This window comes from Pseudomaricurvus albidus, from assembly GCF_018863235.1.
Lineage (GTDB): Bacteria > Pseudomonadota > Gammaproteobacteria > Pseudomonadales > Cellvibrionaceae > Pseudomaricurvus > Pseudomaricurvus albidus.
The window spans coordinates 57,672-173,014 of the sequence record NZ_JAHKRS010000004.1 but is presented as its reverse complement, the minus strand read 5'-3'; the positions used below and the strand labels follow the sequence as shown (position 1 = coordinate 173,014).

General features: G+C 51.2%; 101 protein-coding genes and 1 riboswitch (1 of these 102 only partly in view). Of the genes, 45 read left to right on the top strand and 56 right to left on the bottom strand.

From position 1 onward, the window contains the following. Positions 1-247 precede the first annotated feature (247 nt). On the top strand, positions 248-1,273 hold the full coding sequence (locus KOI40_RS08970) for a GGDEF domain-containing protein (RefSeq protein ID WP_216097169.1): 1,026 nt from the start codon (positions 248-250) through the stop codon (positions 1,271-1,273). Positions 1,274-1,300: 27 nt separating this feature from the next. Here KOI40_RS08970 and KOI40_RS18860 read toward each other — a convergent pair whose 3' ends face one another. Further along, positions 1,301-1,702 carry a helix-turn-helix domain-containing protein gene (locus KOI40_RS18860; protein WP_216097168.1) on the bottom strand — a complete coding sequence of 134 codons (402 nt, stop codon included), beginning with the start codon at positions 1,700-1,702 and terminating at the stop codon, positions 1,301-1,303. Positions 1,703-1,908: 206 nt separating this feature from the next. Here KOI40_RS18860 and KOI40_RS08960 point away from each other — a divergent pair, with 206 nt between their 5' ends. Further along, a complete protein-coding gene (locus tag KOI40_RS08960; RefSeq protein ID WP_216097167.1) occupies positions 1,909-2,613 on the top strand; it encodes a DnaJ domain-containing protein in 705 nt (234 codons plus the stop codon). Here KOI40_RS08960 and KOI40_RS08955 read toward each other — a convergent pair. Beyond that, positions 2,603-3,442, bottom strand: coding sequence for a methyltransferase domain-containing protein (locus KOI40_RS08955; RefSeq protein WP_216097166.1), 840 nt, complete (start codon positions 3,440-3,442; stop codon positions 2,603-2,605). The two genes, KOI40_RS08960 and KOI40_RS08955, sit on opposite strands and share 11 nt — an antisense overlap. 146 nt (positions 3,443-3,588) lie before the next feature. Between KOI40_RS08955 and KOI40_RS08950 the strand changes: the two genes are divergently transcribed. Further along, on the top strand, positions 3,589-3,897 hold the full coding sequence (locus KOI40_RS08950; RefSeq protein WP_216097165.1) for a GIY-YIG nuclease family protein: 309 nt from the start codon (positions 3,589-3,591) through the stop codon (positions 3,895-3,897). On the opposite strand, the gene KOI40_RS08945 is transcribed toward KOI40_RS08950, so the two are convergent. Further along, positions 3,873-4,604 carry a DUF599 domain-containing protein gene (locus KOI40_RS08945; protein WP_216097164.1) on the bottom strand — a complete coding sequence of 244 codons (732 nt, stop codon included), beginning with the start codon at positions 4,602-4,604 and terminating at the stop codon, positions 3,873-3,875. The two genes, KOI40_RS08950 and KOI40_RS08945, sit on opposite strands and share 25 nt — an antisense overlap. Before the next feature lie 153 nt (positions 4,605-4,757). Here KOI40_RS08945 and KOI40_RS08940 point away from each other — a divergent pair, with 153 nt between their 5' ends. The 3 genes from KOI40_RS08940 to KOI40_RS08930 all read left to right on the top strand — a co-directional run bounded on the left by KOI40_RS08940 (position 4,758) and on the right by KOI40_RS08930 (position 11,879). After that, positions 4,758-5,351 carry a tRNA-uridine aminocarboxypropyltransferase gene (locus KOI40_RS08940; protein WP_216097163.1) on the top strand — a complete coding sequence of 198 codons (594 nt, stop codon included), beginning with the start codon at positions 4,758-4,760 and terminating at the stop codon, positions 5,349-5,351. A gap of 164 nt (positions 5,352-5,515) precedes the next feature. After that, entirely contained in the window at positions 5,516-8,431 is a 2,916-nt protein-coding gene (locus KOI40_RS08935; RefSeq protein ID WP_216097162.1) for an insulinase family protein, read from the top strand. A gap of 145 nt (positions 8,432-8,576) precedes the next feature. Beyond that, entirely contained in the window at positions 8,577-11,879 is a 3,303-nt protein-coding gene (locus KOI40_RS08930; RefSeq protein WP_216097161.1) for a carboxyl transferase domain-containing protein, read from the top strand. 29 nt (positions 11,880-11,908) lie between these two features. On the opposite strand, the gene KOI40_RS08925 is transcribed toward KOI40_RS08930, so the two are convergent. Then, on the bottom strand, positions 11,909-12,976 hold the full coding sequence (locus KOI40_RS08925) for a hypothetical protein (RefSeq protein WP_216097160.1): 1,068 nt from the start codon (positions 12,974-12,976) through the stop codon (positions 11,909-11,911). 120 nt (positions 12,977-13,096) lie between these two features. On the opposite strand from KOI40_RS08925, the gene KOI40_RS08920 reads away from it, so the two are divergent. Beyond that, positions 13,097-13,930: a CvfB family protein gene (locus tag KOI40_RS08920; protein ID WP_216097159.1), complete on the top strand. Its 834-nt coding sequence runs from the start codon at positions 13,097-13,099 to the stop codon at positions 13,928-13,930. A gap of 9 nt (positions 13,931-13,939) precedes the next feature. Here the strand turns inward: KOI40_RS08920 and KOI40_RS08915 are convergent, their stop codons facing one another. Then, positions 13,940-14,518 carry a DUF1415 domain-containing protein gene (locus tag KOI40_RS08915; protein WP_216097158.1) on the bottom strand — a complete coding sequence of 193 codons (579 nt, stop codon included), beginning with the start codon at positions 14,516-14,518 and terminating at the stop codon, positions 13,940-13,942. 209 nt (positions 14,519-14,727) lie between these two features. On the opposite strand from KOI40_RS08915, the gene KOI40_RS08910 reads away from it, so the two are divergent. Further along, positions 14,728-15,159, top strand: coding sequence for a DUF2147 domain-containing protein (locus tag KOI40_RS08910; RefSeq protein WP_216097157.1), 432 nt, complete (start codon positions 14,728-14,730; stop codon positions 15,157-15,159). A gap of 75 nt (positions 15,160-15,234) precedes the next feature. Here the strand turns inward: KOI40_RS08910 and KOI40_RS08905 are convergent, their stop codons facing one another. The 3 genes from KOI40_RS08905 to KOI40_RS08895 form a co-directional block, all read right to left on the bottom strand. Further along, positions 15,235-17,331: a TonB-dependent receptor gene (locus KOI40_RS08905; RefSeq protein WP_216097156.1), complete on the bottom strand. Its 2,097-nt coding sequence runs from the start codon at positions 17,329-17,331 to the stop codon at positions 15,235-15,237. A 220-nt stretch (positions 17,332-17,551) separates the two neighbouring features. Beyond that, positions 17,552-17,785: riboswitch (cobalamin riboswitch) on the bottom strand. 125 nt (positions 17,786-17,910) lie between these two features. Continuing rightward, positions 17,911-19,818, bottom strand: coding sequence for a propionyl-CoA synthetase (locus tag KOI40_RS08900; protein ID WP_216097155.1), 1,908 nt, complete (start codon positions 19,816-19,818; stop codon positions 17,911-17,913). Positions 19,819-20,045: 227 nt separating this feature from the next. Then, positions 20,046-20,828 carry a DUF3014 domain-containing protein gene (locus KOI40_RS08895; RefSeq protein WP_216097154.1) on the bottom strand — a complete coding sequence of 261 codons (783 nt, stop codon included), beginning with the start codon at positions 20,826-20,828 and terminating at the stop codon, positions 20,046-20,048. Positions 20,829-21,223: 395 nt separating this feature from the next. Between KOI40_RS08895 and radD the strand changes: the two genes are divergently transcribed. Further along, positions 21,224-23,041 (top strand): DNA repair helicase RadD, encoded by a 1,818-nt coding sequence (gene radD, locus KOI40_RS08890; RefSeq protein ID WP_216097153.1) that lies wholly within the window; start codon positions 21,224-21,226, stop codon positions 23,039-23,041. Between the two features lie 30 nt (positions 23,042-23,071). On the opposite strand, the gene KOI40_RS08885 is transcribed toward radD, so the two are convergent. After that, positions 23,072-23,299, bottom strand: a complete 228-nt coding sequence (locus KOI40_RS08885; RefSeq protein WP_216097152.1) for a hypothetical protein — start codon at positions 23,297-23,299, stop codon at positions 23,072-23,074. 383 nt (positions 23,300-23,682) lie between these two features. Between KOI40_RS08885 and fusA the strand changes: the two genes are divergently transcribed. Next, positions 23,683-25,767: an elongation factor G gene (gene fusA / locus KOI40_RS08880; protein WP_216097151.1), complete on the top strand. Its 2,085-nt coding sequence runs from the start codon at positions 23,683-23,685 to the stop codon at positions 25,765-25,767. A gap of 108 nt (positions 25,768-25,875) precedes the next feature. Here fusA and KOI40_RS08875 read toward each other — a convergent pair whose 3' ends face one another. Next, positions 25,876-27,003: a porin gene (locus KOI40_RS08875; protein ID WP_216097150.1), complete on the bottom strand. Its 1,128-nt coding sequence runs from the start codon at positions 27,001-27,003 to the stop codon at positions 25,876-25,878. A gap of 165 nt (positions 27,004-27,168) precedes the next feature. On the opposite strand from KOI40_RS08875, the gene modA reads away from it, so the two are divergent. After that, positions 27,169-27,987 carry a molybdate ABC transporter substrate-binding protein gene (modA, locus tag KOI40_RS08870; RefSeq protein ID WP_369413167.1) on the top strand — a complete coding sequence of 273 codons (819 nt, stop codon included), beginning with the start codon at positions 27,169-27,171 and terminating at the stop codon, positions 27,985-27,987. On the opposite strand, the gene KOI40_RS18855 is transcribed toward modA, so the two are convergent. Then, positions 27,988-28,755, bottom strand: a complete 768-nt coding sequence (locus tag KOI40_RS18855) for an IclR family transcriptional regulator (RefSeq protein WP_216097149.1) — start codon at positions 28,753-28,755, stop codon at positions 27,988-27,990. Positions 28,756-28,985: 230 nt separating this feature from the next. Between KOI40_RS18855 and KOI40_RS08860 the strand changes: the two genes are divergently transcribed. Together KOI40_RS08860 and KOI40_RS08855 are read left to right on the top strand one after the other, a co-directional pair. After that, entirely contained in the window at positions 28,986-30,116 is a 1,131-nt protein-coding gene (locus tag KOI40_RS08860; RefSeq protein WP_216097148.1) for an efflux RND transporter periplasmic adaptor subunit, read from the top strand. A gap of 12 nt (positions 30,117-30,128) precedes the next feature. Next, positions 30,129-33,278 (top strand): efflux RND transporter permease subunit, encoded by a 3,150-nt coding sequence (locus KOI40_RS08855; protein WP_216097147.1) that lies wholly within the window; start codon positions 30,129-30,131, stop codon positions 33,276-33,278. 93 nt (positions 33,279-33,371) lie between these two features. Here the strand turns inward: KOI40_RS08855 and arfB are convergent, their stop codons facing one another. Then, complete coding sequence (gene arfB, locus KOI40_RS08850) at positions 33,372-33,782, bottom strand: alternative ribosome rescue aminoacyl-tRNA hydrolase ArfB (RefSeq protein WP_216097146.1); 411 nt, start codon at positions 33,780-33,782, stop codon at positions 33,372-33,374. A gap of 372 nt (positions 33,783-34,154) precedes the next feature. Between arfB and cmoA the strand changes: the two genes are divergently transcribed. Next, a complete protein-coding gene (gene cmoA / locus KOI40_RS08845; RefSeq protein WP_216097145.1) occupies positions 34,155-34,916 on the top strand; it encodes a carboxy-S-adenosyl-L-methionine synthase CmoA in 762 nt (253 codons plus the stop codon). Between the two features lie 22 nt (positions 34,917-34,938). Continuing rightward, complete coding sequence (gene cmoB, locus KOI40_RS08840; RefSeq protein ID WP_216097144.1) at positions 34,939-35,928, top strand: tRNA 5-methoxyuridine(34)/uridine 5-oxyacetic acid(34) synthase CmoB; 990 nt, start codon at positions 34,939-34,941, stop codon at positions 35,926-35,928. A gap of 80 nt (positions 35,929-36,008) precedes the next feature. On the opposite strand, the gene fldB is transcribed toward cmoB, so the two are convergent. Further along, on the bottom strand, positions 36,009-36,551 hold the full coding sequence (gene fldB / locus KOI40_RS08835) for a flavodoxin FldB (RefSeq protein ID WP_216097143.1): 543 nt from the start codon (positions 36,549-36,551) through the stop codon (positions 36,009-36,011). Positions 36,552-36,857: 306 nt separating this feature from the next. Between fldB and KOI40_RS08830 the strand changes: the two genes are divergently transcribed. After that, a complete protein-coding gene (locus KOI40_RS08830) occupies positions 36,858-37,553 on the top strand; it encodes a response regulator transcription factor (RefSeq protein ID WP_216097142.1) in 696 nt (231 codons plus the stop codon). After that, on the top strand, positions 37,550-38,950 hold the full coding sequence (locus KOI40_RS08825) for an ATP-binding protein (protein WP_216097141.1): 1,401 nt from the start codon (positions 37,550-37,552) through the stop codon (positions 38,948-38,950). The genes KOI40_RS08830 and KOI40_RS08825 overlap by 4 nt, the downstream gene beginning before the upstream one ends. Before the next feature lie 14 nt (positions 38,951-38,964). Here KOI40_RS08825 and KOI40_RS08820 read toward each other — a convergent pair whose 3' ends face one another. Next, complete coding sequence (locus KOI40_RS08820; RefSeq protein WP_216097140.1) at positions 38,965-39,621, bottom strand: hypothetical protein; 657 nt, start codon at positions 39,619-39,621, stop codon at positions 38,965-38,967. A 439-nt stretch (positions 39,622-40,060) separates the two neighbouring features. Here KOI40_RS08820 and KOI40_RS08815 point away from each other — a divergent pair, with 439 nt between their 5' ends. After that, positions 40,061-40,975 carry a GGDEF domain-containing protein gene (locus KOI40_RS08815; protein ID WP_216097139.1) on the top strand — a complete coding sequence of 305 codons (915 nt, stop codon included), beginning with the start codon at positions 40,061-40,063 and terminating at the stop codon, positions 40,973-40,975. On the opposite strand, the gene acpS is transcribed toward KOI40_RS08815, so the two are convergent. From acpS to rpoE, 12 genes are all read right to left on the bottom strand, one after another. Beyond that, on the bottom strand, positions 40,961-41,356 hold the full coding sequence (gene acpS / locus KOI40_RS08810) for a holo-ACP synthase (RefSeq protein WP_216097138.1): 396 nt from the start codon (positions 41,354-41,356) through the stop codon (positions 40,961-40,963). The genes KOI40_RS08815 and acpS overlap by 15 nt on opposite strands. A 34-nt stretch (positions 41,357-41,390) precedes the next feature. Beyond that, on the bottom strand, positions 41,391-42,089 hold the full coding sequence (recO, locus tag KOI40_RS08805; RefSeq protein ID WP_216097137.1) for a DNA repair protein RecO: 699 nt from the start codon (positions 42,087-42,089) through the stop codon (positions 41,391-41,393). Between the two features lie 10 nt (positions 42,090-42,099). Continuing rightward, positions 42,100-43,002, bottom strand: coding sequence for a GTPase Era (era, locus tag KOI40_RS08800; protein ID WP_216097136.1), 903 nt, complete (start codon positions 43,000-43,002; stop codon positions 42,100-42,102). After that, positions 43,002-43,685: a ribonuclease III gene (gene rnc, locus KOI40_RS08795; RefSeq protein ID WP_369413166.1), complete on the bottom strand. Its 684-nt coding sequence runs from the start codon at positions 43,683-43,685 to the stop codon at positions 43,002-43,004. Before rnc ends, era begins: the two co-directional genes overlap by 1 nt. Continuing rightward, the gene (locus tag KOI40_RS08790; protein WP_216097134.1) at positions 43,678-44,100 is read right to left on the bottom strand and encodes a DUF4845 domain-containing protein; all 423 of its coding nucleotides are present in this window, start codon (positions 44,098-44,100) and stop codon (positions 43,678-43,680) included. The genes rnc and KOI40_RS08790 overlap by 8 nt, the downstream gene beginning before the upstream one ends. A 251-nt stretch (positions 44,101-44,351) precedes the next feature. Then, complete coding sequence (gene lepB, locus KOI40_RS08785) at positions 44,352-45,197, bottom strand: signal peptidase I (RefSeq protein ID WP_216097133.1); 846 nt, start codon at positions 45,195-45,197, stop codon at positions 44,352-44,354. 17 nt (positions 45,198-45,214) lie between these two features. Next, on the bottom strand, positions 45,215-47,014 hold the full coding sequence (gene lepA, locus KOI40_RS08780) for a translation elongation factor 4 (RefSeq protein WP_216097132.1): 1,800 nt from the start codon (positions 47,012-47,014) through the stop codon (positions 45,215-45,217). A 170-nt stretch (positions 47,015-47,184) separates the two neighbouring features. After that, on the bottom strand, positions 47,185-48,576 hold the full coding sequence (locus KOI40_RS08775; protein WP_216097131.1) for a DegQ family serine endoprotease: 1,392 nt from the start codon (positions 48,574-48,576) through the stop codon (positions 47,185-47,187). Positions 48,577-48,680: 104 nt separating this feature from the next. Further along, positions 48,681-49,163: a SoxR reducing system RseC family protein gene (locus tag KOI40_RS08770; protein WP_216097130.1), complete on the bottom strand. Its 483-nt coding sequence runs from the start codon at positions 49,161-49,163 to the stop codon at positions 48,681-48,683. 20 nt (positions 49,164-49,183) lie between these two features. Next, positions 49,184-50,146 carry a MucB/RseB C-terminal domain-containing protein gene (locus tag KOI40_RS08765; protein WP_216097129.1) on the bottom strand — a complete coding sequence of 321 codons (963 nt, stop codon included), beginning with the start codon at positions 50,144-50,146 and terminating at the stop codon, positions 49,184-49,186. Between the two features lie 291 nt (positions 50,147-50,437). After that, entirely contained in the window at positions 50,438-51,163 is a 726-nt protein-coding gene (locus KOI40_RS08760) for a sigma-E factor negative regulatory protein (RefSeq protein WP_216097128.1), read from the bottom strand. A 230-nt stretch (positions 51,164-51,393) separates the two neighbouring features. Continuing rightward, positions 51,394-51,984 carry an RNA polymerase sigma factor RpoE gene (gene rpoE, locus KOI40_RS08755; RefSeq protein ID WP_216097127.1) on the bottom strand — a complete coding sequence of 197 codons (591 nt, stop codon included), beginning with the start codon at positions 51,982-51,984 and terminating at the stop codon, positions 51,394-51,396. Positions 51,985-52,427: 443 nt separating this feature from the next. Here rpoE and nadB point away from each other — a divergent pair, with 443 nt between their 5' ends. Then, positions 52,428-54,056 carry an L-aspartate oxidase gene (gene nadB / locus KOI40_RS08750; protein ID WP_216097126.1) on the top strand — a complete coding sequence of 543 codons (1,629 nt, stop codon included), beginning with the start codon at positions 52,428-52,430 and terminating at the stop codon, positions 54,054-54,056. Here nadB and KOI40_RS08745 read toward each other — a convergent pair. After that, the gene (locus tag KOI40_RS08745) at positions 54,053-54,580 is read right to left on the bottom strand and encodes a hypothetical protein (protein ID WP_216097125.1); all 528 of its coding nucleotides are present in this window, start codon (positions 54,578-54,580) and stop codon (positions 54,053-54,055) included. The two genes, nadB and KOI40_RS08745, sit on opposite strands and share 4 nt — an antisense overlap. A 31-nt stretch (positions 54,581-54,611) precedes the next feature. After that, positions 54,612-54,863 (bottom strand): FAD assembly factor SdhE, encoded by a 252-nt coding sequence (locus tag KOI40_RS08740; RefSeq protein WP_216097124.1) that lies wholly within the window; start codon positions 54,861-54,863, stop codon positions 54,612-54,614. Between the two features lie 175 nt (positions 54,864-55,038). Here KOI40_RS08740 and ygfZ point away from each other — a divergent pair, with 175 nt between their 5' ends. Both ygfZ and KOI40_RS08730 read left to right on the top strand, forming a co-directional pair. Further along, positions 55,039-55,998, top strand: coding sequence for a CAF17-like 4Fe-4S cluster assembly/insertion protein YgfZ (gene ygfZ / locus KOI40_RS08735; RefSeq protein WP_216097123.1), 960 nt, complete (start codon positions 55,039-55,041; stop codon positions 55,996-55,998). Positions 55,999-56,126: 128 nt separating this feature from the next. Beyond that, complete coding sequence (locus KOI40_RS08730; RefSeq protein WP_216097122.1) at positions 56,127-56,963, top strand: HDOD domain-containing protein; 837 nt, start codon at positions 56,127-56,129, stop codon at positions 56,961-56,963. Between the two features lie 21 nt (positions 56,964-56,984). Here KOI40_RS08730 and ung read toward each other — a convergent pair whose 3' ends face one another. Next, positions 56,985-57,671, bottom strand: coding sequence for a uracil-DNA glycosylase (ung, locus tag KOI40_RS08725; protein WP_216097121.1), 687 nt, complete (start codon positions 57,669-57,671; stop codon positions 56,985-56,987). 230 nt (positions 57,672-57,901) lie between these two features. Here ung and KOI40_RS08720 point away from each other — a divergent pair, with 230 nt between their 5' ends. After that, positions 57,902-58,735, top strand: a complete 834-nt coding sequence (locus KOI40_RS08720; RefSeq protein WP_216097318.1) for a 6-carboxytetrahydropterin synthase — start codon at positions 57,902-57,904, stop codon at positions 58,733-58,735. Between the two features lie 131 nt (positions 58,736-58,866). Further along, positions 58,867-61,707, top strand: a complete 2,841-nt coding sequence (rapA, locus tag KOI40_RS08715; protein WP_216097120.1) for an RNA polymerase-associated protein RapA — start codon at positions 58,867-58,869, stop codon at positions 61,705-61,707. A gap of 188 nt (positions 61,708-61,895) precedes the next feature. Here the strand turns inward: rapA and KOI40_RS08710 are convergent, their stop codons facing one another. Together KOI40_RS08710 and KOI40_RS08705 are read right to left on the bottom strand one after the other, a co-directional pair. Further along, a complete protein-coding gene (locus KOI40_RS08710; protein ID WP_216097119.1) occupies positions 61,896-62,297 on the bottom strand; it encodes an SMI1/KNR4 family protein in 402 nt (133 codons plus the stop codon). Between the two features lie 18 nt (positions 62,298-62,315). Beyond that, positions 62,316-62,705 carry a hypothetical protein gene (locus KOI40_RS08705; protein WP_216097118.1) on the bottom strand — a complete coding sequence of 130 codons (390 nt, stop codon included), beginning with the start codon at positions 62,703-62,705 and terminating at the stop codon, positions 62,316-62,318. Positions 62,706-62,937: 232 nt separating this feature from the next. On the opposite strand from KOI40_RS08705, the gene KOI40_RS08700 reads away from it, so the two are divergent. Then, entirely contained in the window at positions 62,938-63,642 is a 705-nt protein-coding gene (locus KOI40_RS08700) for a DUF3581 family protein (protein ID WP_216097117.1), read from the top strand. Between the two features lie 70 nt (positions 63,643-63,712). Here the strand turns inward: KOI40_RS08700 and KOI40_RS08695 are convergent, their stop codons facing one another. Next, positions 63,713-64,600: a LysR family transcriptional regulator gene (locus tag KOI40_RS08695; protein WP_216097116.1), complete on the bottom strand. Its 888-nt coding sequence runs from the start codon at positions 64,598-64,600 to the stop codon at positions 63,713-63,715. Positions 64,601-64,770: 170 nt separating this feature from the next. On the opposite strand from KOI40_RS08695, the gene KOI40_RS08690 reads away from it, so the two are divergent. Together KOI40_RS08690 and KOI40_RS08685 are read left to right on the top strand one after the other, a co-directional pair. After that, complete coding sequence (locus tag KOI40_RS08690) at positions 64,771-65,544, top strand: ferredoxin--NADP reductase (protein ID WP_216097115.1); 774 nt, start codon at positions 64,771-64,773, stop codon at positions 65,542-65,544. 103 nt (positions 65,545-65,647) lie between these two features. Next, the gene (locus KOI40_RS08685; protein ID WP_216097114.1) at positions 65,648-66,286 is read left to right on the top strand and encodes a TetR/AcrR family transcriptional regulator; all 639 of its coding nucleotides are present in this window, start codon (positions 65,648-65,650) and stop codon (positions 66,284-66,286) included. On the opposite strand, the gene KOI40_RS08680 is transcribed toward KOI40_RS08685, so the two are convergent. Continuing rightward, positions 66,287-67,087, bottom strand: a complete 801-nt coding sequence (locus KOI40_RS08680) for an extracellular medium-chain-length polyhydroxyalkanoate depolymerase (protein ID WP_439653239.1) — start codon at positions 67,085-67,087, stop codon at positions 66,287-66,289. Between the two features lie 292 nt (positions 67,088-67,379). On the opposite strand from KOI40_RS08680, the gene KOI40_RS08675 reads away from it, so the two are divergent. Further along, positions 67,380-68,165 carry an alpha/beta fold hydrolase gene (locus tag KOI40_RS08675; RefSeq protein ID WP_216097112.1) on the top strand — a complete coding sequence of 262 codons (786 nt, stop codon included), beginning with the start codon at positions 67,380-67,382 and terminating at the stop codon, positions 68,163-68,165. A gap of 39 nt (positions 68,166-68,204) precedes the next feature. Continuing rightward, on the top strand, positions 68,205-70,550 hold the full coding sequence (locus tag KOI40_RS08670; protein ID WP_216097111.1) for a TonB-dependent receptor: 2,346 nt from the start codon (positions 68,205-68,207) through the stop codon (positions 70,548-70,550). Positions 70,551-70,739: 189 nt separating this feature from the next. Here the strand turns inward: KOI40_RS08670 and KOI40_RS08665 are convergent, their stop codons facing one another. The 4 genes from KOI40_RS08665 to prfB form a co-directional block, all read right to left on the bottom strand. Next, complete coding sequence (locus KOI40_RS08665; RefSeq protein ID WP_216097110.1) at positions 70,740-71,480, bottom strand: hypothetical protein; 741 nt, start codon at positions 71,478-71,480, stop codon at positions 70,740-70,742. Positions 71,481-71,644: 164 nt separating this feature from the next. Further along, complete coding sequence (locus tag KOI40_RS08660; protein ID WP_216097109.1) at positions 71,645-72,439, bottom strand: thioesterase family protein; 795 nt, start codon at positions 72,437-72,439, stop codon at positions 71,645-71,647. Between the two features lie 54 nt (positions 72,440-72,493). Then, complete coding sequence (gene lysS, locus KOI40_RS08655; RefSeq protein WP_216097108.1) at positions 72,494-73,996, bottom strand: lysine--tRNA ligase; 1,503 nt, start codon at positions 73,994-73,996, stop codon at positions 72,494-72,496. A 70-nt stretch (positions 73,997-74,066) separates the two neighbouring features. Beyond that, positions 74,067-75,162 (bottom strand): peptide chain release factor 2 gene (gene prfB / locus KOI40_RS08650; RefSeq protein WP_216097107.1). Its coding sequence is split into 2 segments (ribosomal slippage): positions 74,067-75,089 and positions 75,091-75,162, totalling 1,095 coding nucleotides; the frame shifts between segments, so codons are not numbered across the junction. Between the two features lie 261 nt (positions 75,163-75,423). Here prfB and KOI40_RS08645 point away from each other — a divergent pair. Further along, positions 75,424-76,086 carry a nitroreductase gene (locus KOI40_RS08645; protein ID WP_216097106.1) on the top strand — a complete coding sequence of 221 codons (663 nt, stop codon included), beginning with the start codon at positions 75,424-75,426 and terminating at the stop codon, positions 76,084-76,086. 311 nt (positions 76,087-76,397) lie between these two features. After that, the gene (lpxL, locus tag KOI40_RS08640; protein WP_216097105.1) at positions 76,398-77,318 is read left to right on the top strand and encodes an LpxL/LpxP family Kdo(2)-lipid IV(A) lauroyl/palmitoleoyl acyltransferase; all 921 of its coding nucleotides are present in this window, start codon (positions 76,398-76,400) and stop codon (positions 77,316-77,318) included. Between the two features lie 46 nt (positions 77,319-77,364). On the opposite strand, the gene hrpB is transcribed toward lpxL, so the two are convergent. Further along, positions 77,365-79,953, bottom strand: coding sequence for an ATP-dependent helicase HrpB (gene hrpB, locus KOI40_RS08635; RefSeq protein WP_216097104.1), 2,589 nt, complete (start codon positions 79,951-79,953; stop codon positions 77,365-77,367). Between the two features lie 251 nt (positions 79,954-80,204). Between hrpB and KOI40_RS08630 the strand changes: the two genes are divergently transcribed. After that, the gene (locus tag KOI40_RS08630) at positions 80,205-81,704 is read left to right on the top strand and encodes an alkaline phosphatase (protein WP_216097103.1); all 1,500 of its coding nucleotides are present in this window, start codon (positions 80,205-80,207) and stop codon (positions 81,702-81,704) included. 31 nt (positions 81,705-81,735) lie between these two features. Here the strand turns inward: KOI40_RS08630 and KOI40_RS08625 are convergent, their stop codons facing one another. The 5 genes from KOI40_RS08625 to KOI40_RS08605 form a co-directional block, all read right to left on the bottom strand. Beyond that, on the bottom strand, positions 81,736-82,599 hold the full coding sequence (locus KOI40_RS08625; RefSeq protein WP_216097102.1) for a transporter substrate-binding domain-containing protein: 864 nt from the start codon (positions 82,597-82,599) through the stop codon (positions 81,736-81,738). 333 nt (positions 82,600-82,932) lie between these two features. Beyond that, positions 82,933-84,114, bottom strand: a complete 1,182-nt coding sequence (locus KOI40_RS08620) for an acetyl-CoA C-acyltransferase (protein WP_216097101.1) — start codon at positions 84,112-84,114, stop codon at positions 82,933-82,935. A 107-nt stretch (positions 84,115-84,221) separates the two neighbouring features. Beyond that, entirely contained in the window at positions 84,222-85,139 is a 918-nt protein-coding gene (locus KOI40_RS08615; protein WP_167184722.1) for an SDR family NAD(P)-dependent oxidoreductase, read from the bottom strand. 45 nt (positions 85,140-85,184) lie between these two features. Then, positions 85,185-85,640 (bottom strand): MaoC family dehydratase, encoded by a 456-nt coding sequence (locus KOI40_RS08610; RefSeq protein ID WP_216097100.1) that lies wholly within the window; start codon positions 85,638-85,640, stop codon positions 85,185-85,187. 53 nt (positions 85,641-85,693) lie between these two features. Next, the gene (locus KOI40_RS08605; protein WP_216097099.1) at positions 85,694-87,499 is read right to left on the bottom strand and encodes an acyl-CoA dehydrogenase; all 1,806 of its coding nucleotides are present in this window, start codon (positions 87,497-87,499) and stop codon (positions 85,694-85,696) included. A gap of 209 nt (positions 87,500-87,708) precedes the next feature. Between KOI40_RS08605 and KOI40_RS08600 the strand changes: the two genes are divergently transcribed. From KOI40_RS08600 to KOI40_RS08585, 4 genes are all read left to right on the top strand, one after another. Continuing rightward, the gene (locus KOI40_RS08600) at positions 87,709-88,545 is read left to right on the top strand and encodes a helix-turn-helix domain-containing protein (RefSeq protein ID WP_216097098.1); all 837 of its coding nucleotides are present in this window, start codon (positions 87,709-87,711) and stop codon (positions 88,543-88,545) included. A gap of 92 nt (positions 88,546-88,637) precedes the next feature. Then, a complete protein-coding gene (locus tag KOI40_RS08595) occupies positions 88,638-89,654 on the top strand; it encodes a metal-dependent hydrolase (RefSeq protein WP_216097097.1) in 1,017 nt (338 codons plus the stop codon). A gap of 92 nt (positions 89,655-89,746) precedes the next feature. After that, positions 89,747-90,463, top strand: coding sequence for a YebC/PmpR family DNA-binding transcriptional regulator (locus tag KOI40_RS08590; RefSeq protein ID WP_216097096.1), 717 nt, complete (start codon positions 89,747-89,749; stop codon positions 90,461-90,463). A 162-nt stretch (positions 90,464-90,625) separates the two neighbouring features. Next, positions 90,626-91,597, top strand: a complete 972-nt coding sequence (locus KOI40_RS08585; RefSeq protein WP_216097095.1) for an HPP family protein — start codon at positions 90,626-90,628, stop codon at positions 91,595-91,597. 89 nt (positions 91,598-91,686) lie between these two features. Here the strand turns inward: KOI40_RS08585 and rluB are convergent, their stop codons facing one another. The 5 genes from rluB to KOI40_RS08560 all read right to left on the bottom strand — a co-directional run bounded on the left by rluB (position 91,687) and on the right by KOI40_RS08560 (position 96,681). Further along, a complete protein-coding gene (gene rluB, locus KOI40_RS08580; RefSeq protein ID WP_216097094.1) occupies positions 91,687-92,523 on the bottom strand; it encodes a 23S rRNA pseudouridine(2605) synthase RluB in 837 nt (278 codons plus the stop codon). 52 nt (positions 92,524-92,575) lie between these two features. Then, positions 92,576-93,715 (bottom strand): SMC-Scp complex subunit ScpB, encoded by a 1,140-nt coding sequence (gene scpB / locus KOI40_RS08575; RefSeq protein ID WP_216097093.1) that lies wholly within the window; start codon positions 93,713-93,715, stop codon positions 92,576-92,578. 103 nt (positions 93,716-93,818) lie between these two features. After that, positions 93,819-94,823: a segregation and condensation protein A gene (locus tag KOI40_RS08570; RefSeq protein ID WP_369413165.1), complete on the bottom strand. Its 1,005-nt coding sequence runs from the start codon at positions 94,821-94,823 to the stop codon at positions 93,819-93,821. A gap of 296 nt (positions 94,824-95,119) precedes the next feature. Beyond that, on the bottom strand, positions 95,120-95,743 hold the full coding sequence (locus tag KOI40_RS08565) for an L-threonylcarbamoyladenylate synthase (RefSeq protein WP_216097092.1): 624 nt from the start codon (positions 95,741-95,743) through the stop codon (positions 95,120-95,122). 113 nt (positions 95,744-95,856) lie between these two features. Then, positions 95,857-96,681: a PHP domain-containing protein gene (locus tag KOI40_RS08560; RefSeq protein ID WP_216097091.1), complete on the bottom strand. Its 825-nt coding sequence runs from the start codon at positions 96,679-96,681 to the stop codon at positions 95,857-95,859. A gap of 97 nt (positions 96,682-96,778) precedes the next feature. On the opposite strand from KOI40_RS08560, the gene KOI40_RS08555 reads away from it, so the two are divergent. The 9 genes from KOI40_RS08555 to KOI40_RS08515 all read left to right on the top strand — a co-directional run bounded on the left by KOI40_RS08555 (position 96,779) and on the right by KOI40_RS08515 (position 104,854). Further along, complete coding sequence (locus KOI40_RS08555; protein WP_216097090.1) at positions 96,779-97,480, top strand: VC0807 family protein; 702 nt, start codon at positions 96,779-96,781, stop codon at positions 97,478-97,480. A 111-nt stretch (positions 97,481-97,591) separates the two neighbouring features. After that, on the top strand, positions 97,592-97,897 hold the full coding sequence (locus KOI40_RS08550; RefSeq protein WP_216097089.1) for a YciI family protein: 306 nt from the start codon (positions 97,592-97,594) through the stop codon (positions 97,895-97,897). Between the two features lie 160 nt (positions 97,898-98,057). Beyond that, entirely contained in the window at positions 98,058-98,774 is a 717-nt protein-coding gene (locus KOI40_RS08545; protein ID WP_216097088.1) for a TIGR04211 family SH3 domain-containing protein, read from the top strand. A gap of 162 nt (positions 98,775-98,936) precedes the next feature. Beyond that, positions 98,937-99,467, top strand: coding sequence for a peptidylprolyl isomerase (locus tag KOI40_RS08540; protein ID WP_304504195.1), 531 nt, complete (start codon positions 98,937-98,939; stop codon positions 99,465-99,467). A gap of 211 nt (positions 99,468-99,678) precedes the next feature. Further along, positions 99,679-100,440 (top strand): pyridoxine 5'-phosphate synthase, encoded by a 762-nt coding sequence (locus KOI40_RS08535; protein ID WP_216097087.1) that lies wholly within the window; start codon positions 99,679-99,681, stop codon positions 100,438-100,440. A 206-nt stretch (positions 100,441-100,646) separates the two neighbouring features. Then, complete coding sequence (locus tag KOI40_RS08530) at positions 100,647-101,060, top strand: CBS domain-containing protein (protein ID WP_216097086.1); 414 nt, start codon at positions 100,647-100,649, stop codon at positions 101,058-101,060. Between the two features lie 79 nt (positions 101,061-101,139). Continuing rightward, the gene (locus KOI40_RS08525; protein WP_216097085.1) at positions 101,140-102,048 is read left to right on the top strand and encodes a Rossmann-like and DUF2520 domain-containing protein; all 909 of its coding nucleotides are present in this window, start codon (positions 101,140-101,142) and stop codon (positions 102,046-102,048) included. Between the two features lie 63 nt (positions 102,049-102,111). Beyond that, positions 102,112-102,888: a TrmH family RNA methyltransferase gene (locus tag KOI40_RS08520; RefSeq protein ID WP_369413164.1), complete on the top strand. Its 777-nt coding sequence runs from the start codon at positions 102,112-102,114 to the stop codon at positions 102,886-102,888. A gap of 373 nt (positions 102,889-103,261) precedes the next feature. After that, entirely contained in the window at positions 103,262-104,854 is a 1,593-nt protein-coding gene (locus KOI40_RS08515) for a phospholipase D family protein (protein WP_216097084.1), read from the top strand. A gap of 54 nt (positions 104,855-104,908) precedes the next feature. On the opposite strand, the gene KOI40_RS08510 is transcribed toward KOI40_RS08515, so the two are convergent. The 4 genes from KOI40_RS08510 to KOI40_RS08495 form a co-directional block, all read right to left on the bottom strand. After that, positions 104,909-106,141, bottom strand: coding sequence for an MFS transporter (locus KOI40_RS08510; protein ID WP_216097083.1), 1,233 nt, complete (start codon positions 106,139-106,141; stop codon positions 104,909-104,911). A 191-nt stretch (positions 106,142-106,332) separates the two neighbouring features. Beyond that, positions 106,333-107,622, bottom strand: a complete 1,290-nt coding sequence (locus KOI40_RS08505) for an ammonium transporter (protein WP_216097082.1) — start codon at positions 107,620-107,622, stop codon at positions 106,333-106,335. Positions 107,623-107,954: 332 nt separating this feature from the next. Next, positions 107,955-110,006 carry a transglutaminase TgpA family protein gene (locus tag KOI40_RS08500; RefSeq protein ID WP_216097081.1) on the bottom strand — a complete coding sequence of 684 codons (2,052 nt, stop codon included), beginning with the start codon at positions 110,004-110,006 and terminating at the stop codon, positions 107,955-107,957. After that, positions 110,003-111,013 carry a DUF58 domain-containing protein gene (locus KOI40_RS08495; protein WP_216097080.1) on the bottom strand — a complete coding sequence of 337 codons (1,011 nt, stop codon included), beginning with the start codon at positions 111,011-111,013 and terminating at the stop codon, positions 110,003-110,005. Before KOI40_RS08495 ends, KOI40_RS08500 begins: the two co-directional genes overlap by 4 nt. Positions 111,014-111,225: 212 nt before the next feature. Between KOI40_RS08495 and KOI40_RS08490 the strand changes: the two genes are divergently transcribed. Continuing rightward, complete coding sequence (locus tag KOI40_RS08490; RefSeq protein ID WP_216097079.1) at positions 111,226-111,795, top strand: DUF416 family protein; 570 nt, start codon at positions 111,226-111,228, stop codon at positions 111,793-111,795. Positions 111,796-111,823: 28 nt separating this feature from the next. Here the strand turns inward: KOI40_RS08490 and KOI40_RS08485 are convergent, their stop codons facing one another. The 4 genes from KOI40_RS08485 to KOI40_RS08470 form a co-directional block, all read right to left on the bottom strand. After that, positions 111,824-112,633, bottom strand: coding sequence for a hypothetical protein (locus tag KOI40_RS08485; RefSeq protein WP_216097078.1), 810 nt, complete (start codon positions 112,631-112,633; stop codon positions 111,824-111,826). Beyond that, entirely contained in the window at positions 112,633-113,673 is a 1,041-nt protein-coding gene (locus KOI40_RS08480) for a hypothetical protein (protein ID WP_216097077.1), read from the bottom strand. The genes KOI40_RS08485 and KOI40_RS08480 overlap by 1 nt, the downstream gene beginning before the upstream one ends. A gap of 32 nt (positions 113,674-113,705) precedes the next feature. After that, positions 113,706-114,899, bottom strand: coding sequence for a lipase family protein (locus KOI40_RS08475; protein ID WP_216097076.1), 1,194 nt, complete (start codon positions 114,897-114,899; stop codon positions 113,706-113,708). A gap of 84 nt (positions 114,900-114,983) precedes the next feature. Continuing rightward, positions 114,984-115,343: the 3' portion of a DUF6795 domain-containing protein gene (locus KOI40_RS08470; RefSeq protein WP_216097075.1), read on the bottom strand. 114 nt of this gene lie beyond the right edge of the window; the window shows 360 of its 474 coding nt (coding positions 115-474); the start codon falls outside the window, past its right edge — the gene reads right to left on this strand; the stop codon is at positions 114,984-114,986.

Here is a 115,343-nt window from a genome sequence, read left to right as displayed (position 1 = left end):
TCCCGGGGGTGACTCGTGGGTCGCTATTAACGTATCTGAAACCCTTAGCCATGTTGATTAATGCGTCAATCAGATTTAACATACGGGGCACGCAAAAACTGGAACTGAGTCACACTTCTGAAACAGAAAACCCAATTCCTTCAGCCTGCCACCACTCACAAAACGACATTGCTGGCACCACGCTGACTCACCTATCCAGCCCTAACGGACTAAGGCTTACACATAAACAGGACGTCCGGAGGTATGAATGTTAAAAAGTTGGCTCGCAGGTTATGTTTTCCTGCTCCTGCCCGCAGTGGCAAGTGCCAGCGACGCATCATCGACCTCCTTCCCGACTCTGGCAGGCCTGACAATCATTGCGATTTTTCTCAGTGCCTGTTTTCAGCTATGGCAACACCCGGATATTTTTCGCACGTCATATCGCAGCCCTGTCTTTTTGGTTCTCTTAGGCAGCCTTACCGCTACTGTCATTTGGGCCAAACTGACCATGATCCCGGAGACGCTGTCCATTTGTGGCTACGCCTTGATTCTTGCCGTCATGCAGGCATTAACCGGCCACTGGATTCGAGTCGCCGGATTCGAGAAGGTACAGGAGCTGATGCTAAGGGAAGTGGCGCAAAAAACAGCCTCTCTTGAAGAAAAAAACCTCGAATTAAAAAGTACACAAAAAGCATTGCGTATTGCCAATCTTGAGCTGAAAGCCCTGTCTTTTACCGACGCTCTGACGGACACCTATAACCGATTGTATTTTGACCGACAATTTCTGACAGAGTGGCAAAGAGCACGACGTGAGCAGGAACCAATCTCACTGATTCTGGTAGACATTGACCACTTTAAAGAGCTTAACGACCAACACGGCCATCTGGCTGGGGACAACGCACTCAAATTTGTGACCAAACTGCTGAAAAAAGGCTTTCAACGGGGTAACGATATTGCCTGCCGCTATGGTGGTGAAGAATTTGTTATCCTGCTGCCTAACACCGTTCCAGAAAATGCCCTGAAGCAGGCAGAAAAGGTCCGGCGGTCGATAGAATCTCAGCCTTTCTATCACGAAGGCAAAGCGCTAAACATTACCGCCAGTTTTGGTGTCGGCGGTCTTGTACCCCAGCCTCAACACGACCCTCTGGATTTATTGAATGCAACCGACCAGGCGCTTTACTACGTAAAACGCAATGGCCGTAACGGATGCCATCAGGCTACTCGCTACGAGGGCGTCACCAGAAGCACCTGTTCTGAGCATCAGAAACTGTCAGCGTCCGGCAACGGCTCCTGACAGGAGCCCTGTCAAAGCCTTTGTTCATTAGCTGCCAGACAGCTCCTTCACATCCACACCCAGTGCACGGGCAATGTTCCGCAAGATCGGCTCACTGGGCTCCCGCTCACCGGCCTCAATTTGCTTGAGATACACAGGACTGATGCCGACCTCTCTGGCAACGAAGGCCGCATCAAGCCCCTTACTTTGCATCACCGCTGTCACTTTAGCGCCCTGGAAACTGCCCGCATCAGATATTGAGGCAACATCTTTCAGCTGCTCCATCAGACTATTACGCAACTGCTTACGATCCTCAGGCTTTAAAGCAGCAGGTTCTTCGGAAGCGGCACCCTGACTTGCCTCAGCCCTGACCAAAAGTGCCTCGTACTCATCGTAGGGCAATACCGCCCACTCAGGACGACCGTCTTTCATAATTACCTGAACACTCACAAGGTTACCTCATTGATTCATTGCCCATACACGGGCTTAAAGTCCCAAATGGGGCTATGATACCCTTTCAAGTCTCATTTTGCTGGCTTCTAACCTGTCTGGTTCCGATCTTTCACAAGCCAGACACCTTCCCCGAAGTCACAGATAGCCATTGGTAATCAGCCCTTTTATAATCCTCTACCAAATTCTCAACAAAGGCCCAGCTTGTGCTGCCCAGACTCATTGTTCTTATTGCCGTCGCATTTATTGCCTGGTATGGCTACAACCACTTCAAACGACAGCCCCCCGAAGCGCGCAAGACGCTGTTAAGGAAGTACATCATCTATGGCTTGGTTCTGGCCGCTGTCGCTCTGGCAGCTACAGGCAGGCTTCACTGGATAGGGGCACTTATCGCGGTACTCATCCCGGTCATCCGCCAGTTTGGCATGCTGGCCCTACGACACCTGCCGATCAAAGACTGGCTGAGCAAACAGAGCTTCGCCAACCCCACGTTGACGACACGATTTGTGCGTATGACGGTCAATATGACCAACGGGGAAATGAAGGGTGAAATCCTGGCCGGTGATTTTCAAGGGAGAAGTCTGGAGAGTCTCAGCGAGGAGGAACTCAATGGACTGCTGGCCAGCTATCGTGAACAGGACACCGAATCCGCCCGATTACTGACGGCCTACATCCAACGACGGTTTTCCCGTCAGGGTGGCGCCTCGGGAAATCGGACTAATGAATCCACCACTGGCCATATGGATCGCCATGAAGCCCTGCAAATTTTGGGGCTCAAGGATGATGCGACAGAAAAAGACATCATCCAGGCACACCGCAAGCTTATGCAAAAGGTTCATCCGGACCGAGGCGGCAGCGATTACCTGGCCGCCAAAATCAATCAAGCCAAAGACTTTTTACTTAAAGGCTAATTTTTTGGCTCAAAACATGAATATAGCGCCCCAGTGATCTCCAGGGCTCTTCACGAGACAACCGCAGTTCCAGTAACAATTGCTGCTGCGGTTCGTTCATGCGGTGCTCTGGTTCCAGAATATAATCGTGAAAACAGCGAATACCACTGCAACACAACTGTTCCAGCGGCAACACTGACAACCATTTGTAGACTTGCTCTGGCTCTCTGGGGTACGTAGGAGTCAGACTCCCCCGATAGCCTTTGTAATCGTCATCAATGACCTTTTGAAAATTCGTCCGCAGCAGGTTTTTCATTTTGATGCTGTTTACGTTGTAAAACGTCAATGATAACCAGGCTTCTGGAGCCATCAGCTGCAACAAGGACTGCAACAACTCCTGCGGTTTTACCACCCATTCCAACACCGCATGACACAGAACCAGATCAAAAGCCTCTGTAGAAACCTCACACAGGGATTGAATGGAGCCATGATGCAGCTGAACCCGCTCTTCCACCCCGGCTTCAATACTATTGGTTCTGGCAAGCTTCAGCATTTCCGCTGAAATATCACACAACACAACTTCGTGCCCCAGCTTTGCCATGGCAATACTGAATTGCCCCTGACCTCCACCGGCATCCAGTATCCGCAATGGTTTTTGAGCTTTTTGTTCTCCCGCAAAGAATTCCTGCGGTAAAAACTCCTGTAAATCGCGTTCTAACACTGCGAGGCGAATATCGCCCTTCAAGCGATCATAGACATTGCGCTTGAAGCGATGAGCAAGATCATCAAAGTTGCGATCAACATCTGCAGGTTGTTTTTTAGGGCGGGGAGGTAATTTGGATTTGGCCATCGATGCAACTTCTGAAATAGAGAAAAATCTTGATGTAAATAACTAACGCCTGGAAACACTAAAAAATCGGAAAACACACCAATGTCTGGAAAAGCGGTCAAAAAACAGGGACACTTGTCTTCACCGTACTTAACCACTTTTGAAACATGCCAGACAGACCCAGGACAAATTGGAGTGTATATATCATCCTCAGCAGTGATGATCGCCTTTACACTGGCATCACTACTGACATAAAAAAGCGCTGGCACGCCCACTGCCATACTCAGCAAGGTGCCAAGTTTTTCCGTGGCCGCTCACCTAAAAAATTACTGTATGTCGAGACCGACTTCGACCGATCCAGCGCCAGCCAGAGAGAAGCTGCCATCAAAAAACTGAGCCGTACTCACAAGCTGGCACTCATAGCACAACAATCAGAAATCAACTGGCACAATCAGTTGAACTTGCCCCAGTCCTGACTGACCTCCACCATTGCGTGCAAGGTGCGAGAATGGAATTCACGTCGATACAAAATCGCCACAACCAGGCCTACCGCAAGCACAAATGCAATCGGATGAACGAACCAGGCCAGCATCGCCATGGAGAAATAATACGCTCGCAAGCCAAAATTGTAGCTGTGCGATGCCTGATCCAACACCTTGCCGGTATGTCTGGCATAGGTATCACGTTGGTCCTGATCTATGTCTCCGGCTTTAAAAATTGGCGTTGCGCCAAGAATGACATTACAAAAACTGAACTGCCGTAACGACCAGGTAAAGGTAAAAAACGCATAGATAAAAATAAACACCAGTATCAGTAACTTAAATTGCAATTGCGCTGAACTGGTCGGCGCAACAAATGGCAGATGCTGCAATAGACCATAGACCTGATCAGAGGATGCGAGGACAGTCACCAAACCCGCCAGCACCAGAATTGTGGTGGACGCCATAAAAGAAACGCTGCGCTCCAGATTGGCGATAATTGAGGCATCGGGCATGCGCATTTCACGAAACAGGACTTCGCGCATCCACGCCAGTCGAAAACCGTGCATGACCGAGGCCAGACAATCGGTCTTCTTGGCCATGTTTCGGGCGAATCGGCTATACCCTACCCAACACCCCAAAAACCAGATCAGGCAGGCCAGGTTAACCCAATCAGTGGCATGGCCTATCAAATACTCTTTCACCACAGCGTCCTATTGATTGTTTTTTGCTCGACTCCGGGCACACCAACCTCGGAACTTTCAGATCGTGTAGTGTATCATGGAGCCTTCAGGAATGGCCTGATACATCATCCAAAATCATCTGTGACCAACCCATCTGACCCACCGAGGGTAACTGTGACCCGTCCCAAATGCCTCAAGTGCAATACCCCCATTGCTCGCTGTTTCTGCGATCTGGTTGTGGCTACTGAAACTGACGTTGAAATTATCATCTGGCAACACCCCAGTGAAACAGGTCACGCCAAGGGGACAGTGCCCCTGCTCACCCGCTGCCTTACCAACAGCCAACTGATTATTGCCGAGGCATTAAACCAGGCAGACTTTGAACAACGATTTGGCTCAACCGGGCGTCAACTACACCTCCTTTTTCCTGAAGACGACAAAAAAGGCGCTAACCCTCTCCCATTGCCCTCCGGCAAACAACTGAGCCTGCTGGTACTTGACGGCACCTGGCGTAAGGCCCGCAAGCTGCTCTACCTGAATCCGTGGCTGACCCAATTACCGAGATACCCTCTCATCAATCCGCCGCCAAGCCGCTACTCTATTCGCAAAGCAGAAAAGCCGGGGCAGCTCTCCACTCTGGAAGCCACCTGTGCCGCCATTGCCCAGGCAGAGATCAGCACAAAAAACAGTCAGCCCATTCTTGATGCCTTTGAAAGCTATCTGAACAGGCTTTCAGCACCCAGAACAGAATCATCCAGCGACCGCTGACACGCCTAACGCTCTCAAACACGCTACAGAGCCCGCATTTCGCCTTATCCCGTGACCACACTCCGCCGAGTGCGTTACACTTGTGTCTGAAACGCACCGGTCTGTAACGTCCACCCCTTTTGTGGATTCCAGTGGTGCCAAGCGACATATTCTGAGGTTATCGAATGACAGTAGCACACCCGGCTTTTGAGAAATTACGCAGCCAACCCATTGACTCCCTGCAAGTCACCGTAGAGGAGTATCGCCACCGCGTAACCGGTGCTCAACACATTCACATTGCTTCAGACAATAACGAAAACGTTTTCCTTGTCGCCCTGCGTACCGTGCCTCAGGACTCTACGGGTGTCGCACACATTCTTGAACACACCGCCCTGTGTGGCAGTGAGAAATACCCGGTGCGCGATCCGTTCTTTATGATGATCCGCCGCTCGCTGAACACCTTTATGAACGCTTTCACCAGTTCCGACTGGACGGCCTACCCGTTTGCCAGCCAAAACCGCAAGGATTTCAACAACCTGCTGGATGTGTATCTCGATGCGGTATTCTTTTCCCGTCTGGATCCTCTGGATTTCGCCCAGGAAGGCCACCGCTTTGACTTTGCCGAACCCGGCAATCCAGAATCCGATCTGGTGTACAAAGGCGTCGTGTTTAATGAAATGAAAGGTGCCATGAGCTCCGTGCCTTCCCAGCTGTGGCAGACCTTGTGCAAATACGTCTTTCCAAGCAATACCTACCACTACAACAGTGGTGGTGAGCCGGATGCGATTCCGGATCTCACTTACGAACAACTGCAACACTTCTACAAGACGCACTATCACCCCAGCAATGCGGTGTTTATGACCTACGGCGATATTCCTGCCCCGGAATTACAGGCAAAATTTGAGGAGCAGGCCTTAAGCCGTTTCGAAAAGCTGGACAAAGTCATTTCTGTGCCTGATGAGCAGCGTTATCTGGCTCCAATCCGGGTGGAAGAAGCCTATCCCGCAGAAGAAGGCAGTGACCTGAGCGGTAAAACCCACGTGGTTTTAGGATGGCTGCTGGGCAAAAGCACCAACCTGCAAGAAACACTGGAAGCCCAACTGCTGGCCAGTATTTTACTGGATAACAGCGCTTCGCCGCTCCAGCACGCTCTGGAAACCACTGATCTGGGGGCCGCACCATCGCCCCTGTGCGGCCTCGACGATTCGCAAAAAGAACTGACGTTTGTCTGTGGTCTGGAAGGCAGCGACGTCGACAAGGCAGATCAGGTAGAAACCATGATCCTGGACGTCATCGAGAAGGTGGCCAACGAAGGTATCGACTACGAAGATCTGAATGCGGCCCTGCAACAACTGGAACTGCATCAACGGGAAGTGGGTGGCGACTCCTACCCCTATGGTCTGCAGATCATTATGACCGCGCTGACATCAACCACTCATCGCGGCGATCCTATTGGCTTGCTCAATCTGGATCCGGCCCTGGAAAAACTGCATAGCGACATCAAGGATCCCGAGTTTATTAAACGACTGGCCCGTCAGCTGTTGTTGGAAAATCAACACCGCGTGCGTCTGACCTTGCGTCCTGACGACAAGCTGGCCAGCCGTAAAACTGCTGCCGAAAAGACAAGGCTGGCCAACATCAAAGCCTCACTCAGTGATGATGAAAAGCAGGCGATCATCAAACAGGCAGAGGCTCTACAGGCCCGCCAGGTACAGATCGATGATGACAGCATTCTACCCAAGGTGGGACTCGATGATATCCCCACTTCCATGCATTACACCCCGCACCACAGTGTGGAGAAACTGCCAACACCGCTGACGAACTATGCGGCGGGTACTAACGGTCTGGTGTACCAACAGATCATTATTGAACTGCCCAAACTCACTGCCGAACAACTGCAAACCCTGTCCTATTACGGCATGTTCCTCACCGAACTGGGGATTGGCGACAAGACGTATCTCGATGTGCAACGCTGGCAAGCGAAAGTGGCGGGTTCAATTTCAGCCTACACGTCCATTCGAGGCGCCAGTGATGACGTCCAGAAAGTACAGGCAAACCTGACACTCTCCGCCAAAGCCCTGAAAGCACAACAAGCCGGCTTGTGTGAATTGATGTGGGCAACCCTGAACGATGTGCGCTTTGACGAAACTGGCAGACTGAAAGAATTAATCTCTCAGGTACGCGCTCGTCGGGAACAGAGCGTCACTGGCAATGGCCACAGCCTTGCCATGGCCGCAGCCAGTGCCGGCATGAGTCCGTCCGCCCAGATTTCGCACAAGCTGAACGGTCTCGCGGGTATTCAAACCATCAAGAAACTGGACGAATCCCTGAAGGACAAAGAACAACTGCAGGCCTTCGCGGCACAACTGAAGGAAATCCACGACGTCGTGCTCTCTGCCCCGCGTCAGTATCTGCTGGTTTCCGAACCCGAAGCGCTTGCAGATTATCAAAAGGCAATTGAGTCTTACTGGCCTACGGCACAACCGGAAGAATGCGAGCCCTTCTCTCTGGATCCTGTCAGCGAGCAGATAACCCAGGCCTGGGTGACCAATACTCAAGTCAATTTCTGCGCCAAAGCCTACCCCACTGTCCCCATGGAACACCCTGATGCGGCTGCTTTGACGGTTCTGGGTGGATTTATGCGCAACGGCTATTTGCACCGCACGATTCGCGAACAAGGCGGCGCTTACGGTGGTGGTGCAACGCAGGACAGCAACATAGCATCCTTCCGCATGTTCTCCTATCGCGATCCCCGCATGGAAGAAACCCTGCAGGATTTTGATAAATCCATCGAATGGCTTCTCACTACCGAACATGAGTACCAGCCGCTGGAAGAATCCATTTTGGGGGTGATCAGCTCTCTGGACAAACCCAGTTCACCGGCGGGTGAAGCCAAACAAACTTTCCATGCCGAGCTGTTTGGGCGCACGCGCGAAAAACGTGAAACCTTCCGCCAGCAAGTTCTGGAAGTCACCATTGACGACCTTAAACGTGTGGCCAAAACCTATCTGCAACCAGAGAAAGCCAGTGTTGCTGTGATCACCGGCTCAGGTCAACTGGATAAAGTGAAAGAGCTGGGGCTGGATGTGATCAATTTATAATCACTTCCTTTAACAGGCCTGCTCGGCTGTTTCCTGAAGATACCCGCTACGGCGGGTATTTTTTTGCCTGTAAACCATGAGGTTGCACCTCGGGCTTGAGCGTGTAAACATTCGCCATCGTAAAAATTAAGGACTTACCCCTACTATGGCTATCCAGCGCCTGATGATCGCCAACCGTGGCGAAATCGCCATCCGTATTGCCCGTGCCGCGTCTGATCTCAACATCACCTCAGTTTCCATTTACAGCGAAGACGACAAAAATGCCCTGCATCCGCGTAAATCCGACGAAGCGGTTCCTTTGCATGGCACGGGGGTCAGCGCCTATCTGGACATTGAGCAGATCATTACCCTGGCCAAGCAGCATCAGTGCGATGCCATTCATCCCGGCTACGGCTTTCTCAGTGAAAACCGCAATTTTGCGGAAGCCTGTGAAACCAATGGACTGATTTTTGTCGGGCCTGCTCCTGCAACACTGGACGCTTTTGGCAACAAGGCATCTGCCCGTGAACTGGCCATTCAGTGCGGAGTTCCCCTGCTTCAGGGCACCCAAAATGCCTGCACACTTGAGGATGCCAAAACGTTTTACCGTCAACTGCGGGAAACCTCCGGCGATACCGCTGCTGTCATGATTAAAGCCATTGCTGGCGGCGGTGGTCGTGGCATGCGGGCCGTACATCATCCAGATCAGCTGGAGGATGAATTCAAGCGCTGCCAATCAGAAGCTCTGGCAGCGTTCGGCCTTGGTGATGTGTACCTGGAACAGAAAGTCGTCAATGCTCGTCATGTTGAAATTCAGATTCTGGGCGATGGTCAAGGCCAGGTTTGCCACTTCGGCGAGCGTGAATGCAGCCTGCAAAGACGCCATCAGAAACTGATTGAAATTGCTCCCAGCCCCAGTGTGTCTTCCGAACTGAGAGAACAATTGTGCTCAGCGGCGATTACTCTGGCTCAGGAACTCAACTACCGCGGATTGGGAACCATCGAGTTTCTGGTGGACTGCGACAGCCAACAGTTCTTTTTCATGGAAGCCAATCCAAGAGTTCAGGTTGAACATACCGTTACTGAAAGCGTTTACGGTATCGACCTGGTGCAGGCCCAATTGCAAGTTGCAGCAGGCAGCTCCCTCGGTGATTTGAATCTGACTCAGTCGCAGATTCCTGCCCCTAAAGGATTTGCCCTGCAAGCCCGAATCAATACGGAATCCATCGATGCGAGCGGTCAGATCACACCAGCCGGCGGTGAAATCACTCGTTTTGAACTTGCCAGTGGCCCCGGCATTCGCGTCGACAGCTGTGGTTTTAGCGGTTTTCGAAGCAGTCCCTACTACGACTCTTTACTGGCCAAACTGATTGTCCATTCCACATCTGCAGATTTTAATCATGTGATTCGCAAGGCTGTGCGCAGTTTGCGTGAATCCTCCATTGATGGAATCGAAACCAATATTCCTCTGTTGTACGCATTGCTGACTCATCCCGATGTGGTAACCAATCAGGTAAACACTCAGTTTATCGACCAGCGCCTTGAGGAATTGCTGAATTCCGCCCAGCCGATAAACCCCCTCTACGCAGAGTCTCAACACAGGGAACAACTGTCCTCACGACAGGAGCTCACAGCACCTGAACATTGGTCTGCGGTTGAAATCCCCATGCAGGCCGTGGTTGTTGAAATTTCGGTAAATGAGGGTGATACGGTACTGGCAGGCCAGGCCATCGCAGTTATCGAAGCCATGAAAATGGAACACATCATTACCGCTCCCGTCAGTGGCATAGTGCAACGCATAGATTTCCAAACCGGCGATGCGGTTTCCCGTGATGAGCATCTGATGTATCTGGAAACGGATCACAACAGTGCCGGTATGACCACAGAGGAAACACAGATTAATCTGGAAGCCATTCGTCCTGATTTGCAGGAATTTTTCGACCGAAAAGCGAAAACCGAAGACAATGCCAGACCACAAGCCATAGAAAAACGTCATAAAAAAGGGATGCGCACTGCGAGGGAAAACATTGCAGACCTGGTAGACGAAGGCAGTTTTCAGGAATACGGTTCGCTCACCATCGCGGCACAGCGTCGTCGTCGCAGCATTGAAGAACTGATTGACGTCAGTCCTGCTGACGGTCTGGTGACCGGCACCGCCAGTATCAATGGCGATCAATTCAGTGAAGACAAAAGCCGCTGTCTCGTCATGTCCTATGACTATACGGTGTTTGCCGGTACTCAAGGGGTGATGAACCACAAAAAAACCGATCGTATGTTCCGTCTGGCCAATGAACAAAAAATGCCACTGGTATTTTTCACCGAGGGCGGCGGTGGTCGACCCGGCGACACCGATTATCCCGTGGTTGCCGGGTTGGATCTGGATACCTGGAGTTCACTGGCAACCCTCTCGGGCCAAGCTCCCATTGTTGGTATTACAGCGGGGCGCTGCTTTGCCGGTAATGCGGCTATTCTTGGTTGCAGTGACGTCATTATCGCCACCCGGGATTCCAATATTGGCATGGCCGGCCCTGCCATGATCGAAGGTGGTGGACTGGGTGTATTTGATGCCTCGGAAGTTGGCCCCAGCGATGTTCACTCTGCCAACGGCGTCATTGACATACTGGTTGAGGATGAGACTGAAGCCGTAGCTGCCGCAAAGAAATATCTCTCCTACTTTCAGGGCAGCCTTCAGACATGGGAAGGTAGCGATACTCGCACGTTGCGCCACCTGATTCCCGAGAACCGTTTGCGCAGTTACGACATTCGGGCAATCATCGATACTCTGGCCGATGTGGATTCCGTACTGGAGCTTCGAGCGGGCTTTGGCTCAGGGATTATTACCAGCCTGATCCGCATTGAAGGCCGCCCATTTGGTGTTATTGCCAACAATTCACGCCACCTCGGTGGCGCGATAGATACCCCCGCCGCGGACAAGGCCACTCGCTTTATGAAGTTGTGCGATGCGTTCGACCTGCCCCTGATCAGCCTGTGTGATACCCCGGGATTTATGGTTGGTCCAGAAGCAGAAAAATCGGCTCAGGTACGTCACTTCTCCCGGATGTTTGTCACTGCAGCCAATATGGAGATCCCGCTGTTCAGTATTGTGTTGCGCAAAGGCTACGGTCTCGGCGCGATGGCAATGACCGGTGGCAACTTCCACGCCGGTGTGTTCACCGTCTCCTGGCCAACCGGCGAATTTGGAGCCATGGGCCTTGAAGGTGCGGTTCGCCTGGGCTTCAAAAAAGAACTGGAAGCGCTGGAAGACCCGGATGAGCGTAACGCACTGTTCGATAAGCTGGTTGCCAAATCCTACGAAAAAGGCAAAGCCATCAATATGGCCAGTACACTTGAACTGGATGAAGTGATTGATCCCGCGGATACCCGCCGGTGGATTATCCGAGGAGTAAAAAGCGCTGCACCGGCAAAGCCACGCACAGGAAAAAAGTTGCGCTATATCGACACCTGGTAATACAGAGAGTTTTTGATAATCGGGGCTATTTAAACGGGGGTGTAGCGTGTTAAAAGCACTACGCCCTGTCGGTATCCCAAACCACCGTTTCCATGAACCAGGCCTGATGAAGCTATATTCTGCTTTAACAACCTGTTCTGCATGGTGATCAGACCATTCAACGCCGGGTTATTCCAGGCTCCACGGGCTAGGTTCATACCACCGGTTTGGGTCAACGGGTTTCTCTGTATAAACGACAACAACTGATCCGGAGAAGTCACGAAGCCACCAGTTAACAGGGCTGCCAAAGGTACGACGGGATAACAGGTGTACAAATCCAGCAGCAAATCGTCGCGCAAAAACCTTGAATTGAGGCTTTCATCAAGCTGTTGATCCAGCGTTCTGAAGGCGTTACGCAGATGATCATAACTCGCTATTGTATGGGCGACTTGCGGCCCATCTTCTGGCAGCATTCCCAATCCAACACCAGAGATTTCGAGGCAAGCGCCGGCTTCCAAACCAAGATCTCGAGCGACGGATGCACTGGTCAAAAGCATGGCGCCTTCAAAATCCACCACCGGATTGGCGCAATCCACCCCCCGAAACAGTTCAGTGACCGGCTGCAACCAGCGGTCACCGGGAAGCGATGCGGAAGCGACATTTCTGGTATAAGTCCGGCAGTAGTTGTCGAACAAGGCATCACGGAGCTCACAGAAGAATTCTTGGGAAATCCCATTAAGCGCCATAAACTCGTGGGCGAGCAGATTGTAGGCTTCTGTAAGAGGCATGTTATCGCCATAGACCGCCATTGCCTGGCGGCGCTCGGTGGAGGTGTATTCGCTTTTCAGGAAATCCCTGCCGTGAATCACTACAGCGCACTCTTCTCCACTTCGGATCAATCGACACGCCTCAGCCAGCGCTTCTATCGGCGCGCAACCGCTGCGGAAGTGACCGGCCTCCAGAGCGCTGTACCAATCCACAGATAATGGATCGATGGTTAACCTGAGGGGCTGAATGCCCAACTTTGCACTTAATTTGGAGGCCAGGTGATCAAATTGAACCCAATCACCCTCTTCATTAACAGACTTGCCTACAGCGATACTCAAAACCTGTGACATACAACCTCACCGGGAAGCCAAGCAGAAAAGAAAAAAGAGGCAATTGTAGCACAGAGGCGTTTACTCCCCTCTTATCTGACCGTACACTCCACGTTTTTAGTCATACGCGGGAGAATCCCCATGGTTCAAATTGGTAAATTCAACCGCCTGAAAGTGGTCAAACTGGTTGATTTCGGTCTGTTTCTCGATGGGGACAAGTTTGGCAACATCCTGCTGCCCAAGCGCTACATCCCGGCAAATACTGACATCGGCGACGAACTCGACGTATTTATCTACCTAGACTCGGAAGACGAGATCATCGCCACTACCGAGCGCCCCAAAGTCACAGTTGGGGAATGCGCCTACCTGAAGGTCACAGACGTCAACCGTGTCGGAGCGTTTCTGGATTGGGGCTTGCCCAAGGACTTGATGGTGCCCTATAACGAGCAGAGTAACCCCATGGAGGAAGGCAAGTCCTATGTGGTCTACGTGTATCTGGACCCCTACACCAACAGGATCGTTGCCAGCAGTCGCCTGAACCGTCATCTGAGTGAAGAGTCCCTGTTTTTTAAGCCTCAACAAGCCGTCAAACTGATGATTTGCGGTCGCACGGACATGGGCTACAAAGCCGTGATCAACAACACCCATCTTGGGCTGCTGTTTAAAGATGATGCATTCAAACCGCTGAAATACGGAGCCAGAACACCGGGTTATATCAAGGCGATCCGGGCAGACAAAAAAATTGATCTCAGTCTGCAACTTCCACCGGTACAGCAGCGCGCTCAGCTGACGGAACAGATTCTGGAACACCTGGAAGCTCGTGGAGGCACGTCCAATTTGACCGACAAGAGCGCACCTGACGATATTTACAAAGAATACAATGTCAGCAAGGGTGCTTATAAGAAGGCGCTGGGAAGCCTGTACAAGGAAAGACGCATTCTGATTGAGCCGGATAAAATCACACTGATCAAATGATTGAATCGTTTATTTGTTAGGAAACAGAAAAGGAAAAAGTTTCTGTTTTTCGACCTCAGATAATCGATTCATCCTCTGAATATTGTTCTCTGGAATTTGATCACTGTCGGGGTAACGTGCCAGCATATTTTCCAGACTCTGCTCTCGCAGTAAATGTAAAATCGGATACGGGGATCGGTTGGTAAGGTTTTCAGCGTCCTCGGCATCAGTACCTTCAAACTGATAATCCGGATGAAAGCTGGCCACCTGAAACTCCCCGTCCCAGCCTCGCCGGGCAATCAACTGATCGACCCAATTCAGATAGAGGTTGTAATCCATAAAATCCCTCAGCATAAGAGGGATGATCAGCAAGGTGGTCTCAAGCGTTGAGGGCGCTGTCGTTTCCAGCCGTTCGAGCTCGGATTGTAGATCCTGCAACAGAGACTCTTCATCCCTCGCCTCTGAGACCACAAAACGTACCTGCCCTGCTTTCGTTGGCCGTGCTGCAAACGGACACAAATTGAGACCAATAACCACCTCCGTCAGCCAACTCTGTACCTGACTGATGATATGTTCTTGTTCAACGGTGGATGGCTGGACTGTTTTCAAACTCGCTCTCTCCTGTCGGGGCTGTAGGTCATGACTTTCCAGTCAAGATTCTGCGTTTCCCACTCAGGAACAGAATGCTAGACTTTTGGCATCTTAAGTCTAATGTGTTTTTGCGATTCAATCGGACTGCAGACTCTATTATACCTGTGCTGCCGGCATGTTTCAGACTTAAGGCACCTGAACATCAAATAATAATTGAAGGAAATCCCATGCTCAGACTTCATCTAACCGCTCTATTATTCACGCTGCCTTTTCTCAGCAGTCATGTTTTCGCAGCCAACAAGGCCGTGCTGGGACAATGGGACACTCTGGATGGCGATGGAAACCGACAGTCACTGGTAGAGTTGTATTTGGACGGCGAAGAGCTCCAGGGTCGAATCGTCAAGCTGTATGACGAAACCAAACAGGATGCCGTTTGCAAGGAATGCAAAGACGAACGCCAAAATCAGCCAATTGAAGGACTCGTTTTTATCACAGGCTTAACTGCCGATGACGATGAATGGGTCGATGGTCGCGTTGTAGATCCTGAAACGGGTAGTGAATACGACTGCAAACTTTGGCTCGATGGCGAGACGCTGAAACTGAAAGCGGGCTTTGGATTCATTGGCCAAACCCGGGACTGGAAAAGACCAACTGAATAAAACAATCCCGTAGCGTGCAGAAGCTACCTGCATTGACCCCATTAAAAAGAGTCAGTGCAGGCAGATCAATCAGATTTAAAACGTCTTGCCCAAGGTTACCCGAAACGTACGGGGCTCTACCGGGTGGAAGTGGTAATCTTCAACCGGACTCATGTTAGCTGCCAGCTCAGAAGCGGTTAGTGATTCAAAGTAATACGTAATATCGTCATCCTTTGAATCCAGCAAGTTCAGCACCTCAAGCCCGGCAATCCAGCCATCACCCCACTGGTAAAACAGGTTTGCATTGACTGTCGTTGTCGAATCCGAGGTGATTGATCCTGACTCGTTCAAATCGCGGGCACCAAAGTGGCGGCCTCGCAATCCTGCATGAATACCTGAATCAAAGCTCGCAGTCAGGCCTATCGAATAAACCCGTTCGATACTGTCCGGTACATGCCTGCCAATTGCGCTACCGGCATCATCATATTGCTCGTTGCGAAAACGCGCCCGACTCAGGGCAGCATCTGCATCCACAATCAGCCAGTCATTCAATTCATAATAGATGCCGATTTCCAGCCCCCGACGACGTGTTGCACCTCGTGGTTCAGTAGTCCCTTCATCGCCGACAAAAACCAGCTCTGAATCCAAATCCAGCTGAAACAGTGCCATGGATATCTGTGCGCCAGGCAGAATGCCCGTGCGCAGACCCAACTCATAGCCCGTCGACTGGGCAATGGGATCAACAGAGTCGAGCGTTTCCCCCGGGTTAATTGGATCCATGGTTGCCACCACACCTCGGGCGTCATTACTGTGAATGCCTTTCCCGTAGTTGATAAAAAACTCAGTGTCTGCCCAGGGCCCTAATCTGATACTCAACTTGGGACTGGCTTTACCCTCTGAATCACTGCCGGAATTCTCCAAATACAGATCACTCTCAACATCAAAGGAGAAGTAGTCGTAACGCACACCGAGTTCAGTTCTCAACCAGGGAGTCCACTCTTGATTGACGCTTGCGAACACACCTACGGCGGTTTCTTCCACACCGTCACTGACCCAGAGGTCAGTCAGATGACCTCTCTGACTGGCCCCCACCGCCACCTGATGAATATCGTCATAACGTAACGAAGCGCCCAACTGGTAAGCGGTAGTCTCATTAATCGCGCCGTCGAAGACAAACTCCCCACCCCAGATTGTGCGGTCATCAAATTGTGTAAACTCATCACCGTTCACTGGATCGTTAACGAAATAGGTTACGTTCGAAGTCAACTCTAATTCGTAATCAACAACATAAGCCGAGGCTCTGTAGCGATACCCCTCGCCCAAATCACTCCAGACTTCAGATGACAAACTATAACGTTTCGAATCACCACCATCGTAAGGTGTCAGATAGCCCAAGCGATCAACTTCACCTTGTTTTACTGCGCGCTCGGGAATTTGATCCGAGGAAGTCCACTGGTTTTCATAAGCCATGGCTGTCACGCTGAAACCACTGTTGAGATCTCCCTGGCTGTACTTCAGCATGCTGTTATTTTTCTTCATGTCTTCATCAAGATCCCACGGGCCATTGTTGCGCAGCATTTCTGCACCGACCACGAGATTCCCCTCTCCCAGACTGACACCGCTGGTGATCAAAGCCCGTTGATACTGATGCTCACCCACGGTGAGCTTAACCTGGGTATCCGCGAGAGACTTTACATAACGTGTACGGGCGCTGCCCGCAGATGAAAAATCCCCCTCACTGGCATAGTAAGGGCCTTTCTTGTAGACAATCGACTGAACCAGTTCAGGGATTAAAAAGTTAAGGTCAGCGTAACCCTGTCCATGCCCATGAGTCACCATATTCACCGGCATGCCTTCGACGTATGAGGCAAAATCAGTTCCGTGATCCAGATTAAATCCTCGCAAGAAATACTGGTTCGCCTTGCCATCACCACTGTGCTGAGTCACCACCATGCCCGGTACTGTTTCCAGGACTTCAGCCGGGCGCAGCAAGGGCCGGTAAGTCAATTGCTCTTGAGTCACTGTTCCCACAGATGCAGAGGTTGCCTTACCATCCAGCTTAAGTTGCTTGCCAACAACCAGTGTTTCTTCCAACAGTCCCGGCACCCCTGCCGCCAAAGTTACAGAAGAAGCGAGCCCGCATTGCAGGGCCACAGCTGCAGATAAGAGATGAAATGAAGTGTGTTTGGTCATGTGTATTCCTTTATTCTCAATGTCCCTCGAAAGGACAACCAAGACAAAAAAGACACCTGACGACAAAAGCTGGGTTTCAAGAAAAACGGGTTTCAAGAAAGGGGCTGCGCCTGAATGTGATGTGCAGATTCAGAGAGCCACAAAGACCAGACGTTTGGCAACAGGCATAAAGTACGTCGCCAAACGGAAATCCGCTCTGATTGCACCCCCCGACCATCAGATAACAACGCCTGTTGAAGCAGGTATTCTGGCTCTCGTTTCAACGCGGCTTATCACCTTCCCAAATCTGATCGGCAGAAACTGCTGAACAGGCTCAGTGGTCAACTGTTGTGAGCGACAAACACATAACTCAAAACAGCGATAAGCAACTCCACGAATACAGTTGCGGGGACAGCTTCGTTTATCACGAATTCCCTATAAACTTCCGGAGAAGACTTCAACAAATCGATGCACATAATACGTAAAACAATACGTCTTGCAAGTTGTGCACGAAAGGCTCACACAAAAAAGCCAGCACAGAAACCCCCTGCACTGGCTTAGACAATCCCAACAAATTGCTAGTGTGAACGCTTTGTCGGACTATTTTGCAGCTCGATCAGTTCCATACCCATGACTGGATAACACACCGGCAATTTCGGGTGGACTCGCCGGGTCATCAATCGTAGAAGGTATAGAGTATTCCTCTCCATCCGCAATCTGACGCAACAGCTTACGAAGAATTTTACCCGATCGTGTTTTCGGCAAACGTTCAACAATAAACGCCTTTTTAAAGCTCGCTACGGCTCCAATGTTTTGACGAACCCGTGCCACCAATTCAGCCTGAAGTTCTTCTTCGGACATTGTCTGACCGTCTTTCAAAATCACCAGACCTACAGGCAACTGCCCTTTCAGTTCATCAGCAACTCCGATTACCGCGCATTCGGCAACCGCTGGATGACCCGCCAGAACCTCTTCCATCTCACCGGTTGACAGACGGTGTCCTGCGACATTGATAACGTCATCAGTGCGCCCCATGATGAAAACATAACCTTCATCGTCACGATAACCACCGTCACCCGAGACATAATAGCCTTCAAACGTTGAAAGATAGCTGCTTTTGAAACGCTGGAAGTCACCCCAAACGGTTGGCAAACATCCTGGTGGCAACGGCCTCTTGATGGCAACACTGCCCTGCTCGTTTGGCCCCATCGGCAGGCCGGCTTCGTCAAGAATTTGCACATTGAATCCGGGGGAAGGCAAAGTCGAGGAACCTGCTTTACACAGTTTGGGATCAATTCCCATAAAGTTGCCGCAAATTGCCCAACCGGTTTCAGTTTGCCACCAATGGTCTATCACCGGCACAGACAACAGATTTTTAACCCATTCATAGGTCGGGGGATCGAGTCGCTCGCCGGCCATAAATACGGTTTTCAGACAGGACAGATCGTACTGTTTTAAAAGTTCGGCATCAGGATCAGCCTTGCGAATGGCCCTGAAGGCGGTAGGTGCAGAAAACAGCCCTTTAACACCATACTCACTCGCTACCCGCCAGAAGGCACCAGCGTCGGGCGTATTCACCGGCTTGCCCTCGTACAACACGGTAGACACACCGGACAGCAGTGGGGCATAGACAATATAAGAGTGTCCCACCACCCAACCGACATCGGAAGCGGCCCAAAAAACATCACCAGGATTCATGTCATACAGCGCTTTCATGCTGTACTTCATCGCCACTGCGTGACCACCATTGTCCCGTACAACACCTTTTGGCTTACCGGTTGTGCCAGAGGTATAAAGAATATACAGCGGGTCGGTGCTTTTTACTGGTGTACAAGGCACCGCCTGGGCTTTGGCAACCAGCTTTTCCCAATCCAGATCCCTTTCGGGCAACAATTCTGCTTTTAATTGCTCACGCTGATAAATAATGCAGGATGACGGCTGATGCTCTGCTATAGACACCGCATCGTCCAGCAAAGGCTTGTAGGGAATAACCCGATCAATTTCGATACCACAAGAAGCAGATACCACGACCTTGGGTTGCGCATCATCTATACGCACCGCCAGCTCGTGGGCGGCAAAGCCACCAAACACTACGGAATGAATGGCTCCCAAACGCGCACTGGCCAGCATGGCCACAACAGCCTCGGGAATCATTGGCATGTAGATCAAGACACGATCACCCTTACCTACGCCTTGCTGCTGCAATACGCCAGCAAATGTTGCGACCTGCTTTAACAGCGCCTCATAGGTCAACTGCTTTTTAACGCCAGTCACTGGTGAGTCGTAGTAGATCGCCACCTGCTGGCCACGTCCATTGGCTACCTGAACATCCAGTGCCATGTGACAGGTATTCATCTCGCCATCGGCAAACCAGCGGTCCATGCCATTCTCATCCTGACTCAGGATCGTTTCCGGAGATTTAAACCAATCCAGTTCAGAAGCCTGTTTGGCCCAAAATGTCTCTGGCTGATCAATGGAGCATGCATATTCTTGTTCGTAGGTAGTCATTATTGCCTTATAACCTCATACTTCTTGTTATTACCCATCAGTTTAGGTCCACACGAAGACGAGCACTATTCGACCATCGTCGATACATAGCTCAATAGCTATGCAGGCAAGAGCTTTTAAGTTTCCATACACGTGCCATGCCTTAAAAGACAGACACAAAAAAGGCCTGCCACTGGCAAGCCTTTTTTAAACTTCACACCCCTGGCACAACCAGTGCCAATCAGTCATTAAAGATAAAACTTTAGTTCCTTCAAGTAGGCCTGAAGCTTCTCTCGATTTTCTTTGCCCATACGCCAGAGCGCTTTATCCAAAGCTGATTTTTGCTCCAGAGTGTTGTCTTCAAACTGATAAAACACATGTGGTTGTACCAGGCGCTCATCTTCCTCAATGTCTTCTGCCGCAAGAATTCGGTTCACGGCTTCATCCACCCGCGTCTTGAACTCGTCTTCCTTGCCCAGTTCCCCGTAGGCTTTTTCCAGCAAGGGTAACCACGCCTGGTAATAGCGCCCCATGGTTTTTGGAGGTATTGCGGTTACAGCGTTGATCAGGCTGTTCATTCTTTCGGCATTTGAATCTTCTGAAACAAATTCATCGTCATTTAAAGATTCTACCGCGAAAGTTGGAATGGGATACTCCAGCGGTTTGTGACGCAGAGGTAACTTGCCATCAGCCAACAGATCCACAGCCAGTACCAGTTTGCGTACCTGCTCTTCAGGCACAACCCACTGGGCGATCGTCGGTGAAATTTTTTCAATGGCCATCATGACCTTGTCATCACTCTCATTGAGCGTTTCCGGTGGCAGTACGATTGGATCCTCTACAGGGCGCGGATCCGTCGGCGGTTCAGCCTCTACAACCTCTTCTGGCTCAGGCTCGATCACTTGCTCAATTTGAGCCGGAACGACCTCCTCGGGCTGAATTTCGGTTTTTTCCTCTGGTTTGATCACAAAATAGGCACCAATAACAATGACAATCACAGCCACAATGCCTATTTTTACTCCGTTATTCATATGTCTCCCCAATACTTGGTCTGCGGTCGCAATAAGTGAGCGTTTCAGGAACACTACTTTACGACCAAACTTAAGTCCCATTGAAAGCTGAAGTCTCGCACGTAACTTAACAGCGATTCAGAAACTTGGATGCCACTTACGCCAAGAAGTTTCTCATTGAATTATGATCAATTATGGCAATCAATCTCAGCAACGGCACCCCAATTGCATCTGGCGGGACAATTTCCTGTGTGTTTCACTCATTCTAGGTCAAAAAGAAGAAAATAAGGCAAAACCGGCAAAATAAATCGAATAGACGCCGCCAATAGTAGTACAGGCACTCACACACGTTATCATCATTGATTTCTGCCCTTATAATCCACCACCAACCTCTGATGACACACGATCAACGATCAATGACACCATCCAGCCCCTCCCAGAAAGACACGTTCAAATTGCGTCCCTACCAGCAAGAGGCCGTCACAGCGACGATTCAACATTTCCGCCAAACCAACGAGGGCGCTGTTATTGTGCTACCTACTGGAGCGGGAAAAAGTCTTGTCATCGCTGAACTAGGCAAGCTCGCCAATCGACGTGTACTTGTGCTGGCACACGTCAAAGAACTGGTAGAGCAGAATCATCAGAAATATGAGAGCTATGGATTCAAGGCGAGTATTTTTGCCGCCGGACTTAATCGAAAAGAAGTCTCAGAAAAAGTTACATTTGGCAGTGTACAGTCAGTAGCCCGCAATCTGGACGCCTTTGAGCATCAGTACTCTCTGCTGGTGATTGATGAGTGCCATCGGGTCTCGCTGGAAGAAAACTCCGAATACCAGAAGATCATAAACCACCTGACAACTCACAACTCGTCCCTGAAGGTGCTTGGACTGACGGCTACGCCCTACCGGCTCGATAGCGGCTGGGTGTACCAGCATCACCTTCCGCAAAAACGGGTGCGAACGAACGAAACCACCCCCTTTAAAAGCTGTATTTTCGAGCTGCCGCTGCAATATATGATCAAATCCGGCTTTCTGACGCCCCCCCGACTGCTGGACGCCCCCATAGCCCTTTATGATTTCGAGCAACTGCGCACAGGCAATAACAGGACTTATTACAAGGAAGAAGATCTGGATCGAGTGCTGCAAGGTGCCAAACGGGCAACGGCAAGGATTATCCAGCAGGTCATAGAGCTGGCCCACGATCGCAAAGGTGTGATGATCTTTGCCGCCACGGTAAAACACGCCCGGGAGGTCCTGTCTTACCTTCCGCCGGAATCTTCAGCCATCATACTGGGGGAAATGCGCCCCAAGGCCAGAGACAGCGTCATCCAGGCCTTCAAAGACAAGCAAATCAAATATCTGGTCAATGTGTCGGTACTGACAACCGGTTTTGACGCACCACATGTGGACTTCATCGCCATCCTCAGACCTACGGAGTCCGCAGGACTCTACCAGCAAATCATTGGCCGTGGACTGCGCTTGTCACCGGAAAAAACCGACTGCCTGATTCTGGATTACGCGGGCAACACTCACGACCTCTACCGGCCCGATATCAGCGCCCCAAAACCCGACAGTGATTCAGTCATCGTCAAGATTACCTGCCCACTCTGCCAGCACAACAACCAGTTCTGGGGCAAGACCGACAGTGACGGGGATGTCATAGAACATTACGGCCGTCGATGTCAGGGGCTGACAGCGCTGGGGGACGAGCAGGCAAATAACCCGGAGACCAGTCACCCATTACAGCAGTGCGAATTCCGTTTTCGTTTCAAAGAGTGCGGCCAATGTGGCGCGGAGAACGACATCGCTGCTCGCCAATGCCATCAATGTGATCATTTGCTGGTCGATCCTGACCAAAAACTCAAAGAAGCACTTAAACTTCGGGATGCCAAGGTAATACGCTGTGCGGGAATGAGCCTTCATCATCACCTGAACAAAAATCAGGAACCCAGGCTGAAGGTAATCTATCACGATGAGGAAGGTGTTGAGCTCAGTGAAGTCTATGCCCTGTCCAGCAAGGCTCAGCAGGGTCGCTTCTATCACCAATTTGTTCGTCAACACCTGAAACGACCAGAAGAGCGATTTTTCCCCACAGGACCCGACGACGTCATCAAGGAGCAACACCGCTTTCGATCGCCTGATTTTGTCATTGCCCGCAAAAATGGACGGATTTGGGCCATTCGGGATCGGATTTTTGACTATGAGGGCCGCTATCGGCGGGCTAACGAGCTTTGAGATCCAACAACTCTCTGGCGCAATCAAATATCAGGAGTGGGACACTTCCACGCCATTCATACTCGCCGCCAGATCGTCCAGTTCCGCACAGGTGCTGTCATACCCCTGATTCTCACTGAGTGAATAGGATACCTGAACCGTATTGGAGCCCTTGTGAAGGCGCGCCTTCACTTTCGGCATGTCGCCAGACTTCAAACGGTTCAAAAAGCGATTGGCCGTTTGACCGGACTCAAAAGCATAGACAATCTGAGCATTCATAAAACTGACATTCCCGTGAAATCGACCGACAACCGCCCTTTTAACCCTTTGAATTCCCGTCAAAGGTTAGCGAAACGCGGGCGGCATTATACCTAAGCAATCCCGACTGTCTGCCCAGGATCAACTCCCTGAATTTAATATCCTGTCAGTACAAGCCCTTTGTCCAATTGAGCTGTATATTTAAACCAACAAAAATGTCCCGACAAAGCCAGAAAATACAATAAGTTAGAAAGTGATTATCATCCTAGTTCTAGGATTAAGAGGTCATCCCGCAACTCCTTCCGACTTATCACAAAGGGTTTCTTGAAATACCCCTTCTACATACACCCAATTCCATGTACAATTCCGCGCTAATTTTGGCCCTGGCTAATCGAGACCCACTAATGACAGACTTATCAAAGTACAGAAATATCGGCATCTTCGCCCACGTTGACGCCGGTAAAACCACCACTACCGAACGTATCCTGAAGCTGACCGGTAAAATCCATAAGCTTGGTGAAGTTCACGAAGGTGAATCAACTACCGACTTCATGGAGCAGGAAGCTGAGCGTGGTATTACCATTCAGTCCGCTGCCGTTACCTGTGAATGGAAAGGTCACCGTCTGAACGTAATCGACACCCCAGGGCACGTTGACTTTACTGTAGAAGTATACCGCTCACTGAAAGTACTGGACGGCGGTATCGGCGTATTCTGTGGCTCCGGTGGTGTTGAGCCTCAGTCAGAAACCAACTGGCGCTACGCTAACGAATCTGAAGTTGCCCGTATCATCTTTGTTAACAAGCTGGACCGTATCGGCGCAGACTTCCTGCGCGTTACCGAGCAAGTTAAGAAAGTTCTGGGTGCTACCCCTCTGATCATGACCCTGCCAATCGGCCGCGAAGACGAATTCACCGGCGTTGTGGATCTGCTGACCCGCCAGGCCTACGTATGGGATGAGTCTGGTCAACCAGAAAACTACGAAGTCAAAGAAGTCCCAGCCGACATGGTTGACGACGTTGAAATGTACCGCGAGCAGTTGATCGAAACCGCTGTTGAGCTGGATGACGACCTGATGATGGCTTACATGGACGGCGAAGAGCCTTCCATCGAAGACCTGAAACGCTGCATCCGTGAAGGTACCCGCACTCTGGCCTTCTTCCCAACCTTCTGTGGTTCTGCCTTTAAGAACAAAGGTATGCAGCTGGTTCTGGACGCCGTTGTTGACTACCTGCCAAGCCCAACTGAAGTTGATCCACAGGATCTGACCGACGAAGAAGGCAACCCAACTGGCGAGAAAGCGATTGTTTCTGCCGACGAGCCTCTGCGCGCCCTGGCATTTAAGATCATGGACGACCGTTTTGGCGCCCTGACCTTTATCCGCATCTACTCCGGTGTTATGAAAAAAGGTGACACCGTACTGAACAGCTTTACCGGCAAGACCGAGCGTATTGGTCGCATGGTAGAAATGCAGGCCGATGACCGCAACGAAATCGAATCAGCTCAGGCTGGTGACATTATCGCCGTTGTGGGCATGAAGAACGTTCAGACCGGTCACACTCTGTGTGATCCTAAGCACGAATGTACTCTGGAAGCCATGGTTTTCCCTGAGCCTGTTATCTCCATCGCTGTTGCCCCTAAAGACAAGGGCGGCGCAGAGAAAATGGGTATCGCCATTGGTAAGATGGTTGCAGAAGATCCTTCTTTCCGCGTTGAAACCGACGAAGATTCCGGCGAAACCATCCTGAAAGGTATGGGTGAGCTTCACCTGGACATTAAAGTTGACATTCTGAAGCGTACTTACGGCGTTGAATTGGTTGTAGGTCAACCACAGGTTGCCTACCGCGAAACCATTACCCAGCCTATCGAAGACAGCTACACCCACAAGAAGCAATCCGGTGGTTCTGGTCAGTTTGGTAAAATTGACTACCGCATCCGTCCTGGCGAGCCTGGCTCCGGCTTCAAGTTCAGCTCTGTGGTTGTAGGCGGTAACGTTCCTAAGGAATTCTTCCCTGCCATTGAGAAAGGTTTTGCCACCATGATGGCTGAAGGTCCTCTGGCCGGCTTCCCGGTTCTGGACGTTGAAGTTGAACTGTTCGACGGTGGCTACCACGCAGTTGACTCCTCTGCAGTAGCATTTGAAATCGCCGCCAAAGGCGCTTTCCGTCAATCCATGCCTAAAGCCGGTCCTCAGCTGATCGAGCCAATCATGAAAGTTGACGTGTTTACTCCGGAAGATCACGTAGGTGACGTTATTGGTGACCTGAACCGTCGCCGCGGCATGATCAAAGATCAAGAGCCAGGCGCAACCGGCATCCGCATCAAAGCTGACGTTCCTCTGTCAGAAATGTTTGGCTACATCGGCAGCCTGCGCACCATGACTTCTGGCCGCGGCCAGTTCTCCATGGAGTTCAGCCACTACATGCCTTGTCCTGCCAACGTTGCTGAAGGCGTGATTGCAGCTGAAAAAGAGAAGAAAGCTAACAAGTAATAAACTGCCTGATTAGCCCTTCTCTAAAAAGCCCTGCCAGCATGCTGGCAGGGCTTTTTTTATGGATAAAAACTCAGTCAACGCAACTAAAGAATTCAATCAGGAAAACTAGAACGCGTACTTAAACCCCAGAGACAACGCTTTGGGCGTCCCGCCCATCACCGTTGCCACCTCCTCACCATGTGAACCATCCACCCCCTGGAAGCGAGCATTGCTCTCGTTATCCGTTTGCGTGTAAATCAGATACCCCTTCAATAAAGGAGTCAGCTTGCACTCAATTCCGGCGCTCATCATGATCGCACCGGACTCTTCAGAATCTTCATAATCCGTCACCAGAAAGCCCTGAGCCATTAAATTCCACACACCCAAACGATACGCAACATTAGCCCCATAGGCCTCACGATCCAGAGGATTAACCCCCGCTTCGGACTCCTGATGAACAATATCAGCAATCAACCCAACCGTAACTTCACCCAGATTTGCACGGGCAGCCAGACGGGTCGCATCAATATCACTGCCAAAAAAGCCAGTCCAGTGATCATGAGCAATTCCCACAGAGTAGACCTCACCCTGCCACTGAAGACCAACCGCAGTGATGTTGCAGCCATCATTATCACGATGTTTGCTCGGCCTTGTGCAATCCTGAGAATATTGCAGAACCCAATCAAAATTACCCGGCCCCACAGGCACCTTATTGCGCCACATAACCACCTTATCCGCCCGGGTATTAATCAATGAACCGCTCAGAGCACTGGCCCCCAAAATCGCCCCACGATCGGCGACCGTGTCGTTCATCAGGGAATATTTGGAGCCCACCATTTTGAAGGGCGTGTCGTGACGACCAAACAAGAGATCTCCCCAGCCACTCCGGACACCCACAAAGCTGTTTCGCAGGGAAAAGGCATCACTTTTGGTACCACTGAAATCCAGGCCGTGCTCCCACTGATAAATCACCGAGACATCTTCTGTCAGCCCCAAAACCCCCTTCACACCCAGACGGCTTGAGTTACTGGAGACTTTAAAATCATTCGATACGAATTTGTCATCTGTATCCTGATCAGCAACTATTGAAGGCACATCTGAATCCCGATAATCCAGAGAACCGTGCATAACACCGTAAAACTCCAGAGCCCCGCCCATTACCTCTGCGCCAAATCCCTGCCCAGGGAGAACCAAACAAGAAAGGAGCACCAAACGACCTCTCACCTTCGAGACACTTCCCCAATTTGCATTCATTACTTTCACCTCGACCCGGCATTTACACCCATCTCGGACTCATGGGCCCGAGATGAACAACCGGATCATTTCTCGCTATATAATGGTCTGACACCGAAGGGCAGACCGCATAAAGAACTACCCAAACTTTATCGACCAAAAAACGATCAACTTTAGGATGCAGCCGTGGCAACACAACAAGACAGAGACACACAGCACGCCGAACACCCTATTGCCAGCACCCTTACCCATTACCTCTCATTGCTTGTCTTTGCCTTTCTCACGGCCTCCTCCTCGCATGCTGACGACATTCACATCGCTGTTGCGTCCAACTTTACGTCAGCAATGAAGGAGGTAACCAAGGCCTTTGAAGAGAATACCAGCCACCAGGTAAAGCTCTCGTTTGGCTCATCGGGCAAGCTTTATGCGCAAATCAGCCACGGCGCTCCCTTCGAACTGTTTTTCTCAGCCGATCAAAGCAAGCCCATAGCTCTCGAAAAAAACGGATTGGCCATTAAAGGGAGCCGTTTTACCTATGCAGAAGGCAGTCTGGCACTGTGGACAGTCAAAGACAGCTTTGCTGACCTGACAGAAAAGACCCTGACAGAGAGGAAATACCGAAAATTGGCTCTGGCCAACCCCAGACTTGCCCCATACGGCCAGGCTGCTGTAGAAGTATTGAATGAGCTGAACCTGGCCAGCACAACCCGTAAAAAATGGGTTCAGGGAGAAAACATTTCACAGACATACCAGTTCGTCAGCACCGGTAATGCAGAACTGGGATTTGTTGCTCTTTCGCAAATATTGAACCATGACAAAGGGATTAAAGGATCAGCCTGGATCATCCCCCACAACCTGTATAAGCCTATTCGCCAGGACGCGGTGCTGCTAATGAAAGGCAAAAGCAGTCAGGCCGCCCGTGAGTTTATGAGCTTTATTACCGGCAATCAGGCGAGAACGATCATTGAGTCCCATGGCTACAAAACATCGACCAACTCACAATGACTAACAGCCAATTTGCGCCTCAATTTCACGCTTCAGCTTTAATAAGGCATTTTCCATGTCATCCAGAGCCTTTGGCAAACGCGCCGAAGGCAGCACAATTCCGACACAAAACACACCCAGATAGGTTTTTAAGCTAACCCCTATAGCGCTGATACCCACCTCATACTCATCGAAATCACGGGCAATCCCTGTGCGGCTCACCTCTTCAACCTGAGCCAGCAACTCATCCCGATCTGGGCTTCGCTCAGTAAACGCCGGCAACTCATCATCAAGCAAGGCCTCCCGCTCCTGAGGCGACATTTCAGCCAACAGAGACTTGCCCGCAGCAGTATTAAAAACCGGGGTACCGTCACCCACAGGAAAAACCACCCTCAAGGCATGCTCTGCAATTACCCGATCCAACACATTGGTTCGCTGATCCACACGAGTAGCCAAATAAACAGACTCAGAAAACTGATTTGAAAGCGCCTCGAGATACGGCCTGGTGATGTGGACTATATCTTTTTGAGTCTTGTAGAAAAGTTTGCCAATGGCTGCCCCCAGCCGGACACCGCCACTCCCCCCTACAGACTCAACAAAGTATTCAGCCTGAAGCGCACAGACAATGCGCTGTACGGTAGACCGGGGTAACTCAACCCCTTTGGCAATCTCTGCCAGACTTAAACCGTCTGGGTTCTCACCCAAAAGCCTGAGGATATCCGCAGACCGGGCAACCACCTGAATGCCCTGCCTGGAGTCCTCACCACCATCTTTAATCTGCTGGCCCACAATAACTGCTCCTCTTTTTGATCATCTCTCTGTTCGGGCGTGGCCCGTGTCACAAACTCCCTTTGCAACCGCTTATATATCAACTCAAGTGTTACTTTAAGTTAATATTCTTTTCTAATATGTGTTGATAGGTATCATCAAACATTCATCAATGTCCTGTATTGTAGTACACTGTACCGAAATATGAACAGCGCCCTCGCCACCCTACTTCTTATCTCTGGAGGCAATACGTGAGAAGTTTCAATTTAAGGCCCGCTTTTGTCCTGATTGGACTGAGCCTTCTGATATCTGCATGCGGTGAAGAGGCTAAGAACGCCCCTCGCAACGAGACTGTCTCCGTTGGCGTCTACAACATCAAATCTCAGCCTCTGGAAATCACTACCGATCTGCCGGGCCGGACTGTCGCCTACAAACTGGCCGAAGTTCGTCCGCAGGTGGATGGAATCATCAAGGCGCGGCAGCTGACAGAAGGTGCTAACGTCGAAATCGGCCAGCAGCTGTATCAAATCGATGATCAAAAGTATCAGGCAACTTATGAGCGCGCGCTGGCGAACTTGCGCAATGCCGAACTGCTGCGCAACCGCTATAAAGAACTGCTACAGAGCAATTCCGTCAGCAAACAACAGTACGATGATGCCGATGCTGCCTGGCAGCTGGCTAAAGCCGAAGCCGAACTGGCCAAGATTGATCTGGATTACACCAAGGTAGTGGCCCCTGTTACCGGACGCATTGGCCGCTCGGCGGTCAGTGAGGGTGCACTGGTTACCCGCGGTCAAACTCAGGCCCTGGCAACCATTCAACAAATTGATCCTATTTATGTGGACATTCGCCAACCGGTAAGCGAGATGTTGCGCCTTCAGAAGGCCTTTCAGAATGGACAGATAACGCGCAGCGCCGACGGCGATGCCAAAATTGTACTTCTGCTGGAAGATGGTACCGCGTACGAGCACGAAGGTACCCTGCGCTTCTCAGAGGTTGGAGTAGACCAGGACACTGGCTCCGTCACTTTACGGGCAGTGGTACCAAACCCCGATTGGCGACTTCTGCCCGGCATGTTCGTCCATGGCCGCCTGAGCCTTGGTTACAACGACAATGTCATTCTCGTACCTCAGCAGGCTGTTCAGCGCGATGCAACCGGCAAGCCAGCGGTGTGGGTAGTGAACAAAGAAGGTAAAGCCGAGAGACGCTCTATCGTTACCGAAAGAACCGTTGGCAATATGTGGCATGTGACCAGTGGCTTGCAAGATGGTGACGAAGTGGTCACCGAAGGACTGCTGAACATGCGCCCCGGAGTGAAGGTAGCAGTCACTGAGGCCTCCAATGTTCACCCCATTCTCGATTTCACCTCCGTGAACCCTTAAGGAGCCTGAATCGTGTCGAGCTTTTTTATTGACCGCCCGATCTTCGCATGGGTACTAGCCATTATTACCATGCTGGCTGGAGCACTGGCTGTAAAAAACCTGCCAGTCAGCCACTATCCCAATATTGCTCCGCCAGCAATCTCGATCAGTGTCACCTACCCCGGCGCCTCAGCCGAAACGGTGCAAGATACCGTGGTCCAGGTTATTGAGCAGCAGTTGAATGGCCTGGACGGTCTGCGCTTCATGTCGTCTACCAGTCAGGCAGATGGCAGCATGCAGATACTGGTCACCTTTGAACAGGGTACCAACCCGGATATCGCCCAGGTTCACATTCAGAACAAACTGCAATTGGCCACTCCTCTGTTGCCAGAAGAAGTTCAACGTCAGGGAATTCGGGTTGCGAAATATCAACGCAATTTCATGCTGGTGGTTGCTCTAATCGATGAAAGCGGAAAACTTTCCAATTTCGACCTGGGTAACTACATTGCCTCCAATTTGAAAGACCCGATTTCCCGCGTTTCCGGTGTGGGTGATTTCACCCTGTTTGGCTCTCAGTATGCCATGCGGATCTGGCTGGATCCGGGCAAACTGCTCAGCTATCAGCTGACACCCAGCGATGTATCAGCGGCTATTCGGGCGCAGAACGTACAGATCTCTGCCGGCCAGATTGGTGGCTTGCCGGCACGTAAAGGGGTTCAACTGAACGCGACCGTCATCGGCAAAACACGTCTGCAAACACCCGAAGATTTTGAAAATATATTGCTGAAAGTTCAGGCAGACGGGTCTCAGGTAAAGCTCAGCGACGTCGCCGAAGTTGAGCTGGGCAGTGAAAACTTCTCCATCACGTCCAAATACAACGGCAAACCCGCCGCGGCCATGGCTCTGCGTCTGGCTACAGGTGGCAACGTGCTGGAAACCGTAGACCGGGTTAAAAAGCAACTCGACGAATTGGCTCCCTTCTTTCCTGCAGGCGTTAAAGCCGTTTACCCTTACGAGACAGCTCCAGTGGTACGGGCCTCTATCGAGTCAGTGATCCAGACTCTGATTGAGGCGTTTATCCTGGTATTTTTGGTGATGTACCTGTTCTTGCAGAACCTGCGTGCCACCTTGATTCCAACGCTTGCCGTTCCCGTTGTACTGCTGGGTACGCTGGGACTTCTGTACACACTCGGCTTTAACATTAACGTGTTGACCATGTACGCGATGGTGCTCGCTATTGGGTTACTGGTGGACGACGCGATTGTGGTGGTGGAAAACGTCGAACGCGTGATGGAAGAAGAAGGCTTGTCGGCCAGAGAAGCCACCCGCAAGTCAATGGGACAGATCCAGGGCGCCCTTGTGGGTATCGGTCTGGTACTGTCGGCCGTTTTTATTCCCATGGCGTTCTTTGGCGGCTCTGCCGGGGTCATTTACCGTCAGTTCTCGGTCACTATCGTTGCAGCCATGGCTCTGTCCGTACTTGTCGCGTTAATCTTTACACCTGCACTCTGTGCCATGCTTTTACGCCCCAGCAAAAAAGGTCACCATGAAAAGAAAGGCTTTTTCGGATGGTTTAATCGCACCTTTGAGCGTAACACCAATCGTTACGAACGCAGTGTGGCAGGTATTCTGAAACGACCTCGCCGTTATCTGCTTGCGTTTGCAGTATTGGTAATCGGGCTTGGGTTGCTGTTCTCCAAACTCCCGGGTGCCTACATTGCCGACGAAGATCAGGGCACACTGTACGTGATGGTGCAAATGCCTGCCAATGCCAGCGCAGAAGCTACTGAAGACACGCTCACACAAGCCCGCGAGATTCTGTTAAATGACGAGTCCGGTGTCGTTAACTCCGTGTTTACCGTAAACGGTTTTAACTTTTTCGGCCGCGGTCAAACGCAAGGTATGGCCTTTGTACAGCTGAAACCCTGGAGTGAGCGGGAAGGAAAAGATACCGATATCTTCAGTGTTACAGAGCGGCTAATGGGCAGCTTCCAACAAATTAAAAGTGGTATGGTCATTGCGTTTGCCCCCCCTGCCATTATGGAAATGGGCAATGCCACCGGTGTGAATGTGTTTCTTCAAGATCGTGCAGGTCTTGGCCATGACGCGATGCAGGCTGGCATGCGGAACTTTATTGAGACAGCCATGAGCGACCCTAGAGTAAGCTGGGTTTCCAATAAGGGCATGAAAGACTCACCACAATACCAGATCATTATTGATGACGAGAAGGCATCCGCTTATCAGGTCAGTCTGTCCGACATCAACAACACCATGTCCGCAGCCTGGGCATCTCAGTACGTCAATGATTTTATCGATCAAGGCCGCGTTAAACGCGTTTACATTCAAGGTAATGACGACTCTCGCCTGGCCCCTGAGGATTTAACAAAATGGTTTGTGCGTAACAACAACGGCGAAATGGTTCCTTTTTCCGCATTCAGCCACGGTCGCTGGAGTTACGGCCCCAACCAGCTGGCACGGTACAACGGTGTGCCAGCCCTGGAAATACAAGGCGATCCAGCCCCGGGATTCACCACCAGTGATGTTATGGATGCTTTTGAAGATGCTGCCCGTTCATTACCTCAGGGCATTGGGATGGAGTACACCGGCATCAGCTATGAAGAGCGCATGACCGGAGATATGACCACAATGCTCTATGCGCTGTCACTACTGGTCGTATTCCTGTGTCTTGCGGCACTTTACGAAAGCTGGTCGATCCCGTTCGCCGTGATGCTGGTTGTTCCGCTCGGTATTTTGGGGGCAGTCATTGCGACTCTCGCCCGCGGACTGAGCAATGATATCTTCTTTCAGGTGGGCCTGCTGACCACAATCGGCCTGGCGGCTAAAAATGCCATTTTGATTGTAGAGTTTGCACGCGCACTGTACGAAGAAGAAGGTCGCCCGCTGAAAGAGGCCGCCATTGAAGCTGCCCGTCAGCGACTTCGCCCTATTATCATGACCTCTCTGGCATTTACTTTCGGCGTGCTACCAATGGCCCTGGCCAGCGGTGCGGGTCAAGGCAGTCAACACGCGATAGGAACCGGGGTGGTCGGCGGGATGCTGAGTGCAACCTTCCTGGCAATTTTCTTTATCCCGCTGTTTTATGTGGCGGTGATGGAAATATCGGAAAAGTTCTTTCCAAGGCAACGAGAAGAGGATGCTCAAGCAGAAGCCCTGAAAAGCTAGTTTTGCCGGTGGTGAACGACACAGTATTGAACCTGTCGTTCACCAGCATGATCCCCTTCTAATCACGCATTGCCATCACGACATAGCTGGTCGCTAAAGATCGACTTTACCCCGCATCTTTTTCACCTGGCCACGCTGAGTTTTTTTATCCATTCGCTTCTTCTGCGAATTTTTAGACGGTCTGGTTGCCTTGCGGGTCTTGTGTACTACCGTAGCGGCAAGAATTAATGCCTTAAGACGCTCAAGGGCATCCAATCGATTTTTTTCCTGCGTTCTGTGTTGCTGAGCCTTAATCACGACCACACCATCACTGGTAATTCGGCTATCCGACCACCGCAACAAGCGCTCTTTATAAAAATCAGGCAACGAGGATGCCTTCACATCAAATCGCAAGTGCACAGCAGAAGAGACCTTATTGACATTCTGGCCGCCGGCTCCCTGAGCACGAATGGCTGTCCACTCGATTTCATGATCGGGGATTTCCACATTGTTCGATACTTTCATAAATCACTTATTCTGAATCATCACAATTGTTATCCGATGGAATTCACCGGATGCTATAGGGTGACACTATATCCCACCTGTCCCCCATTTTCAGACCCAGTCTGAAAGACAATCTTGGACACACGGGTAACCTCCTTTTTCATCAGCGACCAGTTGCAAATAATAATCCATATCATTTCATCTGTTGCAAGCTGCTGACACCAAAATCTTCCGATATCCTTGAGAGTTCAATTTATAATGCAGCAAGAACACCTCAGCGATGGCACTTAAACCCCATTAGCTGACGCCATTAGCTTGTTCGCGCCCCTCCCCGCGTTATAAAATTACATTTGATCCCACCCACACAGCTCGCTTTCAAACCAGATACCCGATATGTCAGATCAGCCACCCGCAAAGCCCGTACACGCCTCCGATTCCGATAACATCTACGCGAATCCTCTGGGCCATGTAGCCGGGTTCAGTTTTGATCAAAACGTAGTGAATGTCTTTCCTGACATGATCAAACGCTCGGTACCAGGCTATGCCACCATCATCACCATGATTGGGACTTTGGCTGAACAATACGCCACCAGTGGCAGCCGCTGTTACGATCTGGGCTGCTCCCTGGGCGCTGCCAGTCTGGCGATGCGACACCGTATTCAGGCAGCTGACTGCCAAATCATTGGTGTTGATAATTCCCAGGCGATGATTGAACGCTGCCAGGACGTTTTTGACGCAGATTGCGGCGAGGTGCCGGTGACACTGATCTGCGATGATCTGGAGAATGTTAAGATCGAGAACGCCTCGGTGGTAGTGCTTAACTTTACCCTGCAATTCATCAATCCTGACAGACGTGACCGCATACTGCAGCGTATTTACGATGGCCTTAACCCTGGCGGTGTGCTGATCTTGTCGGAAAAGGTCGTTTTTCAGGATCAGCAACATGACCAGTTGATGATCGACCTGTATCACAATTTCAAACGAGCCAACGGCTATAGCGACCTTGAAATTGCCCAAAAGCGTACAGCACTGGAAAATGTGCTGATCCCGGAAACTCTCGACACTCACCGCCAGCGCATGAAGAAAGTCGGCTTTCTCAGCTGCGATGTGTGGTTCCAGTGTTTCAATTTTGCTTCAATGATCGCTATCAAATAGCCATTCACCCGATATCCCTTTTATGAAAATTCATCCTCGTATTGACTACAGCGAGCTGCTGCGCTCACTGGAAGGCACCAGGCTTGAGCCGTGGTTAGCTCAGCTGCCCCAACAAATTGAAGAAGGTCTTTGCAGCGACCGCTTTGGTGATCTGCCCATGTGGCTGGAAGCTCTCGACAAGCTTCCGGATGTGACAACCGATGTAATTAATTTGCGAGACGCCGTTGAGCTTTCTTCTTCAGCTGCTCTGGACGCTGAGACCGAATCCCGCATACACGATGCACTGGCCGAACTGATCCCCTGGCGTAAGGGCCCTTACCAGATTCACGGTACCTACATCGATACAGAATGGCATTCAGACTGGAAATGGAATCGCGTATTGCCCCATCTGGCACCCCTGGAGAACCGTACCATTCTGGATGTCGGCTGCGGAAACGGTTACCACTGCTGGCGAATGCTGGGGGAAGGTGCAAACAGAGTCATCGGCATCGACCCGTCACCTCGCTTTGTCGTGCAGTTTCATATGCTCAAACACTTCATCGGCTCGGCACCCGTCGATTTATTGCCCGTCGGCATTGAAGCTGTCCCCCCCAATTTACAGGCTTTTGATACCACGTTTTCAATGGGTGTTCTCTATCACCGCCGCTCTCCCATGGATCATCTGCGCGAACTGAAATCGACTCTGCGCCCGGGTGGACAGGTTGTACTGGAAACACTGGTGATTGACGGCAAGCTGGGTGAGGTACTTGTCCCCGAAGGCCGATACGCCAAAATGAATAATGTCTGGTTTCTGCCCAGCTGCGATACACTCATCTCGTGGATGCGCAAGTGTGGTTACCAAAACCCCAGAGTGGTCGATATCAATCAAACCTCCACTGAAGAGCAACGCTCTACAGACTGGATGCGGTTCCATTCACTGCCCGAGTTTCTGGATCCACAGGACTCTTCATTAACCGCCGAAGGACACCCAGCGCCACTGCGAGCAGTGATTGTCGCTGAAGCCCCGCGATAATTCCGGTGAAGCGCCATGCGCCTCCATAAAAAAAGCCGCTCAATAGCGGCTTTTTTTATGGGTCGTTCCATCCGATCGCATCAATCGTCAAGCAACTCTACATCAAGATCCAATCCCATTTCACGAACCACCTGCTGACACCACTCATTAAGGCGCTGGGAGGTTAATTCTTCCTGTTGATCTTCGTCGATTGCCAGACCCACAAAGGCCTTTCGATCTGCCGTTAAGGCTTTGGACTCATCAAATTCATAACCCGTAACAGGCCAATGGCCTACAATTTTGGCGCCATTTTCGACGATAACGTCATGCAGCATGCCCATGGCATCCAGAAAGTAATCGCCGTAACCAAACTGATCACCCAACCCAAAAAGAGCAACAGTCTTGCCGGTAAAGTCGACAGCACTGATATCTTCCCAGAACTCTTCCCAGTCAGACTGAATCTGGCCAAAATCCCAGGTAGGGATGCCCAGCAGAATCTTGTCATAATCGTCAAATTCCAACTGGGTAACATCGGCAATATCGTGAATATCCACGGCATCCTCGCCCAAGCGCTGCTGAATACGCTGGGCCACATTTTCTGTGTTGCCTTCATCACTGCCGAAAAACAGACCAATTACTGCCACAGAACTTCCTCTAACTCTAATATTTCTATCGGGGCTGGGATTTTCCCAGTTATATCACCACTGCGCAACCGGGTTTCACCGCTGCCCTGCCCCAGGCACTGGAAACCCACCCTGCGCGACCGACAGAGTTAAGAAAGGTTATCGTTAAATGAATGCCGTGACAGCTAAACCCCAGTAATGCAAACTTCTCGACTGGTATTGAAATACCGACATATACAGACAATCAGCCCCGTGTAAACTTGGCTACAGGATTGACCAGACATAAAAACCGATCTTTACGGCACAGGACTTTAAAGAAGCTACCCTATGAGTAATTTACTGCTTGTTGATGATGATCAGGAGCTATGCCTTCTGCTGAAAGAATACCTCCAGACAGAAGGCTTTCACGTCACCCTCGCCCACGATGGCAGCGAGGGGGTCAAACAGGCCCTGCAACACGATTATGATGTCATTGTGCTTGATGTCATGATGCCGGTCATGAACGGTCTGGACGCGTTGCGCAAGATTCGCGACAGCAAGCGTACTCCTGTTTTAATGTTAACTGCCAAAGGAGAAGCTGTAGACCGTATTGTCGGTCTGGAAATGGGGGCAGATGACTACCTTCCAAAACCCTGCAATCCAAGAGAGCTGGTTGCTCGTGTACGAGCCATTCTGAGACGTACCACCGAAGCTGAACAAAACCCTTCTTCTCCCATGGCCGACGAAATCCGTGTGGATGATCTGTTCATTCAGGTCAAAAGCCACGCGGCCTTCTTTCAGGAAAACCCGGTAACACTGACCGGGGCCGAATTTACCGTACTGGAACTGTTGATGCGTTCAGCGGGTGACGTCATCAGCAAAGAGATTCTCACCGAGAAAGCCCTGAACAGAAAGCTGACTCCCTACGACCGCAGTATTGACGTACACGTCAGTAATATTCGAAAAAAACTGTCTGCACTGGGTGCCAATAAGGACCTGATCATCAATATCCGCGGTGCGGGGTATATGCTGGTTCGCCAATGAAGCTCCCCCTCTCATTAAGTCGCGTTTATTTCAAAGTCTTTCTGGGCTTCTGGCTGGTTATGATTACCATGCTGCTTGGCTCCAGTGCCATCATGCACTTTTTCAGCATCGGTCCTGACAAACACCTCTCCAACCAGGAGAAAGAACATTACAGCGGTCCTGGAGGCCGCTTGATGCGCGAAGTTGTCAGCGATGCAGTTAATCAGGATTTGATTCAGGTCACCATCGGCCTGAAAAGCATGCCGTCATGGGCGACGCAATATGTGTACATCATAGACACACAAGGCAAGGATCTGCTCGAACGGGACGTGCCAGAACGTGTGTCTCGCTTTCTCAGGCACATAAATGCCAAAGCCCCTTTTTTCAGAAAAAAAATCGGCAACGAAAACTTCTACGCCCGCCAGTTTCAGCTCACTGATGGCACTGAATTACGTCTGGTCGTTGCCGCCCCGGAAAACAACATCCTGGGCTGGCGACTGTTTATCCACAATTTCTGGCACATTCTGTTACTGGACATCCTGATCAGTGGTACGGCCTGTTACTATCTTGCTCGCTACATTACCCGCGATATTCAAACACTGAAGAATGCGACCCAACAGATCGCCGAAGGCAATTGGGACATTCACATCGCCGAAGAGTTTTGTGATCGCCCCGGTGAACTGGCGGAACTGGGGCGTGCTTTTGACAACATGGCGATCAAACTACAAAAAAGCATGCTCGAACAAAAACGTCTGATTAAGGACGTGTCACACGAGCTAAGATCGCCTCTGGCTCGACTGCAGGTTGCTCTGGCTATTGCCCAACAGCGTGCCAACAGTGAAATTACCGGCGAACTCGACCGCATCAAAGAAGCCGCAGATTACCTGAACGACGTGATTTCGGACATTCTGTCATTGCCGGTAACCGAGCAAGATTCCTGGGAGTTGAGCGATGTGGTTGAACTCAGCAGTCTGGTAACCACGATTGTCGATGAATGTCAGCACGAAGCCCGACACAAGCAGGTAACTCTGGATTTGACCAACAACCTGCCCGAAGTGCTGGTGCAGACACGCGGTAACACTCTGGTAGGCGTATTCGACAATATCATACGCAATGCCATTCGCTATACCGTCAGTGACTCGCCGATTTCCATCACACTGGACTATGGCACTGACAACAAACCGCGAATTTCTGTCAGTGATTGCGGACCCGGTGTTGCAGAGGAGCACCTGGACGATATTTTTGAACCCTTCTTCCGTACTGATGAGGCCCGGGATCGCAAGAGTGGCGGATACGGACTGGGACTGGCCATTGCCAAAAGAACCGTGCTACATCACGGCGGCAGCATCAAAGCCTTCAACAACCCCACACGGGGACTGACCATAGTCGTTACCCTGCCCGCCGCAGAGGAGATATGAGCCCTGACCGTTAATCAGCGATGATCATCATCCAGATATTGATGATCATCGTAGGTTTTCACCAGATCCGGGGCCAATACGGTCAGGGTGCTCATCAGCGCACCGTTCATAAACCCTTCGGGGAACATCATCAGCAAGGTCAGGTAATAGTGGTCTGAAACAATCACCAACAATGGCTCAGGCCCCAGCAACCATACGTAAAACCAGCTGGCTGCTGCCATACCCTGCACCGTCAGCATACCCCCAAAAAAACCGCCCCCCAGCATGTATACAAACAGATTCCGAAACGGTAACCGCTCGATCAAGTTAAGCACGCCTGCAGCCACCAATCCCGGCACCAACACATCCAGACAAAACTGTAGCGCCAGCATGGACCAGGGCTCGGAGTGAAATAACATTCCAACCAACAAGGCCAAAGCCCCGACACATATCCCTAAAGCGCAACCAAAAATCATCACCACCGACATCATCAGCAGTGGGTGAAGTCCCATCACCTGCATGATGTCGACTTTCAATTGCCAAAACAGCCCCAACCCAAGCACAGCTGCCCAAAAGGCATGTTGACGATAACTTTTCGCCAACAACTGTCGCCAGGGTGCCACAGCAACAGCCCAGCCAAGGGCCACCACGCTGATCACAACGGCAGGCAACCAGAAAAGTGGTGAACTCACAGAAGCAAAAACCACCGGCTAAACACTCCCCAATCCAATTCTTTGCAAGACAAGCCTTAACCCACCCTGCACACACTAACACGGTTGCGAAACAGGGTGTCAGCGACAACAAGTCTACCCCTGCCAACATAACGTCAAACACTTGTCAGCGGCAAAATCCTGCCTGTCATCTTGCCGCTTTGACCGACAAAAATCTGCCATTGAATGAACCGCTCGCTGAAGCAATAACGCAAGCTGCTGATAAATAAGGGTTTATTAAATAACCCAAAGCTGGCACAAAATTCGCTATGTCTTTTATGGACATCACATTCACTGGAACACATTGAATCTGTAACAGACAACACAGAAAGCCATTCCCCATCAAAGGGTCAAACAGAATGGGACAGGGTTTCTGAGGCTGAACGCCATTGGGACATGTCTGTCAGTTCGGGAAACTATTATGGCCACACTTACAGGACAGAATCACAACACGGCGACTTTCAAGGATGACGCGATTTCACTCGTTTTCCCTGCCCATCAGGATGATGTTGCTGAAGCCCGAAGAGTTTTAACCCAGTCCCTGCAAACCAGCCTGGACCTTTCCATTGTACTGACTTTATTTTTTCAGCAAATTCAAAAACTCATGCCTGCCACTGGGATGAAATATCAGCATCGCCAGAAAGATTGTGAACTGATGATCGGTCAGGATGACACTCACAAGGTGGATTACCGTCTCAACTTTGCACAAGATGATCTGGGTGATCTTACCTTTAGCCGCAACAAGCGCTTCAATGAGCATGAGATGTCTGCCATCGAAAGCCTGCTGTCGACGCTGATTTGTCCGCTTCGCAATGCCCTACTTTACCGTGATGCCGTTCAGTCTGCTCTCAGGGATCCACTGACTCAGGTGGGTAATCGGGTGGCTCTGGATCAGGCATTGGAGCGCGAACTGCAGTTGGCATCCCGACACCAACAACCTCTTTCATTACTGGCAATCGATATTGATCACTTCAAAATGATTAATGACCAATACGGACATACCTGTGGTGATGAGGTCATTCGAGAAATTGCCCAGAGCATCAAGTCCATTACCCGCTGTACAGACCTTGTGTTTCGCTATGGGGGGGAAGAGTTTGTCGTACTGCTGAATAAAACCGCTATCGATGGAGCCCATGTGATTGCCGAACGCATTCGACAACACGTGGCCTCAATGCAAATACTCAGTCAGGGTCAAACGCTATCGGCAACCGTCAGTATTGGTATCAGCTCTCTGAACCTGAAAAAGCCGGAAGAACCCCTGTTTCAACAAGCGGACAAGGCTCTCTACCAAGCCAAACATCTTGGACGAAACCGGGTGGAATCAGCCCGGCCATGAGCCCGGCGCTTCCAGTATTACTGTTGCGGTGGCATAGGCTTTTTCGTCGGAAACACTCATGTGAATGCGGCCACCACCCAGTGATTGAAAGCGCTCCAAAGCCCCGCCACTGAAACACAAACTCGGCGCCCCGTCTTCGTTGTGCTCAACCCACATATGCTGCCATGAAACCCCGCGCCCAATCCCCGTTCCCAGAGCTTTGGCTGCGGCTTCTTTGATACAAAAGCGCTTGGCCAGAAAAGCCGTACGACGATTGCTGTCGCAATAGGATTGCCACTCCTGCTCTGCCAGGATACGACGGGCAAAGGCGTCTCCCAGGCGATCAAGCGTTAATTCGATACGGGATATTTCCACAATATCGGTTCCCAACCCCACAATCATAATGCAACCTTCGTGTCTGGCTAAGCCCGTTGGCTTAACGGGTTTTCTGGAATAGTTTTCGGCTCTGCAGGGGACGCTCCCCCAGCAAAGGCTTAAACAGGATGCGAGTCAAAACTTTTGCCGAACGCTGTGTCTGAGGATCCTGAAAATCACCTTCTCGCATCGCCTGCAAATGCACTCCCGGGAATGATTGAGCTGTCAGTGTATCCGATGCCAGACGCCACCCCTGCTCCGGCCACCACTGGTACATTTCCTCTGCCCGGAGATCAAGGCCGTCGGCATCTCGGGACAGATCCAGATGATATCCCAAGTCCTCCAGCATTCTCAGCTCAAAAGCCCGCAATACAGGCTCCAGAGGAAGCATGTCGGCCAGTTGCCCCAAAGCAACTTCATAACTCTGATAAATTTCCGGGCAGCTGTCCTGCTCGGGCACCAATCGAGTTAATAATTCATTGAGATACAGTCCGCTGAATAAAAACTCCCCCTTTAATCCCAGGGGCAATTGGCGGCTTTCGATAGAGGTTAATGTTTTGAGGGAAGACTTTCCCTGCCAGGACAACAAGAGAGGTGTAAACGGCTGGCACAATTGCCGCTGTCGGGATTTGGCCGAGCGTGCACCTTTGGCAATTAATGACAGCCGCCCATAGTCTTCGGTCAGACAATCGAGAATCAAACTGGTATCCCGAAAAGGACGGCTGTGGAGAATATAACCGGGCTGCAGCTCAACGCGCATGGCAGATGCTCTAGACGTCGTCGTAGCCTAAACTTCGCAACGCACGCTCATCATCGGACCACCCGGATTTTACCTTAACCCAGGTTTTCAACATGACTTTGCAATCAAACAGGGCTTCCATATCAATACGGGCCTGCTGACCGATCTGTTTGATCTTGGCCCCCTTGTCGCCAATCAGGATTCGCTTCTGGCCATCCCTTTCAACCAGAATTAATGCGCCGATATGAATGATAGAGCCATCGTGGGAAAACTCTTCAATTTCCACGGTCATCTGGTAAGGAAGCTCATCCCCCAACTGGCGTGTGATCTTTTCGCGAATGATTTCTGCGGCCAAAAAGCGAGAACTGCGATCCGTGATCTGGTCCTCTGGAAAAAAGTGCATACCTTCCGGCAAGCGCTTTTCAACCTGCTCTTGCAGAGCATCCAGGTTGATGCCTCTTAAAGCCGAAATAGGAACAATCTCATCCACTTTCAGCTTCTCTGACAGCTGCTCCAAATGAGGCAGCAGTACCCCCTTGTCTTCAAGCTGATCCACTTTGTTGATCGCCAGAATAATGGGGCAATCGAGGTTTTGCAGCCGTTTGACCACCATGTCGTCTTCGTCAGTCCAGGCCAGACGGTCAACCAGGAACACCACCACATCCACATCCCTCAACGCCGTGGTAGCGGCCTTGTTCATGTAGCGATTAATGGCTTTGGCATGCTGAAGATGAAGCCCGGGAGTGTCGACATAAATTGCCTGAACCGAGCCTTCGGTTTTGATCCCGAGAACATTATGACGGGTGGTTTGTGGCTTGCGTGATGTAATACTGATCTTCTGCTCAAGAATATGATTCAGCAGTGTCGATTTGCCCACATTGGGGCGGCCGACAATGGCCACGTATCCACAACGACTAACATCCTGCTCGCTCATTAAGAGACTCCCAAAAGCTGTTTCAGAGCCGCTTCTGCTGCCATCTTTTCGGCACCTCGACGGCTGCTGGCAGTGGCCACTGTCGGCGTCTTCAGTAGTACAGAGTGACACTCCACGGTGAACTTCTGAGCATGAGCTTCACCTCCTACATCAACAACCCGGTATTCGGGCAAGGCCGACTTTTTCGCTTGCAGGTATTCCTGCAGCTCGGTTTTTGGATCTTTGCGGGTAGTCTCCAGCTGCAGTGCATCCAATCGACTTTTGTACCAAACCAATACCCGCTCACGGGCACTGGCCATTCCCCGATCCAGATGGATGGCTCCGATGATCGCTTCCACCGCATCCGCCAGAATCGAATCGCGACGAAAACCACCACTCTTCATTTCACCTTCGCCCAGATTCAGACAGGGGCCCAAATCAAATTCGCGTGCGATCTCAGCCAATGTCTCGCCCTTGACCATTTGTGCCCGCAAGCGGCTTAGCTGACCTTCTTTTGCTTCCGGAAAACGCTCAAACAGCGACTCCCCAACCACAAAGTTCAGGATGGAGTCCCCAAGGAACTCGAGTCGCTCATTGTTTTTAGCGCCACAACTGCGATGGGTAAGCGCCAGATCAAACAGGCTCTCATCTTGAAACTCATAGCCGATACGATGTAACAGGCGCTGTCGAGTAATGCTATTCACTTTCAGATTCGCTACCCGCTTCAGGTTTGCAGCATTCGTATGGACGCGAACTGTCCCAGACATTGTTAAATGTCATCACTACATCAATATTGTAGATAATGGGCACACGCACTTCGTAATTCATTTTCACCAAAGTTCTATCCTGCAAGCGCTCAACCTCGATAGATTTCTCTGATTGGCTGCGCACATTGTTCATCATGAAAAATTTACCCACTGTGCGACGTATGTCACGGGGAGACATTTCGTCGATTTTGTCCCCCTCTTCAGCGAGACTGAGCAACCCTTCCTGAATGTAGCGATCATCCACGTACGCCGGCACCATTCGGAAAATACACAATAAGGCAAAACCTGCTACCAGTAAGATGATCAGCCAGCCAGTGGCCGATACGCCCTTTTGATTTCTTGCTAAATGCACCGTTTAAATCCCCCAAGAATGGTTTAAACCATGAGTTTGTTGTTAGCCACGGAGCCCGGCAGACTCAGCCGCACGCCCAGAGCTATCCATTTAAAACGCTCAGAAAGTCAGACAACCTGTCGGCGCTTCTTAAACACTGACGATTTGGCTGCCAGATCCAGTATTCAACACAGACCACCAGGACTCAAGATGATGGACTGTGTATTGCGCAAAATTCGCGACTGATTAACACAAGCTGATCAGCTGCCCGGCTATTGAATACTGCCTACATTACTGAAACTGGGGATGCTGAATAAGGAGTCCCAGTGCATCCATACGGCAAAAGCCTTGCCTACGATGGCGTCCTCAGAGACGGGCCCCCAGGCTCGGCTGTCAGAACTGTTATCCCGATTGTCGCCCATCATAAAATAATGCCCTTCCGGTACTACCCACTCGCCATGACGGCTGAGCATTCCTGGAATGGTATCTTTTTGCATGTCATGTTCCACTCCCCCCAGATTCTCAGTCATGATCTGATATTCCGGGTTGGACGGCGGCAACGAGGCTATCAAGGTCTGAGACTGCTCTTCCCCATTGATATACAAAACATTGTTGCTGTAACGAACCCGGTCACCCGGCATACCGACAACACGTTTAATAAAGTACGTATCCGGCTTGTGGGGCGGAAAGAAAACCATCACATCACCGCGCTCAGGATCATTCACATCCAGGACTTTAGTGCGAATCACCGGCAGACGGATTCCATAGGTAAATTTATTCACCAGAATAAAGTCACCGACTTTCAGGGTTGGAATCATAGAACCGGATGGAATCTGAAAAGGCTCAGCCACAAACGAACGCAACACCAAAACCACGAACAACACCGGGAAGAAAGACTTGGAGTATTCAACAATAACCGGTTCTTTTGATGCCGTCGCTTTTGCCTGTTCGTAAACTTCCTGCTGACGCCCACTATCCAGTTCTACAGACGCAAATTGAGCATCCACAGCCGCGACTGCCGCCTGGCGCTTGCGTGCGAAGAACAAGCTGTCGAACAGCCAGACGATCCCGCTGCCAAACACCAGCAGAACCAAAATCAAAGGGAAATTTATATCCATATACCTGGCCTTATTCTTTATTCATCAACTTTTAGTACGGCCAGGAAAGCTTCCTGTGGAATTTCCACACTACCCACCTGCTTCATCCGTTTTTTACCTTCTTTCTGCTTCTGCAACAGCTTTTTCTTACGGGACACATCGCCACCATAACACTTGGCAGTTACATTTTTACGCAGAGCCTTAACCGTAGTCCGGGCAATCACCTGACCACCAATGGCCGCCTGAATTGCCACATCGAACATCTGACGGGGAATCAGCTCTTTCATCTTGTCAGCCAGTGCACGGCCTTTATAGGGCGCGTTATCACGGTGAACAATCAATGCCAGGGCATCGACTTTCTCACCGTTAATCAACACATCCAGACGCACCAGTTTGGCGGCTTCAAAACGGTCAAAACTGTAATCCAAAGACGCAAAACCACGGCTCACGGATTTGAGTCGATCAAAGAAATCCAGAACCACTTCGTTCATAGGCAGTTCGTAGGTCACAGAAACTTGAGACCCCATGTACTGCATATCCTTTTGCACACCCCGCTTTTCAATACACAGAGTGATCACCGCACCCAAGTGCTCTTGGGGCACAAGGATATTGGCCTGCACAATCGGCTCGCGCATTTCCTCGATCATGCCGATATCCGGCAGTTTGGAAGGGTTGTCTACGTAGACCACTTCACCGTCGGTTTTTTCAACCTCATAGACCACAGTCGGAGCTGTTGTAATCAGATCCAGGTTGTACTCACGCTCCAGTCGCTCCTGAATAATTTCCATGTGCAGCATTCCAAGGAAGCCACAACGGAAACCAAAACCCAACGCGTCTGAGCTTTCAGGCTCAAAGAACAGAGACGCATCGTTCAGTGTCAGCTTGGACAACGCTTCACGGAAAGCTTCGTAATCATCAGAACTGACCGGGAACAGCCCCGCATAGACCTGTGGTTTTACTTTCTGGAAACCCGGTACCGGCTCCACTTCGGGAGTAGAAGCGTGGGTAATGGTATCCCCCACAGGAGCGCCGTGGATGTCTTTGATCCCGGCAACAATGAAACCTACCTCACCGGCTTTGAGCATCTTTGTTTCTTTGCGTTTGGGCGTGAATACACCAACGCTGTCGACAATCTGGGCTTTACCGATGGATTTGGTAATAATCTTGTCTTTGACCTTCAGCGTGCCCTGACGCACACGCACCAGCGACACAACGCCCAGATAGTTATCAAACCAGGAATCAATGATCAACGCCTGCAGAGGTGCATCCACATCGCCCACCGGAGGAGGAACAAGACGCACCAGCTCTTCGAGCACATCCTCAACTCCCAAACCCGATTTGGCACTGCACTGAACTGCCTCGGTGGCGTCGATGCCGATAATCTCTTCGATCTCCTGGGCGACACGATCCGGCTCTGCCTGGGGCAAATCGATTTTGTTCAATACCGGAATGACCTCAAGCCCCTGCTCAATAGCGGTGTAACAGTTGGCCACGGACTGAGCTTCAACCCCCTGGGCAGCATCAACGACCAACAATGCCCCTTCACAGGCACTGAGGGAGCGGGATACTTCATAAGAGAAGTCCACGTGCCCCGGGGTATCAATGAAATTCAATTGATAGGTTTTGCCATCTCGAGCGGTGTAATCCAGCGTCACACTCTGAGCTTTGATGGTAATGCCTCGCTCTCGCTCAATATCCATGGAGTCGAGAACCTGAGCGGCCATTTCACGCTCTGTCAAACCACCACACACCTGGATAAAGCGATCCGCGATGGTCGATTTACCATGGTCAATGTGGGCAATAATAGAGAAATTTCGTATATGGCTAAGATCGGTCACAGTATGGTCAACTACTCGTCAATAAAATAAGTCAAACCTGGCCAAACAGGCCGCTTCAGGCAGACCATGAAAGCGGTTAAGTTGAGCCAAGTCAAAAGGGAGAGAAGTCTACCGTATTTACATTTGAGGCGCCATGACAGCGCCTCAAATGGACGGGGTTCTGGAGAGACTTAGTTGGGGATGGATATGGTGCGGAACAGCGCTCGTCCATGCCGGTAAATACGAATGGGGAGCAGGCTATTGGCCGGCAAGGCAGCAACTACCTTACGGTAATCCTCCACGGTATTCACAGCGTTATACCCCAGCTGGACAATGACATCTCCCGGCCTCAAGCCCGATCTGGCCCCCGGCTGCCCTGGAACGACCTGCTCAACCACAACGCCTCCGGGTAACTGCCAGTCCTGCATCATCTGGGGATCCAGTTTCTGAACAACCAACCCCAGGCGACCACCGTCAACCTGTGGATCGTTACGAGTTACCTGTGCCTCATCACCCCCCAGTGTGCCCACGGTGACCATGATGCTTTTCTTTTTACCTTCGCGCATCAATTCGACAGGGACCCGGTCACCCGGCGCCGTTACACCCACTGCATGGGGCAAATCCCCTGAGCGGTTAATCACGGTGCCATCAAAGCGGGTAATGACATCCCCCACTTCCAGTCCAGCCCTGGCGGCGGGACCTTCAGGATCCATTTGTGCCACCAGCGCACCCATTGGCTTCTTCAGACCGAATGATGCCGCCAGATCTCGATCAACCTCCTGAATCACGACCCCCAACCATCCGCGGTCAACGCGCCCTTTTTCTTTCAATTGCTCAACAACTTCCCGGGCAACACTGCTCGGTATCGCAAAAGACAGACCTATGGAGCCGCCTGAACGGGTATAAATCTGGGAATTAATGCCAACCACCTGACCGTCGAGATTGAATAATGGACCGCCGGAATTACCGGGGTTAATCGCCACATCGGTTTGAATGAACGGGACATAGTTTTCGTGCTTGTCACTGGGAATGCTGCGGCCAATGGCGCTGACAATACCCGCACTGGCAGAGAAATCCAGACCAAATGGGGACCCAATAGCCAAGACCCACTGCCCGACCTTCAGATCATCATCCCTGGCAAACTTAAGGGTAGGTAATCCCGTCTCATCGATTTTCAGCAGCGCGAGATCGGAGCGCTCATCCGTGCCGATCACTTTGGCAGTGTATTCACGGCGATCAATCAAGCGCACCTGAATGTCATCAGCCCCGTCCACCACATGATTATTGGTCAGAATATAACCATCTTCGGAGACAATAAAACCCGACCCCATGGATTGGACATTGCGCTGCGGCATATTCCGCGGCTCAAATAAATGGCGGAAAATATCCGGGATATCCTGACGCCCCTGAGGCAAAACCAGCTGCCCGCGGCGACTGTTGACGCGCTCAACAGTATTGATTTTCACAACTGCCGGAGAGGCAGACTCAATCAAGTCGGTAAATTCAGGTAAACCACTATATGCCTGAGTTCCGACACTCATCACCAGCAAAACCACTGGCATACAAAAGCGTATTAACTTCATCAACAATTTCCTTTACCAGAAGAACCAAGTTCCCAGGAACTGTATTGATCAGCGCCAAAGCCGAGAACAACACAGCCCAGTTACGCACCTTTAAAGTATTATTGTTATAAATTGTCTTTGGACTGGACTGGAGACGCCCACTGCACCGGCTCATGTCCATCCATCAGAACGGGCTGAACGCGGCGATCATTCCGATACTGATAGCTGTGCCAACGCACTGCAACCCCTCCCAGGACAAGCCCCAGAGCTGCGCCCACAATCACACCCGCCTCCTCAAAACCAGCCCATTCAGCCATAAATATTGCGGCCATCATGGCCACCAGAGGAGTCAGGTAAACCAGCAGGGATCCGTTGGCCACCACCGCATCGGGAATGCCTATCGTAACCTCGTCGTGCACTTCGTAGGCGGCAGGATCACGCCCTTCCAGCAGCACTCGAATAAAACTGGTTTTCCCGCCCCATTTGGCAACCAGACTCTGACCACAGCCCTTTTCTGCAGAACAAGACTCACAAGTGGAACGCTGAATGGTTTCCACCCATAAACACTGCTTGTCGATAGCTACAATGCGGCCTGTTTCAGTAATCACCTGGTATTACCTGTAAACGCTTAAGACGGAGGTTGAGACGGGATAGTTTGAGGGAGTGGCGGTTGTACGGGATCAAACTGAAATTGAAGAGATCCCGCAATTCGCTGTGCAGTAATGGCGGGAATCTCTCCCACCACAGTAACGGTGTAGGCCTTGCCATTGAAAACGTGTTGCTGCATATAAGCAACAGTTGCCCCGCGCTGAGCCTTGCCCTGCGCCGCAACGTTTTTGCCCATTGGCTCGAGAAACACCGAGAACGCAGACAATCCATCCGTATACAACTGCACATCGCCCACATCAATCAACCTTGAAGCTCCCGCAGGCACAAAGCCCGCCGGCATCCAGCCCAAAGACCAACCCTGTGGCTCCGGGTTTGACTCGCAAGGCTCAAACTCAGGTCTTTGAATGTCTGAGGTTGCACCAACTGCACCAACCCAACTGTCATCGACATCCAAATCCAGACTGGCAAACTGTAAACGTTCCAACACCTTTCGCCTTGAAGTGAATGTCATGGAACCCAGGGGAAGGTAGGTCTGCTTATCAATAGAAAGGGTGTATCCGTAACGATAGTCATCACGAGGGACAATTTGTAGCACGGTAGCCAGGCGACCCGCAATACGCTCATCATCCCGAATATAAAACTGATAATGCTGTTGAAGCCCCTTGTAATTGTTTGCGATATTGCCGTCTATAGCTGGAAACATGCCCCTCAAGACCTGATCAGCGGCAGAAAGGCACTCCACATTACGACCGTTTCGTTCGACTCGACGTGATGGGCCATTCAGAAACTCAACATTTTCGTATTCTTCACCATCCATAACCCGGTGAGTGACCCGCAGAGTCTGTAACGCGCCACCAAATTCATAAGTGAACAGACCACGGTAATCTTTTTCCCTCAAAGCCCTGGACATCTCGGATAAAAGCCCGGACACCACCACAGACTCCTGAGCGGCCACTACTCGTGAAGACAGCACTGAGGTCACAATCAGGACCCCTAATAGAAAAATTGACAAAAACCTTGGCGCGATTACAGACATATGTGGTTGGAACAGCATTGTTAACAAAGGAACGACCGGTGACCTTATCTCTTACATCCAAAGTTTATCAATTACTTGATAAAGAGTGGTTAGGTCGCAACGGGCAGTAAAGGAAATGAAGTATACGCCAAACACGCACTAAAAATGACTACACCTGGCAACTTCTGACCGCAAATCCACACCAATATTTACAGGCAGCCCGCACAAATCCTGAGTCTCGGGAATAATCAATCGGACTTATTCACTGATCTCGGCTGGCACCCGGGCGTAAGGCAGCATGCCTCGACCACTGTTCATGGCCGCGTGAGCCGCATGAACTTCCATGACACGCTGCAGATAGGCCTGAACTTCTGGTGCAGGCGACTCAGAGTACGTACCCTGTGCTCGTTTTACAACTGGATAGTAGCGGGTATCAGCCTCCTGAACAGGCATCTGAGGGTGGGCGCTGACAGTGCGCGCGCTAACGGACGGACCGCCAAAGCCAGCAGGCAGAGCGGGATTGGGAGTGAGTAAATCCTGAGATGTTTTCACGGAAGGCGAGCCGCTCTCAGAGGCGTCGGCCATCTGCGGAGCAGGATCACCCGTAAAATTGACCATTTGAGACGTCACCACCATCACCGCAGCAACCGATGCCGCGACTCCCAACTTACCGATATTTTGACCAACACGGCGCAACCAGGATGCATCATTGGATGCTTGGGGGATGGACTCATAAGCCTCTTCGCCATCTATCGCTTCACGGATGGCCGCCGAAAGATCGATCATTGGCTGGGAAGGCGTATCATTGCGCAGTGAGGAACTGATCAACTGATAACGACTCCAGGTCTCACGGACACCCTCGTCTGTTTCAGAAGCTTTCAAAACACGGTGAAGCTCCATTTCAGATACTTCGCCATCGACCAGGGCCGATACGGACTCTGCCATGCCTGCTACACGCTGCTTATGATTCGAATGTTCTGCCATGCTGATCGTTTCGCTCTCAATTCGTACTTTTACCACGCCATCTGCTAGACAGATGACACTAAAAAAGGAACCAATAACCACATCAACCGCTGAGTAGTACCGGAGATCACATACTTCTCCGAAGGCTCAATCTACAAGATCCTGAGGGATCTTTTCAACGGTCACGCCTTTATGACTGCCCCTTCCGGATAAAGTTCACACTTCATTCATCTTTTACACGGTAAATTTGACTATTTTTTGTCAATAAGCGGTGCAATGGTCTTATCGATGGCATCCCGCGCCCGAAATATCCTCGAGCGAACCGTTCCGACCGGACAACCCATCACATCGGCAATCTCTTCATAGCTCAAACCCTCGAGCTCGCGCAGAGTCACTGCTGTGCGCAGGTCCTCCGGCAATTCCCGCATTGCACGATCGACTTCAGCCTTTAGCTCATCGCGAAACAGGTTGTTTTCCGGAGTATCCACATCTTTCAGTAAATCGCTGCCCGAGTAATACTCTGCATCAGCGACATCCACATCTGTAGCCGGCGGCCGACGACCACGGGACACCAGATAGTTTTTTGCCGTATTAATGGCGATACGATACAGCCAGGTATAAAACTGACTGTCGCCACGGAAGTTTCCCAGAGCACGATAGGCCTTGATAAAGGCCTCCTGCACCACATCATAAACTTCGTGGGAGTCGTGAATATACCGACTCACCACCGATATCATCTTGTGCTGATATTTCAGGACCAATAAATCGAAAGCTCGTTTATCACCTTTCTGGACCCGCTCCACCAGCTGTTGATCTGTTTCTGGCGCACGTTGCGCTGTCATTCCGTTCTCCAATACCTCTCATTTTCGCCGATTGTGACTTATCGTCCTGAACTCACCATGAACGATAACATTGGCTGACACGCCACCAAATGGCGCTTGCAGTCACTTTCAGCGGGGCAACAACGTCGAGACACCCAGTGCGTTAATTTGATACGGCCTGTAAATCAATTCGCAATTGACCCCCCAACAGACCGACATAATAAGAAGATTGATGAAAAGCAGACTGCAATTGCAGCCGGAAGTTCACATCAACCCGATAAAGAATTACACGACAAACCACCAAGCGTTCAAATAAGATACAATACGCTCAGCTTTGACTCAGCTCGGGCAAGTATATCGTACTTTTTGCCGCCATATAGGGGACAAAAGGCAATACCACCTCACGTCATGCCTGTATATACTACCCGCCTTTTCCAAGCAAGCTCAGGTCTCAGGCTGTAACTATGCGTAGTCGTCACCACCAACATGATGTTTTGATCATTGGCAGCGGAGCTGCGGGGCTCACTCTGGCCCTCAGCCTTGCCGAAAAAGCTCAAGTGGCTGTACTCAGTAAAGGCGCTCTCAACGAGGGCTCGACCTGGTTTGCTCAAGGTGGCATTGCCGCAGTTCTTGACGACAACGACACCACCGAGGCCCACGTTGCCGATACACTGAACGCAGGAGCCGGCCTCTGCCACGAAGACAGCGTTCGATTTACCGTCGAACGGGGCAAAGCCGCAATCCAGTGGCTGATCGATCAGGGAGTGTCCTTCACCAAGCTGCAGGATGGCTCCAGCTCAGATTATCACCTCACTCAGGAAGGTGGTCATACACATCGACGGATTATCCACAGCGCCGATGCCACTGGCAAAGCCGTTCACAGTACCTTGATTGACCGGGTAAACGCCAACGCCAATCTGGATGTGTTCGAACACCACATTGCGGTCGACCTGATTACACAACCGGACACTTCTACCGGCAAGGTGCGCTGCAGCGGAGCCTATGTCTACAACCGCCAACAGGATTGTGTGGATGTCTTTCAGGCCAAGGCTGTAATACTGGCAACGGGCGGCGCCAGCAAAGTCTACTTGTACTCAAGCAACCCGGACAGCGCCAGCGGGGATGGTATTGCCATGGCATGGCGTGCGGGCTGCCGTATTGCCAACATGGAATTCAACCAATTCCACCCCACCTGCCTCTACCACCCCAAGGCAGGGTCTTTTCTGGTCACTGAGGCTCTGCGAGGTGAAGGTGCGCACCTGAAGCTACCCAACGGCGAGCGATTCATGGATCGTTTCGACTCCAGGGGTGAGCTTGCCCCCCGGGACATCGTAGCCCGAGCCATCGACCACGAGATGAAACGGCTGGGTAGCGATTGTTTGTATCTGGACATCAGCCACAAACCGGCCGACTTTATCAGCGAGCACTTTCCTACCGTCAAAGCCCGCTGTCTGGATTTTGGTATCGACATCACCAGGCAGGCCATTCCTGTGGTTCCCGCAGCACATTACACCTGTGGTGGAGTCGTGGTGAATAATTACGGTCAGACGGATCTCGATCAGCTGTACGCCATTGGCGAAACCTCATTCACCGGCCTGCATGGCGCAAACCGGATGGCAAGTAACTCACTGCTGGAATGCATTGTTTACGCTCAGTCTGCCGCAGAACATATTCGTGCCAACCTTGATGCTATCCCGTCACCCAGCCCTGCCAAACCCTGGGACTCCACCCGCGTGACCAATTCTGACGAAGATGTTGTGATTTCACACAACTGGGATGAATTGCGCCGTTTTATGTGGGACTACGTAGGCATTGTCCGCACTCGAAAACGCCTTGAACGGGCAACCCATCGCATCAAACTGCTGCAAAAAGAAATTCAGGAGTATTACAGTAACTATCAGGTGGGCAACGACCTGATTGAGCTTCGAAATCTGGCCATGGTAGCCGAATTGATTATTCGCTCGGCCATGCAGCGCAGGGAAAGCCGAGGGCTGCACTACTCGCTGGATTACCCGGACACCTCATCCGTAGCTCGGGATACCATTCTGGTGCCAACCAATTTTGCGGGTCAGGAAATCTTCGTTCGCAGTTAATTCTCCTGGGCGGCCGACTCTGAGGCCGTCCGTGCAAACACCTCATGGGACCGCAGAAGCCTTCTGGCCTCGATGGATGCGCTATCCGGCCACACTAGCAGCGACCGCCAACGCCGCTGCCCACGAAGTCGGTAGCGCACTTGCAGCAACCAGGGCGATAACTGCCAGCCTCGCTCCAGGTCCACCGGCCGACGACTGCCATAACTGAGTCCGTTAACCAGCGGATTACTCTTGCCGACCATCTCTTGATCATCAGCACCTGACGGATTGTCCAGCAAGCTGCACTCGCCACGAACCACCTGAAAGTAAAGGTTCGACTGGGAAAGCAGCTTAACAACACCCAAAGAACTGATCAGCAGAAGGCTAAACAGCCAAAGGGCCAACCAGGGTAATGTCAGAGAAGAAAGTCCAACACCCGCCAGAGCCAGAAGTGTGGCCACGATATGACAAGCCAGTGCCTGCCTTGAGCGGATAATGGAGAACTGAAAGGAGGAAGAAGAGCTGTCACCTGAAGATGGTGTCACGCCCTTCCCTGAAAGAGCCTTCGGAATAGTCTCAAGAGTCGATCTGCATTCCGGTATTTGCACGTACAATCCCTACAATCCTTTGTATTTCGGGGTCTTCCGGCTGGTGACGGTGAATAAACCAGTTGAACATATCCTGATCTTCACAGTCCATCAGCGCCCAGTACCGCTCTTTGTCTTCCTGCGGCAGGCCATCATAGACATTTTCCAGAAATGGCTGCAATACCAGATCCAACTCCAGCATGCCACGGCGGCTGGCCCAAAACAGACGGTTTTTGTCCATGAAATAACCCACTTACATCGATGTTCAGAAATTGGAGGCGCATTATACCGTCTGACAGCCACTGCGGCGAGCCACAAAGACCGATCCACACCACTATCTCCCTCAAGCCACAATAGAACTCAGCCTTTCTTGTGGTAAGCTTGGGCAAATTTTCCAATCTTCTGTAAAAGACTTTATGAATCCGGAAACACCACGTTTTATCGCACTACCACAGCAGAGCCTGCTACAACTTCAGGGACCCGACACCAATAAATTCCTTCAGGGTCAGGTTACCAACGACGTCAATGGCTGCACTCCCGAGATCTGGCAACACAACGCGCACTGCACCCCAAAAGGCCGCATGGTTGCCAACTTCGATACAGTCCGAAAAGATGAAGAAACCCTGTTGCTGCGACTGCCTGAAGACACTCAGGCCGCGCTTCAGGCCTCACTGGGCAAATACATTGTTTTCTCCAAAGCCAAACTCACGGACATCACCGGTCAGTACCGGTTTATCGGTATTCAGGGGGAAGGTTCCGAGGACTGGCTGACCCAACAACTCGGACTTTCTTTTACCGAAAGCCATACCGTCATCCAACACAATCAGGGCATCTTCCTGAAATTAAGCGAAGATCGCGTAGAATGCTGGCTTCCGGTGGATTCGGACCTACCCACTGCATTTAGCCAGATTACCATCAGTGAAGACCCTACCCCCTGGCAGATGCAAGATATTCAAGCCGGTCGAGGCTGGGTTGTGGCCGCAACGGTTGAGGAGTTCCTGCCACAATTGCTGAACCTGCAAACTCCGGCCATTCAGGGGATTAATTTCAAGAAAGGCTGCTATACAGGACAGGAAATCGTGGCCCGAATGCACTATAAGGGCAAGCTCAAACGCCACATGTACCTGCTGGCGACAAATTCTTCTCAAGAAATCGCCCCCGGTGTCGATGTTTACTCTGGGGATAAAATACGCGATGGCGAAAAGCAAAGCGTTGGTAACGTGGTCAACGCCGTAGCCCAGGAGGGTCGTACCTACCTGCTGGCCGTGGTCACACAGGAAGCGTTTGAATCCGGCAATCTGTCGCTGAGTCGAGACGAAGCCGATTCTGCAGAGGATGCTCTGGAACGCCTGCCACAGCCATACACTGTCGAATAACTCACTCTACTCCGGTTTTTGACACCCGCCCTGCCAACAGCGCAGGGCTCTGTCGCGCTTCCCCACAACACCATTTACATCACCGGCACAGACTGGTGATGGTATTGAATTTGCCCAAGGAAGTGTTTATGAATCAGATCGCCAATACCGTACTCCAGGGTCTTCTGGAAGCCATCAAGTCAGACAGCCTGGTGTTGCCCACCCTGCCTGAAGTAGCGCTTCAAATCCGGGAGATTGCCGAAGATCCCGAGGCCGACCTGGATCAGCTGGCTGCGGTGATCGTCAACGATGCCGGCATGACAGCACGCATCATCAAAATTGCGAACAGCCCACTGTTACGAGCCCCCAAGCAGATTGAAGACCTGAAAATGGCGCTTATGCGTCTAGGTATCGAATACACCTGCAACATTGCCACAGGGCTTGCCATGGAGCAGATGTTTCAGGCCACCTCCGACATTGTCGACAAGCGTCTGCGTGACACCTGGAGTCGCTCCGGTGAAATCGCCGGCATTTCCCATGTACTCTGCAAGCACTTCACCAACTTGCGTCCGGATCAGGCCACACTGGCCGGTTTGATTCACCGCATTGGTGTTTTGCCTATCCTGACTTACGCAGAAGAAAACCCCAGCCTGCTGAGAGACAGCTTCACGCTGGACAAAGTCATTGAAGCGCTGCATTCACGCATTGGTGATCAAATTTTGGAAAAATGGGAGTTCCCCGAGGCATTACGTAAAATCCCCAGCCAGTACAAGCAGTTTGAGCGCCAACTGGACTCCCCGGACTATGCCGACATCGTCACCGTTGCGATGCTGCAAAGCTATATGGGTACCAGCCACCCGATGGCTCAAGTGGACTATGCTACGGTCACCGCCTTTGGTCGCCTGGGCCTGAATCCGGACATGCAAGAAGAACAAATTGAAGATCTGAGCGACGAAATGGAAGCCGCCATGCAACTTCTGTCTTAATAGTCGTTTTAAACCGGGGCTTCACGTCGATATGGGAGGAACTGACCAGTTAATGGGAGCAATCCCCTGCTGCTGCAGATACTGGTTGGCCTGCGAAAAATGCCCACAGCCTAAAAATCCCCGATGCGCAGACAATGGCGATGGGTGGACCGATTCAAGCACGCAGTGTTTTGAACGGTCTATCACCCGCCCCTTTTTCTGCGCGTAACTGCCCCACATCAGAAACACCAATCCCGTTCGCTGCTCGCTCAACGACTGAACAATCCTGTCCGTAAACTGCTCCCATCCGCGTTTTTGATGCGAACCAGCCTGAGCCTGCTCCACAGTCAAAGTGGCATTGAGCAACAGCACCCCTTGCTCTGCCCAGCTTTGCAGACAGCCGTGATTGGGGACAGGCAACCCGAGGTCCCGCTCAATTTCCTTGTAAATATTGCGCAGTGACGGAGGAATCTTCACTCCGGGAGGCACTGAAAAACTCAATCCGTGAGCCTGCCCCGGACCGTGATAGGGATCCTGACCGAGAATCACCACCTTCACCGATTCGAAAGGCGTCGTATTCAGGGCATTAAAAATCTGTCCACCAGAGGGATAAATGACCTTTCCCGCCTCCTTCTCCTGAACCAAAAACTGCTTCAGGGTCTGCATGTAAGGCAGCTGAAACTCGCCCCCAAGCACTCCCAGCCAGGAAGGTTCCAATTGAATATTCATACTGTTGATGCCCCTGTATACCGGCCTTATACACTACGTTTTCTACAAATAGGCCATACTAACATGAAGCCGATACGAACATTGTGGATCGAGATTCACATCGCACCTGGAACAAACCGATCATGACAAAAAGCATCCAACAGGGACTGACCACTGAATCTCATTAGCTTGCCAGCCAATGCTCAGGTAAAATGCCCGGCTCATATTCATCAGCACAAGTTCACGACACCATGCATCTATTTGTCGACAACCTCACCAATGTAGATTTCAGCTACCTGCACCCACAACGAGGGCTGCTCGGTGAAACCTGGCTGGCCAGCACCCAACTTGAGGGCAGCCTGGACCATCAGGGCATGGTGTGTGATTTTGGCGTCGTCAAAAAAACCTTGCGCAACTGGCTGGATGATGAAATCGATCATCGTCTTGTAGTCCCGGTGAACTCACCTAACCTGACGTTTCAGGAACGCGGCGATCAAATTCAGCTCACCTGGAAGTTTGGCGACAAGTCATTGACCTGCTCGTCCCCCCGTCAGGCAATAGCCCTGGTCGATGCCGAGGAAATTACTCCTGAGTCCGTCAGTCAGTGGAGCCGCACCCAGCTGCAAGCCCTACTGCCAGAGACTCTCGACAGCCTGGGTCTGGACTTTCAACACGAGGCCATTGCTGGTGACTTTTACCATTACAGCCACGGCTTGAAAAAACACAATGGCAACTGTCAACGTATAGCCCATGGTCACCGCTCCCAGATTCGCATCTGGCGCAACGACCAGCCCGCTCCGGATCTGGAAGCGCAATGGGCACAACGCTTTGAAGACATCTACATTGGCACCCGTGAAGACATTATCAAACAGGAAAGCCATCGTATTCTGTTTGCCTACACCACCTCTCAGGGAGCATTCGAGCTGGATATGCCTGAAACCAGCTGTTACCTGATTGACACAGACACCACGGTAGAATTAATTGCCGACCACCTGGCTGATCAGCTCAAGCAGCAGCACCCCAATGACAAGATCACCGTCAAAGCCTACGAAGGTATGGGCAAAGGGGCTGTGGTTATCCGCTAACCATGATCTCACAGAGTAATAAACTGCTTTTCTGATCAACTTACAGTTCTGGTTCAGCGAAATCCGCTAAACTTGCATCACGTCATTCGCCACCAAAGATAAACAATACATCACGTCTACGAGGTCTACTTTTGTCAGATTTAATCACAGGGAAATTTATTACCGGACAGCGCTGGATCAGCAATACCGAACCAGAACTTGGACTGGGTATTATCAGCGAAACAGATCACCGATTTGTTACCCTGAGTTTTCCTGCCGCCGGAGAACAACGCGTTTACGCAAAAAACAACGCGCCCCTCACCCGGGTGCAATACCGCGTTGGTGAAAACATCAAGGACCTCGACGGCAACACCCTGTTGATTCAAAGCATCAGTGAAGACGAAGGCTATCTCTCCTATCACGGCCTGAACATTGATGGAGAAGCCATCACCTGGGGTGAGGTTGAGCTGGACTGTTTCGTGCAATTCAACAAACCCCAAGATCGCTTATTCGCCGGACAAATTGACCGTATCCGCGATTTCAGACTGCGTCACGAAACGCTGTTAAACCAACAGCACCTGGCCTCGCTGAACACCACAGGGCTGATCGGCCCGCGGGTGCAACTGCTTGACCACCAACTCTACATCGCCGACGAAGTGGGTCAACGTTTTGCCCCGCGGGTACTGCTGGCAGACGAAGTTGGGCTGGGAAAAACCATTGAGGCCGGCCTGATCATTCATCAACAGTTGATCAAAGGCTTGAGCCAACGGGTATTGATTGCCGTACCGGAATCCCTCACCCACCAGTGGCTGGTGGAAATGCTGCGACGCTTTAACCTGTCATTCACCCTGCTGGATGAAGAGCGCTGTCAGGCACTGGAATCCTTTGGTGACGAAGAGTTTCTCGAGGAAGATCCTTTTGAAATGGATCTTCCTGAAATGGACAACCCCTTTGAAACCGCACAACTGATTCTCTGCAGCCTGCCACTGCTGACTGAAAACGAAACCCGCCTACAACAGGCCTTGAGTTGCGACTGGGATCTTTTGGTTGTGGACGAAGCCCACCATCTACAATGGCACCCCGATAGCCAATGCCCGGCCTATGACAGCATCGAACAGCTGGCACGCATCACACGTGGTCTGCTGCTGTTGACCGCAACACCGGAGCAGCTGGGGATCGACAGCCACTTTGCCCGTCTGCGCTTGCTGGATCCGGACCGTTACTACGATCTGGAAACCTTCAAACAGGAACAGCAGCAACTGCAACCCGTCAATCAACTGGTGCAAAAGCTGTTGTCTTTTGAAAAGACGGACAGCCTTCTCGACGATAAAGCCCTTACCGAACAACTGGAGCAACGTCTGGGCGCCGAAAGCCTTGAGACTCTGCGTGAAGACACCGCCGATTCACGCACCCATCTGGTTAACCAGCTGCTGGACCGTCACGGTACTGGACGAGTGCTGTTTCGCAATACCCGTGCCGCCGTCAGCGGCTTCCCCCAGCGTCAACTCCACGCCCACCCTTTGGAAGACAGCGGCGAACCCTCGCTGGGATTTGCCGACCCTGAACGCGTGCAATGGCTAACGCAATGGCTGAAACAACACCGGCGCGAAAAAGTGCTGATTATCTGCTCCACCGCAGAGACCGCTCTGGATCTGGAAACCCACCTGAATCTTCGCAATGGTGTCCGCAGTGCAGCCTTCTACGAGGGACTGAGTCTGCTGGAGCGTGATCGTGCAGCAGCGTATTTCGCCGATATGGAAGATGGGGCACAGGTACTCGTGTGTTCGGAAATTGGCAGCGAAGGTCGCAATTTTCAGTTTGCCCATCATCTGGTGATGTTTGATTTACCGCTGAACCCGGATCTGATTGAACAGCGAATCGGTCGCCTGGATCGAATCGGGCAAACGGAAACCGTTGAAATTCATGTGCCCTACAAACAAGGCAGTCGCGAACATACTCTTCTGCGCTGGTACCACGAGGGTCTGAACTGCTTTGAACAGGTCTGCCCTATCGGCCAGTCAGTGTATGAGGAGTTTGCGGAGCAAGTGGATTTGGCCCTTCACGGAGCAACGGATATCGAAGCCCTGATTAAGGCCACTCGCGAACGAGCCAACGCCCTGCTGGAAGAGCTCAAACAAGGTCGCGATCGGTTGCTGGAACTGAACTCTTGCAAGATTGATGTCTCACGAAAACTGGTTGAAGAGCTGCAAGAACTGGACGACGATAATCGTTTGACGCAATACATGGACAACGTCTTTGATATTTTTGGCGTCGATCATGAACGCCACAGCGAAGAAGCCTTTGTCGCCCACCCCTCCGACCATATGCAGACCCAGCACTTTCCGGGTTTGCCGGACGAAGGCATTACTGCCACCTACAGCCGTCAACAGGCCCTGAGCCGTGAGGACATGCAATACCTGACCTGGGAACATCCAATGGTCAGTGGCGTTATGGATATGGTACTCAGCAGTGAGCGCGGAAACACCGCCATCTGCACCTTGAGATTACCACCTCTCAAACCGGGCAGCCTGCTGGTAGAAAGCCTGTTTCAGTTCAGTTGCCCGGGGCCCAAATCCTTGCAACTGCAACGTTTCCTCGACAATAGTTGCACACGCTTTGTTGCCGACAATAACCTCAAGCCGCTGGAGGGTATTATCACCTCTGAGCACTTCAACAAATTGGGGCAAAGTGTCAAAAAGCCGGTAGCCAAACAACTGGTGCAACACGCTCGTGCGGATATCGATCAGATTGTTAACCATCTGGAAGGCAAGGCTGAAGAGCTTCAGGCAGAAATGATCCAGACCGCCTGTGAGCGCATGTCCCAACATTACGATCACGAGCTGTCACGCCTGACAGCACTGGCGAAGGTAAATCCGAATATTCGGCAGGAAGAAATTCAGCATCTGCAAAACCTGAAAGATGCCAGTATGCAGTATCTGCAAAGCGCTCAGTTACGGCTGGATGCAATTCGGGTAGCGGTAGTGACTGACTGAAACAACGAGCCGTAACGGATCTGAGTGCCAGACATGGATGCTTCGCTGCACTCGCAATGACGTACCTTACTATAGATTTCGGTAAGCCACGTCATTGCGAGGAGCAAAGCGAGACGGCAATCTGTTATTGGCAGAGAGGCCAACTTAAGTGCCGTGTATGGAATATTCTTATTACAAAACCGGAGGTTTTAACTCTCCAGCCAGACATCCCGCACCCAGTACCAGATATTTTCCCAGACTTCACTGTCAAACCCCTGTTCTGTCCAGAGTTTGATTTCTCCGTCCTGAGCCACACAGTAATAACCATCCCTGTATTCACACACTGCGACCATTTCCCGCGGCATCCCCAGCGACCAGGCTGTCGAGGTCACTTCCGGCAAGTAAGTATGTGACGAAGGGTCTGCAACGGTCACCGGCTCCAGCGTTCCGTAAACCACATCGGTACAAGTCATCAGAAACTCTCGGAAATCTCTCGGCAGAGGCATCAGGATTTGCTCCTGGGCATCCACCACCTGATCGTGTTCCGGCAGCTCAAGAGGTACTGGCACCTCTTCGGCCACGGCGTGTAACTCCTCAATTATCTCTTCCATCTCGCTTACCTCACCCCGCTACTTAACACCCAGCAAGCCGTCTTTCAGACGCACAATACGCTCACCCTGATCGTCTATCCGGAAAAAATCGTCCTGATTGTCGTGCTCCGGCCCCGGATCACACTGCACCGGCAAACCAAAAGCCTCAAAAGCCGCACGCGCACAGGCCACATCGCTGTCCCAGGGCGTTTGGCTGGAGTCAAACCAGACCCCCACATAAGGACCACCCTCGATTCCGGTCTGGATCATGATGGGTATCTCAGGCTGATGCTCTGTCGCCCGGAACATCCTGACACCCTTCTGGCTCTTATCCACGGGAAACTCTTCCAGTGGCCCCAACTCACTTTTAATCCAGCCCAGCACCCGCTTTAACACCGGCTCGCGGATGTAAATTTCAATATCATTCATAGCTCTGCTCCACCCACTCTGCCTGCCCCATCCACTCTAAGTAGATAGCGCCGCGGCCTTTATAACCGGCCGCTAAGGTACCACCATTCTCGCCCCAAACCTACTTCAGAAAGTGACCTTTCTTCCGCTTTAAAAGTGTTGTGATGTCCCCCATGTTCTGCAATATCAATTCAGTTTTCTGCAGTTCCCTGCTAGAATCCGCCACCGTCGAAACAGGCCGTGAACAGACCTTATGCAATTAGAGCAGTTTTTTACCCCTTCTCAAGATGAATTCAGCTTCAGCCGTAGCCAAGCCTGCAAGTTTGCCAAGCAGATAGCCGATGATTTCAATCCTATACACGATGAAGACGCCAGCCGCTTCTGCGTCCCCGGTGATCTGCTCTTTGCTGTCGGTTTACACCAGCTAGGCCTGTCTCAAAAAATGCACATCACCTTTTCCGATATGGTGAGTGACGGGGTTAAGTTGCACTACTCAGAGAATCCTGACGGACATATCGACATCCGGGACGTTAACGACAAGACTTATCTGTCCATCTGGTCTGAGGGCGAAAAACGCCTGGATAAAACCGTAATTTCACGGCTGACCGAAGAGTATGTGGCATTTTCAGGCAAGACCTTTCCACACGTGCTGGTTCCTATGTGGGAAAAAGAAGGCGTCATGGTGAACCCTGCCCGCCCACTGGTTATCTACCAGTCCATGTCTCTGGAACTGGAAACGCTGGATTTCCAAAACCCGACCCTTGAACTGACCCACTCCGAGCTTGAAGTCAGCGGCAAACGCGGCAACTGTTGCCTCAAGTTTGATTTTAAAGAAGGCGACACCATTATCGGACACGGTGAAAAGCGCATGGTGCTCAGCGGCTTAAAACCCTACGATCAAGCCGCCATCGATGACCTGATTGCCTTTTACAATCAGCGCAAGGTTGAGCTGGGCTAATACAGCCCGCCCAACTGCTAAAAAGGACTCTATGCCAGAGCGGGCATAGAGTCACTTGCCAACCCTGGATTCAACTATCCGTATAAGACACACAATGTTCCAGCCAAAGGTCGATGCCCGGCCCGCGGTATTTCTGCTTGTGCAGGATAATGTAAAAGCGTCGGTGGAAATTTCTCTGTGGCACACTCAAAGGCACCAGACTGCCGCGCTTGAACGCATCCCGTAGCGCAATCTCCGATAGACACCCTATTCCCAAACCGGCTTCTACGGCCCTCTTAATGGCCTCGGTGTGCTGCAATTCATGGCGCAGATGCAAGTCACCCAACAACCCCTGCATCGCCCGGTCAAACGCCTGACGAGTCCCCGAGCCAGGCTCGCGTACCACCCACTGGGCCTCCAGCAGGTCTTCATCGGACAGTTCAGTTTTGTTGGCCCAGGGATGACTGGGGGCACAAAACACCGCCAGGTCATCTTCTCGCCACTGGATCACATCGAGATCCGGGTGCTGCAACTCACCCTCAATCAATCCAACATCCAGCTCGTAATTTTCGACCATACGGGCAATAGCTTCAGTATTTGCCACTTTCAGCTGCACATCGGCCCCTTCATGATCACTCATAAAGCTCGCCATCATCTCGACAGCCAGATAATTGCCAATGGTCAGTGTAGCCCCCACTTTCAGCAGACCCAAATCCTGATGCTGACTCAGATCACGCTCAAATGCCTGTGCACGATCCAGCAAGGCCTCGGCTTTAGGGCGCAGCACTCTGCCCAATTCATTCAGTTGCAGACGCTTACCTACCCGATCAAACAGCTGAATATCAAATTGCTGCTCCAGATCCCGCAGTGAACTGCTGGCCGCCGACTGGGACATAGACAGGTGCTCAGCTGCGCGAGTGATATTTTCAAAGTGGGCAGCCGCCAGGAATACTTCGAGTTGTCTCAGGGAATAGCGCATTGTTATTTGGCTCTCATTACTTCACGACTTCATCACGGATAAGAACAGCTATCAGCCCTTAATAATCGGTAAAACTGATTAACTACCTCAGATTAACTTGTTTTACAGATATAATAAGCAAGGAATACACTGACTGCAACTTAAATACCTCGTGGGAGGAATTCAGAATCATGGCAAAAGTCATCACCGAAGCCGTCACCAGCATCCACCACTGGAATGACTCACTATTCAGCTTCAAAACCAGCCGGGACCCAGCATTGCGCTTTGAAAACGGCCATTTTGTGATGATGGGTCTGGAAGTTGAAGGCAAGCCACTGATGCGCGCCTACAGCATCGCCAGTGCCAATTATGATGATGAACTGGAGTTTTTCAGCATCAAGGTTCCGGATGGCCCCCTGACCTCACGCTTGCAGAACATCAAGGTCGGGGACCCGATTCTGGTGAGCACCAAACCCACTGGTACCTTGATTGCAGATCATCTGCTGCCGGGCAAACATCTGTATCTCATCAGTACTGGAACCGGCTTGGCCCCCTTCATGAGCATCATCCGCGATCCGGAAGTCTACGATCGTTTTGACAAGATCATTCTGACTCATGGCGTACGTACTGTGTCTGAACTGGCTTATCAGGATGTGATTGAAAATGAGCTGCCAAACGATGAGTATCTGGGCGATGTAATCAAAGAGAAGTTGCTTTATTACCCAACGGTCACCCGCGAACCCTATCGCAATCAAGGTCGCCTGACCGATGCAATGGCTTCGGGTGAACTGCCAGGCTCTTTTGGTCTGCCAGCCATTAATCCGGAGACTGATCGCTTTATGGTCTGTGGCAGCCCCGCCATGCTCAAAGACACCTGCGCATGGTTGGATGAGCGTGGATTTACCGAATCTCGTCACGGCCATCAGGCTCATTACGTCATTGAACGGGCTTTTGTGGAGAAATAACTCCACAAAAGCCTTAAACAGAACCTGCGTTCCGTTTCGATCCGCGGTCTTTCGTGCTAGTCTTTTTAGCTGTTTGGGATTATGGATCGATTTAAGGAACAACATGGGTTCAATATTCAAATCTTTGGTAAGCGTACCGGAACCAACCCAGGCTCGCAGCCGTGAAGCGCTGGATCGGTTTCTGGCTGCCGGCGAACGCCTGCTGGCTGAAAACCGTTTTGAAGAAGCAGGTATTGCCGATCTGGCGAAAGAAGCCCAATCTTCCGTCGGGACTTTTTATCGCCTGCTGGCCGAAAAAGAAACCTTATCCCTGCTTTTGATGCAGCGTTTTTTTACCGAGATTGAAGACGTCATTGAGGACACCTTCAACTCAGAGCGCTGGCAAGATCAATCCATTTCTGTCATAGCTGAAACATTTGTCGACGTGTTCGTTACCATTCACCGCGGCCGTGCCGGTACTCTCAGAGCCATGATCCTTCAAGCCTCCCGCGATACCGAATTCCGCAGCCAGGTGCACCAGCTCAACAACCTCATCGGCAAGCGCATGGGCACCCTGTTGCGGGAACGCAAGAACGAAATCAGTCACCCCAACCCCGATCTGGCCATTAAATCAGTGGCCCACATGGTGCTCGGCATTCTCAATCAACACACAATAACCGGCTCTCTGGGAGGCATCTCCAAGAAAAACCTGAATGCCGAGCTGGTGCGGGTATTCAATCAATATCTGGGTGTAGCCAACTGATCACTGGAATCGCTCAAACCAGTTAAGAACCAGATTAGCTGACTCCGGAAACCATTCGTGCCCTCCCAGAGTGTTGGTGTGGCGGTCTGAGGTAACACCTTCCCATCTCAAGCGATCATAGTAACTGTCCATGGTCGACCAGGGCACAATCGTATCCACCAGGCCGTGAATAAAATAGGTCGGTGGATGATCGTCAGGCAGCTGCAAAGGCACAACACAAACAGGTCCGAGACATTCAGCGTAAGAACCTGAATGGATCACCAGCGCTTTAAACTCTCCGGGAAAAGATACCGCCATGCGACTGCTATTGTAGCCACCACTGGAAATGCCCGTTGCATACTGCCGATCAGGATTGAGCGGACCAAAGGTGCCGTCCTTGATCGCCTGCAGCACATTCGTCAGAAAGGTGTAATCCGTAGTAGTGTGGTACAAATTATCACTGACCACCGTCGCTGCATTCGTTAACCAGGCCAACTCCGCAGGCGCACGGGGAGCCAACACCGCATAGCCGTTATCAAGTAACTTCTTAATGGTTTTCAGCTCGTAAAAACCTCCAAAAGGCGCACTGGTTGTTCGGCTAAACTCCACAGGGAACAAGCTGCCCTGATACACAATCGCAACCGGCCACCCACCAGCAGGTGGCTGTCCCAGCGGTAATTCATACTTCACTTCACGTGACGTTAGAGCGCCGGAAGGCAAAGTTAAGGAGCGGTAACTGCAAGTAATCTCCCCGGGCACCAAGAATGTTTTAGAGCGTTCACTGCAACGGGAGTCAGCCCATCCCTGCGACACAAAAAACATAGCCGGCATAAAACAGCTAATGACCTTTAGAACCGACCTGAGCTTTTGAAAGAACCCATCTGAGCGGAAGTTACACCACAGTTTGAATTGTGGGTTGTTTCTTATTTTCATAACCAATCCTTTTATTATCGTTATTTAGAATCAAACTCCTGTCTGTTACCGATACCTCTCTGGAAACCTCCCTGTCGACACCAAATTTACGGAATTAATATTCCGATTACAACAAATTTCACTTGAATTCGGAATATTAATTCCGTATTTTAAATAAAAACAACAACCGCCGGAGACCGGAATGCCCCGCTTAGCAATTAACAACATTCATTTAAATTACGAAATCACAGGCCAGGGTGAACCACTGGTTTTACTCCATGGACTGGGTTCACGACTGCAGGATTGGCGGGAACAGACCGCATTTTTCAGCAAACACTATCAAGTGATTACTATCGACACTCGCGGGCATGGAAATTCTGACAAGCCTGACATGCCCTATTCCATCCCCATGCTGGCTCGGGATATCACACTTTTGTTAAACACGTTGGGTATTGATCGATTTCATCTAGCCGGTTTTTCGATGGGGGGCATGATCGCCTTCCAATTAGCTGTCGATCAACCACAGCGCTTATTGAGCCTGACAATCATTAACTCCACACCGCGGGTACCCTGCCAGACCTTGTCCGAGCGACTGGAAGTCTTGCGTCGTCTGGTTTGTATTCGCCTGCTGGGCATGGAGCGTCTCGGGAAGTTAATCGGGCGCGGCCTCTTTCCCAAACCGAGTCAGCGCGCACTCTATGACGAATTTGTCAGCAACATGAAGAGGAATGATCGCAAGGCTTACGTCCACTCCCTCAAGTCTTTCCTTGGCTGGGATGTCAGTGATCGATTGCAGTGCCTTACCATGCCGGTTCTGGTAGTGAGCGCCGATCAGGACTACACCCCGGTCAGTGACAAAAAACAATACTGCCAGAAAATTACCAACTGCCTGTTGCAGGTTATCACTGACTCACGCCACGCCACACCACTGGATCAACCTGACGCGCTCAATCAGGTCATGGAACACTTTTTAAGAACAACTCACTGAGAAGCCACCCAGAAGTAATAACCATAAAAGGGGAATACGATGAACACCACTCACTTATGCAAGCTCAGCCTGTTAACCGCTGCCATAAGCAGCACCATACCTGTAATCTCTTATGCCCAAGAAGATTCAGCCCTGCTGAATACACCCGTGCTCGAAGAAATTGTCGTTACCGCACGTAAACGATCTGAGAATTTACAGGATGTTCCGCTTGCAGTGACGGCTATGGACGCCAGAGAGCTGGCCATCAGCGGCGCCACTGACATTGCCGATGTACAAGCTCAAGTTCCTGGACTTACGGCCTATGCTGCTCGAGGTACCACCAGCACACTTACTGCATACATTCGCGGCGTGGGTCAGTCAGATCCGTTGTGGGGCGTTGAGCCCGGTGTTGGTTTGTATCTGGATGACGTATATATCGCCCGTCCCCAGGGAGCACTGCTGGATGTCTTTGATGTCGACCGTATTGAAGTTCTGCGGGGACCACAGGGAACACTTTATGGCCGCAACACCATCGGTGGCACCATCAAATATGTCTCCAAACCCGTATCTTTCGACACCGAGGGTAAACTGCAGGTAGCCCTTGGAAATTACGATCGCAAGGATCTGGTGGCCAGTTACAATACCGCACTGATTGATGAGGTTCTGGCTGCGAAAATCTCTGTTGCGTCTCTGCAACACGAAGGATTGGGTACCAATCACACCACCGGTGCCGATGTCAGTGATAAACAAGTACTCAGCGGACGCCTCGCACTGGATTGGCATATCAACTCAAGTCTGACTGCCAAACTGGCGCTGGACGCTACCAAAGATACTTCAGCCCCACGCGGCGGGCAAAGGTTGATGGCGAACCCGTGGGAAGCCACAATTCCGGTCATGCTATCTGGTCTGGTGACACCATTAATACCCGGCCTGCCTTATTATTCTGCCGACGCTGTAGACGCTGCTGCAGCCGCAAATGGCATCTCTCCCTTACCGGTTTCTGATGATCGCTACGATACTGACTCTGGTCTGGAGGGTTCACGCAATGACGTGAATACCTCCGGAGCCTCCCTGACGGTGGAATACGATATCAACAACACCTGGTCGTTTAAGTCCGTCACTGCCTATCGCCAGGGAGACAGCGATGGCACCATTGATTTTGACATGGGACCACTCCCCATCGCCGACGTTTACGGGGAATATGACGACCATCAATTCACCCAGGAACTGCAATTCAATTTTGACAATGGCGAAGACTGGCAGGCAGTCTTCGGTCTCTATTATATTGATGCCACCGCAGGTGGCACCGTGAAAAACAAGTTTTTACTGGCTCCTGTGTTACCGGCTGGTCATCCTGACAATCCCTTCCCTGTTTCTATCACCACCGTACTGCCACAATACACCACCAGTGCAGGTGACATCGTGACAGAAAGCTATTCCCTATATGGTGAAACCAGCTGGCAAATGACCGAGAAACTCAGCCTGACTCTGGGCGGACGCTACAACTGGGAAAAGAAAACCGCAGACATACTGGCTGAAAACTTTACCGACGATCAATTCACCGATGTCATTTACACCGAAACAGATTTTCAGGGCGACGAAACCTGGACAAGCTTTTCTCCTAAAATCAGCCTGGATTATCAACTCAGTGATGAAGCTCTGATCTATGCCAGTATCAGTGAGGGATTCAAAAGTGGAGGATTTAATATTCGGGCCAAGCAACTCAGTAATCCCGACTCAGTCAACCCCTACGATGAGGAAACCGTCACCAGCTACGAGATCGGAGTCAAAACCACTCTGTTTAATCGCTTGATGTTAAACGCCGCTTATTTTTACAGCGACTACGAAGACATTCAGTTAAGTATTTTCAGTCAATCCAGCGACGGCACTTTCTTTGGAGATTTCACTAACGCAGGACAGGGTGTAATTCAGGGTGTAGAAATGGAGTTTGCCGCAGCCCTGACAGAATCATTTAGTATCAGCGGAAACCTCGCCTACCTGGATGCCGAGTACAAGGAATACCTGGATGGCGGTGTCGATATTGCCGATCAGCAGGAGTTCACCAATACCCCTCGCTGGACTTACACACTCAACGCCACTTACGACCATACTCTGAAAAGTGGCTCTGGCATTACTGCACGACTGAGCTACAGCTATCGGGATGATATCATTCCAACGACCGATCTGAGCCCTCTTATCGAACAGGAAGCCTACAATACCATCGACGCGACCTTGGCCTACACAACTGCCGATAATCACTGGCGATTCGCCATTGAAGGGCGCAACCTGACTGACGAGGAATACCGTACCAGCGGTTATGACTTACGATCATCCGGCGCTCCTATTGTGGAAGGCTTTTATGGGGCACCACGTACTGTTGCCATCAAGGCAAGTTATGAGTTTTAGACCACAAACGTTACTGATGTGCTTTGAAATGTGACCCCCTGCGTAAATTGCAGGAACAACTAAAAGTCAGGAGACAAAAAACGCACCGCCTCAGTCTATGGAGACTTAACAGGCTGAGCGGTGCGTTTTTAATGTTTTACTTGTGATATGAACGAGACGGGACTTGCTTGCAAGCCACACGGATCAAACTTAATCCCAACTCAAAAATGTGGAATCCGGTGAATTGCCCAACACCGACTGGTCACGCTTCTTAACACCGCTAAGTTTACCGCGGGTTAGAACCGAGGCCTTTCGCCCGGCACTTTTCGGTACTGGTCTGGGTTTATAATTTTCCAGGTAATCCTTGGCGATACGCTCTGCATAATTTGCCTGCACCCAGGGATGAGCAAATTCCACAAAGCGTTCCATTTTACGAGCCAGCACTTCTCTGACCTGCTCTGCCAGGGCCGGATCAGCGCTGGAGAGACGATTAAAATCCAACTTAAACATCTGCAAACAGGCGATGTCTTTGATGTAATGCAGGCCTTTCAAAGTGGATAACTTGACCACCGGGATAACCAGATCGTCCTCGTTTGGATCCAGAAGGCTGGCATTTTCATAATCGAATGGGATAAAGGTATTACTTTCAGGACGAAAGTACGCCAATTCAGGGATGTCCGCCTCACTGGAAGGGTCATAGTGCAAGTAGAGGTCACTGGGCTTTAGCCATTCTTCCGGGATGCGGAAGCTGACGCCACCCTTCGGGTGAACGCGAGGCAAATAGCGCCTGGAACCGGTATCCTTGAGGCGAAACTCAACAACCAGTCGGTCAGAGTGGCACGTGTGAATTGCAAAACCACGCTCCAGAACCATACAAAACAGCTCAAAATGCTCATCTTGCGTCTTATAAGGTACCAGCATGGTATCCTCAGACCGATCATAGCCCCACATCTATAAACCCTCTGACTCGGTATCGACCCACCTATCTGAAATTCAGCAAAACTCTTACATCTGACGACATCTTCAGCAAAAATCTGACATTCAGTCAAAAAATAGCTCTATTTGTGTCTAAAGCACGCCAAACACTGACATCGCCGCTGTAATTAAACTGCGGATTACTGTTTTGGCAAACGAAACTTGGCGGTTTGGCGGCTGATAGCCACCAACTTTCCTTCGCTGTCCCACATTATGCCATCTTCTTCCGTAATGCCATCAGTCATCATTCGCGATGTGAACTGGCACTGAATTGGGCCCGGTGCGGGCCGCGCTCTGACCTGCACGGTCAGCTCAACAGTGGGAACCCAGCCGGTTGGTCCGAAATAGGTAAAGGCAGGCGGAGGAAAAGCGTCACTAAAGCATAGCAGAGCAAAAGGATCTACCGGGTTGCCATCGCGAAAATCAATCCAGCCATCCCAGCGCCCCTCTCCTTGAGGCTTGCCCAGCATGCAAAGCTCCTGGCCGGGGATGACCCAAAGATTGACATGTCTGGCCAACTTCACGTGAGGTGGCGGCGATAACAACACGCAGTCTTCCGAAGACAACGTCGTAGCCGGCTGTACCAGCTGCTGAGTCACTCCCTGTACACGTTCAAAGTCGGTGAAAGCGGCGGTAACCTGCACCTTCAGCTCGCCCTGCTGGTACATTCTGACCATGGCAAAGGAAGTGGAACCGCCGGAACGCAGCTCTTCAACGTCACACTCTACCGGTCCGACCTGGGTAGGAGCCATGTAGAAGGCGCTGACACTCAAAGGGTCTTTATGGGGCAATGCTTCACTCAGGACCTTGGCGGCAATGGCCATGATGTACCCGCCATTGGGCACATCACCAATACACCAGTTATCGCTGAAAGCCGACAGCCAGCGGTTGTCAGCCACCTTCTCTATCTGTGTTTCCTGCTGGAATAACCCCATGAATCAATCCCTGTAGCTGTGTGGTTGCCTTATAGGCTCAAACGCACCTGAGTCTTACTCCGGACGCATAGCCGGGAACAACAACACATCACGGATCGATGGAGAATCGGTCAGCAACATTACCAGACGGTCGATACCAATACCCTGCCCCGCTGTCGGTGGCAGACCGTACTCCAGAGCACGGACATAATCGGCATCGTAGTGCATGGCCTCGTCATCACCCGCATCCTTCTCGGCTACTTGCGCCTGGAAACGTTCAGCCTGATCTTCGGCATCATTCAACTCAGAAAAACCATTGGCAATTTCACGGCCACCGACGAAGAACTCAAAACGGTCGGTCACAAACGGATCATCGTCGCTGCGACGCGCCAAGGGAGATACTTCAGTCGGATACTTTGTAATAAACGTTGGATCATCCAAACGATGCTCCACGGTTTTCTCGAAGATTTCGATCTGAATTTTGCCCAGCCCCCAAATGTCTTTCAGAGGGATTCCGAGCTTCGTGGCCACACCACGGGCACTGTCGATATTATCAATATCGCTGGCCGACAATTCTGGATTGAAGTGCAGAATGGAATCAAAAACGCTGATGCGACGGAAAGGCTTGGTAAAGTCGTAAACGGTTTCTTCCGTGACTTCACCGTCGGCATTTTTAACGGTACTGCGAATTTCAGTGGTTCCGATAACCTGCTCGCACAACTTGCGCAGCATGTCTTCGGTCAGATCCATCAGATCATTGTAATCTGCGTAGGCCTGATAGAATTCCAGCATGGTGAATTCAGGGTTATGACGAGTCGACAGACCTTCGTTACGGAAGTTACGGTTGATTTCGTAAACCCGATCGAACCCACCCACAACCAGACGCTTGAGGTACAGCTCAGGAGCAATACGCAGGTACATATCAATATCCAGCGCATTGTGATGAGTGACAAATGGACGCGCTGTGGCTCCGCCTGGAATGGCTTGCAGCATTGGCGTTTCAACTTCCAGGAAGTCATGCCCATTGAGGTAATTACGGATAAACGCCACAATCGCGGACCGCATTTTAAACGTGTCACGCACTTCAGGATTGGCAATCAGATCGACGTAACGCTGACGATAACGCATTTCCTGATCAGCCAGGCCATGGTATTTGTCCGGCAGAGGACGCAGGGCTTTGGTGAGCAACTGGTATTCATCCAGCTGAACGTACAGATCACCCTTGCCCGATTTGTGCAGTTCGCCGCGAACTCCAACGATATCGCCCAGATCCAGAGATTTGGCGAATGGACGAGCTTCCTTGGTCACATACAACTGGATACGACCAGAGCTGTCCTGGATTTCCATGAAAGCACCACGGTTACGAATCAAGCGGCCGGCAACACTGAACACCTTACCCATCTCTTCCAGTTCAGGCTTCTCAAAACGACCATACTCATTCTGCAAATCCTGGGCCTTGCTATCAGGACGGAAAGTATTCGGGAAAGCGTTGCCCGCTTCACGCAAGGCAGATAACTTACTGCGACGCTCGGCGATCAACTTGTTTTCGTCTTGAGGCTGTTGCGTGTTGTTGCTCATAGTCTTTATCCAATTGTATGCACCGGATCGCCAAGTGGATCCGGATCGTATTCAAATGCCGGGCTGTTTGTTACAGACCCGCTTTCAAGCTTGCTTCCATAAACATGTCCAATCCACCGTCCAGAACGGTGCCACAGTTACTGGTCTGAACATTGGTGCGCAGATCTTTAATACGCTGGTCATCGAGGACATAGGAACGAATCTGGCTTCCCCAGCCAATATCCGCCTTGTTGTCTTCGAGAGCCTGCTTCTCCTCGTTGCGCTTGAGCATTTCCTGCTCATAAATTTTAGCGCGAAGCATCTTCCACGCCTGATCCCGGTTTTTATGCTGAGAACGCTGACTCTGACACTCGGCCACAATACCGGTAGGTTCGTGCGTCAGTCGGACCGCCGAATCGGTCTTGTTCACGTGCTGACCACCTGCCCCGGAAGCGCGGTAGGTATCAGTACGAACATCCGATGGATTGATGTCGATCTCGATGTTTTCATCAATTTCAGGAGATACAAACACCGAACAAAATGAGGTGTGGCGACGGTTGCCGGAATCAAACGGCGATTTGCGCACCAAACGGTGAACGCCGGTCTCGGTTCTCAACCAACCGAAAGCGTATTCACCCTCAAAGCGAATCGTGGCACTTTTGATACCCGCCACTTCGCCCGCAGAGGCCTCTTCCAGTGTGGTTTTAAAGCCTTTGGCTTCACCCCAGCGCAAGTACATACGCAATACCATTTCAGCCCAATCCTGAGCTTCGGTACCGCCAGAGCCGGACTGGATCTCAACAAACGCATTGTTGGGGTCCATTTCGCCGGAGAACATGCGACGGAATTCCAGCTTGGCGAGGTGCTCATTGAGGGTCTCAATTTCTACCTCAACTTCGGCCACACTGTCGGCGTCGTCTTCTTCCACCGCCATATCCAGCAGCTCACGGCAGTCATCGACGCCCTGATCCAGATCTTCGATGGTTTTGACCACTTCTTCCAGGCTGGATCGCTCACGACCCAGCTCCTGAGCCCGTTCAGGCTTGTCCCAGACACTGGGCTCGGCCAGCTCCAGTTCGACCTCGGTTAAACGCTCTTTCTTGTGAGCGTAGTCAAAGATACCCCCTAAGAACGTCAGTGCGCTCCTGAAGGTCTTTTAAAGCATTTACTAATGGGGCGATTTCCATGAAAACCCTTTATTTCGTCGTCAGATACAGAAAGTCAGATACGGAAAGTTTGACAGGCAAAAATTCAGCCGCGAATTGTACAGGAGCCAAACCCCGAACTCTAGCAGTGGCAGGGCTCCACATAAAAACAAAGCCATCTCTCGACCTGCGGGCAGAAATGACTCAAAAACTGTCACTTTAAGGGCTTTCCCCTATCCCCAAAACCTGCAATAGTCTGGTCCTAATGAAAAAACCATCCACCCATCAAGAGAGAGAAACCGAATGTCTGTTGTTGACGCTTTGAACCGCCGAGTATCGACCCGCGCTTTCCTGGATAAACCAGTGCCGGAAGAGCTTCTGAAAACCATCTTCACTGAAGCCCAGCAATCCCCCTCCAACTGTAATGTGCAGCCCTGGCAGACTTACGTTGTTTCTGGCGACAAGAAAGATCAACTGAAAGACAAACTTCTCTCAGCCATTATGAGCGGTGCAGCCCCGAATCCCGATTTTGACTGGGAAGTGCGTTATGAAGGTGCCCATCGGGACAGACAATTTGGTGCCGCCAACGCTCTGTACGGCGCGATGGGCATAGAACGCACCGATAAACAGGGTCGTCAGTTGGCCATGGCCCGCAACTGGAGCTTTTTTGACGCTCCACATGTCGCATTCTTCACCATGGACAAATACCTCAACATTATGGGTGCAGTGGACATTGGTATCTACGCTCAAACCCTGTCACTGCTCCTGGCGGATCACGGCCTGGCCAGCTGCATGCAAGGTGCACTGGGGCAATTCCCCGACCCGGTTCGTGAAATGCTCGAGTTGCCGGATGAACGTGGCATTTTGTTCGGCATGTCGTTTGGCTATGCCGATGAATCTGCCGATGTAAACCGCGCCCGTACAGACCGCGAGCCTCTGGAAAACTCTGTGACATTTGTCGACTGATTACCGACACTTATTTTCGATACACAAAGCCGCCCTTAAGTATTTGGGCAAACAGGCTTCAGGGCCAATCAAGTCGCAATCACGATTTGCGACTTGATTACTTTATCCCCCGCCAGATTTAGGCTCATTTCGCGAGACAAGCACCACCCTTTACCTCCTGCACGCCGTCAGCCAAGCAACATTCTATTCAGGCTTGGCACTCTGTTATACTCCACAGCCTTTGGCGTGACATCTCTTCGTCACATACCTTGGACCAGACGTACACAATAAGCGACTGAGAGTTCCAATCACCCACGAGCCAGATCCACATAATGCCCAAACAAGATACATCAACCCCGAATTACTACACCCCTCGCTATTGGCCAACATGGCTGGCAATCCTGCTGCTGAATATCTGGTCCATGCTCCCCTGGCGCCTGCAAACAGCCGTCGCGCGAATTCTGGGGCGCGTGTTAATGACTTTGGCACGCCGACGCCGCCACATTGTGGATGTGAACTTGCAGTTGTGCTTTCCTGAATGGGACGAGGCAACGCGCAAAAAGAAGATCAAAGAAGTCTTTTTCAACAACGCACTGGGGCTTGTTGAGACCAGCAACGCGTACCGATCTTCTGCAAAAACCTTACAGGATAAAGTGGTGATTGAAGGGCTGGACGTTCTCAAAGCGGCCCAGGATCAACAGCGTGGAGTCTTGTTACTTGGCGCCCATTACAGCCATCTGGATATGGGCGGAGCCCTGACCGCACTGGCCTGTGACCCTCTGGCGATCTACCGTCCCAACAACAACCCACTGATGGACAAATACATTATTGATGGCCGAATGACCTTCATGAAAGGCATCATTAAACGCTCCGATATGCGCAGCATTGCCCGGGCACTGAAAAAAAACGAGGTGGTCTGGTACCCGCCGGATCAGGATTACGGCAGAGATCACTCAGTGTACGCCCCGTTTTTCGGTGTTAATGCAGCAACAATCACCGCGACCAGCCGGCTGGTTAAATTTAACCAGTCTCCAGTGGTTATGCTGTCATGCTATCGGGATGAGAAATCCGAGAAATACCACCTGACGTTCAAACCAGCCCCCGAAGGCTTCCCCAGCGGCGATGACACCATTGATGCGGAACTGATCAATAAAGCCATTGAGGACTGCATCCGGCTGGCCCCTACCCAGTACATGTGGACGCATCGACGCTTCAAAACCCAACCGGATGGTCGCGCAAAACTGTACAAATAACTCTCTGTTCTTCGCCATAACCTGAGCCGGCCTGGCCGGCAACGAATTACATTCTGGCTTTGGTTTTGGCGGTAGCAATAGCCTCAAGTGGATTATCAGGCCATGGGTGCTTTGGATAACGCCCCTTCATTTCCTTTTTCACATCCTGATAGCTGCCTTGCCAAAAGCCGGCCAGGTCCTGAGTAACCTGCAAAGGACGGCGTGCCGGCGACAACAAATGAACCATCAGCGTCACTTTCCCTTGGGCAATCGTCGGGGAGGACAGACAGCCAAACATTTCCTGCAGCTTAACGGCCAATACCGGGGGACTCTGACTGTAATCAATCGCAATACGTGAACCGGAAGGTACGGTCCATCGCTGCGGCGCCTGTTCATCCAATGTCTGGGGCAGCGGCCAGGGCAATAAACCCTGCAGCATGGAAGCAACATCCAGCTCCTTGAAATGACTCAGCTTGGTGACCTTTTTGACAACATCGCTGGTCAGATAAGGCTCCAGCCAGGACGACACGCTGCGCAGCAATCCCGCATCACTCACATCGGGCCATGGATTGGGATCCTCTGTTGAATGGGCTCGCAACAATTCAATTCGAGCGCGCCATTGGTTCAACTCTTCTGGCCACTCAAACAGACTCAGCCCACGCTTTTGAACCAACCCGAGCAGTGCCTGCCTGCGCTCGTCATCCGAAATAGACTCCAGGGCCTTTTGCTCCAACACCAGCTTGCCCAGCTTTCGCAGTTTTTCAGCTCTGAGCTTTTCGGCTCGCTCATCCCACTCTACGCAGACCTCGTCTTCAATCTGAGCGGCGAAATAGTGATTCAACGCTTCTAGATCCAGTGAAGCTGCGAGAAAAATACGATCACTACTGCGCCCCTGCAAACCTCCCACAGAAGCCACAACCAACCAGGGCTCTTTGGCCAGAGCATCCTGCTCCACAAAATCCGCCGAACGACCATTACTGAGCTGATAACTCAAGCGATTCCCACTGCGTTGCCGGGCAATGCGATCCGGATAGGCAAACGCCAGCAAGACCCCCACCAACCCGGCTTCATCAGCAGGCGTTGCGGAAGAAACCTCAGAAGCACCTATCGAAATACCCGCCAGCAAGCGTTCAAACTGACGCAACTGTTGCTTCATTCGCGCCAGCACGCTCTTTTGTGATCGATCCGCTGTGCGCTCCCCGCGCAACAGTTCCAGACGCAGCTGAATATCAGCCCCGCCCGACTTCATCACGTCCCGCTCCGACAACAACACCGCAAGCTCACAACCCAAACGGCTCTGCCCCAACAACCTGGCTTTTATCATCATATGAGCCAGTCTGGGGTGAGTTGGCAACTGCAGCATTCCCTGACCCATCTCGGTTACACGCCACTGCCTGGCACCCGCTGTCTGCGCAGTTGCTTCAACAGGCTCGGAGGCACCCAACTGTTGCAACAAGTCCAGAGCTTGTTGATAAGGTGCTTGCGCCGGAGCTTCCAGCCAGTTGAGTTCACTGAGGTCGCTTACTCCCCAGTTCAACAGCTGTAATGCCAGTGGCGCCAAATCGGCTTGCTGTATTTCGGGTGGAGTAAACGCTGCCAGCTCATTTTGTTGGCTTTCTGACCACAGACGATAGCAAACGCCCTCTTCCAGTCGACCCGCACGGCCACAACGCTGGGTGGCAGAAGCCTTGGATACCCGCTGGGTGGTTAAGCGAGTCATACCACTGTTGGGATCAAACGCCGGCAAACGGCTCAATCCCGAATCCACGACAACCCTGACACCTTCAATGGTCAAACTGGTTTCTGCAATACTGGTTGCCAACACCACTTTTCGCAGGCCATCACGGCAGGGCTCTATCGCACGTCGCTGTTCTGCCAAACTCAAATCCCCATAGAGAGGACAAAGCATGACTGGAGAGCCCTCTCCCAACTTGTCCTGTAACTGCTGATTCACCTGGCGGATCTCTCCCTGCCCCGGCAGAAACACCAGCACGCTGCCCGTTTCTTCCTCCACAGCCTGAAGCACGGTGGAAACAACCCGCTCTGCGATTCTTTCCCCATAGCGATAAGGGGCACCATAGCGAAGCGACACAGGAAACATTTTCCCTTCGCTTCGCACCACCGGTGCACCACCTAAAAATTCACTCAACTGCTGGCCATTCAGAGTCGCTGACATGATCAACAATTTGAGCGGCTGCTCCCGCAAATCACCGAACAGCGTGCGCCCCTGCAGAGTCAACGCCAGCCCCAGATCTGCATCCAGACTGCGTTCATGAAACTCATCGAAAATCAGTAATCCAATACCATCCAGCGAAGGATCGTCCTGCAACAAGCGGTTGAGCACCCCTTCTGTCACGACTTCGATACGGGTATTGGGCCCCACTCTTGAATCCAGTCTGACTCGGTAGCCAACTGTTTCGCCTACCGCTTCACTCAACATTTGAGCCATACGTTCTGCTGCGGCTCGAGCCGCAAGGCGTCGGGGCTCGAGCATCAGGATTTTTTGTCCTTGCAGCCAGGGCTCCTGTAGCAGGGACAAGGGCACCTGCGTGGTTTTACCTGCCCCCGGAGGCGCTTCCAGAATCACCTCATTACCTCTGGCTAATGAGTCTTTCAGCTCTGGAATAACAGTAAAGATTGGCAACGCCTGGGACATAAAACGCTCTTCTGTGGTGGTGTATTTCGACTAAAGCCTGCTGCGAAAGCAACGACCAGCAGCGTCGACAAGGGTCTATTTTACTCAGCCTCACGGGAAAACATACCTCTAGATTCTTGAGAGGATTCAATAGGCTTAAGAGAATTCACACGATAGAATTGCTGGCTTTACTGCTGAAAGATCAGCCTGATAAACCCATAAGTTAACAAGGCTGCCCAAAAGCAAAACACGCCAGAAAATACAGGACACCTATGTTTACCCAACGCCTGACTAACCTGTTGCAGACCGGCCTGAACTCTTTGACCCTATCTTTTGCCCTGTCGATGTCACTGGGCATCAGCTCTGTCGCAATTGCTGATACCGATGAGTTACAAAAGCCAGCCGTACCCCTGAAACGCCATGTTATCCTGATTATTGGCGACGGTATGGACGACAACCACATCACCATCGCCAGAAACTATTTAAAAGGTGCCCGGGGGCAATTGCAGCTGGACTTGATGCCGGTGCGCAGTGTAGTTCAGGTACTCGCGGTGGAAGAAGACAATCCAGAGAGGCCCGTCTACGTTGCGGACTCAGCCAATACCGCCACAGCCATTGCTACGGGGGTCGTCACCAGCCGCGGACGCATTGCCACCAGTCCCGGTGAGGATCTTGATTTACCCACCATTGCAGAATTAGCCCAAACATCCGGTTACGCGACTGGTATCGTCACTACCGCCAGCGTTACAGATGCAACGCCTGCCTCTTTTATCAGCCATGCTGCGGCACGGACATGCGAAGACCCAAGCCTTATGCAGCCGTCTGAGAAACACCCCAACTGGCTTGACGTCTCCGCTTGCGGTGTTGACCGGATTACCAACGGTGGACTCGGTTCCATTGCCCAGCAAATCGCAACCGGCAGCACCGATATAGTTCTGGGTGGCGGTCTTGGCCACTTTCAGCAACCAACGGAAAGCGGACATCAATCCCTTATCAATCTCGCCGAAACCAATGGCTATCACGTGACCCAGTCCCTGGAATCACTCACAGGTCTGGAGCCTGGGAAAAAAGTAATGGGGTTGTTTGCCGAGGGCACCCTGCCAACCATCTGGCGGGGAGAACAGAATCGTATTGCTGAAAAGCCGACTCCCAGCCTCCTCAATCGAATGGACTGGCGTCTTGGCAGCGTTGAACTGCCCACCCCGATGTACTGTGAGCGAAATCCCGATTTCGGGGCAACCCCCACCCTCAAACAATTAACTGATACCGCAATTCGTCATCTCAATACTCAAAACGGAAAAGGCTTTTTCCTGATGGTGGAATCCGCTTCCGTGGATAAACAAGCCCACAGCCGCAACCCCTGTGGCAGTATCGGTGAAATGGAACAATTGGAAGAAGCCCTGGAAAGTGCTCTGAAGTTTGCCGAAAAAGAGCCCAACACATTGATTTTAGTGACTGCTGATCACGGGCAAGCCGCGCAACTGACGCCTAATACCAGTATCTATTCGAAGTCAGGCGTTCCAGTCTACTCTCCAGGTCACGTAGCTCGCATTATCACACCGGAAAATCAAATCATGGCCATCAATTATGCCACCACGAACGATTTCCCCTATGAAGAACATACCGGAGTCAATGTCCCCTTGTTCAGCAATCAGGACAGTAATGGAGACATTCCCCCAATGGTGAGGCAACCTGAGCTATTCAACATCATGGCTGATTATTTGAATCTGACCGAGAAACAGGAAACACCCCGGAAACCAGTGGAGCCATAAAAACAGCCCCCACTTAAGGGGAAGGAAGCGCCTATGGGGAAGAAAGTGTCCCTGAATACCCAATGGCTGAAGGTGTGAATTCAGAAAAACCGTATTTCTCAGCTCGCTTTTTCAACCAACCACTGGCCTGAAGCTCTTTCAGCCGGTGGTTTACAAATTCATGCACATGCTCACCCAAATCGTTACTCATTAGTAAAGTAATTGTCGTAGGTGGAATCTCGTGATCTAACGGAAAAAATCGGTATTTTTCTTTTTCTATCCCCAACTGCTGCATCGCAAATCGAATACGTGCTGCGCTCTCCATAAAATAAGGGGCTCTATCAGCCTCCAGCATTTTTATGGCCGATTGATGACTGGTCGCACGTAGAAATGTAAACCCGTATTTGTCACGAAATCTTAAGGCTCCCGGATATTTAAATCCCTGCAGCCAAACCACCTGCCGTCCACTCAATCGTCGCAGGTTGAAGGTACCAAACTTAGACTTTTCAGGGTACGCCAAAGACAGCCGGTAAGGTATTAAGTCAATATCCGCAAAGGTCGCGTTCTCCCAGATTCCTTCTTGCCCCCAGGACCTTAGTGCATAAGCGATCCATCGTTTGGCCTGCCCATATTGCATTTCACGCTTGATCCGTCGCAGCGGTTTTATAACAGTATGAAGTTGATAAGAGGAAGATCTGAAGATTTCGTGGATCACATCCGTGACGAGACCTTCACCTGCAGCTTCATCATTAAGAATCTGTAACGGTTCACCGGCACTGCCGTATACCAGATAGTGAATGTCCTTTGGATTTCCGTCAGCGGTCATGTCACTGGCAACAGAAGCACTGGCAAAGAAAATAGAGATGAGCCATAGCCACCTCACACGCCGCACAAAGCTACCGCAATCGTCCAACATTAAGAAAAATCCTGGCATCGTCAACGACAGACTCTTCTCTGAGGCTACCTGTGATATAAAAATACTCCGGTTTGTATTCCTTTACCTCGGAAGCTGAAAAACGCACTCTGGTGCAAAAATCATTATTGACGAATGTGCACCACTAAAGCCACTCATCATATCGGAAAACAGAGTATGTACAACCTCAAAAGCGGGAAAGGCCTTAGGGCTGATTACTGGCCACAATCAGCCACCAAAGACACTTTCATTTGTGGTAGCGGGTTCCAAAATTTATCTGCCAGATACAAAAACACCGCCCTATAGGCGGTGTTTTTGTACGGCGTCAGAAAAACCTTACAGGACTTCGAACAGACCCGCAGCGCCCATGCCACCACCAACACACATAGTCACAACCACGTATTTTACTCCGCGGCGTTTACCCTCGATCAGAGCGTGCATCACCATACGCGCACCACTCATACCGTAAGGGTGACCAATGGAGATAGCGCCACCATTAACGTTCAGGCGGTCATTGGGGATACCCAGCTTATCGCGGCAGTAGATAACCTGAACAGCAAAGGCTTCGTTCAACTCCCACAAACCAATGTCTTCCATCTTCAAACCAGTGCGTTGCAGCAGTTTGGGAATGGCAAATACAGGACCAATGCCCATCTCGTCTGGTTCACAACCAGCGACAGCCATACCGCGGTAAACTCCCAGAGGAGACAGACCACGTTGCTCAGCCAGCTGACTGTCCATCATAACAACTGCAGCAGCGCCGTCAGACAACTGAGAAGCGTTACCACCCGTGATAGAACCACCTTCGCGAACAGCTTTCAGGCCAGACAGACCTTCCAGATTGGTTCCCGGACGGTTACCTTCGTCTTTGGTCAGAGTCACTTGCTCTTCGCTGATCGCACCGGTTTCTTTGTCCTGTACCAGCTTGGTCGCAGTGACAGGCACGATTTCATCATCAAACTTGCCAGCTTCTTGTGCGGCAGCAGTACGAGCCTGAGACTGAACCGCGTATTCATCCTGAGCCTCACGGGAAATGCTGTAACGGTTTGCAACCACCTCAGCAGTATCCAGCATTGGCATGTGAATGTTTGGAGCATGTGCGATGGCTTTTGGATCAACCATGCGAGACACGTTCATTTTGTCGTTTTGAACCAGGCTGATGGATTCACAGCCACCGGCCAGAACTACCGGAGCACCATCCATAACGATTTGCTTGGCTGCAGTAGCGATGGACATCAGACCTGAAGAACACTGACGATCCAGGCTCATACCAGAAACACTAACGGGCAGACCAGAAGCCATTACTACCTGACGACCAATGTTATAACCCTGTGAACCCTGCTGCAGAGCAGCGCCCCAGATACAATCATCAATTTCTGCAGGATCAACACCTGCACGCTTTACCGCTGCCTCAATGGCAAAAGATGAAAGGCTCGGAGATTCCAGGTTATTGAATGCACCACGGTAAGCTCGGCCAATCGGGGTACGAGCTGCTGAAACAATCACTGCTTCTTTCATATCGAAATCCTTAATTTCTCTCTGGAAGTATCTATAAGCTTCTATAGATGCGATTAATGCCCATCAAGCTGGCCAGAGAAATCAGCCAGCCGATGTGCACCATAAATTTATTTCTGGGACTGAACGTACTGCATGGCCTTGGTCAGGAATTTTTCAGTCTGCTTCGACCCGGACTCTAGCTCGCTTTGCTTGGAGGTGTCGCTCACACCATCCCACTTAGCGAGAACAGCTTCAGGGCTCTGCTCTTCTTTTGGAATAAACACACCGTCAGTTTCGAACAAACGGGTTGAAGCGTAACCCCCGGCACCAGCACACAGAATGAAACGGTTTGGCGCATCTTCATGCACCAGGGTCAAGGCACCGGCAGTCACAGCTTCAGGCTGCAACATTGCCAAAATTTCTGGGGGCATCAGATCTTCAGTCATGCGGGTTGCCGCTGTAGGAGCCAGAGCATTAACACGGATGTCGTACTTGGCCCCCTCCAGAACCAGGGTATTCATGAAACCCAGCACCGCCATTTTGGCGGCACCGTAGTTGGTTTGACCGAAATTACCGTACATGCCGGAAGACGATGTGGTCATAACAATGCGACCGTAATTTTGCTCGCGCATAATGTCCCATACTGCTTTGGTACAGTTCACACTGCCCATAACGTGGACATCCATCACCAATTGGAAATCAGCAATTTCCATTTTGGCGAAGCTTTTATCACGCAGGATGCCGGCGTTGTTAATCAGGATATCAACGCGCCCCCACTTATCCATGGTTTGCTTAACCATGTCTTGCACTTCACTGAAATTAGCAACGTTGGCACCGTGAGCCAGAGCTTCGCCACCCATCTCTTCAATCAGAGCAACAACTTCTTTAGCGGCATCGGAGGAATTACCGCTTCCATCACGGGCTCCACCCAGATCGTTAACGACAACCTTGGCACCACGACGAGCTAATTCCAGCGCGTGTGAACGCCCCAAGCCATTACCGGCACCAGTAACAATCGCAACGCGACCTTCAAAGCTAACAGACATAATTTACTTCCTTCTTTAACAAATTCAGATCTGGATAGAGGTAGCTTAAGCCACCATTTGCATGCCAATCCACACCGCTTTAAGTGCAGGCTTTTCCACACCTTCGATTTCAATGGTCACTTCAGTCTTGGTAACAAACTGACCAGGATTCTTTTCGACAATCTCCAGATTCTTAGCCCGTGCACGAATACGGCTATTCACTTTTACCGGAGAGAGGAAACGTACGGAATCGAAGCCGTAGTTAATCCCCATGTAGACACCCTCAATGGCCATACCAAACTCTTCAGAGAAATGAGACAACATGGACAGAGACAAAAAGCCATGAGCAATAGTAGAGCCAAAAGGGGTTTCCTTGGCTTTTTCCGGATCTACATGGATAAATTGATGATCATGAGTACAGTCAGCAAACTGGTCAATCTGATCCTGAGTAACGGTAAACCATTCCGTTGGTTCAGACTCACGGCCAATGTATTGCTCAATTTCATCTTTCTTGATCAGCATAATACTCTCTCACTTATTGTTGTGGGTTAAAAAATCAAAACCGTGCCAAAAGCTTAAAACCACTCTTCCTGCATTTCATAAGTAGTGTCGTCCAGATCACAAAGAATCTTCGACCAGACATTAATTTCAGGCAGTTCAAAACGATAGAAATATTTAAGAGCCTGTAATTTACCCTTATAAAACTTCTGATCATCTTCATGTGGGTTTCCGGCCAGAGCTTTACTGGCAACAATACCCTGCTTCAACCAGATCCAGGCAACAACCACATTACCAAACAGCTCCAGATACTTCACAGAGTTTGCCAATGCCAGATCGATGTTTTTCTCAGCCATGGCGCCCAACAGTACTTCAGTTGTGCTTTTCAGTGTTTGAATCGCCTCTGTCAGCTCTTTGGCAAAACCGGCAACGGCAGCATCTGTAGAGGCTTCATTAATGGTTTTCTCCATTTCAGCGAGACAGGCCTGATAACCAGCCATGCCACCCATTGGTACCTTGCGCGCCAATAAATCGAGAGACTGAACCCCGTAGGTACCTTCATGAATCGGATTGAGGCGGTTATCGCGGTAGAACATCTCTACGGGATGTTCGTTGATATAACCGTGACCACCCATCACCTGAATCGCCAGGCTGTTGGCACGCGGGCCGTACTCAGAAGGCCAGGATTTAATAATTGGCGTGAGAAAATCAAGCAACAAATGTGCTTGCTTGCGCTCTTCTTCAGTTGGCGCTGTGCGCTCATCATCGGCAAGCTGAGCACCCAGCAGACACAGAGCGTAGGCTCCTTCTGAATAGGCTTTTTGCGCCAGCAGCATACGACGAACATCGGGGTGTTTAATGATGTTGACGGGGGCAGAGTGCGGATCCTTACAGGAAGCCAAACGACCCTGTGGACGCTCTTTCGCATAATCCAGTGAATACTGGTAACCGGTTAATGCAGTTACCGCTGCTGCAGTACCGACCATTATTCGAGCTTCGTTCATCATGTGGAACATGTAACGCAGGCCCTGATTTTCTTCACCGACCAGATACGCTACTGCGCCCTCTTTCTCACCAAAACTCAAGGCACAGGAAGTTTGGCCTCGACCGCCCATTTTATGGAACAGACCTGCCAGCCAAACGTCGTTACGCTCACCCAGAGATCCGTCTTCGTTAACCAGAAACTTGGGCACAATGAACAGAGAAATACCTTTAACACCTTTCGGCGCGCCCTTCACCCGAGCCAGCACCAGATGAACGATGTTTTCGTTGAGCTCGTGATCGCCGCCGGAGATGAATATCTTGTTACCACTGACACGGTAAGTACCATCCTCCTGTGGCACGGCGCTGGTGGTTAAGTCTGCAAGACCTGAACCGGCGCCGGGTTCAGTCATGGCCATGGTACCTGCAAAGCGCCCTTCGCGCATGGGAGCAACCCACTTGTCGATCTGCGCCTGAGTACCGTGAGCTTCAATCAGGTTACAGTTGGCATTGGTCAGCCCGGTATAACCCATCATGGTGCTGCCAGCCGCAGACAGATAAGCACCTGTCGCATTGGCGGCGATGAGTGGCATTTGCATACCGCCCAGCTCGTAATCAGCAGTCATAGAAGACAAACCGGAATCAATTACAGCCTGTACGGCTGTTTTGATTTCCGGAAGCATATGTACATTCTTGCCATCAAAGGTAGGTTCGTTGGTATCGACTTTCTGACGAATTGGCAACATATACTTTTCAGCCACAGCACGGGATGTATCCATGGCGGCGGTGAATGTCTCACGACTGTGATCTGCATAGCGTGGACGCTGAGTCATGCCTTCTGCATCAAACAGTTCATAGAGCATAAATTCCAGGTCGCGGGTATTCAGAATAGGAGCTGCCACGAAGATTACCTCTCTCTTTGTATTTCGGTTATGAACAGCATTGTGCCCCCCCGTCCATAGAGCCACCACGACATGGCATGTCAGGTTAAACCCTTATACAATACTGGGCCTTGCTGCGATGAGTATCTCCGAACCTGTTATGATGGCGCACGCCTCCTCAACCCGGGCACTCATCTGACAATAGAACATTTAATAAAGAGAATGGCAGTATGGCAGAGAATTCCATTGACCCGACCTTCGGGCGCTTTCTCCGTTTCTGGAGAGGTGTCCACAAATTCAGTCAAGAGGAATTGAGCCACCGCCTCAACAGCTCTCCCCGCCACATCAGTCGCCTGGAAAACGGCAGTAGCCGCCCCAGTGAAGCTATGATTGAGGATATTGCAGAAGCTATGCAGATGGGGGATAGGGATCGCAACCACCTGCGCATCGCCGCCGGTTACAGCCCGCAACAGCAGCGAATAGATTTTCACGCCCCAGAGTTCAAATGGCTGAGAAAAGCCATGCTGCTTACTTTACGCGCCATGGATCCTTACCCGACAACGCTGATGGACAGTGCTGGCACTATCCTGATGGTGAATCGCGCCTGGGTGGGGTTTTATAGCGCCACGATTCCCGCCGCCCAACTGGACAAGGTCACCAACCACTTTGATTTTCTGTTCAGTCGTCAGGGAGCCGGTACGATCCTGAGTGGCTGGGAAGACACTCTGTCCATGATCGTAATGTCCCTCAAACAGGACGCAATGTTTAACGAATCACCGGACAAACTCGCAGCGCTGGATCAGCTGCTCAACAATCCGAATGTGCCTAGCGATTGGGCGCAACGGGCTTCCCGGCTGGAGCCAATGGCCAGTTTTCGGGTTCAGGCTGATTATCAGGGTGCTCTGCGCCGTTTTTACAGCGTCAGCCAGATTGTCGGAGCCTTAGGCCCTGCGGCCTATCTTTCAGAACCCAAGCTGACCATCAGCACACTCTATCCTGAAGATGATACTCTGGACGTTTCAGCACTGGCAGAAGGTCCACTTGAGCACCCGCTGCTGTTGTATTGAGCATATATCGTACTGTGCATAGACCTTACTGGACATAAACGGTACAAAGCCATTACAGATTGACCCACCAATAAAGCAAGCTGCAACCAACTATGGATCCGATCACACAAGGCGTACTGGGCGGTATCGTCGCCCAACTCAAAAGCAAACCAAAAGACCTGGCCAAAGCTGCCACGATTGGCGCCCTGGCCGGCATGGCTCCGGACCTGGATGTTCTGATCCGCTCCGAGGGAGATCCTCTGCTAGCGCTGGAATACCACCGGCACTTTACCCACTCGCTGTTATTTATTCCCTTTGGTGGACTGATTTGCGCCCTGGTGTTTTATCCATTGATTGGGCGACGCTGGAATCTGTCATTTCAGCAGATCCTTATCTGGAGCTGGCTGGGCTATGCCACCCATGGCTTGTTGGACTCTTGCACCAGCTATGGCACCCAACTCCTCTGGCCGCTCAGTCAAGAAAGGTTTGCCTGGGATACCATCTCTGTCATAGACCCGTTAATTACACTGCCTATGCTGACCCTTACAGTTTGCGCTGCCAGACTCAAGCTCAAATCCTACGCATACGGTGGGGTTTTATGGGGCACCTTGTACCTCAGCTTCGGATTCATTCAGCACGAACGCGCTCTGGACCTTGGTCAACAGCTGGCCAGCGAGCGGGGTCATACCCCCATAAGGCTCGAAGCCAAACCCAGCTTTGCCAACCTGATCGTCTGGAAGACTGTCTACGAAACAGAAGACCGGTTCTATGTGGATGCGGTCAATCCGGGACTCACCTCCCCCTCCATCTGGCCCGGCGACAGCATTGCCAGGCTTGATCTCAACCGTGACCTGCCCTGGCTATCCCCGGATTCGCAACAAGCCCGGGATATTGAGCGTTTTCGCTGGTTTTCTGATGGCTACATTGCTCTCGACAAGGACAACCCCTTGCAGGTCGTAGACATCCGCTACTCAATGCTGCCGCAACACATCGACCCGCTCTGGGGAATCCAGTTAACACCGGACGCCCAACACCATGATTATGTCGATTACTACACCCAGCGAGACGACAGTGGCTCAGCTTTCAAACACTTACTCGGAATGATCTTCAAAGAACGCTCTGCTAATTAAAGGCTCCGAAAGCCTGAGAACTTCCATCATTTGCTGCGAAACGGTAAAATCCGCCGCTGTTCAAAAATTCATATTCAGATCGGGATCAAACCATGGGCAGAGCCTATCAAAACCGCAAAGAATCCATGGCCAAAACGGCCGACCAAAAATCCAAGGTTTATAGCAAATACGGACGTGAAATTTACGTTTGTGCCAAGAAAGGCGGTATTGATCCCGATGGCAACCTGGCATTGCGCGGCTTAATTGACCGGGCCAAAAAAGACCAGGTCCCTGCGCACGTTATTGATAAAGCAATTGATAAGGCCAAAGGTGGTGGCGGTGAAGATTTCGATATTGCTCGCTATGAGGGTTTCGGTCCCGGTAACTGCATGGTGATTGTCGAATGCCTTACCGATAACCCCAACCGCACCTTTGGTGACGTTCGTCAGTGTTTTACCAAAACCAAGTGCAAAATCGGCACTCAGGGCTCCGTAAGCCACATGTTCGATCATTCAGCCATTTTCGCTTATGCCGGTGAAGATGAAGAGGCGGTACTGGAAGCCTTGATGATGGACGATGTGGACGTGACCGACATCGAATGTGAAGACGGCATGATCACCATCTTTGCTCCACACACAGAATTTTTCAAAGCCAAGCAGGCACTGAATAATGCCTTCGGCGAAATTGATTTTGAAGTGGCAGAGATTCAGTTCATTCCTCAAACCACCACCCCGGTTGAAGGCGATGATGTAGAGATGTTCGAGAAATTCCTCGACATGCTCAATGACGTAGACGATGTACAGCGCGTGTACCATAACGCCGAACTCTAATGGCTGTCATGCCTTCAGTTTTCAACTGAAACACGTATGCACAGAACGGGCGCTAACAGCGCCCGTTTTTGTTGAAAGGCTTCCGCAGAGACGACCAACAATGACACAAAAGCCTGGCCATCAAAACCATCACAGCGGCAAAGCGTTTATTCCGGTACATTTATGAAACATCAGCGTTGGTATCACGAACTGAGAAAGCTGTTGGGCATTGGTCATAACACCACTAGCCATCGGGAAAAATTACTGGCAACCACCGGTGCCCTTCTCAGTATTGCTGCGGTTTACTGGCTTACGGCTCAAGCCGATTCAGGACTGATTACCGATCATGCCGGCATACTGATCGTGGCTTCCATGGGAGCCAGTGCTGTACTGCTGTTTGCCGTGCCTCACGGAGCCCTGTCACAACCCTGGGCTGTCTTTGGTGGTCAGTTTATCTCCGCCATTATTGGTGTGACCTGTCAGAAGCTGCTACCTGAGGGGTTTATTGCAGCCGGTGCGGCTGTCGGTCTCGCCGTGGGCGCCATGTATTACCTGCGCTGTATACATCCACCCGGTGGCGCAACAGCTCTCAGCGCAGTGATTGGTGGCAGCAGCGTTCATGCTCTTGGCTACGAGTACGTATTGTATCCGGTCATGATGAATGTCATAGCCCTGTTGTTTATTGCGGTGCTGTTCAACCTGTTTTTCCCCTGGCGTCGCTATCCGGAGCATTGGGCACGTCAGTACATCACCCCGCCAGTATCAAAGCCCTCAGACCGTGAAGTTGAACTGACACAGGAAGACTTTGCCGCTGCCATGCACGAGCTGGACTCCTTTTTTGATATCACCACAGAAAGCCTGACGAGCCTGCTTGAGCTGGCAAAACAGCACGCTGATCAGAAGATTGACCACCCTGAGCACATCATCGCCGGCCGCTATTACAGCAATGGCAAGCTGGGTGCCTTATGGAGCATTCGCCAGGTGGTAGACGCTGCCAATAACAAAGAGGGAGCCAAAGACAAGGTGATCTACAAAGTCATTGAAGGCGACGGCGACTATGAAACCGGCATTTGCCAACGCGAGGAGTTTCGGCAATGGGCTCGATTTGAAGTGCGTCAACAAAATGGACGCTGGATTAAGCAGTTGGATGACTAATTTCTGAAAGACATAGCTTCTGAAAGACAAATCCACAAAAAAAGCGGCCTTAAGCCGCTTTTTTGATTACGGGGGAAATAAACCCAAACTTACTTTTTGCGACGCGGACCTTTAGCCCGAAGACGCTGAACCTGACGTTCACGCTCCTGATCTTTTTGACGGGAGGTCGGACTTGGCTTGGGTGGCTCAACACCCGCAGTCAGGCACAACTCCTTCACTTCACGGTAGTTCAGCTCAATCCACTGCCCCACACGCACGTGTGAGGGAATGAAAATATTCCCGTAACGCACTCGCTTCAGGCGGCTGACTTTAACCCCCTGGGATTCCCACAGACGACGCACCTCACGATTGCGTCCCTCCATGACAACACAGTAAAACCAGGCATTGCTGCCATCGCCTGAACCATCAACAATATCGGTAAACCGGGCTTTGCCATCTTCCAGAAGCACGCCCTCTTTGAGACGCTTCTTCATATCGTCATCCACATCTCCCTGAATACGCACAAGGTACTCACGGTCGATCATGGACGACGGGTGCATCAGCTTATTGGCCAACTCGCCATCATTGGTAAACAGCAACAATCCACTGGTATTGAAATCCAGACGACCAACGGAAATCCAACGTTCATTCTTGATTTCAGGCAAACGGTCATAGACGGTTTTACGGCCTTCGGGGTCGGAACGGGAACAGATTTCCCCTTCCGGCTTGTTATACAACAGCACCCGAAGCGGGTTATTCTGTGGAGGCGTCAGCTTAATTCGGCGGCCATCGACCACTACCCGATCTTTCACGGTAATACGATCACCCAGCTGGGCAACCTTACCATTCACTTCAACACGGCCAGCGGCTATAAACCGCTCCATTTCGCGACGTGAGCCAACACCTTCACGCGCCAATACTTTTTGTAACTTTTCGTCGTTTTCCATATATCTCTTATGTCAGCCCGGTCAACCTATCCATCCGATGAGTATTGTCCACTCAGTCGGTTTCATCAAAGACCGAAGCTGCGGTACTGGGCGCGAACAAACTATCGCGCCCTTCTTTAGGGGGTTCTTCTACAGTACTATCATTTGCAACGTCGTCACGATTACTTGAAACGTCGCGTTGAATATCAGCCGAAGCCTGGACGTCATCATCGTCAGAGGCTTCTGGTTCGACAGTTGGCACATCACCATCCATCAGTTTTTCATAAGGGGTGCGCTCGTCCTCATCATCCGATAAGGGAGCGTTCTCGCCCACGTGCGGCTCGGCCAATTCCGCGTCATCGAGCCCATCTTCTTCATAGGCAGGCTCTTCTGCTACTAAGCCATCATCCTCAGCAATGATTTCTGAAGCTTGCTGGGTGCTGTCTTCAGCAACATTTTCAGAACCGTCTTCCGACACCTCGTCAGAGGCATCATCACTCGCAGCCACGGACTCGTCGGCTTGCTCTGATATCTCAGCGTCTTGAGCCTCTGACGGTTCGCTTTGCGCTTGAGAATCACCCTCAGCTGCACCCGCTTCGCCTTGCGCTTCAGCGACGGCGTTTTCCAATTGCAGATCCAGCTCATTATTGAGGCTTTCAATATCCTGAATCTCGCCCAATGACGGCAACTCTTCGAGGCTTCTCAAGCTGAAATAGTCCAGGAAGCCTTTGGTCGTAGCGTACAGAGAAGGACGACCAGGTACATCCCTATGCCCTACCACCTTAATCCACTCACGCTCAGTCAGTGTTTTAATGATGTGCGAGCTCACAGCCACGCCACGAATTTCTTCAATATCACCACGGGTAATGGGTTGGCGATAGGCAATCAATGCCAGGGTTTCCAGCAGTGCCCGCGAATACTTTTGCGGTTTCTCATCCCACAAACGGTTCACCCAGGGTGCCGTTTCCTTGCGCACCTGAAAACGCCAACCGCTTCCCACTTCGACCAACTCAAAACCACGGCCACCACATTCGGCCTGTATTTCTTCCAAAGCCGCTTGAATGTCGTCCTTGGATGGCGCTTCCGTTGCTGTCTCGGCTTCCTCATCGACGGTATCAAACAAGGACAAGAGCTTTTCACGGGTTAAGGGTTGGCCAGCCGCCAACAGAGCCCCTTCAATAATTTGACGTAATAGTTGTTTATCAAAGCTCATGAAGCGTGTTACCTGATCCTAGTTATTTTTGGCTGCTAAATTTGTGTACGTTATCTCTGTGTCCAGATCTGAAAACCGTGAGGCAATCTCGAGTCTTGACTGATTACTGTGAACGGGCTTTTACATGAATCGAACCAAAGCTTTCGCTTTGCACGATTTCAACCAGCTGTTCTTTAATAAGCTCCATGACGGCCAGAAAAGTCACGACCACGCCAAGGCGGCCTTCTTCTACAGTAAACAGGCTGACGAATGGCATAAAGTGATTGCCACTCAGTTTATCCAGCACCTGAGCCATACGCTCGCGAGTGGAGAGCTTTTCCCGTTCGACATGGTGACTCTCGAACATGTCCGCACGACGCAGCACTTCTGACAGAGCCAACAGCAGTTCTTTCATCTCCACATCAGGTTCTGGACGGGTCAGATTACGATCAGGCGCCTGCGCAGAGGCCTGATGTATCTCACGGCCCATTCGAGGTATCTCGTCCAAGTCTTCAGCGGCGACCTTAAAGCGTTCGTATTCCTGCAGACGACGAATCAGCTGAGCTCTTGGATCGTCCTCTTCCTCTTCCTCTTCATGCGAGCGCGGCAACAACATGCGCGACTTGATCTCTGCCAGCATGGCGGCCATCACCAGATACTCGGCGGCCAACTCAAACTGCATGGCTTCCATCATTTCCACGTACTGAACGTACTGGTGGGTAATATCCGCGACGTTAATTTCCAGAATATCGAGATTCTGACGACGGATAAGATACAACAGCAAATCCAGCGGCCCTTCGAAGGCCTCAAGAAACACTTCCAGGGCATCGGGTGGAATATACAGGTCTTTTGGCAGCTGGGTAAAAGCCTGCCCCTGAACAATGGCAAAAGGCATTTCTGACTGTTGCGCCCCCTGACTGGTTCTAGCAGAAGTCGCAGCAGGCTTTTTGTCCTGCTTTTGCGCGGTATCAGTTCCGGCAACAGCCTCACTTTCACTATCGGTTGTATCCGGCTGCGCCCCTGTCACTTCGGAATCGACAGATGACACCTCACCTCCTGACGGTTTGTCCGTGTCCACAGCTGTTTCAAGGCTGTTTTCTTCAGCTATGGCTTCAACGTCGCTGTTCACAAAATACCCTTCTGTTTACCGTCATCGCTCTTATTATGAGGCCCCAGGCCCTTACAAACTCAGTGAATCTGAAGCAGACAGGTGACTGGAGAACAAATTGAATACAAACCCCCATGGAAATGGAAGTCAAAATCCGCAAATAAGTCGGGATTATAACGTCTAATGCCCTGCCGAGACAGGAGCAAGACGACGATTCACAAAAACTCCGAAATTCACCGCATCTACAGCAAATACCGGCAGAATTTTTGTGCACTTTTCAGTGGGCTATCACCCAGACTGAGCAAGTCTGATCCGGGTTAATCCAGAAAGTCACTGGCATCACCGCAGCCCTGACGAACCAGCTCCGGCGCATCCCCAGTCAAATCGATCACGGTAGTGGCCTCCATACCGCAGAAACCACCATCAATAACCAGCTCCAACTGGTGTTCCAGTGTCTCGCGAATGTCATAGGGATCAGTCAGAGGCACAGTATCACCGGGCATCAGCAATGAGCTGGTCATCAGCGGTTCACCTAACTCTTCCAGCAACGCCAAAGCGATTGGGTTGTCCGGCACTCTCATCCCGATGGTCTTTTTCTTTGCGTGCATCAGACGCTTGGGAACTTCCGAGGTTGCCTCGAGAATGAAGGTAAACGCGCCAGGCATGTGCCCTTTGAGCAGACGGAAAGTCTGGTTATCCACTCTGGCGTAGGTAGCCAACTCGGATAAATCCCGACATACCAACGTAAAGTTGTGATGCTTATCCAACTGACGTATGGCACGTATACGGTCTAACGCCATCTTGTCGCCAATATGACAACCCAGGGCGTAGGCGCAATCGGTGGGATAGGCCACCAATCCACCGGCACGGATGATTTCCACAGCCTGCTTGATCAAGCGGGGCTGGGGGTTTTCTGGATGTATTTGAAAAAATTGAGCCACTAAATTCCCCTTTCCGAACCCGGGATCACTTTCCGCCGGGCTCTGAATACGATCTGGATTCTAAAATACGGTCTGATTAAGGTTTTGCTGTGCTGGATACAGTTGAATGAAATTCAACTCCACAATTCCCATACGGGACGACATTCCGGCGGCAGAGCACTGAAATTACCAAGCTCCTGCCAGGGTTGATCCGGCACGTGGAAGTCACTGCCACAGGATGCATACAAACCGTGTTTGTTGGCAATCTGTGCCAGATTGCGCGTCAGATCCGGTGTCTGGTAACCACTGATCACCTCCATGGCCTGACCTCCGGCCTCAGTAAAGTCATCGATCAACCGTCCCAGCTTGGTTCTGGTCATCTTATACTTGTCGGGGTGAGCGATAACTGCCACACCCCCAGCGGCCAGAATCCACTCCACGGCCACTGGCACCGAAGGCCACACCTGCTTCACATCCCCTACCTTGCCAGCTCCGAGGTATTTTTTAAAGGCAGCATTCATACTGCTGACACGGCCAGATTCGACCAAGTACTGGGCAAAGTGAGGACGACCGATGACAGCATCACCGGCTTTCGCTCTGGCACCTTCCAGAGCCCCAGGGATGCCCGCTTTGGCCAGCTTTTCACCGATTTGAATGGCACGATTTTCCCGACTCTCTCCCTGGCGGGCTACAGCCGCCTGCATCTCGGGGTGCTCGGGATCAATGTTCAGGCCAACAATATGAATGCCTATGCCATTCCAGAGACAGGAGAATTCAATACCGGACAGTACTTGAATGCCCTCTACTTGAGCAGCTTCGCGCGCCTCTTCGAGGCCGACAACGGTATCGTGATCGGTTAGAGCCAAAACCGTAACGCCTTGCATTTTAGCTCTCGACACCAACGCCTGAGGACGTAAAATACCATCTGAACACAGGCTGTGGGTATGTAGATCGTGCAAACTGATTCCTTTAAGGTCACAAAGGGAAAGGCGGCAGGATTGAAAGAAAACACCTGTGCCCATGCCATGAATGGCCCCATTATCTCTGAGTTTCACCATGACACAAGCTGTAAATGAACCCAAACGCGAAAGCCTGCTGCTGAATCTGCTGCTGAATATCGTGATTCCCACGGTCATTTTGACCAAGCTGAGCGGGGAAAATATGCTCGGCACCCAGTGGGCCATCGTTGTGGCACTGGCTTTTCCCATTGTTTACGGCCTCAACGATTTTCGCCGCACCGGCAAGATCAACCTGTTTTCCGGCCTCGGTGTACTGAGTATCTTTCTGACCGGAGGAATCAGCCTTTTGGAGCTGGATCCTCAGTACATTGTCATCAAGGAAGCAGGCGTCCCGGGGATCCTGGGGATCGCGACCCTGATTTCCCTCAAGACCCGCTACCCTCTGGTTAAAACCTTTCTCTACAACGACAAAATCCTGCAAATCGACAAGGTTGCCGCGGCACTGGAAACGACCGGTAATGAAACCGCCTTTGACAAGGCCCTGAAAAACGCCTCCTATTTAGTGGCCATGTCCTTCTTCCTGTCGTCCTTTCTGAACTACGCATTGGCGAAATACCTGCTGGTCAGTCCGCCGGGCACCGAAGCATTTAACGCCGAGCTGGGTAAAATGACCGCCCTGAGCTTTCCTGTCATTGCCATACCCGCGACTCTGGTGATGATGGGCGCTCTGTTCTATCTGTTCAGCCGCATCAAGTCCCTGACCCAACTGGATCTGGATGATATTTTGATCCAGCAGTAACTCTTTGAAATTAAGCTGGCCTTATCGGGGAACTTACCGCTAAGGTCCCACTCCTATTGAAGACTCAAATTCAACATCAAATAACTTAAAGAACACACAGGAACTCCCTTTATGAGCCTCTTTTACGCCATCATCAGCGAAGACGTCCCCAACAGCCTGCCATTACGACAGAAGTCCCGGGCTGCGCATCTGGCACGCCTTGAGGCACTCAAAGCTGAGGGCCGTCTGTTGATTGCCGGTCCCCACCCCGCCATCGACAGCAGCGATCCCGGTGAAGCCGGTTTTACCGGCAGCCTGGTGGTTGCCCAGTTCGACTCACTGGAAGACGCTCAAAACTGGGCAGATGCAGACCCGTACATTGAAGCCGGGGTTTACGCCAAAGTCGTCGTAAAACCCTACAAAAAAGTACTGCCTTAACCCGCCTTGCGGCATCCGAATGGAGCCAAACCTACCGTAATCCGTGCCCTTGCGGTCATTTTTCCGCGAGCCAGCCTGCTAACTGTGAGCAAGTTGACAGGCGAAAAGCACGAATTACAGTAGGCTGTGCCCCCCAATTAATACTGATCCGGAAACCTGCGTGAAGAAGATAGCTACTGTGAAGAAGACCACCACATTCATTGCCTCCTCAACCCTGGCCCTCGGTATGATTTTCGGCCTGACTTTAGGCGCCAATACGGCCAGTGCCGCCGAATATCGCTGGGTATCCGATACTCTTTATGTTCCGTTACGCAGCGGTAAGGGCAACCAGTACCGGATTCTCGACAAAGGGATGAAAAGCGGTACTCGCCTGACAGTGATCTCGGAAGACAGCGAAGGCTGGACAGAAGTCAAAACCAGCAGCGGCGAAGTCGGCTTCGTACGCAGCCAGTTTTTGATCAAATCGCCTACCGACTCCCTGAAACTGGCATCCGCTGAAGCCAATTTGAAAAAGGTGCAGGACCAGTACGACACCCTCAAGCAACAGCTGGGGGAAGCACGTTCTACCGGCAGCGAACTGGATAAAGAACTGGCCAGTGCCAGGCTACAAGTCACTGAGCTGGAAAGCGAACTGGCAGAGCTCAAGCGTATTTCAGCTGATGCCGTCAGCCTCAACCAGCGCCATCAAAAGCTGATGCACGATCATCAGGTCATGCAAAATGAACTGGAAGTCATCAAGGCTGAGAACCAGCGGCTGCAAAGTGATGAGCGCAATACGTTTTTCCTGTATGGTGCCGGAGCGGTTCTGCTGGGCGTCATCATCACTCTGGTTGCCCCTGCGTTCCGTCGTCGCAAGCGTTACTCTGAGTGGGCATAAGCCTGCTCAATGCCAGATAAGTTTGACGCGTCCGCCCCTTTTTTAAATGTTTTCTGACAAGGAAGATCCGTGTTTGATTATATTTTGCCCTGTCGCTCTGCACTGCTGCGATTTTCTCAGACGCTAGCCATCGCTTGCCTGCTGCTTGCCGGAAATCACAGTCTGGCTGCTGATCAGGCCTCTGATAAACAAGCCGCTGTCAGTCAATCCCCCAAAGTCGAACTGACAACGGATCTTGGCACCATCACCCTGGAGCTGTTCCCGGAGAAAGCACCTGAAACAGTAAAGAATTTTCTTCGTTACTGTAACGATGGTTTCTACGCCGGTACTATTTTCCATCGGGTCATTCCGGGCTTTGTGGTTCAGGCTGGAGGCATGACCTTCGATTACGTCAAAAAAGAAACCCGCGATCCGGTCGTCAACGAATCCCAAAACGGGCTTCGAAATCAACGCGGTACAGTTGCCATGGCCCGCCTCCCCGATCCAGACAGCGCCACCTCCCAGTTTTTTATCAACCTGAACAACAACACGCATCTGGATGCCACTAAAGATGCCCCGGGCTATACCGTTTTTGGCCGTGTCACCTACGGGATGGACGTGGTCGAAAAAATTACCGAAGAACCACAGGGCAAATACCGACCACAAGCGCCTGACTTGCCCATCCGCATTCTTGGAGTCACGGTTACCCCCTGACTACCGGTGAAGCCAGCAATATCTAGGCTAAGCTTTGACTAATTGCCATAGTACTGAGTTGCCATAGTACTGAGTTGCCAGAGTACTGGGTTGCTATAGTACTGAGTTGCCCAACTTCGATTACTCGTTTTTACTACAGTTTCTACCAGGGAGCTCATCAAGATGGATGTCCCATCCTGTCGACCTCCCTCCAGTCGAGAATGAATGACCTATGACTCATACAGCGTTAAGCGTGAACCTCAACAAAATTGCCCTGCTGCGTAACTCCCGTGAAGGTAATTATCCTTCAGTGGTGGAGCACGCCAAGGTCTGTTTAGCCGCTGGCGCTGAGGGCATCACGGTTCACCCCCGACCTGACCAGCGCCACATTCGCCCGGGCGATGTGTATGACCTCAGTGAGCTGGTAAAGCCGTTGGCGGGTATTGAATTCAATGTTGAAGGCAACCCTTTTGCTGGTGCCCAGGGCAGCTACCCGGGCTTTATGGCTCTGGTTGAAAAATGCCGCCCGGACCAATGCACCCTCGTTCCCGATGGCGATGATCAGCTGACTTCAGACCATGGGTTTGATCTGACAACCTCTGCCGACAGCCTGAAACCCATCATTCAGCAACTGAAAGATTGGGGATGCCGAATCAGCCTGTTTATGGACCCCGATATTGAACAAATCAAACTGGCCAAAGAGCTGGGTGTAGAGCGTATCGAACTGTACACCGGCCCTTACGCCGAGGCCTATCGCCAGCAGTCCAACAATCTGGAAGCCCTGTTCGAGCAGTACAAAGAAGCTGCCATTGCAGCAACTGCCATGGGTCTGGGTGTCAATGCGGGTCACGATCTGGATCTGGAAAACCTGCCCAAATTCCGCCAGATCCCGGATATTCTGGAGGTCTCTATTGGCCACGCCCTGACTGTCGACTCCATCGCCATGGGTATGGAGACCGCTGTCAGACGCTATCACGCCATTTGTCAGGCCTAGTTTCTGTAGACCTAGTTTCAGCCCCCCCCCTTCCCTCGCCTCATATTTGACGGTATCTGCGCTTCTGCTGGCGCAGATGGCCTGTTTTTGATCTAAGCTGTATTCACAACACCTGACCATTAGCGGTAGAAATACCACTGAAACAGCAAACAGATATAAGAGTGTCGCTGAAAACGACACCCAAAAGCTCAGCGAGGATAGAGGCCATGCAATCCATTCTGGTCAAAGACTATATGGATCCCAACACCCATGCGATTCAGGTCACCAGCAATATCCGTGACGCCGTAGAATCCATGCTCCGCAATAAAGTCATAGGAGCACCCGTGGTAGACAGCGACCACAAGCTGGTGGGTTATGTCTCAGAGCAGGACTGCATGAAAGAAATGCTCAACAACACCTTTTATTGCGAAGAGCCACCCAACATCACCAAGGTGATGAGCAAGGCGGTACTCTCAGCCACCCCGGATACATCCATTCTGGAAATTGCCGAAAAAATGCTCGATCGCCTGCCTAAAAACTACCCGGTCATCCGGGATGGCAAACTGATCGGCATCATCAACCGCTCACACGTTCTGAGAGCACTGATCGAAAATGATGCGGATTGTTATATCCATCGCTAACGCCTGAACAGTTTCAGCATTCAGGCCGGACCTTTATACTGTCGGGCGTTAACCACCCCATCAGTCAGAAGCGTCTCCCATGAAAACCTTAAACCTTATCGGCGCTGGCAAACTTGGCCAGACACTGGCTCGCCTCTGGCAACAACAAGGCCTGTTTCGCATTCAACAAGTACTGACACTCTCGCCAGAAAGCGCCCAAAAAGCCTGTAACTTTATCAATGGGAGCCATAATGCGGATCTGGCCCAGGCAGCCACATCCTTTGAGGCGCTGATACCCGCTGATGTCTGGCTGTTGGCCACGCCGGACGGCATCATAGAAGACTCAGCCGCAAGGCTTCACGGTCAACCGGAGCTGTTAAAACCCGAGAGCATCGTGTTTCATTGCAGCGGAACCCTCGGCAGCAACATTCTGATTGGCGGCCAATCTTCAGCGTCCTCTGTTGCCAGTATTCATCCCATCCACAGCTTTGCTTCACCGGCCAAATCACTGGACGCATTTTCCGGCAGCTACTGTGGTTATGAAGGTGGCGATATGGCTCTGCAAACGCTGTTACCCGCTTTTAGTGCGATCGGTGCCGAATTATTTGAGATCGATGGGCGACAAAAAACGCTCTACCACGCTGCTTCCGTCATGGCCTGCAATTACCTCGTCGGACTGATGGATGCCAGTCTCGCATGTTTTGAAGCTGCGGGTGTAAGCCGCTCTCAGGCCCAGCAACTGCTACTGCCCATCACCCACCAAACCCTGGACAACGCGCTAAAGAAATCCCCAGAGGAGGCCCTGACCGGCCCGATTTCACGGGGGGACCTCAGCACCGTGCAAAGCCATCTCGACAAACTGCAACCTCTGAGCAACCAATTGAGCGATATTTATCGATCACTGGGACAACAGACGGTGCAGGTTGCAGAACAACAAGAACAACCCGCCAGCTCCGAGAGCCTGGACGCGATCAGATCCCTGCTCGCCAATCGGCAAAACCCTTTATAATCCACGCATTCCGACTCATATAAGTCTTATCCAGCCCCGAAACACCAGCAAGCAGGAATTAAAGTGACCCAAAGCGACAGTGAAAATTACCTGAAGAAAAAGCAATTCTTTAACCAGCTGCTGACGATTTACGGTCGCAAGCCCGTGCTTGAAGCCCTGGAAGATCCCGCCACGAAGGTATTCAGGCTACACCTGGCGGAATCCAACCGTCCGGGAGGTATCATCACCGAGATTACATCCCTGGCAGAAGCTAAAGGCGCAGAGATTCTCTACCATGATCGCCAGGCACTGTCTCGCATCTCCCGCAACAGCAAACAGGATCAGGGCGTCGCTGTGGATCTGGTGTGCTCGGGGTATCAGGACTATCAGGACTTTTTAAAATCCCCCGAATCCAAAGCGGCCGAGGTTATTGCCCTGGATCGTATTACCAACCCTCAGAATCTGGGCATGATTATCCGCTCTGTCTGTGCCGGCAGTTCAAGGGCTTTGCTGCTGCCAGAAAAAGGCTGTGCCAAACTGGACGCTCTTGTTATAAAAGCCAGTGCTGGCACCCTGTTTAAAGCTTCTATTTTACGCTGCAAAGACCTGCCCCAGGCGCTGGCCGACTTCCGTGAAAATGGCAGTGCCATCTACGGACTATCATCACATGCACCACACACACTGGGCGAAATTCCGCTTGAAGGGGCAAAGGTGTTTGTTCTGGGCAATGAGACGGAAGGCGTTTCGGAAAGTGTTGCACAACAATGCAACCAGTTGGTCAGTATCCCGATGAATAATGGCGTCGAATCACTGAATGTGGCGGTGACGGCCAGCCTGCTTGCCTTTCGGGGCCAGCTGTAACCATTTGTGATCCAGCCCCACAAAGACCGGCAGAACCGGGTTTTAGTGGGGCCAGTCCATTATTCAGTTTCTTCTAACCCTGTCCCGCCAACCAGCAAAGGATAGCATTCAGTAAAGGCTTAAACTGCTTCTTGGCCAAGACTTCGATGACCGATTCTGCTTCCCTGTCAAAACGCCTAAAGTCAGACGTCATCTTGTGCTGGCGAACTCCCGCTGAATCCTCAAAAACATTAACTATCTAAAGTTCTCACAGTCTCGAGCATGAGCATCTATCAAGCTGCGTTTTTGCAACTTTTAGCTATACTTTTTCTAACCACACAAGATCCATCATACTGCTAGAAAACCAATTAACCCGTTCTGCTCGAGAATATTCATGCCATACCGCCCTTTTACCAATCCGCTGACACGTCTGATATTCAGCTGCCTTGTGCTTACGACCTTAATGGGCTGCCAGGCCAGTAATATTTATGACCCCGAAGCCCGCACGGTCACCCATACCCTGGTCGGCGAAAACACACGGCTTCATAAGGCCCTCATACCACTGATGGAGAAACACAAGGCCAGCGGCTCAAAAGGAGGCCCCAATGGTCTGTATCTGCTCCAGGACGGCCTCTCCGCCTTCGTAGCCCGTGCCACCCTGATAAAAAACGCCGATGTGTCGCTGGATCTGCAATATTATATTTTTGCCAATGACACATCTGGCAAAACCCTGATCAGCCAGGTTTTGAGAGCTGCCGACCGCGGAGTTCGGGTACGGGTACTGGTGGATGATCTGGGCACCCCCATTAAAGACCCCTGGATCGCTACGCTGGATCGCCACCCCAATATCGAACTTCGCATCTTCAATCCTGTCGCGGCCCGTTCAGGGCTCTTCAGAAACCTTGAACAAGCCGCCCACTTCAGCCGCGTAAACCACCGCATGCACAATAAACTTCTGGTGGCGGATGGTCAGGCGATTGTCACCGGAGGACGTAATATTGGGGATGCTTACTTCTCCAACAATGAGACCTTTTTTCAGGATGTCGATATCCTGTGTTTTGGTCCAGTGGTTAAAACAGCCAGTGAAAGTTTTGATGCCTACTGGAATCACAACGCCTCAGTCCCGGTATCTGTACTGCTGACTCCGTCAGAAAAAGCCCTGAAACTGACCGACCTGCGGGAAATGGCAACAGAGCATTTCGATACCCTGGAGAGCTCCGAGTATGGGGTTGCACTAAAAACCTCTACACTGGGTCAGCGCCTGCTTTCGGGCGATATTCCCATCGAGTGGGGTGAAGCTATCTTGTACGCAGACCCGCCCGATAAAGCCACCCGCAGGGATATGGTTGGAGAAGACCAATATCTTGTGTCCAAACTGCGGCAGGTGCTGTCTAACGCCGAGGAACAGCTACTGATCAGCTCTGCGTATTTTATTCCTGGCGAGAATGGCGTTGATTTTCTGAGCAATCTGGAAAAACGCGGTGTTGAAGTATCAGTATTAACCAATGCCCTCAGCACCACCGATGTGGCGGTTGTGCACAGCGGTTACAGCGGCTATCGCAAGCCACTGCTGGAATCAGGCATTGATCTCTGGGAACTCCGCTCACAGGCAGGTCAAAAACGACGTCTGAAATGGTTCAAAGGTGAGTCACGAGCGAGCCTGCACGCAAAATCGTTTGTGATTGATCATGACCGGGTAATTGTTGGCTCCGTCAACCTGGACGGTCGCTCACTGATTCAGAACACTGAAATTGGCGTTTACATCAAGAGCCCTGCCATTAACAAACAACTGGAGGCAACCTACAAAGAATGGACACAGCCAGATTTTGCCTGGCGACTGTCTCTGGATGAGGAAGATGACTTGCAATGGCAAGCTGAGGCCGAAGACGGAAGTCCGATCATTCTGCATGAAGAGCCAGAATCCACCGGCTGGCAACGCTTCAAAGTCTGGCTTCTGTCGCTTCTCCCCATCGAATCGCAGATCTAAAGCAGCGCCGGGCCCGACCCGGCCTGGCTGGATTTGCCAGTTCAGCAGCTCACTCTATGAACTGCTGCCATCTTCTGTAGAGACCTCCCAGAAAGCGCGAACGCCCCAGTACAACACAAAGAGCGCAAGAGACAACAGCCCTCCGATCTTGAACAGATTCAACGCACCCCAGCTGTGAACCGCATAACCGCAAGCCAGAGCCCCCAACGGGGCGGCGCCGAACAGGGCCAGCTGATAAATGGATAACACTCGCCCCCGATAACTCTCATCGACCTGCTGGTGTAACAGCGATTTACCCAGGCTGGAGGCAACCCCTGCAACCACACCCCAGGCAAACACCAGAAACAACAAACCTATTGCCTTGGGCTGAGCAGAAATGGCCAGCATGATAATGCCCGCATAGAGCAGGCAGAACAGCACCGGACGCCCAGGACGGTCAACCAGACCACGACGAAGCAAACCCAGCGTTGCGACAATATTTCCACCGACAAAAACCAGCTGCAAACCGGCAAAATACAGGGCATCTTGCTGGTAGATGTCCCTTGCCAGTAAAGGCAGTGCGACCACAAACACCCCGATATGCATGAATCCATTGAATCCAACCAGCACCATCAGGTGCCTCAAGACCCGGTGGTGAAAAACAAACCGCAAGCCATCGGCGATAGAAACAACTGAAGACGGCCCTTCTTTGGCTGAAGAGCGATGACTGGCGCTCCCCCCCTCCCGCCGCTCCTGACGTACCAGAAGGAAAAACAGCACCGCACTGATAAAAACAGAGACGCACTGGGCCGCCAGAATGGACGTCACTCCCCATTGATCCATGTGCCCTGCCAAACTGACACCCACCGCCTGGGCGACGTAAACACACAAACTGATTTGAACCACAGAGGTCTGCAGACTGGAGTCGTTGCTCGCAAACAGAGGCAACACCTTTTCGCGCAGGGGCTGGATAAACGCATTACAAATACCCAGCATTAACGCGTAGCCCAGCAGAATTGGCAGTACGAGCATCCCAAGCCCCACTTGCCACAACATGAACCCATGGCATAACACCAGCAAGCCATAAAGTCCCGGCAGCAGACGAACGGCTCCGGGGCGATCCGCAAAGGCGCCACCAAACAGCATCAAGACAACGCCCGGGAGCAATACCGCGGACTGAACCCAACCCACCTGGTTGGCTGACAGCTGCAGCTCCCCTACTGCCAACCAGGGCAAAAGCACAATCTGTATGCCCATAGCCAGAGCCGCAAAACCAATGGCCAGCAAATACTTAACAAACAGCCCCAAGCTTTACTCCAGACAGTGCAAAAAGCGAGCATTCTAGCGGACTTAGTGGGGAACTTCACCCGAAACAGCCCACGATCCCAGACACAGAACCAAACAGGACCAGCGAGCAAACCCAAGCTCCAAAACTGAAAAAGCCCGCAAAAGCGGGCTTTTTCAAACTTACAGATTACACAGCTGAAACCAGCTCTGTATCAGAACTTGTAACCTGACTCCTCATGGGAGGTAATATCCAGACCCGCCGTTTCAGTTTCAGCAGAGACACGAATACCGCCAGTCAGTACGGAGGTCAGTTTCAGCAGCACAAAGGTCAGTACCGCGGTATAGACGAAGGCAACCACAACACCAATAACCTGTGCTTTCAGCTGAGCCAGAATCGAGTAGTTCTCCATACCGGTGCCAAAGCCGCTGAAGATACCCAGATCGGGCGATGCAAACACCGCGACCAGCAGGCTTCCCAGGACACCACCGATACCGTGAACCGGGAAAACATCGAGGGAGTCATCAATCTTCCAGGTGCGCTTCACGATTTGGGTCATATAGAAGCAAATAATGCCTGCCAGAATACCAATCACCAACGCCCCCGCCGGACCGACAAAGCCGGAAGCAGGAGTGATCGTACCCAGACCTGCCACCATGCCGGTCACAATACCGAGCACGCTTGGCTTGCCAAACTTGATCCACTCCATAATGACCCATGCCAGAGAACCCGCGGCTGCAGAAATATGGGTCACAGTCATGGCCATGGCCGCATCGCCATTGGCCGCCAGAGCACTACCACCGTTAAAGCCAAACCAGCCTACCCAGAGCATACCCGCACCGGTGATCGTCATGGTCATGTTGTGTGGCGGCATAGCCGTAGTCGGAAAGCCTTTACGATTGCCAATGACCATCGCAGCAACCAGCGCGGCAACGCCAGCGGTGATATGAACAACAATACCACCAGCGAAGTCCACCACGCCCAGCTCAGACATCCAGCCGCCGCCCCACACCCAATGGCACACTGGGAAATACACTGCCAATGACCAAAGCACACTGAAAATCAGTACAGAGGAGAATTTCATACGCTCAGCAAAAGCCCCCACAATCAGGGCAGGAGTAATGATTGCGAACGTCATTTGAAACATAAAGAACAGGGATTCTGGAATATCACCCGACAAGCTGTCGCGTTGCATCCCATCCATAAAGACCCGGCTGAAATCACCAACCCAGGCACTGCCCTCGCCAAAACTCAGACTGTAACCCACGATGAGCCACAACAGCGACGCCACACAGGCAATGGCAAAACATTGCATCAGAACAGACAATACGTTTTTGGAGCGCACCAAACCCGCGTAGAACAGTGACAGTCCAGGCAAGGTCATAAACAACACCAGGGCCGTTGCCGTTAACATCCAGGCGGTGTTCGCACCGCTCAGACCATCGTCAGCCATCACACCAAATGACATGCCCATGAGAGCCGCCAAAACACTTATTTTTTTCATAGTCTCTTTCCGCCAAGCTTGAAAGGTGCGCGTTCTAGTCTTGGATGGATACCAACGTATCATTCACCGACACGCACCAACACACCAAATAAAGCACCAAAATATTTCTTTATAATTCAGCGAGTTATAAATCTCGCACTGTTTTGGAGCCGCAAACCGAACATTATTGTGCACAGCGCTTTTGCTTTTCTCAAGACAAAAGCCCGCATCCAATTACACCAATCGTAAAAAAGTTTAATTTTGCACAGACATGGTTCAATAAATTGGCTTGCGCACCATTTTGGAACCCGTTTTTAGAGACGTAAAAGAGGAAAACACCATCAGAAATAAAGCTATAACGCCCGTAAAGTCTGTTGAAGGTTTTTGAGACTACGACGCCACTGAGAGGCCGAAACAGGTGTGCCTGCATACTGCTCAAGCTCAAATAACCGGGCAAATTCAGACACTGCACCGGCAGTTTTAGGGTGTTTTGCAGACAATGACGATGACACTCTTGAAGCAAATTCACCGATGGGCTCATCGGCAGGACGGATCCACCCCTTGCGCTTGAGCAAGCGCTCAAATCGAGCACATTGTCGCAACGCCAGAGACTTCGGCTCAGGCCGAGCCCGCCACCACAAGTGCAGGCTCATCAACAATAACAAACCGCCACCAGCCAGCAGAATAAACAACACTAATTTAAGAGGGCTAACGCCACCCAACCAGCGGTTGAGAAGCTGGTTTTGTGCTTCACTGTCAAAATTGATAACCGCTTTGTGCCAGCGATAATTGAGCGCATCCCACTCCATTCGCAGCTGACCAATCCATTTCAGGTGCCGATACCTGCCCAAAGACATGGCTCCTTCGACCATATCTGACTGCAACTCTCCAAGACTGCTTTGCACCCGATTCGGAGCCACTGCTGCGGTCGGATCCACTCGCGTCCAGCCCTTACCCTCCAGCCAGACTTCAGCCCAGGCGTGGGCATCGTATTGATGCACCACCAGATAATCCTCTACCGGGTTATATTCGCCCCCCTGATACCCGGCCACCACTCTGGCGGGGATGCCCCCGGCACGCATAAGGACCACAAAACTGCTGGCGAAATGTTCACAAAACCCTCGCTGGGTCTGCCAGAGAAACTCGTCCACACTGTCTCGCCCCAAGGCTGGAGGTTCAAGGGTGTAGAAAAAGTTGTCCCGATAAAAGGCCAAAACCCGATTCAGATACTCTTGTTCCGAGTCACTTTGCTGACGCCACTCAGCCGCTTTTGCCAGCGACTGCGGGTTGTAGCCATCCGGTAATGCTAATTCCAGTTTGCGCTGTCGGGGGCTCAACGACTCAGGCTGCAGACGGTAATCCAATTGTGATGTCACTTCATACTGCAGTCGCTGATGCACCGGCTGACGACGCAACAGGGTAAAATCGCGGGTCACCCCATAGAGAGGGTCCTGTTCAAACTCCACAGGTACCATCAAACTGTACAACCAGGATTGGTGGCTGGCTTCCATAATGATGTTGTATGTCAAAGGTTCAGAAGCATCATCACCCAACAACTCTGCATCGTTTCGCCAATCTGACTTTGGTCCCTGCTGCCAATTGACCAAAGCTCCCTCGCGATAACCCCAGTTACGCCCCTTGATCTGACTCCAGCTTCGTCCATCAAAGTCAGAAAACACCAATCCACGCCAATACAATTGATCCTGCGGTGGGCGCGGCCTTTCGAAACTGACTCTGAAGGCTACCCCACCTGCGCGGGACAAGCGGGAAAAATCACCCGGAGACATACTGTCACTGACCCCGGTTTTGGCCGATTGAGTGGGACTGGGAACAGACCAAAGTGATCCAAAGCGAGGCATCACCAAAAACAGCAGAATCATCAGGGGCACAGTATGCAGGAACAATCTTCCGGCCAATCGCAGTGAGCGCCACGGCCGCTCATGCCCTGTTGGTTGATGCATACTGAGCATGGAACTGATCGCACACCACAGACATACAGCGCCATACAGACACGCCAACAGGGTCTGACTGAACAGAAACTGCACCCCGATCAAAAAGAACGTGAGATAGACCAGAAGCAAGGCATCTTTGCGACGCTGCATCTCAAGCTGTTTGAGTAACAAGGCACAAATCAGCATGGTGACCATGGGCTCCAGCCCCAGCAGGCGTCCAAACGACACAAACAAACCTGCGACACAGACCACCACCATCAGTGTCTTGACCCATTTTCCCGGCATGGGCCATCGCCCGCGGAATTCCTGCAGCCGCCAGATCAACACCAGAGTCCAGAGTCCCATCAGCCAGGCCGGCAGAACCAGCAGCATGGGTGCGATGGCCAGTCCCTGAGCCGTAATCAGCCACAGCAAACTGTTGCGGGGCAAAAGGTAGCGTTCGGTACCACTCATGGCGCTGCTCCAGACGGAGCCCGAAACAGAGCCAGAGTTTTCAGCATCTGATGTTTATGCTCCACCCCAACGGATGGAGAAATCGTCTGACCCGGCAAGCGCAAACCGTATGGCTGCTGGGTGGCGGATAATTTGATCACCCAATAACACAGGCGGGACAATCTGGCCTCTGTACTCAACCCCTCAAGTGCCTCCCAATCGAGCCACAGGCTTTTCTCCCGATAACTGGCGTATTCCTTACTGTACAACCCCTGCCCTCTGGCATAGTGTTTCCAGGCGATATGCTTGGGCGACACGCCCGTCTGATAGGGTTTAAAACCGTAAAAGTCCTCGGCACCCGCCTCCTCCAGTCGCTCTCCTTCATGAGAAGCCGACTGGCTTAACGGGATATCGCCGGCAACCGGTTGGGGGTAAACCAGAATGGGAACATCGAGTACCAACCAGCTCCAGCAACGGATAATTCCCAAAGGATAAAAACTCTCCACCATCAGTCGTGGTGGTTGATACCAACCTCTGTGTTCACCAGGTGTAAACAACTTCACCATCACTGAGTGTTGATTCAGCAAATCGACGGTTGTGGCACGCCCACCATCAAATTTGAGGGTAATGCTTTCCTTGTCGGTAGATTTGCGACAGGAGACACGGATCTCGATCTCGCCATCCTCTCCCACAAAACAGGGATCAGTACGTGTACCTTCGACGAGCAATCCGGACATATTGAAAAAAGTATGATGAATGCTGACTACAAACAAAGCTGTCAGAAAAAATGCCAAGCCAAGAATTACGTTGTTCTCATAGTTGGTCCCGGTCAACCACAACAGCACCACAACCGCAAGAAACCCCAACCCAGCACGTGAGGGAACAATAAACAAACGCTTATTGGTTAATCGATGAGCACGGGCAGGCTTAAGACGAGGAAGCATCCAGGCCTTAAAACGTCTATCCAGAGACTCGCGCAAGGCTCCGAAAACAGGAAATTTAGATGCTGAATCAATAGGTTGCGGCATAAAGTTACTATAACCGATCAACCCTGGCCGTTCATCTGTAGACACTCAACTTTACCAATCACTCGACAATCTGCGGGCTCCGTTCGCAAGACAAGGAGCTTCAGGTCATTGACAGACAAACTTTGCTGCAATATTTGATAATATAGCGACCAAATCAGTACTCACCGATCCGGAAACCAAAAACCACCGGACACTCTAATCAGGCGAATTTTATGGCTGTACACTCTGGCGACCGCGAACACTGGGAAAAAATTGCATTTATTACCGCACTCTGTGAACGCCACATCCCCAATTACGCACTGTATTGCGAGACCATTGAGGCTCCGGAACAAGCCACTCAGCTGCGCAAGATTCTTAATAAAGTCTGGGAGTACCTGGCAGGACAGCTCAACTCCATGAAGAATCTTGAAAAAGCCCTGCTCCAACTCGAGGAACTGACCCCCGAACCCGCCGAAGAAGATGGCTACGGGGTCTACCCCGCCCTGGACTGCTGCCTGTTACTCACCAGTGCCCTGCAAATGATTCTGGATGACAGCGCGGATGATATGGAGGCAGCCGAAGGCCTGTCACTGGCTACCGTGAGCCAGTTTATTGCGCTGTCTGAAGGATTGGAGGAATTCGACCCGTTGGAACAACAGCACGAACTCTACGACCAGGAGATGGAGCTGCAACAGTGGCTAAAAACATGCCTGAGTGAGAAAAAGGCACAACCTGAGATCATTAAACAATTGCGCAAACAGCTCTCAGAATTTGACAGCAGCAATTTGGGCATTGCTCTTTAAGTTATATTTGAAGCTTAGGGGACTTACCTCAGGAAACTGGCGCAGCAAGTGCAGATCTACGCCGGGTAGAAGCTTGATCAGAGCTTCCAGCGTGATCATGCAGTCGAAAGCTCTCAATCACAAACAAAAAGTCGTTGCGAAACCGGGCAAAATCGCCACATCCCGCCCAGCAATAAATCGAATAAAAGCGCTTCCTGCCCTCGTACACGGCCAACAGATAATGAGTCCCGTTACTTAAATCCCAAAGGATAAACTCAGAGAGAGACAGCGGCCAACCGGTGGTCTCTGCAAACCTCGGCTGACAGGATTGAAGAATTTCGCAATTAGTAGATTGGGAAACAGCAGACTTCAACACCGCCTGACTGTAAGAATAATGACTTGGTGAAGGATCAAAATCCGACTTAGCCTGTGGAATCACAATACAGAACGCCAGTCCCTGAGCATTGCCCGCCTGGATGGTAGCTTTGGGGTTCAGGCTGTCGAACTGGCTCCACCCCTTGGGAAACTCCAGTGATTCCAGCTGGTCAGGCGACTGATTGCATGGCCTTTGACCCGCAACATCGAACTGTATTTCTACGGACTCGATGGTGCTGTAAACCCTTGAGTGATTTTTCAGTATTCCGCTGTGCCAGCCCAGGCCCCATAACAACCGCACCATAGACTTGGCCTGAGTTGAGGTTAGCTGTTGCTTGATCGTTGTCGTGGGCTGTCGGAATAACGCACTTAACTGCTTATCCTTCAGCTGAAAGTGTTTCTTTAGTGCTGATATGGAATCTTCAAGGTCAGCTCGAGGCTTAACCAGCGGAATAAACACAACTGAGAAATCAGGATCTTGCATCAGTTCGCGTCCGTTACTGTATTCGTAGTTGATGAATAAGAACTGATGAGTGAGAGTTGATGATAATAATGTCGGACGTTCTTTCTATCACGCATATCTGCAGCGTGTATTAACACCCCATTATCCACACCTGACGCACCCACAGGGGTCCCTTTTTCAATAGGAATGTTGGCAATATTTATTCCCTTTGGATGATCCTGATTCACCAGCACCACCTTCATTACGGTAGGTAAATAATACCCTTGAGAACTGAAGAAACTGTCGTAATTCCTGGCTTTCACGCCATAAAGAATGAAGGCATTTTTGCCATCAAAGTTATACACCTGAAGGTAATGTCCATCGTATAAGTCAGTGATTTCCGACTCTGACTTTTTCGACAGGACACCAGAGGTGTATAGATTCATTGCACTAAGCTCAGCAAAGTCATCTCTGGCGTCGATTTCAGAAATGATTTCTCCATCTACATTTTCGAGAACAATTCTTTTCTTCCAGTGCTCACGTTGCTGAGACAAAAGACGCACATAGAGTAGGTCGTCAAAGCGATAGGATTCAGAGACATCTTCGCCGAGGTAGGCTCTGCGTTGTCCAGAGTCATAATTCGATGCTGCCCCGGACCAATAGGTATAGGCCTGGTCTTTTCCGGAATTAATTCGCGCCAGATAATGAGTGATTTCAGCTGTGCTATGGTCTTCAAATACAGCAAGGCCATTACCGGAGAAAGGATCGACCTCCCGCATATGGCTTGTTAAATCACGATAGGAAACACGATTTTGATAGCCCGAAGTAAAGTAAGGGTAGACGAACTCCGTGGCAACACGATCAATCGTGTCAAAGTGAATCAGATCCTTGTTATAGATATTTGAAATACGCAGAAGATAACTGTACGTGGCGGACAGAATTCCCACAGACACCAGCGTGATCAAAATGTATCCGCAAACCCGCCAGAAGGATACATCCACTCCCAGCTGAGCCAATACCCAGGTGAGTACTGCAAGGGCCAGCATCAACAATGCCAACCCAAAGACCATTACCATACCCATAGTACAATGCTACCTAACAAACTGCAGAGTTGTCAGAGCAACATAGATGCACGACGCGTTAAATCTGAGATCATGTGAAACATTCTGAAAAACATCGACCGAATCAGGCTCAATGTCATATTAGTGGTTTTTGTAATAGTCACGCCAATCATCTTGGCCATTCGCTTTAGCAGACGCCCTACCCAATAACCCACTTTTTTTCCAATAGCATGGCCTTGATGCATCAAGTAAGCCATACGATCCAGCAGAGTAAATGTTGTCGTCCCAGCGCCTACAAGGCCAATGAAAAGCACATTGGCTACTTTTTTCAGCACCCATAACAAAGCGGCATTAAAGACTTTTAATGTGTTTAACGTCAACGACACCGGACCGTCAGACTTAAGCCAGCCGGTAATTGTGCTCTCAAGCAGTTTAGGCTCGTTATAGCTTTTCAGAATTGACCAGTTTCCGTCAGACTTTCCAACACTTTCTACATAGGTTGCGCAACTGTGATACTTCGCAGGATTTTGCGCCATATTACAGGCCAGCCGGTAATCGCCCCGATCATCCGTCATGTGCACAAAGGGCCAGGTCGGAACCATCGGAACAGGATCCAAATTGTGATAGACCCGATAAATATTTTTACTGCCAACCCTATTACTACAGGCATCGGAGAAGAGCGACAAACCAGGTCGCGGACCACCAAAGGTATAAAGATTAACCTGCACCTTGATATTGGATGAGAGCCAATCCGCAACCAGTGATGCCAACGCGCCCCCCAAACTGTGCCCCACACAGTGAACTGTGTGAACGCCTCGCTCTGTCAAATTAGCTGCGAACTCTTTCAACTGAGGAAGAAAGGACTGAAAGGTATCGAAGAACCCCTGATGCACCAGACCACCAGTGGATGCGCGTTTAAGACCTGCGTTTAAATCGGTTAAGGCATCAAAGCCACTCGCAGTCCCCTTTAATGCGACAAACGCTTCTTTTTCAAACTGGGGGCCCTGTCCATAAGCCGTTATGCCCATGACATGAGTGGACTTAAGGAAAATAATACCGCCGGTAGTTCCAGTCAAAGCCACGGAGGAAGCAAGTTTGCCACCCGCACTCTTCTTGGGATTGGTTGAAGCCTCACCCAACTCCATATCTTTCTTGTACTTGAAGATAAAGCCTTTTTGAGTCGCCTCGTTTTTGACAGAATAAATATTATTCGCCAAAGCAGCAGCATAGTCGGGTGTGAGAGTCATCCCTGTTCTCCAGTCATTATCAAAATTCAGTCATTCTGATGATGTAACAACCATCCGAACCAACTTCATATCAGAAATAGCCGCTCACCAGGTGCAATTTGTCACCAGTAACGTACCGTAGTCTTCTACCAGACGCAGCTCATCAGAGATTTCGCATTTAAGTTTGAGATTCTTGCCGCCCAGTTCAGAGTTTTCATCCCCGTCACGTTTTGTATTACTCCAGATTTCATAACTTTCACCATCCACACCAACTGAAATGGATTGAGATGCGACAAATTCAGTGAAAGGAATCAATTTTGACGCTGAAGCCTGATGCAATGCATCAAAATGGAAATGTCCATTTTCATCAGACACCGTAGATTCTGTGTTCTCTTTTTGCCATTCAGAGACTCTGGTGACTGTAGCGCCCTTCAATGGCTCTCCATTGAAGGTCAAATATCCAGA

Excerpts from the sequence above, each read along its gene's own strand:
- KOI40_RS08970 (WP_216097169.1), top strand. The coding sequence starts at position 248 with ATGTTAAAAAGTTGGCTCGCAGGTTATGTTTTCCTGCTCCTGCCCGCA.
- KOI40_RS08955 (WP_216097166.1), bottom strand. The coding sequence starts at position 3,442 with ATGGCCAAATCCAAATTACCTCCCCGCCCTAAAAAACAACCTGCAGAT.
- KOI40_RS08950 (WP_216097165.1), top strand. The coding sequence starts at position 3,589 with ATGCCAGACAGACCCAGGACAAATTGGAGTGTATATATCATCCTCAGC.
- KOI40_RS08935 (WP_216097162.1), top strand. The coding sequence starts at position 5,516 with ATGACAGTAGCACACCCGGCTTTTGAGAAATTACGCAGCCAACCCATT.
- KOI40_RS08930 (WP_216097161.1), top strand. The coding sequence starts at position 8,577 with ATGGCTATCCAGCGCCTGATGATCGCCAACCGTGGCGAAATCGCCATC.
- KOI40_RS08925 (WP_216097160.1), bottom strand. The coding sequence starts at position 12,976 with ATGTCACAGGTTTTGAGTATCGCTGTAGGCAAGTCTGTTAATGAAGAG.
- KOI40_RS08920 (WP_216097159.1), top strand. The coding sequence starts at position 13,097 with ATGGTTCAAATTGGTAAATTCAACCGCCTGAAAGTGGTCAAACTGGTT.
- KOI40_RS08910 (WP_216097157.1), top strand. The coding sequence starts at position 14,728 with ATGCTCAGACTTCATCTAACCGCTCTATTATTCACGCTGCCTTTTCTC.
- KOI40_RS08905 (WP_216097156.1), bottom strand. The coding sequence starts at position 17,331 with ATGACCAAACACACTTCATTTCATCTCTTATCTGCAGCTGTGGCCCTG.
- KOI40_RS08900 (WP_216097155.1), bottom strand. The coding sequence starts at position 19,818 with ATGACTACCTACGAACAAGAATATGCATGCTCCATTGATCAGCCAGAG.
- KOI40_RS08895 (WP_216097154.1), bottom strand. The coding sequence starts at position 20,828 with ATGAATAACGGAGTAAAAATAGGCATTGTGGCTGTGATTGTCATTGTT.
- radD (WP_216097153.1), top strand. The coding sequence starts at position 21,224 with ATGACACCATCCAGCCCCTCCCAGAAAGACACGTTCAAATTGCGTCCC.
- KOI40_RS08885 (WP_216097152.1), bottom strand. The coding sequence starts at position 23,299 with ATGAATGCTCAGATTGTCTATGCTTTTGAGTCCGGTCAAACGGCCAAT.
- fusA (WP_216097151.1), top strand. The coding sequence starts at position 23,683 with ATGACAGACTTATCAAAGTACAGAAATATCGGCATCTTCGCCCACGTT.
- KOI40_RS08875 (WP_216097150.1), bottom strand. The coding sequence starts at position 27,003 with ATGAATGCAAATTGGGGAAGTGTCTCGAAGGTGAGAGGTCGTTTGGTG.
- arfB (WP_216097146.1), bottom strand. The coding sequence starts at position 33,782 with ATGAAAGTATCGAACAATGTGGAAATCCCCGATCATGAAATCGAGTGG.
- cmoA (WP_216097145.1), top strand. The coding sequence starts at position 34,155 with ATGTCAGATCAGCCACCCGCAAAGCCCGTACACGCCTCCGATTCCGAT.
- cmoB (WP_216097144.1), top strand. The coding sequence starts at position 34,939 with ATGAAAATTCATCCTCGTATTGACTACAGCGAGCTGCTGCGCTCACTG.
- KOI40_RS08830 (WP_216097142.1), top strand. The coding sequence starts at position 36,858 with ATGAGTAATTTACTGCTTGTTGATGATGATCAGGAGCTATGCCTTCTG.
- KOI40_RS08825 (WP_216097141.1), top strand. The coding sequence starts at position 37,550 with ATGAAGCTCCCCCTCTCATTAAGTCGCGTTTATTTCAAAGTCTTTCTG.
- KOI40_RS08815 (WP_216097139.1), top strand. The coding sequence starts at position 40,061 with ATGGCCACACTTACAGGACAGAATCACAACACGGCGACTTTCAAGGAT.
- acpS (WP_216097138.1), bottom strand. The coding sequence starts at position 41,356 with ATGATTGTGGGGTTGGGAACCGATATTGTGGAAATATCCCGTATCGAA.
- recO (WP_216097137.1), bottom strand. The coding sequence starts at position 42,089 with ATGCGCGTTGAGCTGCAGCCCGGTTATATTCTCCACAGCCGTCCTTTT.
- era (WP_216097136.1), bottom strand. The coding sequence starts at position 43,002 with ATGAGCGAGCAGGATGTTAGTCGTTGTGGATACGTGGCCATTGTCGGC.
- lepB (WP_216097133.1), bottom strand. The coding sequence starts at position 45,197 with ATGGATATAAATTTCCCTTTGATTTTGGTTCTGCTGGTGTTTGGCAGC.
- KOI40_RS08775 (WP_216097131.1), bottom strand. The coding sequence starts at position 48,576 with ATGAAGTTAATACGCTTTTGTATGCCAGTGGTTTTGCTGGTGATGAGT.
- KOI40_RS08760 (WP_216097128.1), bottom strand. The coding sequence starts at position 51,163 with ATGGCAGAACATTCGAATCATAAGCAGCGTGTAGCAGGCATGGCAGAG.
- rpoE (WP_216097127.1), bottom strand. The coding sequence starts at position 51,984 with ATGACAGCGCAACGTGCGCCAGAAACAGATCAACAGCTGGTGGAGCGG.
- nadB (WP_216097126.1), top strand. The coding sequence starts at position 52,428 with ATGCGTAGTCGTCACCACCAACATGATGTTTTGATCATTGGCAGCGGA.
- KOI40_RS08740 (WP_216097124.1), bottom strand. The coding sequence starts at position 54,863 with ATGGACAAAAACCGTCTGTTTTGGGCCAGCCGCCGTGGCATGCTGGAG.
- ygfZ (WP_216097123.1), top strand. The coding sequence starts at position 55,039 with ATGAATCCGGAAACACCACGTTTTATCGCACTACCACAGCAGAGCCTG.
- KOI40_RS08730 (WP_216097122.1), top strand. The coding sequence starts at position 56,127 with ATGAATCAGATCGCCAATACCGTACTCCAGGGTCTTCTGGAAGCCATC.
- ung (WP_216097121.1), bottom strand. The coding sequence starts at position 57,671 with ATGAATATTCAATTGGAACCTTCCTGGCTGGGAGTGCTTGGGGGCGAG.
- KOI40_RS08720 (WP_216097318.1), top strand. The coding sequence starts at position 57,902 with ATGCATCTATTTGTCGACAACCTCACCAATGTAGATTTCAGCTACCTG.
- KOI40_RS08710 (WP_216097119.1), bottom strand. The coding sequence starts at position 62,297 with ATGGAAGAGATAATTGAGGAGTTACACGCCGTGGCCGAAGAGGTGCCA.
- KOI40_RS08705 (WP_216097118.1), bottom strand. The coding sequence starts at position 62,705 with ATGAATGATATTGAAATTTACATCCGCGAGCCGGTGTTAAAGCGGGTG.
- KOI40_RS08700 (WP_216097117.1), top strand. The coding sequence starts at position 62,938 with ATGCAATTAGAGCAGTTTTTTACCCCTTCTCAAGATGAATTCAGCTTC.
- KOI40_RS08695 (WP_216097116.1), bottom strand. The coding sequence starts at position 64,600 with ATGCGCTATTCCCTGAGACAACTCGAAGTATTCCTGGCGGCTGCCCAC.
- KOI40_RS08690 (WP_216097115.1), top strand. The coding sequence starts at position 64,771 with ATGGCAAAAGTCATCACCGAAGCCGTCACCAGCATCCACCACTGGAAT.
- KOI40_RS08685 (WP_216097114.1), top strand. The coding sequence starts at position 65,648 with ATGGGTTCAATATTCAAATCTTTGGTAAGCGTACCGGAACCAACCCAG.
- KOI40_RS08680 (WP_439653239.1), bottom strand. The coding sequence starts at position 67,087 with ATGTTTTTTGTGTCGCAGGGATGGGCTGACTCCCGTTGCAGTGAACGC.
- KOI40_RS08675 (WP_216097112.1), top strand. The coding sequence starts at position 67,380 with ATGCCCCGCTTAGCAATTAACAACATTCATTTAAATTACGAAATCACA.
- KOI40_RS08670 (WP_216097111.1), top strand. The coding sequence starts at position 68,205 with ATGAACACCACTCACTTATGCAAGCTCAGCCTGTTAACCGCTGCCATA.
- KOI40_RS08665 (WP_216097110.1), bottom strand. The coding sequence starts at position 71,480 with ATGTGGGGCTATGATCGGTCTGAGGATACCATGCTGGTACCTTATAAG.
- KOI40_RS08660 (WP_216097109.1), bottom strand. The coding sequence starts at position 72,439 with ATGGGGTTATTCCAGCAGGAAACACAGATAGAGAAGGTGGCTGACAAC.
- lysS (WP_216097108.1), bottom strand. The coding sequence starts at position 73,996 with ATGAGCAACAACACGCAACAGCCTCAAGACGAAAACAAGTTGATCGCC.
- KOI40_RS08645 (WP_216097106.1), top strand. The coding sequence starts at position 75,424 with ATGTCTGTTGTTGACGCTTTGAACCGCCGAGTATCGACCCGCGCTTTC.
- lpxL (WP_216097105.1), top strand. The coding sequence starts at position 76,398 with ATGCCCAAACAAGATACATCAACCCCGAATTACTACACCCCTCGCTAT.
- hrpB (WP_216097104.1), bottom strand. The coding sequence starts at position 79,953 with ATGTCCCAGGCGTTGCCAATCTTTACTGTTATTCCAGAGCTGAAAGAC.
- KOI40_RS08630 (WP_216097103.1), top strand. The coding sequence starts at position 80,205 with ATGTTTACCCAACGCCTGACTAACCTGTTGCAGACCGGCCTGAACTCT.
- KOI40_RS08625 (WP_216097102.1), bottom strand. The coding sequence starts at position 82,599 with ATGTTGGACGATTGCGGTAGCTTTGTGCGGCGTGTGAGGTGGCTATGG.
- KOI40_RS08620 (WP_216097101.1), bottom strand. The coding sequence starts at position 84,114 with ATGAAAGAAGCAGTGATTGTTTCAGCAGCTCGTACCCCGATTGGCCGA.
- KOI40_RS08615 (WP_167184722.1), bottom strand. The coding sequence starts at position 85,139 with ATGTCTGTTAGCTTTGAAGGTCGCGTTGCGATTGTTACTGGTGCCGGT.
- KOI40_RS08610 (WP_216097100.1), bottom strand. The coding sequence starts at position 85,640 with ATGCTGATCAAGAAAGATGAAATTGAGCAATACATTGGCCGTGAGTCT.
- KOI40_RS08600 (WP_216097098.1), top strand. The coding sequence starts at position 87,709 with ATGGCAGAGAATTCCATTGACCCGACCTTCGGGCGCTTTCTCCGTTTC.
- KOI40_RS08595 (WP_216097097.1), top strand. The coding sequence starts at position 88,638 with ATGGATCCGATCACACAAGGCGTACTGGGCGGTATCGTCGCCCAACTC.
- KOI40_RS08590 (WP_216097096.1), top strand. The coding sequence starts at position 89,747 with ATGGGCAGAGCCTATCAAAACCGCAAAGAATCCATGGCCAAAACGGCC.
- KOI40_RS08585 (WP_216097095.1), top strand. The coding sequence starts at position 90,626 with ATGAAACATCAGCGTTGGTATCACGAACTGAGAAAGCTGTTGGGCATT.
- rluB (WP_216097094.1), bottom strand. The coding sequence starts at position 92,523 with ATGGAAAACGACGAAAAGTTACAAAAAGTATTGGCGCGTGAAGGTGTT.
- scpB (WP_216097093.1), bottom strand. The coding sequence starts at position 93,715 with ATGAGCTTTGATAAACAACTATTACGTCAAATTATTGAAGGGGCTCTG.
- KOI40_RS08555 (WP_216097090.1), top strand. The coding sequence starts at position 96,779 with ATGACACAAGCTGTAAATGAACCCAAACGCGAAAGCCTGCTGCTGAAT.
- KOI40_RS08550 (WP_216097089.1), top strand. The coding sequence starts at position 97,592 with ATGAGCCTCTTTTACGCCATCATCAGCGAAGACGTCCCCAACAGCCTG.
- KOI40_RS08535 (WP_216097087.1), top strand. The coding sequence starts at position 99,679 with ATGACTCATACAGCGTTAAGCGTGAACCTCAACAAAATTGCCCTGCTG.
- KOI40_RS08530 (WP_216097086.1), top strand. The coding sequence starts at position 100,647 with ATGCAATCCATTCTGGTCAAAGACTATATGGATCCCAACACCCATGCG.
- KOI40_RS08525 (WP_216097085.1), top strand. The coding sequence starts at position 101,140 with ATGAAAACCTTAAACCTTATCGGCGCTGGCAAACTTGGCCAGACACTG.
- KOI40_RS08515 (WP_216097084.1), top strand. The coding sequence starts at position 103,262 with ATGCCATACCGCCCTTTTACCAATCCGCTGACACGTCTGATATTCAGC.
- KOI40_RS08505 (WP_216097082.1), bottom strand. The coding sequence starts at position 107,622 with ATGAAAAAAATAAGTGTTTTGGCGGCTCTCATGGGCATGTCATTTGGT.
- KOI40_RS08500 (WP_216097081.1), bottom strand. The coding sequence starts at position 110,006 with ATGAGTGGTACCGAACGCTACCTTTTGCCCCGCAACAGTTTGCTGTGG.
- KOI40_RS08495 (WP_216097080.1), bottom strand. The coding sequence starts at position 111,013 with ATGCCGCAACCTATTGATTCAGCATCTAAATTTCCTGTTTTCGGAGCC.
- KOI40_RS08490 (WP_216097079.1), top strand. The coding sequence starts at position 111,226 with ATGGCTGTACACTCTGGCGACCGCGAACACTGGGAAAAAATTGCATTT.
- KOI40_RS08485 (WP_216097078.1), bottom strand. The coding sequence starts at position 112,633 with ATGCAAGATCCTGATTTCTCAGTTGTGTTTATTCCGCTGGTTAAGCCT.
- KOI40_RS08480 (WP_216097077.1), bottom strand. The coding sequence starts at position 113,673 with ATGGGTATGGTAATGGTCTTTGGGTTGGCATTGTTGATGCTGGCCCTT.
- KOI40_RS08475 (WP_216097076.1), bottom strand. The coding sequence starts at position 114,899 with ATGACTCTCACACCCGACTATGCTGCTGCTTTGGCGAATAATATTTAT.